This is a genomic window from Acidovorax sp., assembly GCF_034519795.1.
Lineage (GTDB): Bacteria > Pseudomonadota > Gammaproteobacteria > Burkholderiales > Burkholderiaceae_C > Acidovorax.
Map to the genome: position 1 here is coordinate 113,974 of NZ_JAXHOB010000004.1, position 112,283 is coordinate 226,256.

Below are 112,283 nucleotides of genomic sequence, written 5' to 3' on the forward strand. Positions count from 1 at the left end.
AGGCCCTGGTCTTCCTGGTGCAGCGCCTGCTGCGTCGCCGCGGCTACGAGGTGAGCGGCTACACCGACCCGCACGAGGCTAGTGCCGCGCTGCGCGCCGACCCCCAGCGCTACGACCTGCTGGTGACCGACTACAACATGCCCGGCTTCGTCGGCACGGACCTGGTGCGCGAGGCGCGCCAGATACGCCCCGACCTGCCGGTGGCCCTGGCGTCGGGCTACGTGACCACCGAGATCGAGCAGGCCGCCATGGCCGAGGGCGCCAGCGCGCTGATCCACAAACCCAACGATGTGGAAGAACTCGTGGCCACCGTGCACCGGCTCATCCATGGCCATGGCGCCAGTTGACGGCGCACTGCCCGTGCAGGCAGTGCATGAAGACGCGGACATCCTGGTGCTGCACAAGCCCGCAGGCCTGCTGTGCGTGCCCGGCCGCGGCCCCGACAAGCAGGACTGCCTGAGCGCCCGTGCGCAGCAGCGCTGGCCCGGCGCGCTCATCGTGCACCGGCTGGACCAGGCCACCTCGGGCCTGGTGCTCATGGCGCGGCACCTCGATGCCCAGCGCCGGCTGGGCCTGGCGTTCGAGCAGCGCCAGGTGCACAAGCGCTACGTGGCGGTGGTACAAGGGCACATGGGCCCACCCGATGACCATGCCTGGCGCGAGATCGATCTGCCGATTGCCGCCGACTGGGAACGCCGCCCCCTGCGCGTGATCGATGCCGCTCTGGGCAAGCCCAGCCTCACCCGCTGGCGTGCCGAGTCGCATGATGAGTCGGCCAGCACCACGCGCGTACTGCTCGAGCCCGTGACCGGCCGCACGCACCAGTTGCGCGTGCACCTGGCCGCCGTGGGCCATGCCATCCTGGGCGATGCCCTGTACGCCGATGCCGCCACGCAGGCACGCGCCCCGCGCCTGCTGCTGCATGCGAGCGCGCTGGCACTGGCGCACCCGGCCACTGGCGAAGCGCTGAACTTCCATCGGGCGCCGGACTTCTAGCCTGCCCCAGCGGCAGTTGCCTGGCGCGCCATGGCCCACTGCACGGCCAGGATGCTGGCCAGCACCACCACCACGCCCACCAGCGAGGTGCCGCGCAGGGCCTGCCCGAGCAGCGCCCAACCCAGCAGCACGGCCGCCACAGGGCTGAGCAGGCCCAGCGACGACACCGCCACCGAGGGCAGGCGCGCCACGCCACGGAACCACAGCGCATAGGCCAGCAGCGCGCCCGCAATGCTCAGGTAGGCATAGCCGCCCACCTGCACGGCGGTGAGGGCAGGCAGCGGCGGGTCCACCGCCCAGGCCACGGGCAACAGCATGGCGCCACCTGCCAGCAACTGCCAGCCCGTGAAGGCCAGCACCGGCAAGCCACCCGACTGCCAGCGCCGCGCGAGAAAGGTGCCAAAGGCCATGCACACCGTGCCCGCCAGCGCAGCCGCCACGCCCACCATGTCCCAGGCGGCGCCGGGCGACAGCAGCAGCGCCGCCATGCCCGCCACGCCGAGCGCTCCGGCCCCCATGGCCAGCGCAGGCGGGCGCCGGTGGTCCACCGCCCAGGTCAGGCCCATCATGAGCAACGGCCCGATGGCCCCCACCACGGCCGCCACGCCACCGGGCAGCCGGTAGGCCGCCACGAACAGCAGCGCCTGGAAGACGCCGATGTTGAGCGCCGCCAGCAGCAGCAGGCGCGCCCATCCGCGCCCATCGCCCCAGGCCGGCGCCTGGCGGCACCACAGCACCAGCAGCAGGCCAGCGGGCAAGGTGCGCAGCAGCGCGGCCGTGAAGGGCCGGTCCGGCGGCAGCAGCTCGGTGGTGACGATGTAGGTGGAGCCCCAGATGGCGGGCGCCAGTGCAGTCAGGAGCACGTCGCCCCAGGCGACGCGAGGGTTGGCTTCGGTCATGGCATTTATCTTCAATTCAAGATAAATAACTCTATCATAAAATCTTGAAATCAAGACAACTGATGCAGCCATGCCCCCACCCCAACGCCCACCCGACGCCGTGGATGCCATCCTCGCCCAATGGCACCGCGAGCGCCCCGACCTGGACGTCAGCCCCATGGGCCCCATCGGCCGCATCAAGCGCTGCGCGGCGCTGCTGCAACGCCGGCTCGACGAGACCTTTGCCGAATTCGGGCTGAGCTTCTGGGAGTTCGACATGCTGGCCACGCTGCGGCGCTCGGGCGCGCCCTATTGCCTGGCACCGACCACGCTGTTCTCCACGCTGATGGTCACCTCGGGCACCATGACGCACCGCATGCAGAAACTGGAGGCCAGCGGCTTCGTGGCGCGCCTGCCCAACCCTGCGGATGCGCGCAGCATGCTGGTGCAGCTCACCCCCGCAGGGCTGGCCCTGGTCGACCGCGCGGTGGAGGCCCATGTGGCCAATGAGCACCGCATCCTGGCACCCCTCAAGGCGGCTGACCTGGCGGCGCTCGATGCCAAACTGGCCGTGCTGCTCGCAGCCCTGGAATCCCCGGGTGACAGCTGATGGCGCACAGGCGCAGTACGATGGCGGGATGTCCCAACCCCAACACCTCTTCATCCTCACTGGCGCCTCGCGCGGCATGGGCCTGGCCATGGCCGAGCAACTGCTGCAAAGCCCGGCCAACACCCTCGTCTGCCTGGCCCGCAACACCCAGGAGGCGCTGACTGCCGCCGCCAAGGCATCGGGCGCCACGCTCGAGCAGTGGCAGCAGGACCTCTCGCTGGGCGAGCAGGCCGCAGCACGCCTCAAGGTCTGGCTGGCCGCGCAGGCCCCGGGCCGCTTTGCCAGTGCCACGCTGATCAACAACGCCGGCACCATCCCGCGCATCGCCCCGCTGTCGGACAGCGATCCGGCCGATCTGGCCAACGCCCTGCGCGTGGGCCTGGAGTCGCCCATGCAGCTCACGGCCGCCTTCCTGCACGCCACCGAGGGCTGGACCGCCACGGCACGCAAGGTGCTCAACATCTCCTCGGGCCTGGGCCGCAAGGCCATGGCCTCGCAGGCCGCCTACTGCGCGGCCAAGGCCGGCATGGACCACTTCACGCGCTGCGTGGCGCTGGACGAAGCCCACAAGCCCCATGGCGCCAAGGTCTGCTCGCTGGCACCCGGCGTGATCGACACCGACATGCAGGTGCAATTGCGCGGCGCCGCCCCCGAGGCGTTCCCGGACCGCCAGAATTTCACCAACCTCAAGACCGGTGGCCAGCTCACATCGCCTGCCGACGCCGCTACCCGCGTGCTCGCCTGGCTGGACCGCGCAGACTTCGGCACCCACCCGGTCGCCGATGTAAGAGACGCTCCATAGAACCAACAGACCTCCCTCCAGAAAGGACATTCCCATGACCCGTGAAGTCGTCGTCGTCAGCGCCGTGCGCACCGCCATTGGCACCTTTGGCGGCAGCCTCAAGGACATTCCGCCCACCGAACTGGGCGCCCTCGTGGTGCGCGAATCGCTCGCGCGCGCCAACGTGGAAGGCAAGGACGTGGGCCACGTGGTGTTCGGCCATGTGGTGAACACCGAGCCCAAGGACATGTACCTCTCGCGCGTGGCCGCCATCAACGGCGGTTGCAGCGAGAACACGCCTGCCTACAACGTGAACCGCCTGTGCGGCTCGGGCCTGCAGGCCATCGTGAACGCCAGCCAGTCCATCCTCCTGGGCGACACCGACGTGGCCATCGGCGCCGGCGCCGAGAACATGAGCCGTGCCCCGTTCGCCAGCCTGAACATGCGCTGGGGCGCCCGCATGGGCGACACCAAGATGGTGGACATGATGATCGGCGCGCTGCACGACCCCTTCCACAACATCCACATGGGTGTGACGGCCGAGAACATCGCCGCCAAGTGGGGCATCAGCCGCGAAGACCAGGATCAACTGGCCGTGGAAAGCCACAACCGCGCCGAGCGCGCGACCGAGGCCGGCCTGTTCAAGGACCAGATCGTGCCCGTCACCTTGAAGAGCAAGAAGGGCGACGTGCAGTACGCCACCGACGAACACTTTCGCCCCGGCGCCACCCTGGCCGACATGGCCAAGCTCAAGCCCGTGTTCATCAAGGAAAACGGAACGGTGACGGCCGGCAATGCCTCGGGCATCAACGACGCCGCGGCCGCCCTGGTGCTGATGGAAGCCGGTGCCGCCAAGGCGCGCGGCGCCAAGCCCCTGGCGCGCCTGGTGGCCTACGCCCATGCCGGCGTGGACCCCAAGTACATGGGCATCGGCCCGGTGCCGGCCACGCAACTGGCGCTGAAAAAAGCCGGCCTCACGGTGAACGACCTGGACGTGATCGAGGCCAACGAGGCCTTTGCCGCCCAGGCCTGCGCCGTGACCAAGGAACTGGGCCTGGACCCGGCCAAGGTCAACCCCAATGGCTCGGGCATCTCGCTGGGCCACCCGATCGGCGCCACGGGCGCGCTGATCACCGTGAAGGCGCTGCACGAACTGCAGCGCGTGCAGGGCCGCTATGCGCTGGTGACCATGTGCATCGGCGGTGGCCAGGGCATTGCCGCCATTTTCGAGCGCATCTGAGCCTGCAGGTTGCCATCGCCAGTGGCGATGGCGCCACGCTGCATTGGCAAGGCAGCACCGGCACGCGATCGGCGATCATGTGCAGGTGCTGGCCCAGATCAGCAGAGTGGAGCGTGCCCCTTGCGGCGGCTCCCACCCATTGAACCGACGGAGACATCTTTCACCATGATTCGCACCCTGATTTCCTTCAGTGCGCTGGCCCTCGCCCTGGGTGCCACCGCCCACGCGCAGGCGCCCGCCCCTGCGGCTGCCTACCCCACCAAACCCATCCGCCTGATCGTGCCCTTCCCGCCCGGTGGCGGCACCGACATCCTCTCGCGCCTGGTGGCCACCAAGCTCACCGAAAGCGCCAAGTGGACCGTGGTGGCCGACAACAAGGCCGGCGCGGGCGGCACCATCGGCATCGGCGAGGCCGTGAAGGCCGCGCCCACGGGCTACGACATCGTGATGGGCCAGAAGGACAACCTGGTCATCGGCCCCTGGCTGTACAAGAACCTGCCCTGGGACCCGACCAAGGACCTGACCGCCGTGGCCCACGTGGCCTACACGCCCGTGGTCATCGCCACCAGCGCCAATTCCAAGTACAAGACCCTGGCCGACGTGGTGGCCGCCGCCAAGGCAGCCCCCGGCACCGTCACCTACGGCTCGCCCGGCAATGGCACGTCCATCCACCTGGCGGGCGACCTGTTCGAGAAGGCGGCCGGCGTGAAGCTCAGCCACATCCCCTACAAGGGATCGAACCCGGCCCTCATGGATGCGCTGGCCGGCAACGTGGACCTGCTGGTCTCATCCCTGCCTTCGGCCATGGGCCAGATCAAGTCCGGCAAGCTGCGCCCCCTGGCCGTCACTTCCGCCAAGCGCAGTTCGTCCCTGCCCGACGTGCCCACCGTGGCCGAATCGGGTTTCAAGGACTTTGACGTGAGCACCTGGTACGGCGTGTTCGCCCCCGCAGGCACCCCCGCCAGCGTGGTCACGGCCCTCAACGCCGAGATCAACAAGCTGCTGGCCACCGCCGACATGAAGGCCGCCATCCAGGCCCAGGGCGCCGAGCCCGAAGCCATGTCCGCCGCGCAGTTCGGTACCTTGATGAAAAACGATTACGCCAAATGGAAGGGCATCGTGGAGGCTTCAGGAGCGAAGATCGAATAGGTCTTGGCACTACTGCAAACAAAAATGGCTCCCTGGGGAGCCATTTTTCATGGTGCCGCACAAAGGTCGGATCAGGTCCGCACGACCAGCACCGGCACGTGCACCGCGCCCAGCACGCGCTGCGTGACGCTGCCCAGCACCAGTTTTTCAAGGCCGCGGCGGCCGTGCGAGCCCATCACGATGAGGTCGGCACCGGTGCTCAGCACGGCGCTCACGATGCCGTCGTGCACGGTGTGGCCCTCGCCCACCACCGTGGTCACCTGCACGCCAGCCGCAGTGAGGGCGTTGCGGGCGGCGTCCAGCGCCGTATTCGCCTCGGCCGTGGCGGCGCTCAGGTACTGGGCCTGGCCATAGGCGAAATCGGCCCCGACGCCGGTGAACGGATACGGGTCCACCACATACAGCGCGGTCACGGAGCTGCCGAAGGTCTTGGCCAGTTCGGCCGCCTTGGACACCGCCAGCGTGGCGATGTCGGAGCCATCGATGGGAACCAGAATGTGCTTGAACATGGTGTCTTCTCCTTGTGTTGAATGCACCTTCGGCAAAGCCCTGAACCCCCAATCCGCCGGTCCCGGGTGCCGCCTGCGATGCGATGAAGGACAGTGTGAACCCACACCATACATCGCATCTTGATGCGCATCAAACGGCGGGCGGTCGATCCAGCGATTTCCGCAGCAAGACGACGCCTTGTCCTACGCCCGCGAGCCCAACAACCAGAATGCGGCTCCTACCCCACCACGTCCGCCCCCTGGAATGCCCCGCGCCGGCAGGTGACCACCAGGGTGTCGCGGTAGCCGCCGGGGGCCACAGGCTGGATGGGGGTGGATTCGTGGATCATGCGGGCGTCGTCCAGCAGCAGCAGCGACCAGGGCTCGGTGAGCGTGAAGCGCTGGCCGCCGGGGCCGTTGGCCTCGAACACGCGGGTTTCGCCACCCTTGATGCCCTCGCGCCCCACAAGGAACACCGCCACCAGGTCCACGCCGTCGCGGTGCGCGCCCTCGGGTGTGGGCCGGCCGATGCCGCCTTCGGTGTCGATGCGGAACTGGTGCGCCTCCACGAACCAGGGCTCGGGCGCCCTGCCCTGCATGGAAAAGACCTCATCGGACACGCGGGCCAGTGCGGCCAGCAACTGCGACCACACCGGCAGCGCCACCGTGGCCGGCTCCATGGGCGCAAACCAGCGCTCCATGCCGCCGTGCAGGGCGTTGTATTCCACCGGCTGCCAGTGCGCGCGGTGCGGCACCTGCTGCGCCTGCCCATCCTGCACCATGAAGCAGGCGTGGCGCCTGCGGCGGTAGCGCCCGCCGTCCTTCAGGAAATCGTCGGGCGGCAGGGCCGCCCAGTCGGCGTTGAGTGCCAGCAAGTCAGAGAGCGGGCAACCCATCCAGGCCGCCACATCGGCGGGGGACAGCACGGCAAAGCCGGCGCTGCGCAGTTGATTCGCAGTCTCGGAGGGCGCGGTAAAAGGAGGTGAGAAAGTGACTTGTGCCATGGCCGCCGAGCATAAGGCTTAACGCAAGGGACTGCCGGGACCGGGCCACGCGCCGCAGTGCCGTGCAGCCAAGGGGTGATGCAGGTCAACCGGCGCAAGCCCGGCTGCAGGCCTGCCGCGGCTCCTCGGCGCTTTCTTTCACGGCTGCAGGGCCACCTGCTGCGCGATGCGCAGCAAGGCGCCGGCCGGCGCTGGCCGCCCGAACAGGTAGCCCTGCCAGTGCAGGCAGCCCACGCTGGCCAGCATGTCGCGCTGCTCGGTGGTTTCCACCCCTTCGGCGATCACGCCCAGGTCCAGGCTGTGCGCCAGGTTGACGATGGTGCGGGCAATGGCGGCGTCGTTGGGGTCGGTGAGCAGGTCGCGCACAAAGCTCTGGTCGATCTTGAGTTGGTCCAGCGGCAGGCGCTTGAGGTAGCTGAGCGAGGAGTAGCCCGTGCCGAAGTCGTCGAGCGAAAAGCGCACGCCCAGGGCACGCAGCGTGGTCATGCGCAGGATCATGTCTTCCACGTCGTCGAGCAGCAGCGACTCGGTGAGTTCCAGCTTCAGGCGCAGCGGATTGGCGCCCGTGCTGCGCAGGACTTCCACCACCTCTTCCACGAAGTGCGGGTGGCGGAACTGCAGCGCGCTCACGTTCACCGCCACCGTCCAGTGGGCGGTGGCGGCATCGCCCCCCCACTCCACCAGTTGCAGGCAGGCGGCCCGCAGGATCCATGCGCCCAGCGGCACGATCAGGCCGCAGGCCTCGGCCACCGGAATGAACTCGGCCGGCGACACCAGCCCGCGCTGCGGGTGCTCCCAGCGCAGCAGCGCCTCGGCCCCCACCATGCCATGGTCCCGGCTGATCTGGGGCTGGTAGTGCAGCAGGAACTGGCCCTCGCGCAAGGCCTCGCGCAGCCCGGCCTCCAGGGCGGTGCGCGCCGTGACGGCGGCCTGCGTGCGCGGGTCGAAGAAGCGCAGGGTGTTGCGCCCCGCCCCCTTGGCCTGGTACATGGCCATGTCGCCGCGCTTGAGCAGCTCGTCCACCGTGGTGTGCGGGTCGGCATACAGGGTGACGCCGATGCTGCAGGAGCTGTGGTGCGCATGGCCGCCCAGCTGGTAGCTCTGCCCCAGGGCATGCAGCACCTTGCGGCCCACGATCTCGGCCTGCGAGGCGGCCTCGTGCGGCAGGGCGCTCAGGCCCTCGAGCAGCAGCACGAACTCGTCTCCGCCCAGGCGCGCCACCGTGTCACCGTTGCGCACGCAGCCGCCCAGGCGCGCGGCCACCTGGCGCAGCAGCTCGTCGCCGATCTCATGGCCCTGGGTGTCGTTGAGGTCCTTGAAGTTGTCCATGTCCACGAAGAGCAGCGCGCCCCCGGTGCCCGTGCGTGCGCTGGCGGCCAGGCTGTGCTGCAGGCGGTCGGCCATCAGCCGGCGGTTGGGCAGGCCCGTGAGCGGGTCATAGAAGGCCAGCAGGCGGATTTCCTCCTCGGCCGCCTTGCGGCTGGAGATGTCGGTCTGCGTACCCACATAGTGCGTGATGGCACCCTGCGCCGAGCGCACGGCGGTGATGGTGATCCAGGCCGGGTACACCTCGCCGTCCTTGCGCCGGTTCCAGACCTCGCCCTGCCAGGAGCCGACCGACTGCAGGGTCTCGTGCATGGTCCGGTAGAAGGTCTGGTCATGCCGGCCGGACTGCAGCAGCGCCGGCGTCTTGCCCACCAGCTCCTCCACCGTATAGCCGGACAGCCGCGCGTAGGAGGTGTTGGCCTGCAGGATGCGCTGGTCGGGCCCGGTGACCACCATGCCCTCGAACGACTCGAACACGATGGCAGCGACCTGCAGCGACTCCTCGACCCCCTGGTGATCGGTGATGTCGGTGGATATGCCGCACAGCGCATGGATGCTGCCGTCCGCGTGGCGCAGTGGAATCTTGACCGACAGGTAGGTGCGCACCGATCCATCGTGGAAGGTATTGGTTTCCTCCACCTCGATGCGCTCGCCACGCTCCAGCACCAGCCGGTCGTTGGCCGTCAGCTGGCGCACGGTGGCCGCGTCGAAGATCGCGCTGTCGTCGCCACCGATCAGCCCATCCGCGGCATCGGGCCGCAACGCCAGCATGTGCCGGTTGGCGTATTGGTAGCGGTGCTGCGTATCCTTGATGTAGATGAAGGCCTCGACACTGTCGAGGATGGCGCCGAACCTGTGCTCGCTGGCACGCCACTGCCCGGATCCCCCGCCACCTGCGCGCCGGCGGCGCACGAAGACGGCCAGGGCTGCGAGCGCGGCCACCAGCAGCAGCGCCCCCGCGGCCCAGAGCACGGGGCGGCCGATGGCGCTGGCCGGTGGGGCGCCCGCCCAACGCCGCATGACCTGCGCATACGACGCGTCGGAACCGTCGCGCCACTGCAGGGCTCGCTTGTCGATGGCGGCCAGCAGCTCGGGGTTGCGGTCCTTGCCGGTGGCGACGTACAGACCACCGGGCTGAAGCACGATGCCCGCATCCGCCAGCCCATGTGCCGGCGCATGGGCATTGCCGAACAGGTGGTTGGAGATGGCCGCCTCGGCATTCTTGCTGCCCACGGCACTGAAGGCCTGCTCGGGCGAGTCCACATCCACGACCATGACCTGCAGCCCGTAGCGGCGCGTCAGGGCGATGACATGGTCGCGCTGCGGGGTGCCGCGCTGCACGGCCACGCGCTTGCCATCGAGGTCCAGCACCGAGCGGATCGGCGAGGAGGGAAGGCGGTACACCTCGGACCAGGTGTCCACCAGGGGCTGCGCCGTGAAATCGAACTGTGCCTCGCGCGCCTGCGCACGCGGCACATCGGGCACCAGGTCCAGGCGGCCGGCGCGCAGCTCCTCCAGGCAGGCACGCAACTCGCACGGTACATAGCGCAGGGTCCAGCGCTCGCGCTCGGCCACCAGGTTGAGCAGGTCCACGAAGATGCCTGCCGGCCGGCCGTGCTGGTTCATGAACACGGTGGGCTCGTTGGCATACACCCCCACACGCACCTCCCGCACGGGCGCAGCCGCACCGGCCCCTGCCGGCAGCAGGGCCCACAGGGCGCCCAGCAACCAGCCAGCCCATCGGCAATGCCACCGGAATATGCGTGAACTCACGATCGGGAATCCCCACAGTGGCAGAAAGCACTATGTTAACCAAAGGTTGCTAAAACATCCAAAAGTAACAAAAGCCTGAGCGCGTTGCGCGGCGCTTGGGGTAGCATGCATCAAACTCCTCGGAGACAGCCATGCCCCACGAACGCCGCCACTACGTCCGTGTCCATTTCGATGCCCCTGCGCTGCTGACCCTGGCCAGCAACGCCTTCAGCGTGCATGTGCAGGACCTGTCGCTCAAGGGAGCCCTGATTTCACTGCCTGCGCAGGCCGACGTGCACGCCGGCATGCTGTGCCAGCTCACCATCCCGCTGCACGACACGGGCAACCACATCGGCATGTCCTGCGAGGTGGCGCACCTGGAGGGGCTGCACACCGGCCTGCTGTGCCGCTCCATCGACCTGGACAGCGTGACCCACCTGCGGCGCCTGATCGAACTGCAGCTGGGCGACCCGGCGCTGCTGGAGCGCGACCTGGCCGAGCTGACCCAAAGCGCCCAATGACGGGGCAGCCCCTCCAGACGAGGGGTGCCCTGGAGCGCTTGCCCGTCAGGCCGCCTCGGCTTCCTGCAGCGCGCGCCACATGACCTTGCCGCTGCCGCTCTTGGGCAGGGCGTTCACGAACTGCACGATGCGCGGCACCTTGTAGACGGCCATGTTCTCGCGGCACCAGTCGATGATCTGCTGCTCCGTGGTGTCCTGGTGCGAGGGGCGCAGCACCACCACGGCCTTGACGGTCTCGCCCCGGTAGGCGTCGCGTGCCGAGATGATGCAGGCCTCCTGGATCGCGGGGTGGCGGAACATCAGCGCCTCCACCTCGGCCGGCCAGACCTTGAAGCCACTGGCGTTGATCATGCGCTTCAGGCGGTCGGTCAGAAAGAAGTAGCCCTCTTCGTCCACGCGCCCCAGGTCGCCCGAGCGGAAAAAGCGCTTGCCTTCGAACTCGATGAAGGCACTGGCCGTGGCATCGGGCCGCTTCCAGTAGCCCTCGAACACCTCGGGGCCGTGCATGATGATCTCACCCTGCTCGCCCACGGGCACTTCCTGCAGCGTGTCGGGGTCGATCACGCGGGCATCGGTGCCCACGAAGGGGATGCCCAGGCACTGCTGCTTGGGATGGTCGGGCGGATTCGAGTGCGAGGGCGCGGCCGTCTCCGTGAGGCCATAGCCTTCTGCATAGCGCAGCCCGTACTGCTCCAGCAGGCGCTGGGCCACAGCCTGCGGCATGGCGGCCCCGCCGCCGCCGATGTAGACCAGGCTCGACAGGTCGTAGCTCGCAAAGTTCGGGCTGTTCATCAGGTCGATGACCATGGTCGGGATGTTGGTCCAGTTGGACACCTTGTAGCGCGAGATCAGGCGCCCGGCCAGGTCGCGGTCCCAGCGCGGCATGACCACCAGCGTGGCGCCGGTGTAGATGGCCGCATGCATCACGCTCACCATGCCCGTGATATGGAACATGGGCACCACCGCCAGCGTGACGTTGTCGGCCGAGCCCGTGCCCCACAGCGCACTGGCCACGGCGTTGTGCATGATGCTCTTGTGCAGGTGCATGCAGCCCTTGGGCAGGCCGGTGGTGCCGCTGGTATAGGGCAGCAGCGCCAGGTCGGTGGGGCCCACCACCAGTGCGGGCGGCGCATCGCTGCAGGCCAGGGCATCGTTCCAGGCATGCACTGCGCCCCCATCGAGCATGGGCAGGGGGTGCTGCGTGCACAGCCAGTCCTTCCACGCCTCGGGCGGGGCATCGGGCCCGGCCACATCGGCATCGAAGGCGTCGGTGAATTGCGTCACCACCAGGTGCGCCAGGCGCTCGCCCGGGGCCAGGGCGTTGCTGGCCTTGGCCAGCTCGGGCGCGAGATCGGCCGTGGTGAGGGCCACTTTCGTATCGGGATCGGTGATGTAGTGCTTGAGCTCCTCGGCCCGGTTCATTGGGTTGACCGGCACCACCACCGCATTGGCGCGCAGGATGGCGAAGTGCGCCATCACCAGTTGCGGGCAATTCTGCATGCACAGCACCACGCGGTCGCCGCGCTGCACGCCCAGTTGCGCCAGCCGTGCGGCCAGACGCTCGGCGCCTTCCGCCAGGGCCCGGTAGCCCAACTGGCGGCCAAAGAACACCAGCGCCGCCTTGTCCGGGTAGCGGCGCGCATTGATGGCCAGGTTGTCCCACAGCGAGGTGGCGGGCAAGGTGATCGAGTGGGGCACCCGGCGGGGCCAGAAAGCGTGGTGAGGGCGTGTGGGCATGGGGGGATGGCAGGGGATGGAGGAATGCTTCAGCCCTGCAGCCTAGATGCGCCACCGCCGCGTTGCATTGGGGATGCCACTTAGGCCGGGTCGCGCAGGTGACGGCGGCATGGGCGCCCCCCCCAAAGAGATGGTGACATTGTGTTTTTCGTCACAGCGCGGCAGTCACCCCGGTGATAAATTCCGTGCTGTGCCTGCATGGCATGGGGTATACCCTGGCATCTGCAACCGCGGCCCGAGGCCGGGAACGTCTACAGCGTGGCATTGTCCAAGGGCACAGGGCAGCCAGTTGCCACCATCCAACCGCCGAGAAATTCGACACCACCATGGCCACCGTCTCCGACCTCCAAAACATCCGCTTCTCGGGCAACTACAAGGCCGATTCCCTGCTGGAGAACCCTGCCCCGTGGAATTTCTTTCCCGATGGCCGCAAGGTGCTGTACTACACCTTCGATGTGAGCACGGGCAGCGTGGCCGATCGGGATTCGGACACCACCCTGGTCTCGTTCAATGCCTCGCAGATGCAGGCCACGCGCCAGCTCATGGCGTATGCCAGCCAGGTCACGGGCATCACCTTCACCGAGGTGGGCAGTTCGTCCCAGGCAGACCTGCATTTCGCGGCGACCAACCTGCAAGGCCGCACGACGGCGGGGCTGAACTCCTCGTTCTACAGCTACAGCTTCAGCGGGTCCGAGCAGACGCTGACCTCGCTGAACGCCGAATCGGTGGTCTACCTGGACAATGTGGAGTTCGCCAGCGTCAACAACACCCTCACGGCCGGTGGCCTGGGCTACGAAGTCCTGCTGCACGAGGTGGGCCATGCCCTGGGCCTGGCGCATCCCTTCGACTCCCCACGCCCCCTGCCCACGGCCGAGGACAACACCAACAACACGGTGATGTCCTATACCGAGGCAGGCCCGTACAAGAGCACGTTCCAGGCCTATGACCTGCTGGCGCTGGACTGGATCTATGGCCGTGACGGCCTGGGCGGCACCTACGGGCTCAACTCGACCAGTGGCCCGACGCTGAGCTTCCCGACCATGCCCACGACGCCCACCACCCCGACGACCCCGACGACTCCAACCACCCCGACGGCGCCCACCGGAACCGCCGGTGCAGACACCTTCACCAGCACCGGTGCCAGCGAAACCTTCAATGGCCTGGGTGGCCTGGACACGCTGGTGGCCCGGGGCAACCGCGGCGACTACGCGCTGCAGCCCAAGAACGGTGGCGGCTGGACGCTGGGCGACGGGGTCCCCAACCGCGACGGGGTGGACACCTTGCTGCAGGTCGAGCGGATCAAGTTCGCGGATGGCCTCGTGGCGCTCGATCTGGACGGTGCCGCGGGCACGGCCGCACGCATGGTCGGTGCGCTGGTCGGCCCTGCCGGCCTGAACAACCGCAGCGTGGTGGGCATCGTGCTCAAGGCGGTGGACGCCGGCTCGACCCCCTTGCAGGTCGCGCAATTTGGCCTCAATGCGCTGCTGGGCGCCTCGGCCACGCCGGAGCAGGTAGTGAGCCTGCTGTACGCCAATCTGGTGGGCGTCGCGGCCGATGCGAATACGGTCCAGTCGCTGGCGGCCGTCATCAAGTCGGGCGCCTACACCAATGCATCGTTCGCGGTGGCTGCGGCCAACCTGGACCTGAATGCCGCGCACATCAACCTGGTCGGGCTCAGCAGCCAGGGGCTGGAATACCTCTGAAGCACGTCGGCCCGGCCCGCCCCAGACAGGACAGGGCCGCAGGCGGCGGATCATCCCATCATTGGCACTGCGCCAGGCGCGACAGCGAGGACAGGTAGTCCAGGCGCTGCAGCGGTGGCTCGGCCTGGGCATCGTAGACGTAGACGCTGGGCTGGTCGAACCGGGGCCCGTCGGTAGGGTTGTCGACGTCGGCGCCGACACAGATCGCCCCCTTGGCATAGCAGCGCAAGTGGTAAGGCGCGGCGGAGGATGTCATGGTCGGGGTGGTCAGCAGTTGGGGAAAGGCCTTCTCCGCCCAGTCGAGCACACAGTCCAGCGGTTGTGAGACACCCGTGCCACCCAGACCCCGGTAAACGTACGCCGCATTCGGCTTGAAAACGTTCAGCTGGGATCCGCGCTGCCCCGGCCCCGACGGCGTGAAGCGCACCAGGGCCGAGCACACCGCCCCCGGCTGCAGCAAGGTGTTGCTGCAGCCATCCGACTCCGCGGGAATGGTGAAATCGGTAGCGATGACCACCCCGCAACCGATCCCGGTGCAAAGCGGCGACACGGCGGCAATGGATGAGATCACCGACCCCAATTGCATGGGGGATGGGCCGCGATTGGCCACCTTCAGGGTCTGCGTGGCCGATGAGTGCACAGCCACCTTGCCAAACTGGAAGTCCCCTGCAGGTTCAATGATCTCCACCTGGGCATGGGCGGACGACAGGCACGCCAGGGAGAGCACGCCCAAGGCTGCCAGGGATTGGCGGAAAAACGGGATCAAAGTCACGGAAGCTCCTTGTGCGTGGCAATCGTTGGCAGCACCCACCATGAAAATGGGCCCGAAGATCCACGGCCAACCAAGTTACCCACAAACCCGGCACCGCGCCCCACCCAGGAGGGATGGGGTGTTGCGGGCGACCCGCACGCGGCGTTGACCGGGTGCCGGGCGGCTTCTAGATTTGCGGCCTTCCATCCCCTTGTTTTCACCCGCCATGCCCTCCTCTCCCCGCCCCGACCGCCACGCCCTTGCGCGCCTGCACCGCATGGCCAGCCTGGAGGCAGGTGGCGTGCAGCTCATCGAGCCCCTGCTGCAGGAACTGCGCCGGGTGGTGGGCTTCGACTTCGGCTGCATGCTGTACCCCGGCGCTGATGGCGAACTGATGAACTATGCGCAAGAGCCCATGCAGTCGGTGGCGCAGGACTACTTCGACGCGCGCATCCTGCGCAGCGAGCGCCAGGTGCTGGTGCGCAGCCCGCGCGACTTTGGCGAGACCGTGCGCCACGAGCACGGCCCCCGGCTGATGCGCGAGCAGATGGTGGTGTCGATGGCCGAAATGCAGCGCAGCGACTACTACGAGGCGGTGATGCGGGCCACAGGCGCCAAGGACTACATGAGCCTGGCCTTGCGCACTCCGCAGGGTGTGGGCCTGGGCGTGATCCACCTCTTTCGCGACAGCGCGGCGCCGGACTTTACGCCGCAGGACGCGGCCCTGGTGGCCCGGCTGGAGGCCCACCTGGCACGTGCGCTGCAAGACGGCGAGCGCGATGCACAGGGCAGCGAGGTGCACAGCCAGGGGGTGCTGGTCACCAACCCCCAGGGGCGGTTGATGTGGATCTCGCCCGAGGCCGAGGCGCTGATGCCCCTGGCCTTCGGCTGGGGCTGGCGCCGTGGCGCGCAGCTGCCCCCCGCGCTGCAGGAACTGCTGCGGCGGCTGAACGCACGGCGGCCCGAGGAGATGGCCCTGCCCACGCTGGAGCTGTTCACGGCACAGGGCTGGTTCTCGCTGCGTGCCACGCACCTGGCGCCCGCCCCCCAGGCGCGGCAGGACCGCCAGGCCGTGGCGCTGCACATCACGCGGCGCGTGGCGCGCGGGGTGCGGCTGCTGTCGACCCTGCAGAAGCTGGGCCTGCCGCAGCGCCAGCACGAACTGGCCTGGTGGCTGGCGCGGGGCCTGCCCGAATCACAGATCGCGCAGCGCATGGGCATCAGCCTCAACACGGCCGTGTACCACCGCCGCCAGCTCTACAACCGGCTGGGCGTCATGGGGCGCGATGAGCTGCTGGCGCAGATTGGTGGCAAAACGTGAATTAATTCACGCATGCACACCAAATGGCTCTCGTCAAAAAAAAAGCCCCCGGTGCCAGGAAGCACCGGGGGCTTTTGCATTGCACGCAGCGTGGTGGTTCAGGGCACCTGCACGGTCACGGCCGCTGACCGCGGCCCTTCGTTGCCCGCTGCATCGAGCATGGCCACCTGGTAGCTGTGGCTGCCGCTCGGTGCCGATGCATCGGTGTAGGTCGCACCGCTGGTCACGGTGGCAATGGCCGTCCCGTTGCGGTACACGCGGTAGCCCGATGCGCTGGCCGCGATGAAGGACTGCTTGATGGCCTGCATCGGCGGATTGCTTCCCTGCTGGGGCAGGTAGCCGTAGTTGATGGTCCATACCAGCGTTCCGCCCAGGCCCTGCTCATGCACCCATTTGCCCTTTTCGGCGATGGAGCGCTCGTCCTCGTAGCTCAGGTAGGTCACGGGTGCATCGCTGGCGCGCCACCAGGGCTGGCTGTAGCTGATGTAGCTTTGCTTGGCCACGTCGTCCCAGTGGTAGACGGCGCCCGGCTGGCCGAAGGCGTTGTCTTCCAGCAGGCGCCGGTAGTTGTTCACACCGTCTCCGCCGTTGGAGCCGCTCGTCGCGGCCTGGCGCGGGCCGGTGACGGGGTTGTTGTAGAACAGGCCATACAGGCCCACGCCGATGCCCAGCTTGGCACGGGGCACGCCCGCATTCAGATAGGCCTGCACGGTGGAAGCGATGGAGGTGGGGTGGCTGGGGGCTTCGCCAAACAGCGGCGAGTGGTGCCAGGACAGCCAGCCGCCACCCCAGTCGCCGGCCATGCTGTAGGTCATGAGGTTGAAGCGGTCCACTGCATGGGCCACTTCCACATGCCAGGGCAGGATCTCCTGGAAGTTGGTGTTGACCCAGAAGCCGGGCCAACTGATCTCGAACGGGCTGGCCTGGTAGCGCGGGCGCTGCTGGGCGGCAACGCGCAGTTCGCGCAGCAGTGCCAGCGCCTGGGCGCGGCCCTGGTCGGTGTCCAGGTTTTCCTCCCAGTCGATGTCGGCACCGTCGTAGCCCTTTTGTTCGGCCTTGTCGAGGATGTTCTTGATGAAGACCGCGCGGATCTGCGGGTTGGCCGTGGCGGCCATGAAGCCGGGGCCATCGAATTCACCGCCGATCATCATGATGGCCTTGGTGCCTGCCGCGTGGGCCTTGGCGATCAGGGTGTCCTCCACCTGCGTGTGCGCGGTGCCTGCGCCTTCCATCAGCTCGCCCACCCGGCCGCCGGGCAGCGATCCCTGGCCTGGCGCATAGCGGCCGAAGATGAAGTGCGTCATGGTGCTCATGTCCACGGCCTCGGGCGGGAACTGCTCCCAGAACCAGCCGGTGTAGTAGCCGTTGACCCATTTGCCGCTTTGCGTCACAGGGTTCCAGTCCAGCCGCACGCCCTGCGGCGTGGCGCGGGCCGTGACGCCGCTCACCGGCGGACGGGGGTTGGCGGCATCCACCGCGACCTGGGCCGTGGCGGTGACGCTTTGCCCTGCGCTGTTGGCGCAGCTCAAGGTGTAGGACGTGCTGGCCTGGGGCTGCACCAGCACACTGCCCTCGGCTGCGCGCGTGCCATTCCATCCACCCGATGCGGTGCAGCTGGCAGCATGGCTCGCCCGCCACGCCAGGCGGGCGCTGTCGCCCGGGGCGATGCGGGTCGGGGTGGCGCCGAAGCTGTCGATGGTGGGCAGTTGCTGCGGCGGGGCATTGCGCACCGTCACCGTGGCCGAAGCGCTCGCGGTGGCACCGGCCGCGTTGCGGCAACTCAGGCTGTAGTGGGTGCTCGTGCCGGGGCGGACGCTGGCGCTGCCGCTGGCAGGCCGCTCCCCGCTCCAGCCTCCCGATGCCGTGCAGCCCGTGGCGTTGTCCACGTTCCAGGCCAGGGTACTGCTGCCGCCCAGGTCGATGGCGCCAGGCTGCGCCACAAAGGACAGAATGTTCGGCGGCGCGGGTGGCGCCGGGTGGGTGTTCTCCATCACCAGCTGGGCCAGGCCCTCGCCGCCGGCCTCGAAATACTCCATGCGCACCATGTGCGGGCCGGCCGCCAGGGGCACGGTGGCGCTGTCCATGGTGATGCCGTGCCGCGTCCAGTTGTCGATCACGCGCTGGCCATCGACCAGCACGCGCACGCCATCGTCGGTGAACGTGATGAAGCGGGTCGCGCCCGCGGGGAACTGCAGCGTTGCGGTCCAGCGTGCAGAGAACCCGTCCACCGGCAGCCGGGCCGGATCGGGGCTGCCGGTCGGGCCCGTCCAGTAGTGGTCGATGGGCCCGGCTTCACAGCGCTGCAGCGCGGGCGCCCCGGACAGTTGGGTGTTGGGAAAATACTCGGCCAGCCACTGGCCGGGCGCGCACTGCGGCTGCGCCATGGCCTGGCTGCCGCCCAACAGCAAGAGCGAAGCGGCCAGCCAGCGCCGCAAGCAGGTTTTCAGGGCGCGGCCACGGGCCGCAGCATCAAGGGTGGACATGGAAAAATTCCTTGGTGGATCAGGGGACGGGCGCAGGCTACAGGCCCGCAGCCGCGCGCACCCCACCCTCGGCGGATAGGGTGTTGCGCCGGTGTATTGACCCTGCGCGGCACGCCCCCTAGATTCGGGGTCTTGTTCCCATCACCGCTTCACCGGACCGCAGCCGACATGCCCTCGCCCAGCTCCACCCAGCAAGCCCTTGCACGCTTGCAGCACATGACCCGCATGGAAGCGGGCGGGCCGCCCATGATCGTTCCCCTGCTGGAGACACTGCACAGCGTTCTCGGCTTCGACTCCAGTGCATACGTGTACCCCGCAGAGGGAGGCGAAATGGCCGTGCACATGGAGGTGCCGGCTGCTCAGTCGGTGGTGGCCGATTATTTTGATGCGCGCATTCTGCGCAGCGAGCGCCAGGTGCTGGTGCGCAGTTCGCGCGACTTCGCAGAAGCGGTGCGGTACGAACGCGGGCCTCAATTGCTCGAACAGCTCGTGCGCGTACCGATGCCCGAGTTGCAGCGCAGCGACTTCTACAACGTGGTGATGCGGCCCATGGGGACCGTGGACTGCATGAGCCTGGTCCTGCGCACACCCGACGGCGAAGGGATAGGCACGCTCAAGTTCTACCGCGAAGCGGCGTCGCCGGCCTTCGGGCCCGGCGACGCGGCGCTGCTGGCGCGGCTGGAGCCCTGTCTGGCGCACATCCTGCAAGACGGCGAGATGGGCAGCGGAACCAGCGAGACACACAGCCAGGGCATGCTCATCACCACCCCCCAGGGGCGGCTGCTGTGGCTGTCGCCCGAAGCCGAGACCCTGCTACCCCTGGCCTTCGGCTGGCGCTGGCGGCGCGGCGCCGGGCTGCCCCAGGAACTGCACGAACTGCTGCAGCGCATGCAGGCACAACACCTCCCGGCACTGCCCACCCGGCAGTTGCGCACTGTGCACGGCCATTTTTCGGTACGCGCAACCCCCATGAAGGCCGCCTCGGGCATGGGCCAGGCGGTGGGGATCCACATCACGCAGAGCGTGCCGCGGGAGGCACGCCTGCAAGCCTTGCTGCAGACCCTGGGGCTGTCGCAGCGCCAGCAGGAGCTCGCGTACTGGCTGGCGCTCGGGTTGCCGGAATCCCAGGTCGCGGTGCGCATGGACATCAGCGCCAACACCGTGGTCTACCACCGCCGCCAGCTCTACAACAGCCTGGGCGTGCAGGACCGGGGGGAATTGCTGGCCTGGCTGTCGGCCCGCCAGGGCGGCTGATCCACCCGCCGAAAGCACCATGCAAAAAGCGCCACAGCCTTGAGAGCTGCAGCGCCTTGCGTATCCTGGTGGGACGTGCGGGGGTCGAACCCACGACAAACGGATTAAAAGTCCGCTGCTCTACCAACTGAGCTAACGTCCCATCATTGCAACGCCTGCCGGCCCATTCCTGAACCGTAGATGCTGCAAAGCCTAAGATTATAGCTTGATTTTTGGCGCTTTTTGCGGCCCCGCTGCCAGACGGTCGATCACCCAGCCCGCAGCGCACTGGCCGAAGGTGGCCGTCACGGCCACGACCGAGCCGTAGCCATGGCAGTTGAGGGAGCCGTCGCCGCTCTCGATGGCGCACGAGGCGTCGGGCTGCGCCACGGCTTCGCGGCTGAACACGCAGGTGAGGCCGATCTTGCGGCCCTCGCGCGGGGCGCCGTGGTGCTTGCGCAACTGGTAGCGCAACTGGGCGAGCAGCGGGTCGTGCGTGGTGGCAGACAGGTCCTCGATGTCCACCTTGTGCGCCTGGCGCTTGCCGCCGGCCGCACCCACGCTGATGAAGGCCTGGCCCGTGGCGCGCGCCCACACGGCCATGGCGGTCTTGGCCTTGATCTGGTCGCAGGCGTCGATCACCGCATCCACCGGGTCGCTGCCCAGCAACTGGGGCCAGTTGCCCGGCTCCACGAACTCGTCGATGCAGCGCACGTCGCATTCGGGGTTGATCAGCGCGATGCGGTCGCGCATGGCTTCGATCTTGGCCTGCCCCACCGTGGTGGACAGGGCATGGATCTGGCGGTTGATGTTGGACTCGGACACATGGTCCAGGTCCACCAGCGTGAGGCGCGAGACGCCGCTGCGGGCCAGTGCCTCGGCAGACCAGGAGCCAACACCGCCGATGCCCACGACCACCACGTGCGAGGCGCGGATGCGCCGGGCGCCCTCCACGCCATACAGGCGCTCAAGCCCGCCGAAGCGCCGCTGCGTGACCTCGTCGGTCGCGTCATCGGCAAAGGGAACCATGGGCACGGGAGCGGTTTCGCTACCGACCAGCAGTTCCTTCACCTCGGGCGTGGGATCCTGCATGCTCACTTCATGCGGGCCAGGCGTTCCTTGGCAGCCATCGCAGCTTCGGACTGGGGATAGACCCGGACCAGGTCTTCCAGCGTCTTGCGTGCGGCGCGGGCGTCCTTGAGCTCGACCTGGCAGTTGGCGATCGACAGGGCAGCCTCGGGCGCACGCGCATGCGTGGGCGCCTCGGCCAGCAGGGCCTTGAAGTTGTTGATCGCGTCCTTGTAGTCGCGGGCGGCGTACTGGCCGTTGCCCAGCCAGAAGCGGGCCGACGGCACGTAGCCGCTGCGCGGGTACTGGCGGATCAGGTTGCCGAAGGCCTGGTTGGCCTCGGGGAACTTGCCGGCGCGGAAGATGGCCAGCGCAGCTTCGAAGTCCTTCTTCTCGGCGGCATCGGCCTGGAACTCCAGACCATCCACCGCGACCTTGACGGGCTCGAACTGCCGCAGGCGTTCGTCCACCCCCTGGGCGATGTCCTTCTGGCGGCGCTGCAACTCGGACACTTCGCGCGTCAGTTGCTCGTTCTGCCCCTGCAAACGGGCATTCTCGCTGCGCAGGGTTTCGATCTGGGTCTGCAGCTCCAGCAAGGCCCGGCGCAACTGGGCGGTGTCCTCGTTGGCGCGGCGCAACTCGTCGGCCGTGCGCTGCTGGGACTGCTGCAGGGCGTCCACGCGCTGGCGCACTTCCAGGATGGCGCGGCGCGCCTCACCGTCCTCGAAGAGGGCCGCATGCGCGCCGGGCAGCGCGGCGCAGGCCAGTGCCAGGCCTGCGGCCACGGACCGCAGGGGTGGTGATGAAAGGCTGAACCCGGGCATCAACGGTACGACAGCTCAGCGCGGCGGTTCTGGGCGTGCGCATCTTCGCTGTTGCCGGGGACGGCAGGCTTTTCCTTGCCGAAGCTCACGGCTTCGACCTGCGAATCCGGCACGCCCAGCAGGCCCAGCGAACGGCGCACGGCTTCGGCACGCTTTTGGCCGAGGGCCAGGTTGTACTCGCGGCCACCGCGGTCATCGGTGTGGCCTTCGATCATGACCTTGCGGCCCGAGTTGGCCTTGATGAAGCGCGAATGGGCTTCCAGGAGCGACTGGAACTCGGACTTGATGACGTAGCTGTCGTAGTCGAAGTAGACGATGCGGGCCACGCCCACAGGGCCTTGGGCATTGGCGCCGGAGCCGGTCAGGTCCAGGGGGGCGACGGTGCTCTGGCCGGTGCTGCCGGTGTTGGCGCCGGTGTTGCCCGAGCCCATGCCGGAACTGGCCGTCTTGTCTTCCACCGGCACGTCATCGAGCTTGACACCCGAACTGCAGCCGGCCACCAGGGCGGTCACGGTCAGGGCAAGGGTAAGGCGCTTGAGTTTGATGTTCATCCAAAATTCTCCTGGAAACTAGATAGTGAAAAGTGCTGAAAAGTTCATTGCTTCTGGAACGGGCCCCAATCGGGCTCGCGGATGTCTCCAGGCTGGCCGGCCAGGCGCGCCTTGATCTTTCCGTCCAACGTGGTGGTCATGAGCGCCTCGCGGCCCTGCTGCTGCGTGGCATACACGATGAGGCGGCTGTTGGGTGCAAAGCTGGGGTTCTCGTCGGCCGAGGTATCGGTGATGGCGGTGACGGTGCCTGAGGCCAGGTCCATGACGTGCAGTTTGAAGGCCCCACCCACGCGGGAAATGTAGGCCAACCACTTGCCATCGGGGCTGATGCTGGGCGAGATGTTGTAGGACCCGGTGAAGGTCACGCGCTCGGCACTGCCGCCGCCCGCAGGCACGCGGTAGATCTGCGGCGCACCACCCCGGTCGCTCACGAAGTAGATGCTGCGGCCGTCGGCCGAGAACATGGGTTCGGTATCGATGCCCGGGCTTTGCATCAGGCGCCTGGGCTCGCCGCCGTTGGCGTCGATCATGTAGAGTTGCGAGCCGCCATCGCGGCTCAGCGTCACGGCCAGGCTGCGGCCGTCCGGGGACCAGGCCGGTGCGCTGTTGGAGCCACGGAAGTTGGCCACCAGGCGGCGCTGGGCCGAGGCGACCTGGTGCACGTAGACCACGGGCTTGCGCGACTCGAACGACACATAGGCGATCTGACCGCCCGAGGGCGACCAGGCCGGCGAGATGATGGGCTCGGGGCTCGACAGGGCCGATTGCGCGTTCTCGCCATCGGCATCGGCCACCCACAGGCTGTAGCGGCTGCCGGTCTTGGTGACGTAGACGATGCGGGTGGAGAAGACGCCACGCTCGCCGGTGAGCTTTTCGTAGACGAAATCGGCGATGCGGTGGGCCACCAGCCGCAGATCGGCCTGGGACACGGCAAAGCTCTGGCCGCCCAGGTCCTGGCCCTTGACCACATCCCACAGCCGAAAGCGCACCTCGTAGCGGTCATCGGGTGTGCGCGTTACGCTGCCGGTGACCAGCGAATCGGCGGTCTTCTGGCGCCACAGGGCCACGTCGGGGCGCGAGGTCTCGTCGAGCACCGCACCGGCAGTGTCCACTGCGCGGAACTGCCCGCTGCGCTCCAGATCGGCCTGGACGATGGCGCCGATCTTCTGCGGCGCCTGCACCTCGCCACGGAAAGGGACGATGGCAATCGGCAACTGGGTCAGGCCCACGCCCGTGACTTCCACGCGGAACTGCGCGAGGGCGGGCAAGGAGGCAGTGGATGCAAGGGCGGCCGCCAGGATCTGGCGGCGCATGGGACGCGGCAGGGCCGCTTGGAAGAGGGTGTTGGAGTTGGTGTTGTGATCTGTGGTCATTGGCAGCCGCAGTAGCCGAACAAATGCCGGTTGGCAGCGCCAATGTTACACACTGGGGAAGACCCGCTGTGACAAACTGTGCAGGGGCCCATGGTCAAGCGCTGCACTGCAGCACCCACATGCCCGGGAGATGCCCGTTCACGGGCACGGGGGCGCCACGCATCGCCGCCTTAGAATCCGCTGCACATGCAAGCCACCGATCCGAGCGCCACGGGCCCCGCAGCGCCGCCCGCCCCCCCTGCCCCCAGCCTCACCGCCCGCCTGGCGCGGCTTTCCGTGTATTTCGGCAACCAGCGGCTGGCCTGGGGCCTGGCCATCGCGGCGACCCTGGTGGGTGCGGCCACGGAACCCCTGATCCCGGCACTGCTGCAGCCCCTGCTGGACCGCGGCTTCACCCAGGGCACCTTGCCACTGTGGGCAGTGCCCCTGGCCATCATGGGGGTGTTCCTGGTGCGCGGCCTGGCGCAGTTCGTGGGCCAGTATGCGCTGGCACGCATCGCCAACGAAGGCATGCTGCTGCTGCGCCGTGCGCTGTTCGACCGCGTGCTGGCAGCCGAGATGGGGCTGTTCTCGCGCCAGTCGGCGAGCGCCCTGTCCAACACCGTGGTGTACGAGGTGCAGACCGGCGCCACGCTGCTGGTGCAGGCCCTGCTGGGCCTGTCGCGCGATGGCTTCACGCTGATCGCCCTGCTGGGCTACCTGCTGTACCTGAACTGGCAGCTCACGCTGATCGTGGCGGTGGTGGTGCCGGGCGTGGCCTGGATCATGAAGACCCTGTCCAGGCGCCTGTACACCCTGACCAAGAGCAGCCAGCAGGCGACCGACGAGCTGGCCTACGTGGTCGAGGAGAACGTGCTGGCCCACCGCATGGTGCGCCTGCACGGCGCGCAAGAGGGCCAATCGACGCGCTTTGGGGGCTTGAGCCAGAGCCTGCGCGGCCTGGCCATCAAGTCCACCATCGCCTCGGCGGCGATGACGCCGCTCACGCAGCTGCTGGCCGCCGCCGCGCTGTCGGTGGTGATCTGCATTGCACTGTGGCAAAGCCGCGGCACCCTGGATGCCAAGGACGTGACGGTGGGCGGCTTTGTCTCGTTCATCACCGCCATGTTGATGCTCATCGCCCCCATCCGCCGCCTGGCGGACGTGGCCAACCCCATCACGCGCGGCGTGGCGGCGCTTGAGCGCGGCCTGTCCCTGCTGGGCGACACGGGGGCCGAGCAGGGCGGCAGCTACCGCACGGAGCGGGCCCAGGGCGCGCTGGAGCTGCGCGATGTGTCCGTCTCCTTCGGCCCCGACAATGCCCCGGCCCTGGACGGCGTGAGCCTTGCCGTGGCACCCGGCGAGATCGTGGCGCTGGTGGGCCCCTCGGGCGCCGGCAAGACCACGCTGGTGAACCTGCTGCCGCGCTTCATCGCCACCTCGTCGGGTGCGGTGCTGCTTGACGGCCACGCCGTGCAGGACTGGGACCTTTCGGCCCTGCGCAGCCAGATCGCCATGGTCAGCCAGGACGTGGTGATGTTCAACGACACCATCGCCGCCAATGTGGCGCTGGGCCATGCGGTGGACGATGGCAAGGTGCGGGCCTGCCTGGCGGCCGCCAACCTGGCGGACCACGTGGCATCGCTGGCCCAGGGCATCCACACCGTGGTGGGGCACAACGCCACCCAGCTCTCGGGCGGCCAGCGCCAGCGCCTGGCCATCGCGCGCGCTCTGTACAAGGACGCGCCCATCCTCATTTTGGACGAAGCTACCTCGGCGCTGGACACGGAATCGGAGCGCCTGGTGCAGGACGCGCTGAACCGGCTGATGCAGGGCCGCACCACGCTGGTGATCGCCCACCGCCTGTCCACCATCGAGCATGCGGACCGCGTGGTCGTGATGGAACAGGGCCGCATCGTGGAGCAGGGCACGCATGCCCAGCTCGTGGCCGCTGGCGGCCTGTACGCGCGCCTGCAGAGCCGCCCGGCCACCGCCGCAAGGGCTGCTGCCGCGGCGGACATGCCCGCAGCAACGGAATAACGGCCTACCGATCTTCTACCACTTGCCCGCGTTGGGCTGGCGGCGGCGGATGGCGCTGGCGATCTTCTCGGCCGCCTCCGTGCGGCTCACCCGCATCGCGAAGTCCACGGCCGTCAGGCCCAGCTGGTTCTTGAGCGTAGGATCGGCGCCCTCGTTGAGCAGCAGTTGCACGGCGTCGTTGGAGCCGTACTGCGCGGCCATCATCAGCGGCGTGGTGCCGTTGGGCGAGGTGGCGTCGATGTAGGCATGGTTCTCCAGCAGCATGCCGATGATGCGCACGTGCTCCTGCTTGATGCCCGATGCGGCATAGTGCAGCGGTGCCCAGCCTTCCTTGTTCACGTCGGCATCGCGCGCCATCAATGCCTTGACGGCGTCGACATTGCCCTTGAGCGCGGCCATCATCAGCGGGCTTTCGTCCTGCTGGTTGCGTGTCTCCACCTTCAGGCGCCGGTTGGCGATGAGGGCGGCAAACACCTTGAGCGACTCGGCCTGGATCGCCAGCGTCAGCCCCACCTGCCCCTTCGGGTCGCGGATGTTGGGGTCGAACCCGCGGCGCAGCAGGTTGTTGACGGTGTCGGCGTCGTCCCGCTCCACGGCCGAAAAGAAGTCCTCGTAGGAACCCGCCCAGGCGGTAGCGGCACCGGTGGCCAGTGCCAGGGCGCCCAACAGCGCCGTGCGGCGGCGCAGCGTGTGGCTCGTCATGCGTTCACTCCCTTGAACAAGGTCTCGAAATTGCGGCTGGTGGCCTCGGCCACCTCCTCCACGGCGATGCTGCGGGTCTGCGCCACCTGCCTGGCCACATGGGGCACATAGGCGGGGCTGTTGGTCTTGCCCCGGTAGGGCACTGGCGCCAGGTAGGGGCTGTCGGTCTCGATCAGCATGCGGTCCAGCGGCACGAAGGCCACCACATCGCGCAACTCCTGTGCGGTCTTGAAGGTGATGATGCCCGAGAAGGAGATGTAGTAGCCCAGGTCGAGCGCCGCCCGCGCCACCTGCATGGACTCGGTGAAGCAGTGGAACACGCCGCCGGCCCGGTTGCCCGCGCCGTCCTCGCCCTCTTCCCTGAGGATGGCCAGGGTGTCGTCCGACGCGCTGCGGGTATGGATCACCAGCGGCTTGGCGCAGCTGCGCGCCGCACGGATATGGGTGCGAAAGCGCTCGCGCTGCCACTCCAGGTCGGCGATGCTGCGCCCGCCCTTGCGGTCTTCCATGCCGTAGTAATCGAGGCCCGTCTCGCCGATGGCCACCACGCGCGGCAGGGCGGCGCGGTCCAGCAGGTCCTGCACCGAGGGCTCGGTCACGCCCTCGTTGTCGGGGTGCACGCCCACCGTGCTCCAGAAGTTGCCGTGCGCGAGCGCCAGCGCATGCACGTCGCCGAACTCTTCCATGGTGGTGCAGATGCACAGGGCCCGGTCCACCGAGGCCTCGGCCATGGCCTGGCGGATGGCCGGGAGCTGGTCAACCAGGCCGGGATAGGTGAGGTGGCAATGCGAATCAACGAACATGTGGTTTCAAAATGGAAAAAGCCGACCCGCCTGAGCGGGTCGGCATAGGCAGGGGGGCCGGACCTCAGATGGTCTGAGTCGGACGGTCCGAACCCAGCGAAGTTCCGAGCAGCTCCTCGATCTTGATCTTGAGCTGGCGCGACTTCTCGTCCTTGGGGAACTGGATGCCCACGCCCTGGGTGCGGTTGCCGGCGGCACGCGCCGGGGTGACCCAGGCCACGCGGCCGGCCACCGGGTAGCGCTGGGTGTCGTCGGGCAAGGTCAGCAGCACATACACATCGTCGCCGAGTTTGTAGTCGCGCTGGGTGGGCACAAAAATGCCCCCTTCGACGAAAAAGGGAATATAGGCCGCATACAGAGCCGCCTTTTCCTTGATGGCCAGCTGCATGACGCTGGGGCGGGGGGCGGTGGATGGACTGCTCATGGTGGGTGGGACGGCTTCAGTGCTTGGAGTGTAGGGTGTTTCGCGCCTGGGCGACAAGCGCCTCCAGCATCAGGCCGGCATTGAAGGGGTGGTCGGCCGTGCGCGCCGCCTTGGCCAGGGCCTTGGACCAGCGCGTGAGGGGCCCCAGCGGCGGTGGCTTGGGCAGGTCGGCCGGGGCAAAGTAGCGCGGCGCGGCGCCCACGCTGGCGGCCAGCAGGTCGTGGCAGAGCTTTTGCAGCGCGTCGATCACCTGTGCGGGCGACCAGTCGCCCAGCGCCGTGGCATCACCGCGCGCCACCGCCTGCGGCAGCAGGGCCCAGGCCTGCGGGCTGCGGCCGGAGCGGGCCAGCGCCAGCGCATCGTCGGGCCGCCCGCCTGCGGCACGCAGAAAGGCCGGCGCCGCATCGGCCGCAATGCCCTGGCCCTGGAGCCAGGCCAGCATCTCTGCCTCGGCCGGCCAGACCATGGTGTGGCCCAGGCAGCGGCTGCGGATGGTGGGCAGCAACTGGTGCGCGGCCTCGCTGGCCAGCACGAAGCGCACATCGCCCGGCGGCTCCTCCAGCGTCTTGAGCAGGGCGTTGGCCGTGATGTGGTTCATCTGCTCGGCCGGGTACACCAGCACCGCCTTGCCACGCCCGCGCGCCGAGGTGCGCTGGGAGAACTCCACCGCATCGCGCATGGCCTCCACGCGGATTTCCTTGCTGGCCTTGCGCTTCTTGTCGTCGATGTCGGCCTGGGCCTTCTCCGACAGCGGCCAGCCCAGGGCCATCATCTGCACCTCGGGCATCAGCACGCACAGGTCGGCATGGGTGCGCACTTCGATGGCGTGGCAACTGCCGCACTGGCCGCAGGCGCCATCGGCCGTGGGCCGGTCGCACAGCCAGGCGCGCACCATCTCCAGGCCCAGCGTGTACTGGCCCAGGCCCGAGGGCCCCTGCAGCAGCCAAGCATGGCCGCGCTGGGCGAGCAAGCTGCTGCGCTGCGCGGCGATCCAGGGCGCCAGCGGGAGGCTGCTGTTGGCGTCGCTCATGACATTTCTTTCGGCGTGGGCACCATGATGGACAGCCAGCCCTTGCGCACGAACACGCTGGTCAGCTGCTGCCAGACACGGTGGCGGTCCAGCGCGGCATCGAGCCGGGCAAAGCGCGCGGGCTCCACGGCGGCCCGGTCGGCATAGCCCTGGGCCACGCGGCGAAAGAACTCCACGGGCTGCGCCTCGAAGCGGTCGGGCACACGGGCGCCGGCCAGGCGCTCGGCCGCCACCTCGGGTGCCAGGTCGAACCAGACGGTCAGGTCCGGGTTGCGCAAGGTGCCTGCACCCGCGCCCGGCACCAGGCCGCCCTGGGCCATGCGCTCCAGGGTGGACAGGGTCATGAGGTCGAAACCCCGCCCTGCCCCCTGGTAGGCAAAGGTGGCGTCGGTGAAACGGTCGCACAGCACCACATCGCCCCGGGCCAGGGCCGGCTCGATCACGTTGCACAGGTGGTCGCGGCGCGCCGCGAAGATCAGCAGCGACTCGGTCAACGGGTCCATGGCGTCGTTCAGCACCATCTCGCGCAGCTTTTCGGCCAATGGCGTGCCGCCGGGCTCGCGGCTCACCGTCACCGTGCGGCCCTGCGCGCGGAATGCCGAGGCCAGCCCTTCGATGTGCGAGGACTTGCCGGCACCGTCGATGCCCTCAAAGGTGATGAAGAGGCCGGGTCGTGACATGAAAACCTTTGTCCAGAGTATGCAGGCGGGAGAGCAGGGTGCGCTGTGGCAGCCTACTGCTGCCCGCGCTGGTAGCGGTTGACGGCACGGTTGTGCTCGTCGAGCGAGGCACTGAAGTGGCTGGTGCCATCGCCCTTGGCCACGAAATACAGCGCCTTGGTGCGCTCGGGCTGCACGGCGGCCAGCAGAGAGGCCTTGCCAGGCATGGCGATGGGCGTGGGCGGCAGGCCGCCGCGGGTGTAGGTGTTCCAGGGGGTATCGGCCAGCAGGTCGCGCCGGCGCAGGTTGCCGTCGAACTTCTCGCCCAGGCCGTAGATCACCGTGGGGTCGGTCTGCAGCAGCATGCCGGTGCGCAGGCGGTTGACGAACACCCCGGCGATCTGCGCGCGGTCGCTGGCGCGGCCGGTTTCCTTCTCGACGATGCTGGCCAGGATCAGCGCCTCGTCGGCGGACTTGAGCGGGGTATCGGGCGAGCGCTGGCTCCAGGCGGCTTCGAGCTTGCGGTCCATGGCGTGCAGGGCGCGGCGCAGCACCGCCAGGTCGCTCGATCCCTTGGCGTAGGTGTAGGTGTCCGGGAAGAAGCGGCCCTCGGGTGCCACGCCGGGGCGCCCGAGCTGCGCCATCAGGGCCTCGTCGGTCAGGCCCCTGGAATCAGGCTTGATCTGGTCATCCGCAGCCAGTGCCTGGCGCACCTGGCGGAAGTTCCAGCCCTCCACCAGGGTCAAGGCGCGCAGCGCCTCCTCGCCCCGCACGAGCTTGGCCAGCAGGCCGCGCGGCGTGGTGCCGGGCGGAATCTCGTAGTTGCCCGCCTTGATCATGCGGTCCTGCCCCGAAAAGCGGAACCAGGCATAGAGCAATTGCGCGTCGGTGCGCACGCCGGCCGCCACCACATCGCGGGCCACGCCGCGCGGCGTGGTGCCGGGCTCGATGGCCAGTTCCAGCGGCTCGTTGCCCATGGGCAGGGGCTGGTGCAGCCACCAGAAGGCGGCTCCACCTGCGGCGATCACGATCACCAAGACAAAAACCAGTAAGCGTCGCACAACCCTGCTGCCTGTAGATAAAGGGAGCGGGCATCATAATTCAGCCATGACCCAGCTTCCCCTGAATGGCATTGCCCCCTTGTCGCACCTTGGCGTGATCCGCGTGGAAGGCGAAGACGCCGCCAAGTTCCTCCATGGCCAGCTCACGCAGGACTACGCCCTGCTGGGCCTGGGCGAGGCGCGCCTGTCGGCTTTTCTCTCGGCCAAGGGCCGCATGCAGGCCAGCATGGTCGGCTTCAAGCGCAGCCCTGTCGAGGTGCTGCTCGTGATCAGCCAGGACCTGCTGGCCACCACGCTCAAGCGTTTGTCGATGTTCGTGATGCGCGCCAAGGCGAAGTTGACTGATGCGTCTGCCGACTTTTCCCTGTATGGCCTGGCTGGCGATGCCGTTGTCTCACTTGCTGGTGGCACGGCCCCGGCCTGGACCAAGGCCGAGGTCGGCTCCGCCAGTGTGGTCCACCTCTACCCTGCCGCAGGCCAGCCTCGCGCCCTGTGGATAGCGCCCTCCTCCGAAGCCGCTCCGGCAGGTCCAGCGCTCGACCCTGCCCTGTGGCAGTGGAGCGAGGTGCAGAGCGGCGTGGCAACCTTGACCCAGCCATTGTTCGAAGCCTTCGTGCCGCAGATGCTCAATTACGAGTCGGTCGGTGGCGTGAACTTCAAGAAGGGATGCTACCCAGGCCAGGAGGTGGTGGCGCGCAGCCAGTTCCGCGGCACGCTCAAGCGGCGGTCTTACATCGCGCATGCCGGCAGTGCGGTGGCGGTGGGGGCGGAGGTGTTTGCTGTCGGCGATCTGGAGCAGCCTTGTGGGACGGTGGTGCAGGTGGCTGCTGCACCGGGCGGGGGGTTCGACTTGATCCTTTCGATGCAGATTTCGGCGGCTGACGGTCCACTGCAGGTCGGCGTGTCGGACGGCGTGGCCCTTGCGCTGCAGCCGTTGCCTTACGCCTTGCTTGACGATATTTGATCAGTTTATAAGGGAGGCATGCCGCATGCCTTGCTTGAGGGCGGAGGCCGGGTCTCGGCCCGGCGGCCGAGGTACTTGTTCTTTGCTTCGCCAAAGAAAAGTACCCAAAAGAAAGGCGACCCCGCTGCCCGTGTCCCCCATCGCCCTGTCGGGCGCTGGGGGCAGCCTGCGATGCTCGGTCCTGGGGTGACGCCGAAGAACTCCCTGCGCTGCCTCTGCGAGGCAGCTCCGGTCAAACAGCTTCGGCGAGCCAGATGACGAGGCGCGTGTCCTTCGGCACGCGCTCACCCCAGGCCCTGCGCTTCTCGGCACGGTCAGAAGGGGGTGGGAGCGGGCTCCACTCGGGCCATTGCTTCGCTCGGCCTCGTGGTCCTTCGCTGCGCTCGGCCTGGGCAGGGAGAATGCGCCCAACCGTCGGCAGCGCGCCTCGCGCACGTCACCGACCCCAGGCGCAGCTGCGCAGCAGCAGCCGTGTGGAGCCCGCTCCCCACCCCTGCTGGCTGCGCCGAGAAGCGCAGGAGCTGGGGTGGGCGTGTGTGCCGCAGGACACACACGCTTCGTCATCTAACTTGCCGCAGCTGTTTGAGCGGAGTTCGAAGAACGTAGCGAGTTCTGCGGCACCACCCCAGATCCGAGCATCGCAGGTTGTCCCCGTTCGCCCGACAGGGCGAACGGGGGACGCAGACTGGGGGTCGCCTTTTCTTGGCCCACCTTCTTTTGGCGACGCAAAAGAAGGTGGGTGCGCCGCCGGGCGCACATCCCGGCCTCCGCCCTCAACAAAGGCACGCCTCATCAAAGCGAAGCGACACCCAAAGCCAAATAATCAAAAGACCCGCGCCATCACAACATGCGCAATCCCCGCCTCCTCATAAGGCTCCCCCACCACAGCAAACCCCGCCCTCCGGTAAAACCCCTCCGCATTGCCCTGCGCATGCAACTGCACCTCCCGGTCCCCACGAGTACGTGAAGCATCCACCAACGCATCCAACAACTTGCGCCCCCACCGCGTCCCCCGCACCGACCGGTCCACCGCCAAGCGCCCGATACGCCCCACGCCAGGCGCCTCCTGCAGCAAACGCCCCGCCGCAATCGGCTGGCCCAGGCGGTTGTAGACCACCGCATGGCGCGCAGTGGCGTCGAGCGCATCGGCCTCGATCTCGGCAGGAATGCCCTGCTCCGTGACGAACACGGCGGTGCGCAGCCGGCCCGCATCACGGCCCAGCGCATTCCAGTCGCCGGTCCTGACCTCGGCTAGGTCCTCCCCGGCCTCGAAGGCCGTGATGATTGCGCGCAGCACATCGGGCACGGGCCGCGACTTCTGTGCCACGGGGTCGGCGAACACATAGACCAGCTCGCCCGAGACCAGCAGCCGGTCGCCACTGAAGATGCCGGCCTCGAACAGGCACGAGGAATTGCCCACGCGCGCACAGCGCATGCCCACATCCAGCGTGTCGTCCATGCGTGCGGATGCGTGGTATTCGAGGCTCGCCTTCTTCACGAACATCTCGCCGTCGAGCGCGTGCATGCTGGCCTCGTAGGGCAAGGCCAGGGCACGCCAGTATTCGGACATGGCGTTGTCGATGTACATCAGGTAGTGGCCGTTGAACACGATCTTCTGCATGTCCACTTCGGCCCAGCGCACCCTCAGGCGGTGGAAACAACGGAAATCACGGCGTTGCATGGCTTGTGTCTCACTCCAGTTGAAAAGCGTTGCGCAGCGCGCGCGCCGCGTCGGCGTGGGCCTGGCGCGCCTCGGGAATCGCGCGGCCCATCTTGATGAATTCGTGCGTCACGCCGCGGTAGATCTCCAGGTCCACCGCCACGCCTGCGGCACGCAGCTTGTCGGCATAGTCCACGCCCTCGTCCACCAGCGGGTCGCACTCGGCCAGGCCGATCCATGCGGGGGCCACGCCCTCCACATCGTCGGCATGCAGGGGTGCGAAGCGCCAGTCCTCGCGCTGCGCGCGGCTGGTCACGTACTGGCCGAAGAACCAGGTGATGGCCGGCTCGTCGAGCACCAGGCCGCTGGCAAAGCGGGTGTGCGAGGGTGTGTCCTGGTGCGCCGCGCAGCCCGGGTAGATCAGCAGCTGCAGCGCCAGCGGCAGGCCCGCATCGCGCGCCAGGATGGCATTCACGGTCGCCAGCGTGCCGCCCGCGCTGTCGCCGCCCACGGCGATGCGCGCCGGGTCGGCACCCAGGCCGGCTGCATTCGCATGCAGCCAGGCCAGCGCATCCCAGGCGTCGTGGGTGGCGGTGGGAAAGCGGTGCTCGGGCGCCAGCCGGTAATCGAGCGAGACCACCATGCACCCCGCCAGCCGCGCCAGTTCGCGGCACAGGATGTCGTGCGTGGCGATGCTGCCGATGGTGAAGCCGCCGCCGTGCGTGTAAAGCAGCACGGGCAATGGCGTCCCGGTCGAAGGCGCGTACAGCCGCGCTGGCAGCGCATGGCCGTCGCGCGCGGGGATGGTGAAGTCCTCCACCCGGGGCAACGCGGCCTTGGGGATCTCCAGCACGTCGGCACCGGCCGCATAGGCGGTGCGCGCATCCTGCGGGGTGCGGGTGTACAGCGGCGCGTGGCCCGCGCGCGCCATGCGTTCGAGCACGCTGCGCATCTGGGGGGTCAGGCGGTTGGCGTGGATGTGCAGATCGGTCAAAGGGCAAACTCGCTCAATGTCAAAACAGGCAAGGGCGAATCTACCCGAACGCCCTGCACCGTGCTGCAGCGCCCTGAAAAGCCGGCCACGCCGTTGTCACGGAAGTGACGAAAAAAGCGGCATCCATGAGGGTTTGCTTCAGGGCCATGCCGCCCCCTGGGTTGTACAGTCGACAGCCATCGTCCACGCAACAACAACTTCCCGCAACGCCATGGCCTTCATCTACTACGTCACCCAGATCCAGTTCGAGTTCGGCGCCGTGAAGCTGCTCCAGCAGGAATGCGAGCGCGTGGGCATCACACGCCCGCTGGTCGTGACGGACCCTGGGGTCAAGGCCGCCGGCGTGCTGCAAAAGGCGCTGGACGCGCTCGCGGGCCTGCCCGTGGCGGTGTTCGACCAGACCCCGGCCAACCCCACCGAGGCTGCCGTGCGCGCTGCGGTGGAGGTCTACCAGCGCGAGGGCTGCGACGGCCTGATCGCCGTGGGCGGCGGCTCGGCCATCGACTGCGCCAAGGGCATCGCCATTGCCGCCACGCACGAAGGCCCGCTCACCCACTACGCCACCATCGAAGGCGGCTCGCCGCGCATCACCGAGCGCGCCGCACCGCTGATCGCCGTGCCCACCACCAGCGGCACGGGCAGCGAGGTGGCACGCGGCGCCATCATCATCGTGGACGACCATCGCAAGCTCGGTTTCCACTCCTGGCACCTGGTGCCCAAGACCGCCATCTGCGACCCCGAGCTCACGCTGGGCCTGCCCCCCATGCTCACGGCCGCCACCGGCATGGATGCGATCGCGCACTGCATGGAGACCTTCATGTCGGCCGCATTCAACCCGCCGGCCGACGGCATTGCGCTGGACGGCCTCACGCGCGGCTGGGCCCACATCGAACCGGCCACGCGCAACGGCAGCGACCGCGATGCGCGCCTGCACATGATGAGCGCCAGCATGCAGGGCGCCATGGCCTTCCAGAAAGGGCTGGGCGCCGTGCACTCGCTCAGCCACAGCCTGGGCGGCGTGAACCCGCGCCTGCACCATGGCACGCTCAACGCCATGTTCCTGCCGGCGGTGGTCCGCTTCAACGCCGGGGCCGAGTCGGTGCAAAAGGAAAAGCGCCTGGAGCGCATGGCCCATGCCATGGGCCTGGCCGGCGCGCTCGACATTCCCGACGCCATCCGCGACATGAACGCCCGCCTGGGCCTGCCCACGGGCCTGGCGGCCATGGGCGTGACCGAAAGCATGTTCGACGACATCATCAAGGGCGCCCTGGCCGACCACTGCCACAAGACGAACCCGCGCATCGCCACGCCCGAGGAATACCGGGACATGCTCACGCAGTCGCTGTAACGCCGGGCCGTCTGGCCCCAGGCCGTGCCCGCTCCGTGGCGGCGGCGATGCGCGTGCGGCCACGCCCCCCAACAGCCTCCCCCATACGGGCGGGGTACAGACAGCGCCCGTGCAGCTAAACTGCGGCACTGCCAAACAATAATTAACAAAATAATTAACGGGCCGGCGCCACAGGGCGCCGCAGGCCGTTGCCACTGCTGAGCGAGGCGGCATGCATGGTGGAGTGCATGGCTGGCGCGCAGCCGGGCCTTCGGCATGCCACCGCACGGGTGGGCGCCGCCGAGGGCGGTGCTGCGTGCGCTCTTTCATCCATTCCATGCAATGACTGGCTGATCCATCCATGCGCGCAGAAAAATTCAGGGCCTGGCTGACGCAGGGAACCACCCCCCGCCTGTACCTCGCGATCCTGGCGATCATCGTGGCGGTCGTGGCCGTGCGCTATCAGCAGCTGGTCTCGCTGGAGGAGCAGGAAGCGCATGACCGCGCCGTGGCCGAACTCGCGCGCGTGGGCGACAGCCTGCTGCCCACCCTGGTGGCCCTGGACCCGGCCCAGCGCGAGTCCGCCGCCCGCGTGCTGCAGTCCACCCCCACGCGTTTCGGCCCGGGCGTGCAGTCGCTGCTGTGGCAGGTACCGGGCCACGCGCCCCTGCAGTGGGCCGCGCCCCCCGTGGCCATGCAGGCCCCGGCGTGGTTTGCCCACATCCTGGACATCGCCCCGCCCACGCAGCGCTTTGGCCAGAGCTTCGCCGACGGGCGCACCGGCGTGCTCACGGTCGCCGCCGACCCTGGCATCCTGGTGGACCGGGTCTGGAAGACCGTGGTGGTGCAGGCCCGCATCTCGGCGCTGAACATCTTCACCATCCTGTTCCTGCTGACCCTGATCCTGCGCGCCAACGCCCGCATGCTGCGCCGCCTGACCGAGGCCACGGACCGCTTCCGCCAGGGGCACCTGGACACGCGCATGGACATCAAGGGCACCCTGGAATCGCGCGCCGTGGCCCACACCTTCAACGACATGGCGGGCAAGGTCCAGTCGCTGGTGCACTCGCTGCGCGAGACGCAGCAACTGCAGAGCGAGCAACTGCACTTCACGCGCCAGCTCATCGACGCCCTGCCCCTGCCGGTGTTCGTGCGCGAGGCGGATGGCACTTTCGTCGATGCCAACCGGGCCTGGCAGCGGCTGTTCCAGAACGGCGACCCCGGCCTGCCGGGCCAGGGCATGTTCCCGGGCCTCACGGCGCCGCACCTGCTCTCACCCACCCAGTCGCGGCACCTGGCCATGTCCCAGGACAACGAGGTCCTGGTGCAGCCGCCCGGCCAGCTGGCACGCACCATGGCCTACTACGAAGCGCCCTTCACCAGCACGAACGGCGCCGTGGCCGGCACCGTGGGCACGCTGGTGGACATCACCGAGCGCAAGCGCGCCGAGCAGGCGCTGCGCAACGAGAAGGACCGCGCCGAGGTCACGCTGGCCTCCATCGGCGACGGCGTGATCACCACCGACCTGGCCGGCTGCATCGAGACCATCAACGAAGCCGCCCAGCTCATGACCGGCTACACCGCCGAGCAGGCCGTGGGTGAACTGCTGGACGATGTGTTCCGGCTGTACGAGGAGCCCGCGAGCCAGGCCGCCACCCGGGCCACAGGCGACACCGCTACGGCGGCCCCCACCCAGCCCGCCATGCAGGAGGTGCTGCTGCACCGCTCGGGCGAGCGCTATGCCATCGAGTACACGGCATCGGCCATCCGCCAGGGCAGCGGGCGCGCATCGGGCTGCGTGCTGGTGTTCCGCGACGTGACCGAAGCCAGCCACCTGCGCCACCAGATCTCCTGGCATGCGCGGTACGATGGCCTGACCGGCCTGCTCAACCGCGCCTCCCTGGCCGAGCGGCTCACCCACGCCCTGTTCGTGACAGGCCGCAGCCCCACCCTGCTGGCCGTGTGCATGCTGGACCTGGACCATTTCCAGGCCATCAACGACGCCCACGGCCACCGCATGGGCGACCGCCTGCTCAAGGAGGTGGCCCAGCGCCTGAACGCCTTCGCCACCGGCAGCAATGCGGCGGCGCGCCTGGGTGGTGACGAGTTCGTGCTGCTGCTCAACCACCAGACCGACGTGCCCGCCATCGAGGAGCATGTGCGCCAGCTCATGCAGCAGCTGGCCGCACCCTATGCCATCGACGACCGCCTGCTGCACACCACCGCCAGCGTCGGCGTGGCCGTGTTCCCACAGGACGACGTGAACCCCGACACCCTGCTGCGCCAGGCCGACCAGGCCATGTGCCAGGCCAAGCGCTCGGGCCGCAACCGCATGCACCTGTTCGACGTGCAGCTCGACCACGCGGTGCAGACCCAGCATTCGCAGCAGACCCGGGTGACCCAGGGGCTGCAGGCCGGCGAGATGCGCCTGCACTACCAACCCAAAGTCAACCTGCGCACCGGCGAGGTGCTGGGCATGGAAGCCCTGCTGCGCTGGCAGCACCCAGAACAGGGCCTGCTCGGCCCCCAGCATGTGCTGCCCCTGCTGCAGGATGCCGAGGTCGTGGCCGAGCTTGGCGAGTGGGTGCTGCGCGAGGCCCTGTCCCAGATGCGGCAATGGAGCCTGGCCGGCGCGCAATGGGAGGTCAGCGTGAACATCGCTGCGCAGCACTTTCACCGACCCGACTTCGTGGACCGGCTCAAGGACCTGCTGCTGACCTGCCCCGAGGTGCCGCCCTCCCGGCTGGAACTGGAAATCCTGGAATCCGCCGCGCTGCAGGACATGCAGTACATGCGCAGCATGATGCACAGCTGCCAGGCGCTCGGCGTGCGCTTCGCGCTCGACGACTTCGGCACCGGGTTTTCATCGCTGTCCTACCTCAAGCGCCTGCCGGCGGAGACCCTCAAGATCGACCAGTCCTTCGTGCAGGGCATCCTGCACGACGAGGACGACCTGACCCTGGTCAACGCCATTATCACGCTGGCCCGGGCCTTCAACCGCCAGGTGATCGCCGAGGGCGTGGAAACACCGGCCCATGGAGACAAGCTGCTGGCGCTGGGTTGCGAACGGGCCCAGGGCTTCGGCATCGCGCCGCCCATGCCCGCGCACGAGGTGCTGGCCTGGACCCGCACCTACGAGCAGGCGCGCCTGCCCCGGACTGCGGCGGCGCCAACGCCCACGCGCTGAGCGACGGCAAACCCTTTCAAAGGACCTGCACCGCGGCCATGTCGGGCCGGCGCAGCCAGCCGGCGAACTCGTCGGCCAACTGGCGGCTGGCCGCCGTGGCGGCCAGCCAGGCCTTGGCGCGGGCGGCGCTGTCGGTGCCGTAGTGGACGAAGTCGTTGCGGTCGGGCAGCTTGCCGTTGGGCAGGCTGCGCACCCATTCGGGGTTGGGCGACAGCACCACCATGGAGTCGAGCGCGCTCGTGGAGCGGTGCCGCCATTTGAGCCCCTTGTCCAGCCAGCCCGGCACCACCTGGTGCTGGAAATGCGGGTAGAGCACCAGCCCACCGCCCGCCTGCGCAGCAACCCCTGCCGCAGCCGCCAGGGGGTTGGTTGGCGCACGGTCGTAGCCCAGGTGCAGGTGGTAGTCGGTAATGCCCCCGTCCCAGTAGGCGCCGCGCGGTGCGCCCGGAATGTCGTGCACCGCCTGCAGCACGAACGGGATGGAGCAACTGGCCTGCAGCGCCGGCATGAAGTTCTGCGCCGTGAGCTGCACCTGGCGGGTACGGAAGTCGGCCGTCCCGAAGGGCAAGGCCGCCCCGGTCGAGGCCCCTTCATCGGGCGACGAGAACACCACGCGCTCCAGCCAGGCGCCCAGGGCCTTGCGGTGCATGGTGTTGCTCAGGAAGGCGCCGAGATAGCCCAGCGGCGTGCCCACCCGGTGCTCGCGTGCCAGCACATGCCGGCCACGCGAGGTGACGATGTGCAGGTGAAAGCGTGGGTGGCTCAGCACCTCCCCCACCCGCCCGCCGTAGAAGGCCTGCAGGTTCTGGCCGAAGCGCTCGCTCACGTGCGACGCCGAGGGCCGCTTCTTGCCCGGGGGCAGCTCATAGCTCTGGTGGATGTAGTCGTGCTCCAGCCGCTCGAAGGCCGCCACCGAGGCCCCCAGGCAGGCCGTGGCCATGCGCCAGGCGCCGATGGAGGCACCCACCAGGTGCACCGGCTGGCTGGAGCCGGCCAGCCATTCGCCAAACAGGAAGCGGTCCAGCGGCCCGAGGACCAGGCCCTTGGGGCCGCCGGCTGCCGCGGGGATCACGCGCACATCGCCCGCTTGCAGGCCATGCTGTTCAAGGTGCTGGCGGGCGCGCGGGCCCGCGTGGATGCGCAATGCTTTCATGCCCGGCATTGTCCCAGAGCGAACGCTCAGACCACGTAGTCGGCAGCCGCCTCGGGGCGCACGTTCCAGTCGATGGGGTCCTGCTGCAGCACCATGTCGATATCGAGCCCCAGCACCAGCCCCACCTCGCCCGGGAAGGAGACGGCCAGCTCGTTCTCGTTGAGCCCGGCCTCGCGCGCACGGGCACGCCAGGAGGCCAGGTGGATCACGCCGGCCATCGGCTCATAGGCATTGTTCTCGAACGGCGCGTCCTGGTACTGCAGGGCGTCGACCACCACTTCGGGCAGTTGCCAGCGCCGCGCCAGCCCGGCCGATACCTTGGCATAGCAGTAGCCGAAGATGCGCTGCTCCACCTTGGCACGGCGCATGTCCAGCGGCGGCACCAGGGTGTTGACCGAATGGGCCTTCTCGGGGTCGGCCAGGTGGATCACCAGCTCGCCCAGGCCATGCAGCAGGCCAGCCGTGTAGGCAGCGATCTGGTCATGGTGTACCAGGCCCGCGAGCGAGCGCGCGAGCTTGGCGGTGTTCAGGCTGTAGCGCCAGAACTGCTGCATGTTGACCCCCGGCACCGAGCGCGAAGTGGTGCCCAGGGGCGCCGAGGTGACCAGTGCACGCAATTGCGCAGTGCCCAGCAGGGCCAGGGCCTGGGGGATGCCGGCGATCTGGCGCGGCATCTGGAAGGTGGGGGAATTGGCCAGCTCCAGCAGGCGCGCGGCCAGGGCCGGGTCGGTGCCGAAGAGCTGGTTCATGCGCCGCAGGCTGGGCTCGGGCTGGGCCAGCTCGCTCATCAGCAGCGCAACGGTGCGCGGCAGGCTGGGCAGGGCCGCCGGCTGGGCCAGCAGGGCATTCAACTCCATGGGTGATCGGGCGTCTGGTGGGACAAGCGGCGATTATGGCGCTGCCCGCGCCATCAGCCCATCACCCATTTTGTCCATGCCGTCTTACCTGCACGGGCGGTTGCGGTGGCCGCATCAACGGTCAGCGGCCCTTGGCTTGCTGCAGCTTCGCAAAGGCCGATGCCATGGCCGACTGCTGCACGGGCTCGGGGCCCCGGCGCTGGGGCTGCTGGTAGCCCCGCCCGGCACCCTCGAAGCGGTTGCCGTCGCGCGGGCCGCTGCGGTCGCCGCCCTGGCGCGGCGGCGCGTCACCGAGCTTCATCGACAGGCCGATGCGCTTGCGCTCCACGTCCACCTCCATGACCTTGACCTTGACGATGTCGCCGGTCTTGACCACTTCGCGCGCGTCGTTCACGAACTTGTGCGCCAGCTGGCTCACGTGCACCAGGCCATCCTGGTGAACCCCCAGGTCGATGAAGGCGCCGAACTGGGCCACGTTGCTCACCGTACCCTCGAGGATCATGCCTTCCTTGAGGTCCTTGATGTCTTCCACGCCGTCGTTGAAGCGCGCCACCTTGAAGTCCGGGCGCGGGTCGCGGCCGGGCTTTTCGAGTTCGCCCAGGATGTCCTTGACGGTGATGACGCCGAACTTCTCGTTGGCGAACAGCTCCGGCTTCAGGGTCTTGAGCATGTCGCTGCGGCCCATGATCTCGGCCACGGGCTTGCCGGTCTTTTCCATGATCTGCTCGACCACAGGGTAGGTCTCGGGGTGCACACCGGTCATGTCCAGCGGGTTGTCGCCGCCGCGGATGCGCAGGAAGCCCGCGCTCTGCTCGAAGGTCTTGGCGCCCAGGCCCGACACGTCCATGAGCTGCTTGCGACTCTTGAAGGCGCCATTGGCCTCGCGCCAGCGCACCACCGCCTTGGCCACACTGGGCGACAGGCCCGAGACGCGGCTGAGCAACGGCACGCTGGCCGTGTTCAGGTCCACGCCCACCGAGTTCACGCAGTCTTCCACCACTGTGCCCAGGGTGCGGGCCAGTTCGCTCTGGTTCACGTCGTGCTGGTACTGGCCCACGCCAATGCTCTTGGGGTCGATCTTGACCAGTTCGGCCAGCGGGTCCTGCAGGCGGCGCGCAATGCTGGCGGCGCCGCGCAGGCTCACGTCCACGTCGGGCATCTCCTGCGAGGCGTATTCGCTGGCGGAGTAGACCGAAGCACCGGCCTCGCTCACCACCACCTTCTCGATGGCGCGCTCGGCCTTGGCGGCGAGCTTGATCAGGTCGGCCGCCAGCTTGTCGGTCTCGCGGCTGGCCGTGCCGTTGCCGATGGCGATCAGGTTCACGCCGTGCTTTTCCGCCAGCTTGGCCAGCGTGTGCAGCGAGCCTTCCCAGTCGCGGCGCGGCTCGTGCGGGAACACGGTAGCGGTTTCCACCAGCTTGCCCGTGGCGTCCACCACGGCCACCTTCACGCCGGTGCGGATGCCCGGATCCAGCCCCATCACCACGCGCGGGCCTGCAGGCGCCGCCAGCAGCAGATCACGCAGGTTGTCGGCAAACACCTTGATGGCGACCTTCTCGGCATCGTCGCGCAGGCGCGCGAACAGGTCGCGCTCGGTCGAGAGGCTCAGCTTCACGCGCCAGGTCCAGCTCACGCACTTGCGCAGCAGGTCATCGGCCGGGCGGCCGGCATGGCTCCAGCCCAGGTGCAGGGCGATCTTGCCTTCGGCCAGGCTGGGCTTGCCCGGCTCGGGCTCGACCGGCAGCACCAGCTTGCCTTCGAGGATTTCGAGCGCACGCCCGCGGAACACCGCCAGCGCGCGGTGCGAGGGCACGCGGCCAATGGGCTCGTCGTATTCGAAATAGTCGCGAAACTTGGAGACCTCGGGGTCGTTCTCGTTCTTGCCCCCCACCTTCTTGCTGCGCAACAGGCCCTCGGCCCACAGCCATTCGCGCAGCGACTGCACCAGCACGGCGTCTTCGGCCCAGCGCTCGGACAGGATGTCGCGCACGCCATCGAGCACGGCCGGCACGGTGGAGAAATCGGCGCCGGTCTTGCCATCGTCCAGCACCTCGGGCGGCTTGATGAACGCAACAGCCTCGGTCGCAGGGTCCAGCGTGGGGTCGGCAAACAGCTTGTCGGCCAGCGGCTCGATGCCGAACTCGCGCGCCATCTGGCCCTTGGTGCGGCGCTTTTGCTTGAAGGGCAGGTAGATGTCCTCCAGCTCCTGCTTGGTCGGTGCACCGGCAATGGCCACGCGCAGGGCGTCGGTCAGCTTGCCCTGCTCGTCGATGCTCTTGAGCACCGCGGCGCGGCGGTCTTCGAGCTCGCGCAGGTAGGACAGGCGCGCTTCGAGCTCGCGCAGCTGGATATCGTCGAGCCCGCCCGTCACTTCCTTGCGGTAGCGGGCGATGAAGGGCACCGTGGCGCCCCCGTCGAGCAGCTCCACCGCTGCACGCACCTGGGATTCACTGACTTTGATTTCTGCGGCCAACTGCCGGACGATCTGCTGCATGGGTGGGCAAACTCTCTGAAACTCGAAAAAATACGCGAAGCGCGGGAGTTTGCCACAGCCACTTTTGGTAACAGCCGGGGCAACGCCCTGGCTTACCCTCGGAAATGCCGGAGCTTCTTAGAATGCAGGGACCACGCCCTCCGCCCGATCCACACGCCCTCCATGAAGCCTGTCCCCTTCCCCGTCCGCACGGAGTGCCCGCCTGGCGCCTGTGTCTGCGACCGGGACGCCCTGCTCCAGGCCCCCGATGGCGACACACGCATCCTGCAGCTGACCCAGACCGAGGAAAAGAAGCTGCTCACCCGGCTCGAGGGCATCACCAGCCTGGCTGACCTGCGCCGCATGCAGGAGCGCATGGAGCAGCAGCTCGGCATCCGCATCACCGTCACACCGAGCCCCAACGAAGTGCGCACCCTGCGCGGCATCGCCATCCTGGTGCATGAGCAACGTGGCCTGTGCCGCAAGACGCGCCAGTCCATTCCGGCCGCAATCAAGAAGGGCATGGACCAGCGCCCCGAGATTGCTTACGAGTTGCTGGACGAAGGGGGCCTGTTCTCCAGCCCGTGAGGGGGCCTTCCCCCCGCCTGGCAGGGCGCAGGATGGAGCTACCATCTGCGCATCCCGCGTTCCCTTCCCCATCGTTGTTGTCCCGGAGTCCCCATGGCCGCTGCTGAATCAGGCACCGAACTCGTCAAAGTCGTCGTGCTGCTGGCCGCTGGCGTCATCGCCGTGCCTCTCTTCAAGCGCCTGGGCCTGGGCTCGGTGCTGGGCTACCTGGCGGCGGGCCTGGCCATCGGCCCGTTCGGCCTGGGCTTCTTCAGCGATGCGCAGACCATCCTGCACGTGGCCGAGCTCGGCGTGGTGATGTTCCTCTTCGTGATCGGCCTGGAGATGCAGCCCACCCGGCTGTGGAACCTCAGGCGCCAGATCTTCGGCCTGGGCCTGGCCCAGGTGCTGGTGTGCATCGCCCTGCTCACCGCCACGGGCGTGCTGGCAGGGCTGTCGGCCTCGGTGGCCTTCATCGCGGCCTCGGGCTTCGTGCTGTCGTCCACGGCCATCGTGATGCAATTGCTCGACGAGAGCGGCGACTCCTCCACGCCGCGCGGCCAGCGCATCGTCTCCATCCTGCTGCTCGAAGACCTGGCCATCGTGCCCCTGCTGGCCATCGTCGCCTTTCTCTCGCCCGCACCGACTGGAGAGGCGGTCTCGCGCTGGGTCACCGTGGGCGTGGCACTGGCGGCTGTGGTGGGCCTGGTCGCCGTCAGCCGCTGGCTGCTGAACCCGCTGTTCAGCGTGCTGGCCCGCTCCAAGGCGCGCGAGGTGATGACCGCCGCCGCCCTGCTGGTGGTGCTGGGCGCGGCGCTGGCCATGCAGTGGGGCGGCCTGTCGATGGCCATGGGCGCCTTTGCCGCAGGCGTGATGCTGTCCGAATCCACCTTCCGCCACCAGCTCGAAGCCGATGTGGAACCGTTTCGCGGCATCCTGCTGGGCCTGTTCTTCATGGGCGTGGGCATGGCACTCGACATCCCGCTGGTGCTGCAGAACTGGATGCTGTTGCTGGGCGGCGTGGTGGCCTGCATGGCCATCAAGGGCATCGGCGTGTACGCGGTGGCGCGCTTCACCAAGGCGGCCCATGGCGAGGCCCTGCAGCGCACCATGCTGATGGCCCAGGGCGGCGAGTTCGCCTTCGTGCTGTACTCCGCTGCGGCCAGCGCGGGCATTGTGGAAGCGCGCATGAACGCCGTGCTGACGGCGGCCGTCATCATCTCCATGGCGCTCACGCCGCTGGCCGTGCTCTCGCTGCGCTGGCTGATGCCGCCCGAGCCCGCGCAGGACATGGATGGCGTGGAGGCGGCCGACGGCCTCCAGGGCACGGTGCTGATCATCGGCTTCGGCCGCTTTGCGCAGATCGCCAGCCAGCTGCTGCTGGCGCGCGGGGTGGACATCGCCATCATCGAGAACGACACCGACATGATCCGCGCGGCCGCGAAATTCGGCTTCAAGGTCTACTACGGCGACGGCACGCGCCTCGATGTACTGCATGCCAGCGGCGCACACCACGCCAAGTCCATCCTGGTGTGCGTGGACGATGCCAAGACCACCACCCGCATCGTCGAACTGCTCAAGCACGAATGCCCGCTGATCCCGGTGCTGGCCCGCGCCTTCGACCGGCAGCATGCCATCGAACTCCTGCGCCTGGGCGTGGACTACCAGATGCGCGAGACCTTCGAGTCGGCCATGGGCTTCGGCATGCAGGCGCTGCAGACCCTGGGCGTGGACCCCGAGGAAGTGGCGGAGCTGGCCGAGCGCATCCGCGCCCGCGATGCCGAGCGCCTGCAACTGGAGCTGGCCGGCGACAAGGACGGCGCGCGCAATTTCTTCAACGGCGACAAATGGGTGCCCACCCCCCTCACCCAGCCCCAGCGCGAAGGCCGGGCGCTCAACGAGGAAGCGGCCGACGCCATCGAGCAGCCACTGCAGCCTGTGGCGGCCACGCCCCAGGCCTGAGAAAAGGGGAGGCATGAGCATCCAGGACGAACTGTTCGGCGGCCCCCCTGCGCCGCCACCATCCATACCGCCCCCCTCCCTTCCGGCGGGCCCTCCCCCTGCCCCGCCCCCGCGCAAGAAAGGCATCGCCGTCAGCGCGCAGCCGCAGGACGACGCCGTGCACGCACTGGCCGCCAGCCTGCCGCCCCATTTGCGGCTAGGCACCTCCACCTGGACCTACCCGGGCTGGAAGGGCCTGGTCTGGGAGGGCGAGCACTCCCCGGCACAGCTGTCCAAGAACGGCCTGCCTCTCTACGCCCAGCACCCGCTGCTGCGCACGGTGAGCATCGACCGCAGCTTCTACCGCCCGCTCACGGTGAGCCAGTACGAGCGCTATGCCAGCCAGGTGCCCGACGATTTCCGCTTCGTGGTCAAGGCCCCGAGCCTGGTGACCGATGCATTGGTGCGCAGCGAGGACGGCCGGGGCCGCGAGCCCAACCCCGCGTTCCTCAATGCCGACCTGGCACGCACCGAGTTCGTCGAACCCGCGCTGCAGGGCCTGGGCCACAAGGTCGGGGCGCTGGTGTTCCAGCTCAGCCCCCTGCCCATGGACCAGCTCGATCGCCTGCCCGAGGTGCTGCAGCGCCTGCGCGCCATGCTGCTGGCCCAGCCCAAGCTCTCCCCCACCGCGCCCGACGGCATCCTGGCCGTGGAAGTGCGCGACCCCGAATGGATCAGCTCGCACTGGATGGCGCTCGACTTCGCGGCCGTGCTGCGCGAGGCGGGCGCGACCTACTGCATCGACCTGCACCCCAAGATGCCGCCGCTGGCCGACCAATTGCACATGCTGCGCGCCCTGTGGCCCGGCCCGCTGGTCTGCCGCTGGATGCTGAACCCGGTGCACGGCCCCTATGGCTATGAAGAGGCCGAAAAACTCTACGAGCCCTTCGACAGGCTGCACCACCCCGACCTGCAGAACCGCGAGGAGCTGGCGCGCCTGATCGCTGGGGTCACCGGCGCCGGGCAGAACGCCTATGTCTGCATCAGCAACCATGCCGAGGGCTCGGCCCCGATCACCATCCGCGCCCTGGCCGAACGGGTGGCCGCGCAGCCACCGGCCCGCAAGAAGACCTGAAGGATCAGGCGCTCGCTGCGGCCACCGACTGGTCGCTGTGGCCCGCCAAGGTGATCCAGGCCAGCGCCACGCCCACCAGCGCGCCCGTGGCCATGCCAACCACCATGGGCAGCGGCTTGCCGTTGGCGAACAGGCCCACCACCCCCATGGCGGCAGCGCCCGTGAGCATCTGCAGTGTGCCGAGCAGGGCCGAGGCCGTGCCCGCAATGGCGCCGTGCTTCTCGAGCGCCAGCACCGAGGTGGTGGGGATCACCAGCCCCATCAGCGCGCTGGCCACGAAGTACAGGCCGATCAGCACTGCCAGCTCATCGCCGCCGAGCAGGTAGTAGCTCAGCATGGCCACCATGACCACGCCCGAGCCCGTGGCTGCGGCCTTGACCAGGCGCACCAGGCCGAAGCGCTCGCCCAGCGTGGCCGTGAACTGCGAGGTACCGATGAAGGCCGCTGCATTCACCGAGAACGCCAGGCTGTACTGCGTGGGCGTGAGGCCGTAGTGGTTGATGAGCACGAAGGGCGAGCCCGCCAGGTACACGAAGAAGCCCGCCATGGCGCAGCCGCCGATGAACACCAGGCCCAGGTAGTGCCAGTCGCGCAGCAGCAGCCCGTAGGCGGAGAGGGCGCCGCCCAGGCTGCTTTCCACCCGGTCGGCCGCAGGCCGGGTCTCGCCCAGGCTGGCATACACCAGCGCCAGGCCGGCCACGGCGGCTATGGCCACCACCCAGAACACGCCGCGCCAGCCGGCCAGGGCGATCACGCCGCTGCCCGCCAGCGGCGCCAGGATGGGCGAGACGCTGAACACCAGCATCAGCAGCGACATGAGCCGCGCCGCATCGGTGCCCGTGTGCAGGTCGCGCACCACGGCGCGCGGGATGGCCATGCCGGCCGCCGCGCCCAGGCCCTGCACGAAGCGCAGGGCCACCAGGGTCTCGATGTCGGTGGCCAGGGCGCAGCCCACGCTGGCCAGGGTGAACAGGGCCAGGCCGAAGTACAGCGGCGGCTTGCGCCCCACCATGTCCGACACCGGGCCGTAGAACAGCTGGCCCGCGCCCAGGGACAGGAAGAACGCCGTGAGGCTCCACTGCACGGCCCCCACGGATGCCCCCAGGCTGGCCCCGATCTCGGGCAGCGCGGGCAGATACATGTCGATGGCGAACGGCCCGATGGCCGAGAGCAGGCCCAGGATCAGGGCCATCTTGAAGAAGCGGGAAAAATGCATAGCCCGCCATTGTCGCGGGCCTCCGTAAAAACCCTTGTCGGCAGACAACGCCGTTTCAGGGTAGGCGCCGGTTCAATCCGCGGTCTGCGGCTCCACCCGGTTGCCGCCGGCCTGTCGGGCCCGTGCCAAGGCGCTGCTGGCGGCGCGCACCAGTTCGTCGGGGCGCTGGTCGCGCACCGGCACCAGCGCGGCCACGCCCGCCCCCAGGCTGAGCCGGCCCAGGGCCGAGCCCTCATGGGGCAGCGCCAGCGAGCGCACCGCGACCACGGCGCCCTGCGCCAGGCCCTGGGCCTCATCGAACGTCGCCCCGGGCAGCAGCAGGGCAAAGGCATCGGGCGCGAAGCGCGCCACCACGCCGCCCGGGCGTTCCTGCACGATCTGCGTGAGCGTGACGGCCAGGGTCTGCAGGCAGGCATCGCCCGCCAGGTGGCCGTGGCGGTCCATGAAGTGGCGCAGCGCATCCACCTCCAGCAGCACCAGCGCCAGCGGGGTGGCGGCGCGCTGGGCACGCTCCCAGGCCTGGTGCAGCAGGTGGTCGAACTGGCGCCGGTTGCCCAGGCCGGTGAGGCTGTCGGTGCGGTCCATGGCGTCGATGCGCTGCTGTGCCTCGGCCAGGGCCCGGGTGCTCTCCTGCAACTGCGCCTGCAGCACGCGGTGGTCGTTCTGCAGGCGCACCATCGCGGCAGAGCTCCCCTGCGGCAAGGGGCCCGAGGGCACCGAGGTGCCGCTGTGCACGATCTTCCACTCCGCGCCTTCCAGGCGGAACACCAGCACTAGGCGCGCCACCGGCACCTGGCCGGCCGGGGTCTCGCCCGCATCGGGGCCGCGCACATGCACCAGCGCCGTGGCCGAGACCACGTCCTCGGCCAGGTCCTGCAGGCACAGGTCCAGCACCTCGATCTGCATGTGCTGCGGCACCAGGGCGAAGTCCTGCAGGATGGCGGCCACCCACTCGCTGCGGGTGTGCACGAGGCGGTCGCTGCGGCTGGCGTAGCCGCTGAACTGGGTGCTCAGCCGCCCGATCAGGCGCTCATCGCGCGTGGAGTACAGCGCGATGTAGTCGTTGAACAGTTGGCGGATGAGGGGCTGGCGATCCGGTCGCATGCGTGCGGGTTCCTCGTCAGGGCATCCTGAAAAAACATGCGGCGCGCCGCCATGCGGGTCCGCGCGGCCCCCGGTCCATGTTCCGATTGGCGCGCGATGCACTTTAGCACCCCGCACCCAGGGCAGCCATGCATACTGCACCCACTCCCATGCGAACATTGCCCGTATGACGCACATCCCCAACACACGGACGGGCCGCACCGCATCGCTGGTGCTGGCCTGCCTCATCGCCCCCCTGCCCAGCCTGGCCCAGGCCCCGAACACCGAGCCTGCCGCCCCCCTGGCGCTTTCGGCCGATGGCAGCATGGTGATCGACACGCGCGCCAAGCTGGCCTGGCCGCGCTGCGTCGAGGGCATGCAGTGGACCGGAACCACCTGCACCGGCACGCCGCTGGAGATCGACCACGCGCAGGCCTTGGCCCATGCCAATGCCCGCTGGAAGGCCGAGGGCCTGCCCTGGCGCCTGCCGCGTGCCGCGGAACTGCGCCGGCTGGTGGACAAGTCGGGCCCCACGCCGGGGCTCAATGCCCGGCTGTTCCCCGCTGCACCATCAGGCTGGTACTGGGCCATCAACGCCAACGTCAAGGGCGGCCTGGCGGGCAACCAGTACAACTACGGCAACGTGGAAAAAGCCCAGCGCCAGGGCCAGGGCGGCGAGAGCCTGGACACCACGCGCGTGAACCAGCGCTTTGCCGTGGACCTGGCGACCGGCGACATCCGCAGCGACGCGGCCAAGTTCAGCAAACTCCACATCCGCCTGGTGCGCACGCACATCGACTGACGGCACGGCGGGCACCGCGCCGCGCCACGCCGCGCCTTCTCTTTACGCTTTTTTTACGGCACGGCCCGCAGTCTGTGCCCTGTTTTTACGCGCGCATCCCGAGACTTCTCCCATTGCCCAAATGGAGAAGCAAACCATGGATTTCGTCTGTATCGCGGCAGCCGCCGGCCTGTGGGGCCTGGTCCTGCTGCTCGTGCGCGGCTGCAGCCGCCTGGAAAACAAGCCTGCGGGAGAGCGCGCATGATCGCCGTTGAACTGCTGTATGGGCTCAGCGGCCTGATCGCGGTGCTGCTGCTCGCGTACCTGGTGTACGCCCTGATCTGCGCGGAGCAATTCTGATGACCGCCGCTGCCTGGGCCCTTCTGGGCTCCTTTCTCGCACTGCTGGCGCTCATGGCCTGGCCGCTGGGCCGCTGGGTGGCCGTGCTCGCCACCGGCACGCTCCCGGCCTGGATGCAAAAGGCCGAATCGGGCCTGTACCGCCTGGCGGGCGTGGACCCGCAGCAAGGCATGGGCTGGTCGCGCTATGCCCTGTGCCTGCTGGTGTTCAACGGCGTGGGCCTGGTCTTCGTGTATGCGGTGCAGCGCCTGCAAGGCCTGCTGCCGCTGAACCCGCAGGCTATGCCGGCGGTATCGCCCGATTCGTCGTTCAACACCGCGATCAGCTTCGTGACCAACACCAACTGGCAAGGCTACTCGGGTGAAGCCACCATGGGCTATTTCACGCAGATGGTGGCGCTGGCCGGCCAGAACTTCTTCTCGGCCGCCACCGGCATTGCCGTGGTGTTCGCGCTGATCCGCGGTTTCACCGCGCGCTCCAGCGCCGTGCTGGGCAACTTCTGGGTGGACATCACGCGCATCACCGTGTGGCTGCTGCTGCCGCTGTCGCTGGTGCTGGCCCTGTTCCTGGCCGGCAGCGGCGTGGTGCAGAACTTCAATGCCTACACCGACGTGGCCACCCTGGAAGCCACCAGCTACCAGCAGCCGGCCGTGGACGGTCAGGGTGCACCGCTGCTCGATGCCCAGGGCCAGCCCGTCCTGCAGGCGCTGACAACCCCCACCCAGACCCTGGCCATGGGTCCGGTGGCCTCGCAGGAGGCCATCAAGCTGCTGGGCACCAACGGTGGCGGCTTCTTCAACGCCAACTCGGCCCACCCGTTCGAGAACCCCACGGCCTGGACCAACCTGGCGCAGATGCTGGCCATCTTCCTGATCCCGGCCGCACTGTGCTTTGCCTTTGGCCGCAGCGTGGGCGACCAGCGCCAGGGCCTGGCGGTGCTGGCGGCCATGACCGTGCTGTTCGTGGCCGCGGTGCTGGCCATCCTGCCAGCCGAGCAGGCGGGCAACCCCCTGCTCACCCCCCTTGGCGTGGACCAGGTGGCCAGTGCGGCCCAGGCCGGCGGCAACATGGAAGGCAAGGAGACACGCTTTGGCATCACCGCCTCGGGCCTGTTCGCCGTGGTCACGACAGCCGCTTCGTGCGGTGCCGTGGTCGCCATGCATGACTCCCTCACGCCGCTGGGCGGCATGGTCCCCATGGTGCTCATGCAACTGGGTGAGGTGGTGTTCGGCGGTGTGGGCTCGGGCCTGTACGGCATGCTGGTGTTCGCCATCCTGGCGGTGTTCATCGCCGGACTGATGATCGGCCGCACGCCCGAGTACCTGGGCAAGAAGATCGAGGCGCACGAGATGAAGCTGGCCTCGCTGGCCATCCTGGCGACCCCGCTGCTGGTGCTGCTGGGCACGGCCATCGCGGTGTCCAGCACCTCCGGCACCGCCGGCATGGTGCAGGCCGGCCCGCACGGCTTCAGCGAGGTGCTGTATGCGCTGAGCTCGGCCGCCAACAACAACGGCAGCGCCTTCGCGGGCCTGTCGGCCAACACGCCGTTCTACAACGTGCTGCTGGGCGTGGCCATGTGGCTGGGCCGCTTCGCGGTGATCGTGGCGGTGCTGGCGATTGCCGGCGCCCTGGCGCGCAAGAAGCGCCTGCCGGTGACGGCCGGCACCATGCCCACGCACGGCCCGCTGTTCGTGGTGCTGCTGATCGGCACCGTGCTGCTGGTGGGCCTGCTCAACTATGTGCCGGCATTGGCCCTGGGGCCCGTGGTCGAGCACCTGATGCTGGGAGTGGCCCCATGAACGCCCCGCGCAACCCCGCCCCTTCCACCCCCATCGGTACCCCGACCATGCAAGCAACCCCTGCCCTGGCCTTGATGGACAAGGCCCTCGTGCTGCCCGCCCTGCGTGCCGCCTTCACCAAGCTCAACCCGCGCGTGCAATGGCGCAACCCGGTGATGTTCGTGGTCTACATCGGCAGCATCCTGACCACGCTGCTGTGGCTCAACGCCCTGGGTGGCCAGGGTGACCAGGGCGCCGGCTTCGTGCTCGCCGTGGCCGTGTGGCTGTGGTTCACCGTGCTCTTCGCCAACTTCGCCGAGGCCCTGGCCGAGGGCCGCAGCAAGGCCCAGGCCGCATCGCTGCGCACCTTGAAGAAGAGCAACTGGGCCAAGAAGCTCAAGGAGCCCCGCCACGGCGGCACCTGGCTGCCCGAGCAAGCCGAGAACCTGCGCAAGGGCGACGTGGTGCTGGTCGAGGCCGGCGACATGGTGCCCATGGACGGCGAGGTCATCGAAGGCGTGGCCTCGGTGGACGAATCGGCCATCACCGGCGAATCGGCCCCCGTGGTGCGCGAATCGGGCGGCGACTTCTCCTCGGTCACCGGCGGCACGCGCGTGCTGTCGGACTGGCTGGTGGTGCGCGTGGCCGTGAACCCCGGGGATTCGTTCCTGGACCGCATGATCAGCATGGTCGAGGGCGCCAAGCGCCAGAAGACGCCCAACGAGATCGCGCTCAACATCCTGCTGGTGGCGCTGACCATCGTGTTCCTGGTGGTCACGGTCACCCTGCTGCCCTACTCGCTCTACAGCGTGCAGGCCGCGCAGGCCGGCACCGTGGTGAGCCTCACGGCCCTGGTGTCGCTGCTTGTGTGCCTGATACCGACCACCATCGGCGGCCTGCTGTCGGCCGTGGGCGTGGCGGGCATGAGCCGCATGATGCAGGCCAACGTGATCGCCACCTCGGGCCGCGCCGTGGAGGCCGCCGGCGACGTGGACGTGCTGCTGCTGGACAAGACCGGCACCATCACCCACGGCAACCGCCAGGCCAGCGCCTTGCTGCCCGCACCGGGCGTCACGCAGGCCCAACTGGGCACCTGCGCCGCCCAGGCATCGGCCGCCGATGAGACGCCGGAGGGCCGCAGCATCGTGGCCCTGGTGCAGGCCGCCGACGACCCCGTGGCCGTGCCCGCGGATGGCAGCGTCACCGCCATCGCCTTCACCGCGCAGACGCGCATGAGCGGCGTGGACATCGCCCAGGCGGACGGCAGCGTGCGCCAGCTGCGCAAGGGCGCAGTGGATGCCGTGCGCCGCCATGTGGAGGCCCTGGGCGCCCCCATGCCCGCCGAGGTGCTGCGCGCCGCCGACGAGGTGGCACGCCGCGGCAGCACGCCGCTGGCCGTGGCCGACGGCAGCCGGGTGCTGGGCGTGGTGGAGCTCAAGGACATCGTCAAGACCGGCATCCGCGAGCGCTTTGCGCAGCTGCGCCGCATGGGCATCAAGACCGTGATGGTGACCGGCGACAACAAGCTCACGGCGGCGGCCATTGCTGCCGAGGCCGGTGTGGACGACTTCCTCGCCGAAGCCACGCCCGAAGCCAAGCTGGCGCTGATCCGCCAGTACCAGGCCGAAGGCCGGCTGGTGGCCATGACCGGCGACGGCACCAACGACGCCCCCGCGCTGGCCCAGGCCGACGTGGCCGTGGCCATGGGCTCGGGCACGCAGGCCGCCAAGGAGGCCGGCAACATGGTGGATCTGGACTCCAACCCGACCAAGCTCTTGGAAGTGGTGGAGACCGGCAAGGCGCTGCTCATGACGCGCGGCTCGCTGACCACCTTCTCCATCGCCAACGACGTGGCCAAGTACTTCGCCATCATCCCGGCGATCTTCGTCAGCACCTACCCGCAGCTGGCGGCCCTCAACGTCATGCAGCTGGCCAGCCCGCAATCGGCCATCCTGGCCGCCGTGATCTTCAACGCGCTGGTCATCGTGTTCCTGATCCCGCTGGCGCTCAAGGGCGTGCGCTACCGCGCCGTGGGGGCCGCAGCCCTGCTGCGCCGCAACCTGGCCATCTACGGGCTGGGCGGGCTCATCGTGCCCTTCGTCGGCATCAAGGCCATCGACCTGCTGCTCTCGGCCATGGGCCTGGTCTGAACACACTAGGACATTTCTCCATGAACAATATTCTTCGCCCCACCCTGGTCCTGTTCGCCGCGCTCACGCTGGCGACGGGCGTGATCTACCCGATGGTCGTCACCGGCATTGCGCAGACCGCCTTCCCGCACCAGGCCAATGGCAGCCTGGTCATGAAGAACGGCGCGGCCGTGGGTTCCGAACTCATCGGCCAGAACTTCACCGCCCCCGGGCATTTCTGGGGCCGGCCTTCGGCCACCGCGCCCATGCCCTACAACGCCAGTGCCTCGGGCGGCTCCAACCAGGGGCCGCTGAACCCGGCGCTCAAGGACGCCGTCAGCGCCCGCATCGCCGCCCTGCGCGAGGCCGACCCCGGCAACACCGCGCCGGTGCCCGTGGACCTGGTCACGGCATCGGCCAGCGGGCTGGACCCGCACATCAGCCCCGCCGCCGCACGCTACCAGGTGGCGCGCGTGGCCAACGCCAAGGGCGTGAGCGCCGACAAGGTGGCGGCCCTCGTGGAATCGCAGGTAGAGCTACCATGGCTGGGTTTCGTGGGCGAAGCACGCATCAACGTGCTGCAGCTGAACCTGGCGCTGGACGCTTTGCGCTGAGCCATGCCCAGCGATGACCTGCTGGCGGCCCTGTGCGCGGTGGCCGTGCTGCTGGTGCCGCTGGCGCTGGCCTGGCTGCTGGTATCGCGCCGGCCCTCGGGCAAGCGGCCGCCCACGAACACATCCCAGGAACCTTGATGGCCTTGCACAGCGACAGCCGACCCGACCCCGACGAACTGCTGGAAAGCATCCAGCGCGACGCGCAGCAGGCGCGCACCGGGCGCCTGCGCGTGTACTTTGGCGCCAATGCCGGCGTAGGCAAGACCTACGCCATGCTCAGCGCCGCCCAGCGCGCCCACCGCGCCGGCACCGATGTGCTGGCCGGCGTGGTGGAAACCCATGGCCGCAGCGAGACGGCCGAGCTGCTGCAGGGGTTGCCACGCCTGCCACCGCGCGAAGTGCCCTACCGGGACCGCACCCTGCCCGAGTTCGACCTCGATGCCGCGCTGGCACGCCAGCCCGCCGTGCTGCTGGTGGACGAACTGGCCCACTCCAACGTGGAGGGCTCGCGCCACCCCAAGCGCTGGCAGGACGTGCGCGAATTGCTGGACGCCGGCATCGACGTCTGGACCACGCTCAACGTGCAGCACCTGGAGAGCCTGAACGGTGTGGTGGGGGCCATCACCGGCATCCGCGTGCACGAGACCGTGCCCGACACTGTGCTCGACAGCGCCGACGAGGTGGTGCTGGTGGACGTGACGCCCGACGAGCTGCTGCTGCGCCTGAAGGCCGGCAAGGTCTACCTGGCCCCCCAGGCCGAGCGCGCGGCGCAGAACTTCTTTCGCAAGGGCAACCTGATCGCGCTGCGCGAGATGGCGCTGCGCCGCACGGCCGAGCATGTCGAAGACGACGTGCGCAGCTACCGCATCGAGCAGTCCATCACCCCGGCGTGGAACACCGATGGTGCCATCCTCGCCTGCATCGGCCCACAGGCGGGGGCCGAGCAGACGGTGCGCACGGCCGCGCGGCTGGCGGGCCAGCTCAACGTGCGCTGGCATGCGGCCTATGTGGAGACGCCGCGCCTGCAGCGCCTGGCCGCCGCCGAGCGCGATCGCATCCTGGCCGTGCTGCAGCTTGCGGCCGACCTGGGCGCGCAAACCGCCGTGCTCACCGGGCAGGACCTGCCTGCCGCCCTGGTGGCGCATGCCCAGGCGCTCAACTGCGCGACCCTGATCGTCGGCCGCCGCGCCGGGGTGCGGCGCCGCTGGCCCTGGCAGGCGGGCATGACCCAGAAGCTGGCCACCCTGGCGCCGGCGCTCGACGTGATGGAGGTGGGCCACACCCCCAGCACCCGGCGCATTGCGCAGACCCTGCGCCGCCTGGGAAACGAGGAGCCGGACAGCGGCCTGCAACACAGCTGGCGGCGCTATGCCTGGGCCGTGGCCGGCAGCGTGCTGGCCACGGCGCTGGCCGCGCCGCTGCATGGCTATTTCGAGTTGGCCAACATCGTCATGCTGTTCCTCATGGGGGTGGTGCTGGTCGCCGTGCGCCAGGGCCGCGGGCCGGCGGCGCTGTCGGCCGTGCTCAATGTGGCGTCGTTCGACCTGTTCTTCGTGCCGCCGCGTTTTTCGTTCGCGGTGAGTGACGTGCAGTATTTCTTCACCTTCGCCGTGATGCTGGCCGTGGGCCTGCTCATCGGGCAGCTCACGGCGGGGCTGCGCTTCCAGGCGCGCATCGCCTCCAGCCGCGAGCAGCGCGCGCAGTCGCTGTTCGAGCTCACGCGCGACCTGTCGGCCGCGCTCATGGCCTCGCAGGTGGTGGAACTGGGCCGCACTGCCACGGAACGCAACTTCGGCGGCCAGGCCGTGGTGCTGCCCACCGATGCGCGCGACCAGCTGGTGCTGCCCGACCCCGCGCCCGAAGGCTTCGATGCCTCCGTCGCGGACTGGTGCCTGCGCAATGCCCAGCCCGCCGGGCTGGCCACCACCACGCTGGCCGCGCACAGCTGGCACTACGTTCCGCTGCAGGCGCCGATGCGCGTGCGCGGCGTGCTGGCGCTCCAACCCGCCCAGCCGCGCTGGCTGCTGATCCCCGAGCAGGCCAAGCAACTGCACACCCTGGCGCGCCAGATCGCGATTGCCCTGGAGCGCGTGCACTACGTGGAAGTGGCGCAGGGTGCGGTGGTGGAGATGGAGTCCGAGCGGCTGCGCAATGCCCTGCTGGCCGCCATCTCGCACGACGTGCGCACGCCGCTGACCAGCCTGATCGGCCTGGCCGAGTCGCTGCGCGACGCCACCCCACCCCTGCCCGCGCACCAGGCCAGCGCCGCCGCGGCCATGGTGGTGCAGTCGCGCGAGCTCAACACCCTGGTCAACAACCTCCTGGAGATGGCACGCCTGCAAAGCGGTGCCGTGCACCTGCGCATGGACTGGCAGTCGACCGAAGAAGTGGTGGGCAGCGCCATCCGGGCTGCCGCCCCGGCCCTCGCCGGGCGCGAGGTGCAGGCACGCATTCCGGCCGACCTGCCGCTGGTGGAGTTCGACGCCGTGCTCATCGAGCGCGTGCTCGTGAACCTGCTGGAGAACGCGGCCAAGTACGGCGCCCCGCCCATCGGCGTGCTGGCCCATGCGGAACCCGAGGCGCTGGTGCTGAGCGTGCGCGACCAGGGCCCCGGCCTGCCGCCCGGCATGCAGGGCGATGCCGCCCTGCTGTTCGAGAAGTTCACGCGCGGCCAGGCCGAATCGGCCACGCCGGGCGTGGGCCTGGGCCTGGCGATCTGCAAGGCCATCGTGGACGCCCACCAGGGCCAGATCGAAGCCCGCAACGCCGATGGGGGTGGGGCAGAATTCACGCTGCGCCTGCCCCGCAGACCCCCTCCACCCCTGAAAGAGCCTCCCGCATGGCCAGCCTAGCCCCCGTCGCCGTCGTGATCGAAGACGAGCCCCAGATCCGCCGCTTCGTGCGCGGCGCACTCGAAGCCGAGGGCTGGCAGGTGCACGAGGCCGACACCCTGCAGCGCGGCCTGACCGAGGCCGGCACGCGCAAGCCCGACCTGCTGGTGCTGGACCTGGGCCTGCCCGATGGCGACGGCCTGGCGCTGATCCGCGACGTGCGGCAATGGTCGAGCGTGGCCATCATCGTGCTCTCGGCGCGCATCGACGAAGCCGACAAGATCGCCGCGCTGGACGCCGGTGCCGACGACTACCTGACCAAGCCCTTCGGCGTGGGCGAGCTCATGGCGCGCGTGCGCGCCAACCTGCGCCGCCCGCGCGCCACCGGCGCATCCCAGGAGGAGGACACGTCCTTCAGCTTCGGCGAGGTCAGCGTGGACCGCCAGGCCCGCCTGGTGCACCGCGCCGGTCAGGAGGTGCACCTCACGCCCATCGAGTACCGGCTGCTGTCGGTGCTGGTGGCCAATGCCGGGCGCGTGCTCACCCACCGCCAGCTGCTGCGCGAGGTGTGGGGCCCTTCGCACAGCGAGCAGAGCCACTACCTGCGCATCTACATGGGCCACCTGCGCCAGAAGCTCGAACCCGACCCGGCCCAGCCGCGCCACCTGCTGACGGAAACGGCCGTCGGATACCGATTGATGACTTGAAGATCACCCGTGGAAGAACTTGGCCGGCCAGGTCACCAGCCACGGGAAGACCACCATGAGGAACATGATGGCGAACTCGGCGATCATGAAGGGCACCACGCCCTTGGTCACGTCGTCCATCGACATCCTGCCCACCCCGGCCACCACGTTGAGCACCGTGCCCACGGGCGGGGTGACGAGGCCGATGGAGTTGTTGATGATGAACATCACGCCGAAGTAGACCGGATCGATCCCTGCGGCATGGACCACCGGCATCAGTACGGGCGTGAGGATCAGGATGGTGGGCGTCATGTCCATGGCCGTGCCCACCGCCATCACCAGCAGCATGATGGCCGCCATCAGCAATATCTTGTTGTCCATGAAGGGCTGCAGCAGGCCCACCACCTTGGACGGCAGGTCGGCCACGGTGATGAGCCACGCGCTGACCATGGCGGCGGCGATCAGGAACATCACGATGGCGCTGGTCTTGGCCGCAGCGACGAAGATGCCGTACAGGTCGCGCCAGCCGATCTCGCGGTAGATCACCGCCGAGACGAACAGTGCGTACACCGCCGCCACGACAGCCGCCTCGGTGGGTGTGAACACCCCCATGCGCAGGCCCACCAGGATGATCACCGGCAGCATCAACGCCCAGAGGGCCTTGCGCAGGGCGGTGAGGATCTCTGCGGCCGACTTGCGCGGCGGCGGCACGATCTTCTCGCGCCGCACCAGGAAGGCCCAGGTCAGCCACAGCGCGGCGCCGATCAAAATGCCCGGCACGATGGCCGCGAGGAACAGCTTGGAGATGGACACGTTGGCAGCCACCCCGAAAATCACCAGCCCGATGCTCGGCGGGATCACCGGGCCGATGACGCCGGTGGCCGCGATCAGTCCGCCGGCACGCGACTTGTCGTGCCCGGCCTTGACCATCATGGGCAGCAGCAGCGCCGTGAGCGCCGCCGCATCGGCCACGGCCGAACCCGACAGGGCCGACAGCAGGCAGCCGGCCATGATGGTCACGTAGCCCAGGCCGCCTTTCACATGGCCCACCAGGGCCAGCGCAAAGTCCACGATGCGGCGCGAGAGGCCGCCGACGTTCATGATCTCGCCGGCCAGCATGAAGAAGGGCACGGCCAGCAGCGGAAAGCTGTCGGCCCCGCCGATCAGGTTCTGCGCGAGGATCTGCGCGTCGAACAGGTCCAGGTGCCACATCAGCGCCACACCGCTGGCCAGGAGCGAGAACGCGATCGGGATGCCCATGGCCATGGCCAGCAGCAGCGATCCGACAAAGACGAAGATGGTCATCGCGCGCCCTCCTTGCCGCGCGGCGCATCGGCCGCTGCAGAGCCCAGGATCTGCTGCAACTGCACGGCTTCTTCGGACTCCTGCACCATGACCAGGTCCTCCTCGGCGATCTGGCCGCTGAGCAGTTTGTACAGGTCGATGGCCAGGATCAGCGCCGCGCACACGGCGAACACCAGGCCCGCGCTGTAGACGATGGCCATGGAGGCACCCGTGGTCGGCGCCGTCACGTCCCAGTTGATGCGCGCCTGCGCCAGGCTGCCCTGGAACAGCAGCCAGACGATGTAGAGCATGACCCCATGGCCGAGCGCCAGGCAGATCTTCTTGCCCAGCGCGGGCAGGCGCTGCACCACCATGTCCACGCCCAGATGGCCATGCTCACGCAGTGCGACGATGGCCCCGAGGAAGGTCATCCAGATGAAGAGCCAGCGCGACACTTCTTCCGAAAGGGTGATGCCGGAATTGAAGCCATAGCGCAGCACCACGTTGCCAAACACCAGCACCACCATCAGCGCCAGCAGGGCGGCAATCACCGCCTCCAGGCCGCGGCAGGCGCGATCTATCCATCTATTCATGTTGTTCTCTTGGGATGGGAGATGGCAGGCGGGAGCCATCCCGCCTGGGCCTTACTGTGCGGTGGCCTCGCGCAGGCTTTCCACCAGCGAGCGAAGCGCTGCCAGGTACGAATGCGGCCCGAAGCCCTGCACCGTGGCCTTGACGGCCGGCGAGATGATGGAGTGCGCACGCCAGGCCTCGCGCGCGGCGATGTTGGACATGTGCACCTCGATCACCGGGAAGGGCATGGCCTTGATCGCGTCGTGCAGCGGCACGCCGTGCTGCGTGAGGCCCGCGGGGTTCACGAGCGCGCCCTGCGCCGCGTCGATGTGCTCGTGCAGGAAGTCGATCAGCACCCCCTCGTGGTTGGACTGCAGGATGTCGAGTTCCACGCCGAGTTCGGTTGCGAGCTTCTGCAGGCGCTCGTTGATCTGCGCCAGCGTGGTGGTGCCGTAGATGTGGGGTTCGCGGCGCCCGAACAGGTTGAGGTTGGGGCCGTGGAGGACGAGGATTTTCATGGGGTTTCGGACCAGGTGGCTCATTTTCGGATGCGTGCCAACTCGTCGTTGTACAGCTTCACGATGGCCGGGTCGTAGGTGGCCGCGAACTTCTCGATCACGGGCTTGGCGATCTGCTGCATGCGCGCCAGCTCGGCGGGTGCGATCTCGTTGTAGGCCATGCCCTTGGCCTGCAGGTCACCCACGGCCTTCTGGGCCGCAGCGCGGCTCACCTGGCGCTGGTAGCCCCGCGACTCGTCGGCGGCGTCGTTCATCATCTTCTGCTCGGCGGGCGTGAGCTGGTCCCAGAACTTCTTGCTGACCAGCACGATGTTGGCGGCATAGACGTGGTTGGTGGCGCTCACGTACTTCTGCACCTCGAACATCTTGTTCGACAGGATCACCGCAAAGGGGTTCTCCTGGCCGTCCACGGCCTTGGCTTCGAGTGCGCCGTAGAGCTCGGCAAACGGCATGGGCACGGGGTTGGCCTTGAAGGCCTTGAAGGTTTCCAGGAACACGGGGTTGGGGATCACGCGCAGCTTGAGGCCGTCGAAGTCATCGGCCTTGGTGATGGCACGCTTGCTGTTCGTCACGTTGCGAAAGCCCAGGTCCCAGTAGCCCAGGGCCACCAGGCCCTTCTCGGGCAGCTTGGCGATCAGCGCCTGGCCCAGCGGGCCGTCGAGCAGTGCATCGGCCTGGGCGAAGTTGGCCACGGCGAAAGGAAAGTCCACCAGCCCGAATTCCTTGACGATGCCGGCCAGCGAGGTGGTGGCCGGTGCCGACATCTGCTGCACGCCGCCCTGCAGGGCCGATTGCTGCTGCATCTCGTTGCCCAGCTGCGAAGCCGGAAACTCCATGACCTTCATCCTGCCGCCGCTCTTGGCGGCCAGCAGCTCGCCAAAGCGCTTGACGCCGAAGCTCACCGGGTGGTCGGCATTGTTCAGGTGGCCGAAGCGGATCACGCGCTCCTGCTGCGCGGCGGCGGGCAGCGCCATCAAAAGGGACAGGCCGGCGGCCGCCAGGATGCAAGCAGTTTTTTTCACGGGACATCTCCATCAAAAGTCGGACCAGGGACATGCAGCCGGAAGACCGGTTGCGCCATGGGGACCGATCGTAATTAGAAAGTGGAAACTCTTTCCATAGTAGAAACCCTTTAACAAATTTTGGTACATTGCCGTCAGTACAAAGACGATCACCGAAAGAGACCCGCCATGAGCAGCATCCTCGAGCGCAGTTTCAAAGTCCTGGAGCACCTGGCCCCGCACCCCGAGGGCAAGGCCCTGTCGAGCCTGGCCTCGGAGCTCGACATGCCGCTGAGCGCCACCCACCGCCTGCTGGCCGAGCTGGTGCGCTGCGGCTATGTGCGCCAGGACCACAGCCAGGGCAACTACATGCTGACGATCAAGCTCGTGTCGCTCGGCCTGGGCTACCTGAGCGCCACGGGCGTAGTGGACATCGCCCAGCCGCTGCTGGACCGGCTGGCGGCCGAATCCGGCGAGCTGGTGCGCCTGGCGGTGGTCGATGGGGACGAACTGACCTTCGTGGCCAAGGCGCAGGGGGCCGTGCGCGGCCTGCGCTACGACCCGGACATGGGCCTGTCGGTCAACCTTTCGTGCAGCTCGGCCGGCCATGCCTGGCTGTCCACCATGAGCGATGAGGAGGCGCTGGCCCTGGTATCGCGCCAGGGCTTTGGCAAGCCGGATGACTACGGCCCCAATGCCCCGACCACGGTCAAGGAGCTGCTGGCCTATCTGCGCACCGCACGCCAGCAGGGCTTCAGCACCATCGTCGAGGTGTTTGCGCCGGCCATGACGGCCATGGCCGCGCCCATCCGCCGGGGCAATGGCACGGTGATCGGCGTGGTGACGATTGCCGGCCCGCTGGTGCGCCTGACGCCCGAGCGCATGCAGGCGCTGGGCCCTGCCCTCTTGAACACCACGCACGAGCTGGCGATGGCCAGCGGCGGGTCGGCGTTACTGAAAAAGCGCGGCTAGTTTTTCCCAGCGAACAGCGCCAAGGTATCGTGGGCAAACGCGCCCTCGATCTCCAGCATGCGCATCTTGGTGGCGGCACCACCGCCGGCCGAAAAGCCCCCGGTCTTGCCGCCTGCGGCGAGGATGCGGTGGCACGGCACCACGGGCGCAAACGGGTTATGGCCCAGCGCCTGCCCCACGGCGCGCGCGGCGCCGGGCTCGCCCAGGGCTGCAGCCATTTCGCCATAGGTCATGGTTTTGCCGGGCGGGATGCGCCGGGCCAATTCATAGACGCGGGCATTGAAGGGCGGCACGCCCTCGGTGGCCAGTGGCACATCGAGCAGGTCGTCGTGCGCGCCTGCAAGCAAAGCCGCCACACGGGCCGCCCAGGTGGCCACTTCGGGTGGCATCGCGGATTCAGGCACGCCCGGAAAGCGCCGCTGCATGCGCGTGCGGGTGTGCGCCTCGCCCTCGTCCTCGGGCAGTTGCACACCGACCAGCAGGGGGCCATTCCAGGCCAGGCCGCAGAGCCCCACCGCTGTGGCAAACAGCGCGAAGCCCTGGGCCACTGCAGGCCCGCGTTTTTCAGTCTGCACGCAAGGCGGCCTTGAGTTGCTCGCCGATCTCGGGCTTGCCCGCAAACGGATCGGTGGGGTTGCGACCCAGCATGATGTCTTCCATGCGCGTCTGCACCGAAGCGATCGCCTTGGGGTGGCTGTAGATGTAGAACTGGCCGGCGGCAGCGGCGTCGAACACCTTCTGCGCCACTTCGGCCGCCGTCACCTTGCCGCTGCCCACGGCCTTGTCGCTCATGGCCTGGCCGATGAGCTGGCTGCGCGTGGGCTTGCTTGGCGGCAGTTCGCCGGGGCGGTTGCGGTGGCTCTGGGCGATGCCGGTGGGCACGAAGAAGGGGCACAGCACACTGGCGCTGACCTGGTCGGTCACCAGGGCCAGGTCCTGGTACAGGGTTTCGGACAGGCTCACCACGGCGTGCTTGCTCACGTTGTAGATGCCCATGTTGGGCGCATCGAGCAGTCCGGCCATGCTGGCGGTGTTGACGATGTGGCCGCGCCAGGCCGGGTCTTTCTTGGCGGCGGCGAGCATCATGGGGGTGAACAGGCGCACGCCGTGCACCACGCCCCAGAGGTTAACGCCCAGCACCCATTCCCAGTCCTTGAGGGAGTTCTCCCACACCAGGCCGCCCGCGCCCACACCCGCGTTGTTGAACACCAGGTGCGGCGCGCCGAAGCGCTGCTCGACGTCCACGGCCAGTTGCTCCATCTGCGCTGCGTCGGACACATCCACCTTGCGCGCCAGCACCTGTGCACCGGCGTCCTGCGCCTCGGCCGCTGCGGCGTCGAGCGCGTCCTGCTGCACGTCCGCCAGCACCAAATTCATGCCCAGGCGCGCGCCGATGCGCGCGCATTCGAGGCCGAAGCCCGAGCCCGCGCCGGTGAGAACGGCGGTTTTGCCCTTGAAGTTATCGATCATGTGGGTTTCTCGGCCTTTCGCAATGTGTAGCCAATCCGGGGGAAGTGCACGTGCAGCAAGCCCGCACGCGGGTCGGTGCGGCGCAGGGTGTAGCGCGTGCGGGTGGCGGCGATCAGCTCGCCCTCCGTGGGTTCGGTGCCGAAACTCTCGGCGGCAATGGCCACCAGGCTGCCCAGGGCAATGCCGTGTTCGTCCTGGAACAGGTCGTCGGCCAGCGGCAGTGGGTCGAGCCCCGCAGCCACGGTGATGGCGTCTTCGGAACTGAGCTTTTCCATGCGGCCGTGGCCCAGCGCTGCCACGCGGTCCATCCATTCGAGCACGGCGGGCGTGGCGCCGAAGATGTCGGCCATCACCGGCACGCACTGGCGCGTGAACCACAGCGGGTGGTAGGCGGCGAAGTCGGCCAGGCAGGGCTCGGCGCCGAAGAGGAAGTCATGCTCCTCGGCCATGTGCGCGATGCGGCGCAGGTAGGAGCGGTAAGCCGCCGTGGCGTCGGCCGGGCGCAGGCGCTGCATGCCGGCGCTCATCTCGCGGCGGTCCTCGCCAAAGGCCTGGGCCGCGGCGGGGGGCAGGTTGGCGAACAGGGCCGACGCGCCCTTGGGCTGCAGGTTGTAGGCCATGGCGGCCCAGAACAGCGTGGTGTCGGCCCACTGCGCGAACACGCGCGCCACGCCCTTGAGGTGCGGCGGGTAGAGCACCGGTTCGGGCTGCACATGCTCCAGCACATCGCAGATCAGGGCCGAGTCGCAGTAGATGTCGGCACCGATCTGCAGGAACGGCGTCTTGCGGTAGCCGCCCGTGAGCGCCACCACGTCGGGCTTGGGCGCGATGCTGGGGATGACCACGGACTTCCAGGCCAGTTGCTTGTAGCCCAGTGCCAGACGGATCTTTTCCGAGAAAGGGGACGAGGGGTAGTGGTGCAGGATCAGGGGCGTGGTCATCAGGGGTTCTCCGGCGGTGCAATGGTTTTTGGTGAGGGTCAGGCCGGCAGCGCGCGGTCCAGCAGAGCGTCGAAATCCACGCCCGCGCCCAGGGTGCCGAAACTGTAGCCCCAGTCGCCGCCCAGGCGCGATGCGCAGAAGGCGCCGAACACGCTGGCGGGCGCACTGCGGTACAGCAATGCCGCCTGCACGGCCAGGGCCACATCCTGCGCCAGGCGCCGGGCCTCGGCCTCGGTGGTCATGGCGTCCACGCGCAGCGGCAGCGCGCTGGCCATGCGGTCCAGCGCCGGGTGGGCGCCGCGCGCGGGGGCCAGCTCGTCGGCCAGGGCGGCGGCGGTGTCGGCGCGGCGCACGGCGCGCAGCAGGTCCAGCGCCATGATGTTGCCCGCCCCCTCCCAGATGGAGTTGAGCGGCATCTCGCGGTAGATGCGGGCCATGGTGCCTTCGCCGCCCTCCTCCACGTAGCCGTTGCCGCCCAGGCATTCCATGGCCTCCTGGGCGAACGCGCTGCCGCGCTTGCAGACCCAGAACTTGGCCACGGGCGTGAGCAGGCGCGCCATCACGGCCTCGTGCGGATCGGTGTCCTTCTTGTCGAAGGCGCTGGCCAGGCGGATGGACAGGGCCGTGGCGGCCTCGCTCTCCAGCGCCAGGTCGGCCAGCACGTTGCGCATCAGCGGCTGCTCGATCAGCTTCTTGCCGAAGGCCATGCGCTGGCGCGTGTGGTGCAGTGCCAGCGACAGCGCCTGGCGCATGAGGCCGCTGGTGCCCAGCGCGCAGTCCAGGCGCGTCATGGTGCCCATCTCCAGGATCTGGGCCACGCCGCGCCCCTCTTCGCCCACGCGCCAGGCCAGGGCATCGACGAACTCGACCTCGGAGCTGGCATTGGCATGGTTGCCCAGCTTGTCCTTGAGGCGCTGAATGCGGATGGCGTTGAGAGTCCCGTTCTCGCCCTCGCCTGGCAGCACGCGCGGCAGGAAGAAGCAGGTCAGCCCGCCCGGCGCCTGGGCCAGCACCAGGAAGGCATCGCACATGGGGGCCGAGAAGAACCATTTGTGGCCCGTGAGCCGGTAGCGCGCGCCCCAGGCGTCGTTGCCATCGGCCACGGCCTGGGTGGTGTTGGCGCGCACGTCCGAGCCGCCCTGCTTCTCGGTCATGCCCATGCCCATGGTGAGCGCGGACTTCTGCGAGAACAGTGCCAGGCGCGGGTCGTAGCGGGTGCTGGCCAGGCCGGCGCTCCAGTCGGCCCACACGGCAAGGTTGCCGCGCAGCGCCGGGGTGACGGCATAGCTCATGGAGACGGGGCACAGTACCGAGGGTTCGGTCTCGGTGAAGAGCATGAAGCCCGCCGCGCGCTCCACATGCGCATGCGCGGCGCCCGCATCCGTGCGCGACCAAGGCGTGGCGTGCAGTCCGTGGCGCAGCGCGGCACCGATCAGCGCGTGGTAGCTGGGGTGGAACTCCACCGCATCGGTGCGGCGGCCCACGCGGTCGTGCGTGTGCAGCTCGGGCTTGTGGGTGTTGGCCAGGCGCGCGTGCTCCTGCATCTGTGCCGAGCCCATCTCGGCGCCCAGGGCCGTGAGCGCGCTGCGGTCCAGCGCCGGCGCGTGCAGGTCCACGGCGTCCTGCAGCGGCCGGTTGCTGGTGTACAGGTTCACATCCGAGAGCGGCGCACTCTGGTTGAAAACCGTGTGCGTGGCGGAAACCGTGGCGGACAGAGAGGTCATGGTGCACTCCACAGCATTTCGATATGGGGGATGTCGTCCTCCAGGTACTCGTCCGACACCGCCACGAAACCCAGGCTGCCATAAAAGCGCTGCAGGTGCGCCTGGGCACTGATGCGCACGCTGTGGCCCGGCCACGCCTGCCGGCAGCGCGCCAGCCCTTCCTGCATCAGCAGCCGCCCGGTGCCATCGCCACGGGCTTCCTTCGCGGTCACCACACGGCCGATGGAAGGCTCGGGGTAGTTCACCCCCGGGTCCACCACGCGCAGGCAGGCCTGCAGCGCACCGGCACCATCGTAGCCCAGCAGGTGCCAGGACTGCTTGTCGGCCCCGTCCGGGTCCTGGTAGGGCCCCTGCTCCAGGATGAAGACCTTGCAGCGCAGGGCCAGCGTGTCGTGCAGCGCATGCACGCCGAGGTCATCGAAGCGGGCCCAGGTCCAGTGCAGGTTCAAAGCCATGAGCGCATGCGCTCCTTCAGATGAGTTTCACCAGTTGCTTGCCGAAGTTCTTGCCTTTGAGCAGGCCAAGGAAGGCTTCTGGCGCGGCGGCAATGCCTTCTGCGATGGTCTCGCGCGGGCGCAGCTTGCCGGTGCCCACCAGGGTGCCCAGCTCCTTCAGGGCCTCGGGCCAGACTTCCATGTGTTCGCTGACGATGAAGCCTTCGATCTTCATGCGGTTGATCAGCATCAGCGCGGGGTTGGCCATGGGCAGGGGCTGGCCATCATAGCCGGCGATCATGCCGCACAGGGCCACGCGGCTGAAGGCGTTCATGCGCAGCATCACGGCGTCCATGATCCAGCCGCCCACGTTCTCGAAGTAACCGTCGATCCCCTTGGGGCAGGCTTCCTTCAGTGCCTTGGACATCGCCTTCACATCGCTGTGCTCCTTGTAGTCGATGCAGGCGTCGAAACCCAGTTCTTCGACCGCGTAGCGGCACTTCTCGGCACCGCCGGCAATGCCCACGGCACGGCAGCCACGGGCTTTGGCCAGCGCGGCAAAGGCGCTGCCGACTGCGCCGGTGGCGGCGCTCACTACCACCGTGTCGCTTTCCTTGGGTGCGATGATCTTGACCAAGCCGTACCAGGCCGTCACGCCGGGCATGCCCACGGCGCCCAGGTAGTGCGACAGCGGCACATGCGTGGTGTCGACCTTGCGCAGGGCGCCGGGCGTGTTGGCGTCGACCACGCTGTACTCCTGCCAGCCGCCCATGCCCACGACCTTGTCGCCCACGGCGTACTTGGGGTTACGGCTCTCGGCCACCTCGCCCACCGTGCCGCCGATCATGACCTCGCCCAGGCCTTGCGATGCCGCGTAGCTCTTGCTCTCGTTCATGCGGCCGCGCATGTAGGGGTCCAGGCTCAGGAAATGGTGGCGCACCAGCACCTGGCCGTCCTGCAGCGCGGGCGTGTCGGTGGCGACGAGCTTGAAGTTGCCGGCCACGGCCTCGCCCTGCGGGCGGTTGTCGAGAACGATCTGTCGGTTGCGGGCCATGGGGAACTCCTTGGAAAATGATGTGAGATCGAAGGCTTGGGCCTTCGCAGGAAAAGTGGCAGCGTTCAGTCGCTGGAGATGGTCTTGAGCGGCTGCCCGGTGACAGGGTCCACCGCAGGGCGGCGCACGTATTTGAAAGTGCCGGTGGCATGGCTGCACAACCGGCCTTGCGCGTCATAGACCGAGGCCTCGGTGAAGGCCAGCGAGGCCGTGCGGTGCAGCAGGCGCCCCTTGGCCACCAGCGGGCCGCGCGCGGCCTGCATGAAGCTGGTCTTCATCTCGATGGTGACCACGCCGTGGTCCGGCGTCTCGCTGCGCGCGGCCGTGGCCATGGTCACGTCCAGCAAGGTCATGGTGGCGCCGCCGTGCGTGACCTCGAAGGAGTTGAGGTGCTCGGGCGCCGCCTCGTAGTGCAGCTCCGACTCGCCCTGCTGCATGCGGTGCAGCGTGAAGCCCAAGTGGCTGACAAAAGGAATGGGAACACCGAAATTCAGCACAGGCAACTCCAGAGCGCAAAAGGAAAGGCTGCAAGCATAGCCCCGCTGGAGGAGGCTGAAACCCTGCTGCCGACCCGGATTGGCAGGCCCGTGCGCCGTCGGCGCGCAGACCTCCTTGGCCAGCCTCAGCCGCCGGTGACGATGCTCACGCCGCCGTCCACGGCCAGCCATTGGCCGGTGATGTGCTTGCCGGCGTCCGACGCGTAGAGCGCGCACAGGCCCTTGAGGTCCTCATCGTCACCCAGGCGGCCCAGCGGGGCGTGGGCGGCCAGTGCCTCCTCACCCATGGCCTTCAAGGTGCCCACCGTCATCTTGCTCGGGAAGAAGCCCGGGCAGATGGCGTTGACGCGGATACCGTACTGGCCCCATTCGGCCGCCAGCGCACGCGTGAAGTTGATCACCGCGCCCTTGGAGGTGTTGTAAGCAATGGTGTTCATGCCCTTGGGGTTGCCGCCCAGGCCGGCAATGGACGCCACGTTGATGATGCTGCCGCTGCGCCGGCCGATCATGCTGTGCTTGGCGATGTGCTGCGACAGGATGAAATAGCCGCGCACGTTGAGGTTCATCACCTTGTCCCAGGCTTCCACCGGGTGGTCTTCGGCCGGCGCGCCCCAGGCGGCACCCGCGTTGTTGAGCAGGATGTCCACATGGCCCAGGCGCGCCAGGGTCTCGTCGCCCAGGCGGCGGATGTCGGCTTCGTTGGAGCAGTCGGCGGCGATCCACTGCGCATCGATGCCGGCGGCCTTCAGCTCTGCGGCGGCCTCTTCCAGGTCGGACGCCTTGCGCGAGCTCAGCAGCACCTTGGCGCCGGCTTCGCCCAGCGCCTGCGCCAGTTGCAGGCCCAGGCCGCGGGAGCCGCCGGTCACCAGGGCGGTCTTGCCGGTCAGGTCGAACAGTTGTTGGATGGTGCGGGTGGTCATGTGGTCGTCTCCTTCGGTTGTAGTCGGTGGGGCACAGGGCATGGTCGCCAAGCGCTCGAAAAAAGGGCAGCTCAGGAATTGTGCGACGCAACCAAAGTGCGCCGTGTCGCCTTTGCGATCCGGCGGGCAGTGTGCGGACTCAGGCGTCGGGCTTCAGGCGCGAGCGCACGCCGATCAGCACCACGCCCACGGCCACCAGCACGCCGCCGACGGCGGACAGCGCCCAGCCCAGCACCTCGTCGGCGCGTGCCGTGGCAAGGCCCAGCACCAGCGTGAGCAGGCCGCCGTAGATCAAGGCCCAGATGAGCTGGTGCATGCGCTCCAGTGTCTGCGGTGCGGTCATCAAAAGGCGTCCTCAGGGAAGACCGCGCAGGTCGCGTCGCGCGTGCTGACGACCTGCAGCCAGGCGCCGATCTTGGGCAGCTCGTAGTGGAAGAAAAAGCGCATGGCCCCCATTCTGCCCACACTTGCCGGCTGCGCCAGCGCGGCATCGGCGTGCAGCGTGGCCAGGGCCACGTCCAGCCAGACCCAGGCCAGCACCGTGTGGCCGAAGGCCTGCATGTAGGGCACGGCATTGGCCAGCGCATCGGCCGGCTGGCCCGTGGACCAGGCGGCCTTGGTGGCGGCGCCCACCTGCTGCAGCGCGCTGCCCAGGGCATTGGCGTGCGCAGCCAGCGCGGGCACCTGGATGGCACGCTCGATGGTGCCGTTGATGCGCGCGGCCAGCAACGAGAGGCCCCGGCCGTTTTCCATCAGCACCTTGCGGCCCAAGAGGTCCATGGCCTGGATGCCGTGCGTGCCTTCGTGGATCATGTTCAGGCGGTTGTCGCGCCAGTACTGCTCCACCGGGAAGTCGCGCGTGTAGCCATAGCCACCGTGGATCTGGATGGCCAGGCTGTTGGCCTCCAGGCACCACTCGCTGGGCCAGCTCTTGGCGATGGGAGTGAGCACTTCCAGCAGCAGGCGTGCCTCGTCGGCAGCGGCCGAATCGCCGGTGGCCTGCTCGTCCACCAGGCGTGCGCAGAACAGGTTGAGCGCCAGCGCGCCCTCGCCGTACGACTTTTGCGCCAGCAGCATGCGCTTGACATCGGCGTGCTCGATGATGCGCACCTGCGGCTGCGCCACGTCCTTGACCACGGCAGCCGCAGCGGCGTCCTTGTCCTTGGGGCCCTGCACCGGGCGGCCCTGGGGCCGGTTCCTGGCGTAGTCGAGGCTCGCGTAGTAGCCCGCCAGGCCGAGCATGGTCGCCGCCATGCCGATGCCGATGCGTGCCTCGTTCATCATGTGGAACATGCAGTGCAGGCCCTTGCCGGCCTGGCCGACGAGGTAGCCCACGGCCCCGGCCTCGCCGTCGACCGGGTACTTGCCCTCGCCGAAGTTGAGCAGCGTGTTGGTCGTGCCGCGCCAGCCGAGCTTGTGGTTCAGGCCCGCCAGCGCCACGTCGTTGCGCACGCCGGTCAGTTGGCCGTCGGTGTCCACCAGCTTCTTGGGCACGATGAACAGCGAGATGCCCTTGGTGCCGGGCACCAGCTTGCCGTCGGGCCCGGGGATCTTGGCCAGCACCAGGTGGATGATGTTCTCGGTGAGCTCGTGCTCGCCGGCCGAGATCCACATCTTGTTGCCCTTGAGGCGATAGCGCGGGCCCAGCGGGTCGCTCTCGAAGCCCTCCCCATCGGGCACGGCGCGCGTGGCCACGTCGCTCAGGCTGGAGCCGGCCTGGGGCTCCGACAGGCACATGGTGCCCGAGAAGCGCCCCGAGAATTCGTTGAGCGCGAACACCTTCTTCTGCGCCTCGGTGCCATGCACCATCAGCAGGTTGGCGTTGCCCACCGTGAGCAGGCCCGAGCCCATGCTGATCGATGCCACGGCAAAGAAGCTGTTGGCCGCGGCCTCCACCGTGTAGGGCAGCTGCATGCCGCCGATGTCGTAGTCCTGCGCGGCGCTGAGCATGCCCGAAGCCGCGTAGGCCTTCTGCGCGTCGTGGGTGCACTGGGGCAGCGTGACCTTCTCGCCGTCGAAGTGCGGCTCCTGGGTATCCACCGTGCGGTTGAACGGCGCGTACTTCTCGCGCGCGATGCGCTCGCAGGTGTCGAGCACGGCATCGAAGGTGTCGCGCGAATGGTCGGCAAAGCGCTCGCGCTCGGGCAGGGTCTGCGCATGCAGCCACTGGTACAGAAGGAATTCGACGGTGGGGCGAAGGCTCATGTGTGAAAACCCTGGAGAAAACGCGCACACAGCGCAGGGATGGGCCACCGGACCGCACCGCCGCCGCACGGTGCGGCGGTCACATGCCTGGCGGCTGCTACTTCTTGTGGTTCAGGACGACTTCGGAAAAGCACCAGTAGTCCATGTCGTCATCGGGGTTCTGCTGGCAGTTGTTCTCGCCGATCTGCAGGCGGCGCGCGCCGGCCGGCAGGCTGGCGAACTGGATTTTCAAGGTCTTGCGCTTGCCGGGACGGATCTGGTCCATGCCGTTTTCGCACGACATCAGGCCCGTGCTGCTTTCCTGCTTGAGCACCTTGCCGCTGTCCAGGTCCTTGAGCGTGAAGGATTCCGGCTTGGCACTGGGATGGGCACAGGCCTCGACAATGTCCCGCTTGCTGCTGTTGCGCAGCACGATGGTCACCGTGGTGCGCTCGGGCGTGATGGCCACCTCCTGCAGGATGGTGTCGGGATCATCGGCCAGCGGCTGGTTGAGCCGGTAGCTCTGCGCATGGGCAACAGTGCCTGCAGTGGATACGACCAGAACGGCCAGGGCTGCGCAAACCTTCGTGAACATGGATGGATCTCTCTTGATGGAATGGTGATTGTTGTAGACCTGGGGCGGCGCGCAGCAATGGCACACCGCCTGCAGACCGGCCGCTGAAACGGCCGGTCTGCATTGTCCCCAAACCCGGTGTGAGCAAACGTAAGCGCCGTAACGCCTGCGCGCCCCCACTCACCAGGCATCCATCAGAGCACTTCGAAGATGCCCGCAGCACCCATGCCGCCGCCGATGCACATGGTCACCGCCACGCGCTTGGCACCGCGGCGCTTGCCTTCGATCAGGGCGTGGCCCGTCAGGCGCTGGCCCGACACACCGTAGGGATGGCCCACGGCGATGGCACCCCCATTGACGTTCAGGCGGTCGGCCGGAATGCCCAGCTTGTCGCGGCAGTACAGCACCTGCACGGCGAAGGCCTCGTTCAGCTCCCACAGGTCGATGTCGTTGACCGTGAGGCCCAGCTTCTTGAGCACCTTGGGCACGGCGAACACCGGGCCGATGCCCATTTCGTCGGGCTCGCAGCCGGCCACGGCAAAACCGAGGAAACGGCCCAGGGGTTTGAGGCCCTTCTTGCTGGCGTACTCTTCGCTCACCACCACGCAGGCGCCGGCGCCGTCGGAGAACTGGCTGGCATTGCCGGCCGAGATCAGGCCGCCGGGCAGCGCCGAGCGCAGGCCGCTGATCGACTCGACCGTCGTGCCTTCGCGCGTGCCTTCGTCCTTGCTCAGGGTGACCTGCTTGGTGATCAGGCCCAGGTTCTTGTCGGCCACGCCGGCCGTCACGGTGATGGGGGCGATCTCGGCATCGAACAGGCCGGCGGCCTGGGCCGCGCAGGCCTTTTGCTGGCTGGCGGCGCCGTACTCGTCCATGGCTTCACGGCCGATGTTGTAGCGCTTGGCCACCTGCTCGGCGGTCTGCAGCATGCTCCAGTAGATCTCGGGCTTGACCTTGTCCAGGGCCAGGTCGCGCAGCATGTGGAGGTTCATTTCCTGCTGCACGCAGGAGATGCTTTCCACGCCGCCGGCCACGTACACATCGGCTTCGCCGGCGATGATGCGCTGGGCCGCCAGGGCGATGGTCTGCAGGCCCGAAGAGCAGAAACGGTTGACCGTGACGCCCGATGCCGTCACCGGCAGGCCGGCGGCCAGCGCGATCTGGCGTGCGATGTTGGCGCCGGTGGCGCCTTCGGGGTTGGCACAGCCCATGATGACGTCTTCGACGTCGGCGCCGTCGATGCCGGCACGCTCGATGGCGTGCTTGACGGCATGGCCGCCCAGCGTGGCGCCGTGGGTCATGTTGAGGGCACCCTTCCAGCTCTTGGCGAGCGGGGTACGGGCGGTGGAAACGATCACTGCGGAGGTCATGGAAAAATCCTTTCAGGGGTGGAACGCACCGATGGTCGCCAGGGGCGTGCGCATCCGGTGCGGCTTCACTGCATCAATCGGTGGTTCGCTCAGGCGAACGCCTTGCCTTCGGCGGCCAGCTTGGCCAGCAGCGGCGCGGGCTTCCAGAACGCCGCATCGTCGTTGGGGTTCTTGGCAAAGCGGTCCATGGCCTGCACCACGTTGAACAGGCCCACTTCGCTGGCGTAGTGCATGGGACCGCCGCGGTAGATGGGGAAGCCATAACCCGTGAGGTAGACCATGTCGATGTCGCCGGACTTGCTGGCAATGCCGTCTTCCAGGATGTGCGCGCCTTCGTTGACCAGGGCGAACACCAGGCGCTGCACGATTTCCTCGTCGGAGATCTTGCGCGGCGTAATGCCCAGCTCCTTGCGGTGGTCTTCGATCATCTTGTTGACCAGATCGCTCGGGATCGCATCGCGCTTGCCGGCCTGGTAGTCGTACCAGCCCGCGCCGGTCTTCTGGCCGAAGCGGCCCAGCTCGCAGAGCTTGTCGGCCGTGCGGCTGTACTTCATGTCGGCGCGCTCGACGGCGCGGCGCTTGCGGATCGCCCAGCCGATGTCGTTGCCGGCCAGGTCGCCCATGCGGAACGGGCCCATGGCAAAGCCGAACTTCTCGACCGCCTTGTCCACCTGCTGGGGCGTGCAGCCCTCGTCCAGCAGGAAGCCGGCCTGGCGGCTGTACTGCTCGATCATGCGGTTGCCGATGAAGCCGTCGCACACGCCCGAGACCACCGAAGTCTTCTTGATCTTCTTGCCAATGGCCATCACGGTGGCCAGTACGTCCTTGCTGGTCTTGGCGCCACGCACCACTTCCAGCAGCTTCATCACGTTGGCGGGGCTGAAGAAGTGCATGCCCACCACGTCCTCGGGGCGCTTGGTGAAGGCGGCAATCTTGTCCACGTCCAGCGTGGAGGTGTTGGAGGCCAGGATGGCACCGGGCTTCATCACGGCGTCGAGTTGCTTGAACACGGTTTCCTTGACGCCAAGTTCCTCGAACACGGCCTCGATCACGAGGTCGGCGTCCTTGAGGTCGGCGTAGTCGAGCGTGGTCGTCAAGAGGGCCATGCGCTGCGCGTACTTGTCCTCCTTGAGCTTGCCCTTCTTGACCTGGGCTTCGTAGTTCTTCTTGATCGTGGCCACGCCGCGGTCCAGGGCTTCCTGCTTGGTCTCCAGGATCTTGACGGGGATGCCGGCGTTCAGGAAGTTCATGGAGATGCCGCCACCCATGGTGCCGGCACCGATCACGGCGACCGACTTGATCTCGCGCTTCGCCGTGTCCGAAGGCACGTCGGGGATCTTGGAGGCGGCGCGCTCGGCCATGAACAGGTGGCGCAGGGCGCGCGACTCGGGGGTCCACATCAGGTTGATGAAGACCTCGCGCTCGAACAGCATGCCGTCGGCGAACTTGCGCTTGGTGGCGGCTTCGACCGCGTCCACGCACTTGGCGGGCGCGGGGTAGTTCTTGGCCATGCCCTTGACCATGTTGCGCGCGAACTGGAAGTACGCGTCGCCCTCAGGGTGCTTGCAAGGCAGGTTGCGCACCAGCGGCAGGGGGCGCACATCGGCCACGCTCTGGGCAAAGGCCAGGGCTTCGGCGGCCAGCGCTTCGGCGGAGGCGGCCATCTTGTCGAACAGCTTCTGGCCGGGCACGGCGCCGATCATCTCGCTCTTGACGGGTTCGCCGCTGACGATGAGGTTCAGGGCCGCTTCCACGCCCAGCACGCGCGGCAGGCGCTGCGTGCCGCCGGCGCCGGGGATCAGGCCGAGCTTGACTTCGGGCAGCGCAATGGCGCAACCGGGCGCCGCAATGCGGTAGTGGCAGCCCAGGGCCAGCTCCAGCCCGCCGCCCATGGCGACGGTGTGCATGGCGGCCACGACGGGCTTGGCCGAGTTCTCGATGGCGGCGATCACCGACAGCAGATTGGGTTCCTGCAGGGACTTGTCGGTGCCGAACTCCTTGATGTCGGCGCCGCCGGAAAACGCACCACCCGCGCCGGTGACGACGATGGACGTGACCGCTGCATCGGCATTGGCGCGGCCCAGGCCCTCCACGATGCCTTGGCGGGTTGCCAGGCCCAGTCCGTTGACGGGGGGGTTGGCCAGGGTGATCACGGCAACGGAGCCGTGGACTTTGTATTCAGCGGTCATGCTGTTGTTCCTTGGAGAGTGAAAAAGAACGATCGTGCGTTTTTATTGTAGAGACTTAGCGCGGCCCTGGCGTGTCAATTTGTCCCCGGGGGGACATGGCCTTGAGCCGCCCAACCGCCTCGCCGGACAAAAAAAGAGGCGCCAGGACAATCCAGGCGCCTCCTTTGCCCCATCACTGGCTGTGGCAGGGCCCATAGCCCTTGAGCCGGGAGTGGCCAAAGCCAGCGCTCCCGCGCAAGGGCCGCCCCGCCGCGCTGGGAGCGTCCCCCTCAGGGGGGGAAGGCGCGAAGCGACTCAGGGGGGAGCTCATACCTCCAGCCACTCCTTGCGGATGTAGTTGTCGGCACGCAGGCTGTCGGGCGTGCCCTGGAAGACGATGGAGCCATGGCCCATCACCAGTGCGCGGTCCGAGATCTTCATGGCGATGGTCAGCTTCTGCTCGATCAACAGCACGGAGATACCGCGCGCCTTGATGGTCTGCAGGTACTGGCCGACCAGCTCGACGATCTTGGGCGCCAGGCCTTCGGTGGGCTCATCGATGATGATCAGGTCCGGGTCGCCCATGAGCGTGCGGCACAGCGTGAGCATCTGCTGCTCGCCGCCGGACATCACGCCCGCCTCGGTGTGCTGGCGCTCCTTGAGGCGCGGAAACAGCTCGTACATGTCGTCGAACGACCAGCGGCTGCCCTTGCCGTTGCCCTTCTGGCCGAGCAGCAGGTTCTGGTGCACGGTGAGGTTGGGGAACACGTCGCGGCTCTCGGGCACGTAGCCCAGGCCCAGGTGGGCGATCTCGTAGGCCTTCTTGCCGTTGAGGTCCTGGCCCTTGAACTGCAGCGTGCCCTCCCAGTCCACCAGGCCCATGATGGCCTTGGCGGTGGTGGATCGGCCCGATCCGTTGCGCCCGAGCAGGGCCACGATCTCGCCGGGCTGCACGTCGAAGCTCACACCATGCAGCACATGGCTCTTGCCGTAATAGGCGTGGAGGTTGTCAATTTTCAGCATAAGTAATCAGTGTCCCGCGCCCTGCTCGTCGGCGACCGCCGAACCCAGGTAGGCCTCCTGCACGCGCGCATTGGCGCGCACCTTGTCGGGGGTGTCGAAGGCGATGACCTCGCCATAGACCACCACGGCGATCTTGTCGGCCAGGCCGAACACCACGCCCATGTCGTGCTCCACGGTGAGCAGGGTGCGGCCCTCGGTCACCTCCTTGATGAGGCCGATGAAGCGCGTGGTCTCGCTCTTGCTCATGCCGGCCGTGGGCTCGTCCAGCAGGATGACGTTGGCGCCACCGGCGATGGTGATGCCGATCTCCAGGGCGCGCTGCTCGGCATAGGTCAGGTTCATGGCCAGCGTGTCGCGCTTCTTGTCGAGCTTGATCATCTCCATGAGTTCCTTGGCACGCTGGTTGGCATCGTGCAGGTTCGACAGGAAGCGCAGGAAGGTGTACTTGTAGCCCATGCTCCACAGCACGCCACAGCGCAGGTTCTCGAACACGCTCAGCTTGGGAAAGATGTTCGTGATCTGGAAGCTGCGCGACAGCCCCATGCGGTTGATCTCGTAGGGGGCCAGGCCGTTGATGCGCTGGCCATTGAGGATCACGTCGCCGCTGGTGGGGGCGAAACGGCCGCTGATGAGGTTGAACAGGGTGGACTTGCCGGCGCCGTTGGGGCCGATGATGGCCACGCGTTCGCCGGGGGCCACCACCAGGTTGGCGCCGCGGATGATCTCGGTCTTGCCGAAGCTCTTGCGCAGGTCACGCAGTTCGAGCGCGCAGGACGAGGCGGATGGGTTGGCGGTCATGGTGTTGCTCACAGCGCCTCTCCCCGCTTGATCGCATGTTCGATTTCTTCCTGGATGGTGCTCCACTGGCGCAGGAACTGGCGCCGGCACATTTCGAAGAGCGCCAGGCCGGTGACGAACACGAAGCCCGCACCGAACCAGGCCGTGAGACCCTTGGCGTCGATCATGGCGCCCATGAACTTGAGTTCGGACCCCAGGGCTGCGTTGAGCTGCAGGTGGTAGGTCATCTCCACCATGCAGGCCGCGCCCAGCACGGCCACCAGGCCGGTGCCGGCCAGGCCCAGGTAGGACACCCACAGCTGGCGCAGCTTGCCGAACTTGGCGACACGCAGGTTCATCATGATCAGGCTGGCGATGCCGCCAGGCGCATACATCACCATGAACAGGAACACCAGGCCCAGGTACAAGAGCCATGCCTTGGAGATCTCGGACAGCAGCACCGAGGCCAGCACCAGCAGCACGGCGCCGATGATGGGGCCGAAGAAGAAGGTGGCCCCGCCCAGGAAGGTGAACAGCAGGTAGCCACCCGAGCGCAGCACGTTCACGCTGTCCGCGCCGGTCACGATCTCGAAGTTGATGGTGGCCAGCCCGCCGCCAATGCCGGCGAAGAAGCCCGCGATGATGAACGCGAAGTAGCGCACGCGCTGCGTGTTGTAGCCGATGAACTCCACGCGCTCGGGGTTGTCGCGCACCGCATTCAGGATGCGGCCGAGCGGCGTGCCCGTGAAGGCGAACATGGCGGCCGTGCAGACGAAGCAGTAGGCCGCGATCAGGTAGTACACCTGCATGCCCGAACCGAAGTTCAGCCCGAAGAAGGGCTTGCCGTACACGCGGTCGGTGGTGATGCCGCCCTCGCCGCCGAAGAACTCGGGGAACATCAGTGCCATCGAGGCCACGAGCTCGCCGATGCCCAGCGTGATCATGGCGAAGGTGGTGCCTGACTTCTTGGTGGTCACGAAGCCGAGCAGGATCGCGAAGAACATGCCGGCCAGCCCGCCGACCAGCGGAATGAGCACCAGCGGGATCGGCAGCTCGCCCTTGCCCGCCATGTTCATGGCGTGGATGGCGATGAAAGAGCCCAGGCCCGTGTACACCGCATGCCCGAAGCTGAGCATGCCGCCCTGCCCCAGGAGGATGTTGTAGGACAGGCAGATGATGATCAGGTAGCCGATCTGCGAGAGCATGGTCAGGGCCAGGCTGCTGCGGAACACGTGCGGTGCCACGATCAGCATCGCGGCGAACAGCGACCAGATGACGAGGCGGCCCACGTTCCAGGGCTTGAAGCGGTAGTGCGCAACCCCCTGCGAGGCGGCGTGCGGGTTGGCGTGCGGTGCGGCGCCGGAGACGGTAGTGGTGGATGAGGTCATGGCATCAGTCCTCGCGGGTGCCCAGAAGGCCCTTGGGACGGAAGATCAGGATGAGCACCAGGAACAGGTACGGAAGAATGGGCGCCACCTGGGAGATGGTGAGCTTGAGCAGCGGGTAGCCGAAGGTCTGGTCGGTGACGGCCACACCGAGCGGGCGCAGCACGTGGATCATCGAATAGTCGAGCGCCACGGCGAAGGTCTGCACCACGCCGATGAGCAGCGAGGCCAGGAAGGCCCCCGCGAGCGAACCCATGCCACCGACCACCACCACCACGAAGATGATGGAACCGACCGACGCCGCCATGGCGGGCTCGGTGACGTAGGTATTGCCGCCGATCACGCCGGCCAGGCCGGCCAGGGCCGCGCCGCCGCCGAACACCAGCATGAACACGCGCGGCACGTTGTGGCCCAGGGCCTCGACCATCTCGGGGTACTTGAGTGCCGCCTGGATCACCAGGCCGATGCGGGTGCGCGTGAGCAGCAGCCACACGGACAGCAGCATCAGGATGGCGATCAGCATCACGAACGAGCGCGACTTGGGGAACTGCGTGCCGTACAGGCTGAACAGCGGGCCCTGCAGTTGCTCGGGCAGGCCGTAGGGCACGGTGGCACGGCCCCAGACCAGTTGCACGACTTCCAGGATCAGGTAGGACAGGCCGAAGGTCACGAGCAACTCGGGCACATGGCCGAACTTGTGCACGCGGCGCAGGCAGTAGCGCTCGAACGCGGCGCCCAGCGCGAACACGATGAGCGGGGCGATCACCAGCGCCGGCCAGAAGCCGATGACGCTGGAGATGCTGAAGGCAAAGTAGGCGCCCAGCATGTAGAAGCTGGTGTGTGCAAAGTTGAGCACACCCATCATGCTGAAAATCAGAGTGAGTCCCGAGCTCAGCATGAACAGCAGCAGCCCGTAGCTCACGCCGTTGAGCAGGGAGATCACGAAAAACTCAGGATTCATTGGAATTTTTCAGGTCAAGGGTAAAAAAAAGGCCCGAGCCAGGTCGGGCCTAGAGAACAACAGCCTCGCTTACGGACGCTTCATCTGGCACGAGGTGGGCGTGCTGGCCACATAGGGCTCGTAGTACTTCACGGGCACGAAGGTGTAGCCGGTGCTCTCCGAGTCGAGCGGGAACTTGCCGCCCGCCTTCTCCCACTTGGAGATGAACAGGCCCTGCTGCAGCTGGTGGTCGGCCTTGCGCATCTCGACTTCGCCGTTGAAGCTCTTGAATTTCATGCCTTCCATGGTCGCAGCCACCTTGACGGGGTCGGTGGACTTGGCTTTCACGAAGGCATCGGTGAGCATCGAGAACGCGTGGAACACGGAACCGGTGTACATGTCGTCGTTGAACTTCTTCTTGTAGTCCACCACGATCTTGTTGAGCTCGCCCGGCAGGTTGATGTGCGCGTAGGCCACCATGTACACACGGCCTGCGGCTGCTGCGCCCATGGCCGTGGGGCTGCCGGTGACCGAACCGTAGTAGGTGTAGAAGTTGACGTTGTTCAGGCCGGCGTCGTTGGCGGCCTTGATCAGGAGGGCCAGGTCCGAGCCCCAGTTGCCGGTGATCACGCTGTCGGCGCCCGACTGCTTGATCTTGGCGATGTAGGGCGAGAAGTCCCGCACCTGGGCCAGGGGGTGCAGGTCGTCGCCGACGAATTTCACGTCAGGGCGCTTGCGGGCCATCATTTCCTTGGCGAACTTGGAGACCTGGTGTCCGTGCGAGTAGTTCTGGTTGATCAGGTAGACCTTCTTGACTTCGGGCAGGTCCTTCATGAACGTGGTCAGCGCTTCCATCTTCATGGAGGTGTCTGCGTCCAGGCGGAAGTGCCAGTAGCTGCACTTGCTGTTGGTCAGGTCCGGGTCCACGGCGGCGTAGTTCAGGAAGACGACTTCCTTGCCGGGGTTGCGTGCGTTGTGCTTTTCCAGCGCATCCATGATCGCCAGGGCCGGGCCCGAGCCGTTGCCCTGCACCACGTAGCGCGCGCCCTGGTCCATGGCCGAGCGCAGGGCGCTGGTGGTTTCCTGCGGGCTGAGCTTGTTGTCGATGCCGATGATCTCGAATTTCACCCCGGCAGCGTTCTTCTTGTTGAACTCTTCGGAGATGAACTGGAAGCTCTTGAGCTGGTTGGTGCCCACGGCCGCCATCAGGCCCGAAAGCGGATCAAGCCAGGCGATCTTGACGGTCTCACCTTTTTGAGCGAACGCCGCGCCAGCGCTCGCCAACAGGACGGTGGCTGCTACAGCCTTCATAGCGAATTTCATGGTTCTGTCTCCTTGTAAATCGACACGACGCAGCGTACCGCGTTGCAACACGACGCCCCTCAGGGATTGCCCCTACCGGCGTCGCACACGTGACTGGAAGGCGCTCCCCCGAGCGCCGCACCAGCCTGGGGCAGCACTGGAAACCGCCCTCGCGACGCTCGCGAAGACCTGTCCAGCACGGCCCCGGGATCACAGGCCCGGGAGCCTGTAATCCTTGAGTTGCTCACGCAACTTCGTCTTGAGCATCTTGCCGGTGGCACCGATCGGAATCGCCTCCACGAACACCACGTCATCGGGGATCTGCCACTTGGCGGTCTTGCCCTCGAAAAAGGCCAGCAGTTCCTCGCGCGTGACCTCGGCCCCGGGGCGCTTGACCACGGCCACGATGGGGCGCTCGTCCCACTTGGGGTGCGGCATGCCCACGCAGGCGGCCATGGCGATGGCCGGGTGGGCCATGGCGATGTTCTCGATGTCGATGGAGCTGATCCACTCGCCGCCGGACTTGATCACGTCCTTGCTGCGGTCGGTGATCTGCATGAAGCCGTCGGCGTCGATGGTGGCCACGTCGCCGGTCGGGAACCAGCCCCGGCCCTGCGCATCCTTGACCAGCGGATGGCCGCCCTCGCCCTTGAAGTAGCTGTCCACGATCCACGGCCCCTTGACCAGCAGGTCGCCATAGGTCTTGCCATCCCAGGGCAGTTCCTCGCCATCGGCGCCGACGATCTTCATGTCCACGCCGTAGATGGCGCGGCCCTGCTTGAGCAGGATCTTCATCTGCTCTTCCTTGGGCATCGCCAGGTGCTTGTTCTTCAGGGTGCACAGCGTGCCCAGCGGGCTCATCTCGGTCATGCCCCAGGCGTGCAGCACCTCCACACCGAAGTCTTCCTTGAAGGCGTGGATCATCGCGGGCGGGCAGGCCGAGCCACCGATGACGGTGCGCTTGAGCGTGGAGAACTTCAGGCCCGCAGGCTTCATGTGGCCGAGCATCATCTGCCACACGGTGGGCACGCCGGCGGCGTAGGTGACCTTCTCGGACTCGATGAGTTCGTAGATCGACTTGCCGTCCATGGCCGGGCCAGGGAACACCAGTTTGCAGCCCGTGAGCGCGGCCGAGTACGGGATGCCCCAGGCATTGACGTGGAACATGGGCACCACGGGCAGCACCGAGTCGCGCGCCGACAGGCACATCACGTCGGGCAGCGCAGCGGCGTAGGCATGCAGCGTGGTCGAGCGGTGGCTGTAGAGCGCGGCCTTGGGGTTGCCCGTGGTGCCGCTGGTGTAGCACATGCTCGATGCAGAGTTCTCATCGAACTCGGGCCAGGCGTAGTCGGGCGAGTGCGCGCCGATCCAGGCTTCGTAGCTCGTGAGACCGGGGATGCCTGAATCTGCGGGCAGTTTGTCCGCATCGCACAGTGCCACCCATTTCTTCACCGTGGTGCACTTGGCATGCACCGCCTGCACCAGGGGCAGGAAGGTCAGGTCAAAGCACAGCACCTGGTCTTCGGCATGGTTGGCGATCCAGGCGATCTGCTCGGGGTGCAGGCGCGGGTTGATGGTGTGCAGCACGCGGCCCGAGCCGCTCACACCGAAGTACATCTCCATGTGGCGGTAGCCGTTCCAGGCCAGCGTGGCCACGCGGTCGCTGAACTGCAGGCCCAACCCGTCGAGCGCATTGGCCAGGCGGCGCGCGCGCTGGCCCAGGTCCTTGTAGGTATAGCGGTGGATGTCGCCCTCCACGCGCCGCGAGACGATTTCGGCGTCGCCATGGTGGCGTTCTGCGAACTCGATCAGCGACGAGATCAACAGGGGTTGGCTCTGCATCAGGCCCAGCATGTGTGCTCCTTGGATATTGTGGTGAAGTGGGCAATCATCGTAACGCGCGCTGGCCTGCTGCGGGCCCCCGAAGCACCCCTTTCGGCTGCGTTCCAGGCGCGTTTCCTGGCTGCGCAGTGTGCGGCTTGGGCCGCTTGGCGCCAACACCTGTCGCCCACCCGACAAAGGCCAAGGGATTACCCTGAACGGCAGGGGCTGCAGCGACAATCCGCAGCATGCTTTGCACCGCCCCGCACGCCCAGCGCTTCATCACGGCCCAGCCTTGGTTCGCCGGGCTGCCGGCGGCCATGCAGGAGCGCGTGCGCGCCGAGGTGTTCGAAGAAAGCGGCGACAAGGGCGAAGTGATGATGCCCGCCGGCAGCGCCGTGCAGGGCTGGCACGCGGTGCTCTCGGGCCTGGTGATGCTGCAGAGCCCGGCCAGCCGGGGCCGCTCCTCGGCCTTCATCGGCGTGCCCGACGGCGAATGGTTCGGCGAAGGCTCGGCCATGAAGCCCGAGCCGCGCAGGTACCACGTGGTGGCCCTGCGCCCTACCCGCCTCATGTGCCTGCCGCTGCCGGTCTTTGCCGCGCTGCGCGAGAGCAGCCTGGCCTTCAACCAGTTCCTGGTGCTGCACCTGAACATGCGGCTCGGACAGGCGATGACCATCATCGAGGCCGGGCGCACGCAGTCCACCGAACACCGTGTGGCGCTGTACCTGAGCCGCCTGTTCTGGCGCAGCACGCGCCGGCTCAACCTGACGCAGGACGAGCTGGGCCAGCTCGTGGGCCTGTCGCGCCAGACGGTCAACCGCGTGCTGCGCTCGCTCGAAGGCATGGGCATCGTGTCGCTGGATTTCGGCAAGGTGGCCATCGTGGACGACGACGCGCTGGGCGCATACCTCGCCGCCACAGCGGTTGCATGAGATGAAGCACCCCCTGAGTCGCTTCGCGCCTTCCCCCTCTCTCGACTCGCTACGCAAGTCGGGAGGGGGACGCCCCCGGTGCGGCGGGGCGGCCCTTGCACGGGGGCACTGGCTTGGGCAGCGCCAGTTTCATGCGTTGCGGGTGGCATCAACTGAAGCAGCATGAGATCCCGGGTCCTTACTGGACGCTCAGGCGCGTGGCCTTCTGGTCGGCGTCGAAGATGAACTTGCGCGGCCAGGGCTGCCACTCCTGCCCCAGGCCCGCATGGTTGGGGTTGCCGGTGTGCACGAAGGCGCGCACGCTGTCCATCATCACGCCCGAGAGCGCCAGCCGGCCCGGCTGGTTGGCCGCGCTGTTGGCCGCCTTGGCCAGCAGCGAGGGGCCGAAGTTGCCGAACACGAAGGGCAGATCGAAGCCGTGGGCCGCGCCGTACACATCGTTCCAGGGCGCGGGCTGCTGCGCCCAGTTGAACTGGTAGCTCCAGACGTTGGACTGCTGCGTGCGCAGCGTATTGAGCAGGCTGTCGCGGCTCGGGTCGATGAACACGCTGCCCAGCAGCTTCATGCGTGCGTTGTAGCCCGTGGCCGGCGCCGTGACCGGCAGGTAGGACGGATCGATGATGTCCGCCACCGTGAGCGTGGTGGGCGCATCGGGGTTGAAGGCCTGCGTCATAGCGAAGCGCTCGGCATCGCTGATCTTCATGCCCGGCTTGCCGCCCAGCAGCGCCAGGAAGGGTGCGAACAGCTTGGCCTCGTCGGCCGTGTAGCCCGAGAGCACCGGCACCTTGTGGTAGCGGCCGGCGGCCATCTCTGCGATCGGGTCTGCCGGCAGCACCACGCCATCGGGGATGGGGCCCGAGCCCGTGAGCCCGCTCCTGAGCACCGTCTGCAGCACCACACGGCCGTCCTTGCCACGCAGGTAGCTGGCGGTCTGTGCAGGTGTCCAGCCTGCCACCAGCGCCGCTGCGGCCGCAGCGTCAGGCGCCAGGCCGTCGGCCAGCGCCAGGGCCGCCAGCAGCGCCGCCGCCTGGCCCGCGTATTTGGAAGCCGGGTTGAGCGTGGGGATGGAGCCTGCAGGCAACTGGCTCGCCAGCGAGGTGCCACCGCTGATCGGCAGGGCCTTGTGGAACAGGCCCGCCGCCTGGGGCGAGGTGAGCAGCGCCAGCACGTTGCCGGCACCGGCCGATTGCCCCATCAAGGTGACGTTGCCCGCATTGCCGCCAAAGCTGGCGATGTTGCGCTGGATGAAGGACAGGGCCTGCACATTGTCGAGCAGCGCGTAGTTGCCGGTATAGGCCTGCGTGCCGGTGTGCAGTTGCGGCATCTGGAAGAAGCCCAGCACGTCGAGCCGGTAGTTGGCCGTGACCACCACGGCGTTGGCCGAGCGCGCCAGCGCTGCGCCGTCGTAGACCGGGTCGGCCGTGTAGCCCGAGATGGCGCTGCCGCCGTGCAGGAACAGCAGCACGGGCAGGTTGTCCTGTGTGGTCGCGGGGCGCCAGATGTTCAGCGTCAGGCAGTCCTCGCTGCCCACCGGCGTGCCCAGGGTCTGGCCGATGCTGTCGTCGAAGCGGTTGTTGGCCCCGGGGCCATACAGGCGACCCATCTGCAGGCAGGCATTGCCGAAGCGCGTGGCATCGCGCTCGCCGCTCCAGGCCGCAGGGGCCACGGGCGGCTGCCAGCGCAGCTCGCCCACGGGGGGTTTGGCGAAGGGAATGCCCTTCCAGGCATAGGTGCCCGTGGTGGCGCTGGCGTCCACGCCACGCACGCTGCCGTACGCAGTCTCGCGCACCTCGGGCGGGGTGCCGCCCGAACCACCGCCACAGCCGGCCACCGCCAGCACGGAAAGAACTGCTCCCAGGCATTGCACACGCCAGCGCATATCGACCATGTCTTGTCTCCTTCGGTTTTTTTGGAATGGGTCTTGCCTCTGACCCCGGTACAACCGCGAACAGGGCACAACCTCGACCGTGATTGTGGAAAGCAGCTGGCCATTCGTTACTATCGCAACCTTGCCAAAACACTGACTTCAGAGCACCACCCCGCGTAAACCCTGAGCCCCTTCAGCCCCCGACTTCCACCCGATGAATCCCCGTACAAGTTCCGCCGCCTGGGTGCGCGGCACCACCGACATGATGGCCGCCGAAGGCCTGCCCGTGGCCGAGCTGTGCAGCGAGGCCGGCATTGATCTGGCGGCGCTGCAGCAGCCCCATGCGCGCGTGGACGTGGACCGGATCAGCCAGCTGTGGGAGCTGGCCGTGGCGCGCTCCGGCAAGCTGGACCTGGGCCTGTGCCCGCAGCTCACCGCGCGCTACGGCAACGTGGATGTGGTCGGCTATGCACTCGCATCGGGCCCGAACCTGCTGGTGGGCTTTCAGCACCTCACGCGCCACATGGCGGTGATCTCGGACTGCACCGCCTTCGAGCTCACGCGCGAGACGCGCGGCTACTGGTTTTCCATCGCGCACATCGGCGGCACGCGCCCGGTGCCCCGCCAGCGGGTCGAATACGCGCTGCTCACCCTGTACACGCTGTGCGGCTGGCTCACGCGCCGCGAACTCACGCCCCTGGCGGTGGAGCTGACCACGCCGCCCCCCTCCCCCGGCAGCGAGGCGCGCTACCAAAAAGCCTTCGGCCTGCTGCCCCGGTTCGGCCAGCCGGCCAGCCGCATCCTGCTGGCCGAAGCCGATATGCTGGCCGACATCCCCACCCACAACCCCAGCCTGTGGGCCATGCATGAGCGGCTGGTGGAGAGCGAGCTCGACCACCTGGGCCATTCGCTGGCGAGCACGCGCGTGCGCGCCGAGGTGGCGCGCATCCTGCACAAGGGCGAACCGCGCCGCGACGAGATCGCCGCGCGCCTGAACATGACCGACCGCACCCTGCAGCGCCGGCTGCAGGCCGAATCGGCCACCTACCAGCAACTGCTGGACGACACGCGCTGCGAACTGGCGCGCCAGTACCTGGCCGATCCGCGCCGCAACCTCACCGAAGTGGCCGACCTGCTGGGTTTTGCCGACCAGAGCAACATGTTCCGCGCCTGCAAACGCTGGTTCGGCATGCCGCCCGGGCAGTACCGGGCGCAGCTGCATCAGGGGGGCTGAAAACGGGCCCGCCGGTCCGGGTTCAGGCGTCCTCGGGGATCAGTCCCTTGCTGTTGAACGCGATCTGGCCGTACATCAGCTCATAGACCAGCTGCTTGATCTCGATCTGGTTGAACGGATCGCCCTCCTTGAAGCTGGCCTCCCACTCGCGCGTGCCCTCGTCGTTGAGCACCACCGAGTCCGCGCGCAGGCGCACGGCAAAGATCGGCAGCCGGGTGCCGGTGACAGGGTTGAGCGTGAGAAACATGACCCGGCCCCACACCGCCTCGGCGCCATCGCTGCAGATCAGCAGATAAGGCGACGACTCGCCCGAAGGCGTGGTGATCACCACGTCCTGCCCGACATCCGCCACGAAGAAACCCACATCGGGCAGGCCGCTGGCCTGCTTGAGCGAGGCCAGGAAAGCGGTATACGCCTGCCGGATTTCATGGCAGTCGCGCGCTCTGCGCAAGGCCGTCTGGCTGTTGGAGGGCATCTTCTCTGTAAACATGGGCAATCTCCGGTAGATCACCGACCGTGGCAGGTGGGGAGACTGCGGTCAAGAAAATTAAGACCATCGCACAGGCGGCCATGGGCCGGCGCAAGGGCGTCGGAGCTTCAGCCTTTGCGCCCCGGCACCATCTGGATAGTGCCCACCCCTGCTTGGCGGCGCGGCGCGAGCCAATGCACCCACAGGCCCCGCAGCCACGCCAGGGTGAAGGCCAGCGCCAGCACCAGCACCCCCGCGTGCTGCAACTGCCATGCGGTGTAGAAGGCAAACGGCTGCGCCATCAACCCGGCCAGGCAGGCACAGCGCCGCACCGGTTCATGGGCGGACTGGGACAGCCACACGGCCACGGCGCCGAGCACTGCGATGGCCCATTGATCGAGCGCCATGCCAGCGATCTCTGCGCCCGGCATCAGGCCAGGCGCACTTCGAAGTACGCGCCATCGACCTCGCCCAGGCCCTGGTAGCCGGCTTCGCGGGCGGCGTTAGCGGCCTTCGTCCACTGGCCGGCCAGCGCCAGGTCCTCGGGGCTGGCCTCGCTGCCATCGGACTCCTGCAGCTGCACCACGGCGCGCAGCGCCTCGGCCACCACTTCGGCACCGCCCAGCTTGCGCTCCAGCACCCGCAGGTACCGGGCCTCGGCCGCCATGCGTTCCTTGGGGGGCAGTTCAGGGTAGTCGCGCAGGGCTACGGTACAGGTCGTTTCGATGGCTTCCATGGAAGGCTCCTTTGAGATACTGTGAAAATATACAGTATTTCAAAGCCAAAAGCACGTCTTGGCCACTCAGCTGTGGCAATGGCGCCGCACTGGCGCCACACCTGGGTTCAGGCCACTGCCAGCGCCGCGCGCGCCACCTGGTTGCGCCCGGCCCGCTTGGCCTGGTACAGGGCCTCGTCGGCGCTGCCATAGGCAGCGTCGAAGCTGCTGCCCCGCTCCTGCCAGCTCACGCCGAAGCTGGCGGTCACGCGGCTGCCGTCCGGCAACTGGAAATCATGGGCCGCGATGGCCCGGCGCATGCCCTCGGCCACATGGGCCGCAGATTCGAGCGAGAGGCCGGGCAACAGCGCCGTGAACTCCTCGCCGCCCACGCGCCCGATCTGGGCGATGGAAGGTGCCACGCCTTTGAGGCAGTCCACCACGCCGCAGATCACCGTGTCGCCGACCGGGTGGCCGAACGAATCGTTGACCCGCTTGAAATGGTCGATGTCGAGCACGATCAGCGCCAGGCTGTCGCTGGCCAGGTAGCGGTTGGAGCGCTCGATGATGGCCGCGCGGTTGAGCACGCCCGTGAGCGGGTCGTGCGTGGCGCGGTACTCCAGCTGGCCGGTGAGGTCCTGCAGGCGCTGGTTGAGCTGGTTCATCTCCAGCTCGGCACGGTCGCTGCGCCGCACCATGCGGCGCGTTTCGCGCAACAGGCGCTCGTAGGAGGTCAGCAGTTCGCCCAGGGCGTGGCGGTGCGATCCCGGCGGGCTGGAAGCATCGTCGAAGGCCCGGCGGGCCGCCAGCAAGGCTCGGCTTTCGGCGTCGAACAGGTCAGGTGCGTCGGACATCGAAACCCGTCACGCCGATTTCACCGCGTGGTTGACGAACTGGATGGCCGTGAAGTCGTCCTTGAGCTCCTGGCCGAACTCGAAGATCGTGTCGTCGTCTTCGTCATGGAACCAGTTGAGCACCACCTCATTGCCCGCCTCGGCCGCATCGCTGAGCAGGCCGACCAGGTTGAACAGCATCTTGGTGCTGGAACTGTTGAAGTACGCCAGGGCAATGCGGACCTGGATCTTCTGGTCGCTGCAGGCACTCAGGTACGACTCCAGCTGGCGCAGGATGTCGCCGTAGAACGCCGCAGCGTTCTCGGGATACGACTCGCCACGCAGGCCGAGCGTGTTCTCGTCGAACTTGAAGTCCACTTCCGGCGAGCTGGGGGTGGGGGGGATATAGAGGTTGTCCATCCGGGATTTCAGGGTGTAGGGCCAGCTCAGGCCCGAAAACAGAAGAAGGTCAGGTCATCGCGGCGCTGGTGGCTGCCTTGCCAGCGCTCCAGCGCCTGCTGCATGGCGGCATTCAGCTGCGCCGGGGTCTGCTCGCGCTGGGCCACGATCACCTCCTGGATGCGGCGCTTGCCGAAGGTGATGGCCTTGGGGCCGCCCACCTGGTCGATCAGGCCGTCGGTGGTCACGAACACCAGGCTGCCGGGCGCCAGGGCCACGGTGCGCGTGGTCCAGGTGTGGTCGAAGGCACTGTCCACGTAGCCCACACCCTTGCGCTCGCCGGCCACCAGCTGCACCGCGTCGGCACCGGGCGCCAGCACGAAGAGCGAGAGGTTCGCGCCGGCAAAGCGCAGTTCGCGCGTGGCGGGCTCGTACCAGAAGCAGGCGGCGTCCATGCCATCGTCCGACCCCGGCGTATCGTCCTGGCCATCCATCTGGCCGAGCATCTGCTTGATGCTGCGGTTGACGCTGGAGAGCAGTTGCGCCGGATCGCGCGGCCCGTACTGCTCGATGGCCTTGCCCAGGGTGCTCGATGCGATCAGGGTCATGAAGGCGCCGGGTACGCCGTGGCCCGTGCAGTCGGCCACCATGGCAAACCAGCCATCGGGCAGCGTGGTGAACTGGTAGAAGTCGCCGCCCACCACATCGCGCGGCTCCCACACCAGGGCCGCATCGGCCTGCGCCTGCACCAGGGCATCGCGCGAAGCGCGCAGCATGGAGCGCTGGATCACGCTGGCGTACTCGATGCTGTGCATCACCTGGCGGTTGCGCGCGGCCTGCAGTTCGGCCACCACGCGCATCAGCTGCAGGCCGTGGCCCACGCCGACGAAGGAGCCGTCGCGGGCGACGATGAAGCCGTCCGACAGCGCCTTCTCACCATACTCCACGGTCTTGAAGGTCAGCTCCTCGATGCCCATCTCGGCATCGACGATCAGCGGCGCCTTGTCCATGAAGGCGATGCAGTTCTTGCGCCCGTAGATTTCCCAGCGGTAGGGCTTGCTCATCTCGGACATGAAGATGTCACGGTTGATCAGCCCGATGGGGCGGCCCTTCTCGACCACCGGCAGGCTGATCAGGTCCTTGTGCTCGGAGAAGATCTCCATGACCTTTTCATTGGTCTCCTCGACCGCCATCCAGGGCACTTCGACGCACATGTCCCCGGCGCTGGGCTGGCGAAATCGCGGACGGCAGTCTTGCAGGTAGGCAGGGAGTTCGGACATGAAGGAGGGCCGGCGCGGCAGAAAATGTCACCAGAGCTTACAAGTCCCATATTGCGATTGCGTGACAAATGGCTCTGCTTCATCGGCCATGTCATTCACTGGGCGCCAGGCCCGGCACCAGCCGGCCATGCCCCGCCTGCCATCGGCCCGCCATGGCGTGGGCCGTGGTCGCCTGCGTGGCAGAGCGCGGGTCGCGACGCACCAGTTGCTGCAGGTACTGCGTCAGCGGCAGGGGCTTGGCGATGCCGAAGCCCTGCACATAGTCCACGCCGTAGGCGGCCAGCAGCGACCGCTGGGCAGGCGTCTCGACGAACTCGGCAATGGTCGTGAGCCCCATGGTCCGCGCCACATCGCAGGTGGCCAGCACGATGCGCTGGTCGACCCGCGAAGACAGCACATCGCGCACGAAGCTGCCGTCGATCTTCACGAAATCGAGCGGCAGCGACTTGAGGTAGTCGAAGGTCGCCAGGCCCGTGCCGAAATCATCGAGCGAGGTGCGCGCACCCATGGCGCGCAGGCTGGCCAGCAGGTCCACCGCGCGGCTGCGCTGCACGATGCCGGCGGTCTCCGTGACCTCGAAGCAGAACATCGCGGGATCGAGCCCGCTGGCGGCCAGGCACTGGTCGATGTGGGCCAGCAGCCGCGGGTCCGATACCGACGAGCCCGACAGGTTGATCGCCACCTTGCCCAGATCCCGGTGGGTGATGCCATGGGCCACCAGGGCGGCAAACACCTGCGTGATGACCCACCGGTCCACCTGGGGCATGAGCCCATAGCGTTCGGCCAGAGGCAGGAACTCCCCAGGCAGATGGGTGGCCGTGCCACCCGATGCCCAGCGCAGCAGCACCTCGACCCCCAGGTCGCCGTCATGGTCACCATGCGCCGAGCGGATGGGCTGGCAGGCCAGCCACAGGCCACTGGCTTCAGGGCTTGCGGCAGGCAGGCGCAGCGCGTCCTTGAGCGCTTCGACCTGCGAGAGCTGCCCCCTGCGGATGCGCATCAGGTGGCCGGGCGCCAGGTCACGGCCCTGGGCGTGGCCGTCGCTCAATGCGGGATCGCCGTCCACCTCGCACAGCAGCATCAGTGCCGCCAGAACATCGTCGCCCAGGGCCTGCCCCTGGTCCAGCGGCAGCAGCCCGAGCGCGGCCTGGATGCGCACACTGCGCTCGGCAAGGACATAGCGGCGCCCGTCGAGGGCGGCACGCAGCTGCAACAGCCGCGCGTTCACATCGCCCCCGGCCAAAGGCACCGCCACCACGAAGAAGCCATCGCGTGGCCGCGCGTAAGTGCAGCTGCGACCCCATTGGTTGCGCAGGTAGATCGACACGTCCTGCTCGATCTCGCGTGTGCGGCCCAGGCCGATCAGTCCCACCACATGCTCCAGGTTGTGCAGGCTGATGCCCACCAGATGGACCGGCCCCGCCGCCTGGAGGGCCTTGAGCAGGCCGCGCTCGTTGAGAAAGCCCGTCAGGCCGTCGTGGCTGGCGGCCTCGTGCAGGCTGCGCTCCATCTGCCGGCGATGCTCCATCGTCGCCGAGGCAAAGAAGCTGAGCGCCGCCAGGCAGACCATGAGCACGGCCTGGTCGAGCACGACCAGGTAAGGGCTTTGGCCGGCCATCAAAGGCGGTGCGAAAGCCAGCAGGGTCAGCGCCGAGAGCGCCGTGGTCAGGTGCACGAACAAGGGGCTGCCACGGTAGGCTGCCCAGGCCACCAGCAGAAAGACGATGTAGCGCGCCGATGGTCCCACGCCCATGCCCGCCAGGGATGGGCCCCAGTGCGCCACCGCCATCACCGCCACCAACCCGGCCACCCAGAAGGTCTGCCAGCGTGCCCAGCGCAGCGGGCCCGCCCTCCAGCCTCCATCGAGGGCATGGGCGGCCAGCTCGGTCAGCCGGCAAAACAGCAAAATGCCAAACACCTCGGACATGCCCATGACCCCCGCCACACGCAGCACGCCGCCGGGCTGCTCGCCCGGCGTGAGCAGAAACTGCCAGCTGCCCAACGCTGTGAGAACCGCCGCCCCCGGCAGCACGGTCAGCGCGTGGAAGCGGATGGCCGTGGCGACCGGGTTGCGCCCCGCCTCGCTGCGCCGGTCACGCTGCACCAGCCACCACACCAGCGACACAGCGGCCACCAGCGCCACCACGCCGATCAGCGACTGCAGCACGGGGATGCCATGCAGTGCATGCCACAAGGCCACGGCCGCCCCCAGGTACCACAGCATGCGCACCCCATACGCCAGCACCAGCCCGATGGCAATGCCATCGGCCGGCCAGATGAGGCTCATGTCCAGGTTGCCAAACGCATAGGCCTGCGAGGCCTCGGCGACCAGCATCCACAGCAGTGCGCCAGCCAGACCGCGTTGGTAGTCGAAAGGCAGCAGGCTGCTTGCTGGCACAGGTGTCGAGGGCATAGGGGTTGCAGGAGAGGGCAACCCGCAAGTTGCCCGGCGGCAATGCGGAGCAAGGACGCCGCAGCGCCCCGAACCCCACCTTCGCATGGCAATGTGACAGGAATGAGGCATGCTGTGGCTTTCGGCCCGCAGCGCCTGTCCCGGCCAGGCATGGCCAAGCCCGGGACATTCGCTGACAGGCCGCCCCGGCATCCCGCGCTACGCTGACCACGCCCTTTCCCACCACTTTCGCCATGCACCCTGTCCTTGCCCTGCACTGCCATCTGCCCGGCAGCCGCGCCCAGGCCTTGTCCACAGCGTTGGCGGCGCTGGCCACCCTGGTCGCAGGGCCCGCCATGGCACAGCCCCGCGAAGGCGGCACCATGGCCCCGGTCGAGGTGCAAGGCAACGCCCAGGCCCAGCGGCGCTTCGACAGCGCGGCCAGCCACACCAGCGTGCAGGTCGATGGCTTCACCGCGGCCACGCCGCTCGTGAACCTGTCAGAGCTGCTGGCCGGTCAGGCCGGGGTGGTCGCGCTGGAGCGGCAGAACTACGCCCAGGACCTGCAGATCGCAGTGCGCGGCTTCGGTGCGCGCTCCACCTTCGGCGTGCGCGGCGTGCGCATCCTGGTGGACGGCATTCCCGCCACCATGCCCGACGGCCAGGGCCAGGCGGCCACGGCGCAACTGCAGTCGGCCGCGCAGGTGGACGTGCTGCGCGGCCCGCTCGCCCAGCTCTATGGCAATGCGGCTGGCGGCGTGCTGCAGGTGAGCACGCGCGAACCGCGCGAGGGCGGCGCAGCGCAGGCCTCCATCGCGGCAGGCTCGTTTGGCCAGCGCCTGGCGGACGTGTCGTTCGACTTCGGCAACCGCACGCTGGGGGGGTTGCTGGACCTGTCGCGTTTCGAGACCGATGGTTGGCGCGAGCACAGCGCCGCGCGCCGCACCCACCTCAACGGCAAGCTGGTGGCACGCCCGGACGCGGACACGAAGATCACCGCCCTGCTCAACCTCTACGACCAGCCCGATGCGCAGGACCCGCTGGGCCTCACGCGCGCGCAGTTCAACGCCAGCCCGCGCTAGGCGCCCGAGGTGGCCAGCACCTTCGGCACGCGCAAGTCGGTCGCGCAGAACCAGTGGGGCCTGGTGCTGGAGCGGCAACTGGGCGCGGCCGACAGCGTGCGCGCACGCGCCTATGGCGGCACGCGCCAACTCACCCAGTACCTGTCTTTCAGCGGCGCGGCCGAAAGCAGCGCAGGGGGTGTGGTGGACCTCGACCGCGACTACCACGGCCTGGGCCTGGCCTGGACGCACAGCGCCAGAATGCCTTCGGGCCTGCCGCTCACCTGGACCCTGGGCGTGGACGCCGACCGGCTCACCGAGCAGCGCCAGGGCCGGGTCAACCAGAACGGCGAGCCGGGGGCGCTCAGGCGCAACGAGCGCGACCGGGCAGGCAACACCGACTGGTTCGCGCAGGTGGATGCATGGATCACGCCCACCTGGCGCGCCATTGCCGGCCTGCGCGCGAGCCGCGTGGACATGCGCGTGAACGACCACTTCATCACCCCCACCAACCCCGACGACAGCGGTGCCCGCACCTGGCGCCAGACCAGCCCTGTGTTGGGCGTGGTATGGAGCGCCAGCGACCAGCTCAACCTGTATGCCAACCTGGGCCGTGGCTTCGAAACCCCGACCCTGGCCGAGATGGCCTACAGCCAGGGCAACACCGGGCCCAACTTCGGCCTGGCCGCCTCGCGCAGCCGGCAGATGGAGATCGGCGCCAAGTGGCAGGCAGACGTGCACCAGGTGCAGGCGGCCTGGTTCGACGCGCGCAGCCAGGGCGAGATCGTGCCCGCCGCCACGGTGAACGGCCGCACCATCTTCCAGAACGCCGACAACGTGCGCCGACGCGGACTGGAGCTGGCCTGGAGCGCGCAGGCCGGCGCCTGGAAGCCCCGCGCGGCCTACACCTATCTGGATGCTTTCTTTGGCGATGCCTACACCGGCGCAGGGGGCGCCCGCGTGGCCGCCGGCAACCGCCTGCCCGGCACCGCGCGCCATGTGGCCCATTTGGCGCTGGACTATGCGCCCAGCGCCGCCTGGCAACTGGGCGCCACGCTGGATGTGTCTGGCAAGGTGTTCGCCAACGACGTGAACAGCGAAGCCGCAGCCGGCTTTGCGGTGGTGGGCCTGCGCGCCGGGTACACCTTCGGCCACACCGCCGCTGCCAGCCCGCGCTGGCAGGCATGGGCGCGCTTGGACAACCTGCTGGACCGGCGCTACGCCGGCTCGCTGATCGTGAACGATGGCAACGGCCGCTTTTTCGAGCCAGCCGCCGGCCGGCGCATCATGGTCGGGCTCCGGGCCCGGTTCCTGTAACCGCCAGGGAGCAGACCCTGCCCCCTACCCTGCGGGAGAAAAGACCGCAGGCGTATCTTGCCGCCCCTGGCGCCAGGTCTTCACATCGGGAAACTCGCGCGTGCAGCCCGTGCACAGCAGGCGTTCGGTGGCGCGCAGTACGCCAAGGGTGTCACGCGCCACGACACGGCGGTAGCTGGTCGCGCCGCAGAAGCCGCAGGAATTCGCAGGGGTGTATTTTGGGGATTGCATTACTGATTGCTTATACAGCAGCAACCTGCTTCCTCGTTGCATCGGGGCATTGCCACCCCGCACAAAATGCCGAAATTCAAAAAAATTGACGACACATGCGATCACAATGGCGCGCTTTTTCAACAGTTTGTCAAATTTGTCCGTTCAACGCCCATTTTCAAAGCCCGCTTGCATGTAACACCTGCAACGCCAGGGCCCCGCTTTTCGGGATCCTGGCCCACATGAACGAAAATACGCGGTTTTGCCCACCGGGGACTGCCCCCGATGCCAGCCTCTCCAACGAGGCATGGCGCAGTGGATTGGTCTTTTTCCCCGGATGTCTCTGCCCCATCGACTCGATAGTTCACGCCTCGTCGTCCTGCTTGCGCAATGGACGCAGGCGCAGCGCGCCCAGGCAAGCCACGATGTGGCCGAGCAACTGGGTCGGTGGCTGAGCGTGGTGGATGCGGTCGAGCTCAACGGCTCGCTGCGCTCCATCGAGACCCATGCTGCCCAGGCTCCGGCGCCCCAGGAACCGGCCCTGGACCCGCTGGCACTGGAGGAGCTCTTTCAGAAGACCAAGACCGACCTGATGCGCCTGGCCACGGCGCCTGCCAAACCGGCGCGGCCCGTGCGCGAGCGTGCCGACAACACGCCCGTCGAGCAGCCCGATCCGTCGGTCCAGGCCGACTTCGCCGCCCACGGGCCGCGCTACCTGGAACTGCAAAGGCAGATGGATACGCGCCTGGTGGCGCTGCGCGCCCAGGTGCGGGCCGGCCTGCTCAAGGGCTCGGCAGCGCTCAGGCAGCTGGCGGCGCTGGACGGGGTGATGGAGCAGATGCTGGGCGCACGCGAGCAGCGGCTGTGGGCCTCTCTGCCCGGCCACCTGGAACGGCGCTTCGTGCAACTGCGCAAAGGCCACCAGGCACGGCTTCAGGAGTCGGGCCAGGCCGATGACCCGCTGCGCTGGCGCAGGGCCGGCGGCTGGCTGGCCAGCTTCGAGCAGGACCTGCAGGCCCTGCTGCTGGCCGAGATGCAGGTGCGCCTGCAACCGATCATGGGGCTGCTGGAAGCAGCCCGCAACGAGAACAGAAGAACAGGGTTTCAGGAATGAACAAGAGTGTGATGGCCGGCGTGTTTGCAGCCGGCCTGGCGGTGGTGGGATGGGTGGCCTGGGGCTTCGTGGGGACCAGCCCGCTGGCGCTGGCGATGACGGCGGTGATTGCCGGTGTCTACCTGTTGGGCGCCCATGAGTTGCGGCAGTTCCGCTCGGCGAGCACCTCGCTGGCGGCTGCGCTGGCCGACGACCCGGCTCACCCGCCGACAGACCTGGGGGCCTGGCTGGAGCGCCTGCACCCGGCCCTGCGCACGCCCGTGCGCCAGCGCATCGAAGGCGAGCGCGTGGCAATGCCCGGCCCCGCCCTCACCCCCTACCTGGTGGGCCTCCTGGTCATGCTGGGCATGCTGGGCACCTTCCTGGGCATGGTGGTCACCTTCAATGGCGCCGTGTTCGCGCTGGAGGCATCGTCCAACCTCGAAGCCATCCGCGCGGCGCTGGCCGCGCCCATCAAGGGCCTGGGCCTGGCGTTCGGCACCTCGGTGGCCGGCGTGGCCACCTCGGCCATGCTGGGCCTGATGTCCGCCATGGCCCGCCGCGAGCGCCTGCAGGCACTGCGCCTGCTCGACACCCGCATCGCCACGGTGCTGCGGCCCTTCTCGGCCAGCCACCGGCGCGAGGCGATGTTTGCCGCCCTGCAGGCCCAGGCCCAGGCCATGCCGCTGATTGCCGAGCGCCTGCAGCACCTGATGGAGGGCCTGGAACGCCGCCACGGGCAGCTCAACGAGCAACTGCTCACCCAGCAGCAGGGCTTTCACCGCGAAGCTGCCGCCGCCTACACCCAGCTGGCCAGCACCGTGGGCGCGTCGCTGCAGGACAGCCTGGCCACCAGCGCCCGCCAGGCCGGCGAGACCATCCGCCCCGTGGTCGAGCAGGCCATGGCCGCCCTGGCGCAGGAGGCCGAGCGCTCGCACCAGCGCCTGCGCGAGGCCGCCGATGCACAGATGCAGGCCCTGTCCGCCCAGTGGGAAGGCACGGCGCGCCAGGTGGCCGCCACCTGGACCAGCGCACTGCACAGCCACCAAGAGACCCAGGGCCATCTGGTCGCGCAGCTTGACGGCGCACTCCAGTCCGTGACGCAAGGCTTCGAGCAGCGCACGGGCGCCCTGCTGGGTTCGCTCAAGGACACCGTGGACCAATCGCACGCCGCCCAGGCCGCCGCCGACCAGCAGCGGCTGGAAGGCTGGAACCGTGCCCTGGAAGGCACGGCCAGCGCCCTCACCGCCGAATGGCAGCGCGCGGGAGCCCAGGCCGCAGCACAGCAGCGCGAGGCGGGACAGGCCTTGGCCGGTGCAGCCGCGCAGTTCGGCCAGACCCTGCACACTGCCAGCCAGGCCTTCGACCTGCGCGCAGGGACTCTGCTGGCCTCGCTGCAGGACACGGTCGCCCAATCGCACGCGGCGCAGGTGCATGCCGACCAGCAGCGCCTGGAAGGCTGGAGCCGCTCCATGGAAGGCATGGCCGGCACGCTGGCCGCTGAATGGCAGCGCGCAGGCGCCCAGACGGTGGAGCAGCAGCGCGCCGTGGGCCAGTCCCTCGAAAGCGCGGCCGCGCAGCTCGACCGCGCACTGCAGGCGGCCACGCAGTCCTTCGAACAGCGCGCGGGTGCGCTGCTGGCGTCGCTGCAGGACACCGTGGCGCAGTCGCACACCGCCCAGGTGCAGGCGGACCAGCAGCGCCTGGAGACCTGGAGCCGCTCCATGGAAGGCATGGCCGGCACGGTAACCGCAGAGCTGCAGCGTGCAGGCGCCCAGGCCGCAGAGCAACAGCAAGGCCTGTACCGCGCCCTGGAGGAAACGGCCGCCCAGCTGACCGAGCGCCTGTCCGGCCAGGTGCAGCAGACGCTGGGCAGCAACGCGCGCCTGATGGAACAGTCCGACGCGCTGCTGCGCACCCGCGTGGAAGCCGAAGCCCGCTGGGAACAGGCCCAGGGCGAGCGCATGGACGCACTCACCAGCGTGTGGCGCACCGAGCTGGCGGCCCTGCGCGATGACGAGGCCGCGCGCGGCAAGGCCGCCGTGGACCGCCTGGACACCCTGCAGGCCGCCGTGGCCGGGCACCTGGCCACGCTGGGCTCGGCCCTCGAAGCGCCGCTCACCCGCCTGCTGCAGACGGCGTCCGACGTGCCGCAAGCAGCAGCCGAGGTGATCACCCAGCTGCGCCAGGAGATGACGCGCCTGGGCGAGCGCGACAACATCGCATTGGAAGAGCGCACCGCCATGATGGAGCAGCTCTCCGCGCTGCTGCACTCCGTGAACGAGGCCGCCGGGCAGCAACGCGCGGCCATCGAATCGATGGTGGGCTCGGCCACGCAGGTGCTGGAACAGGCCGGCCAGCAGTTCAGCGAGGCCCTGGGTACGCAGGCCGGCAAGGTCGACGAGGTGGCCGTGCACGTGGCCGCCAGTGCCGTAGAGCTGGCCAGCCTGGGCGAGTCGTTCAGCCATGGCGTGGGCCTGTTCACCGCCAGCAACGACAAGCTGGTGCAGGGCCTGCAAAGCATCGAAAGCGCCATCGGCCAGTCCCTGGGCCGCAGCGATGAGCAACTGGCCTACTACGTGGCCCAGGCGCGCGAGGTGATCGACCTGAGCATCTCTTCGCAGCAGGGCATCGTCGAAGACCTGCGCCGCCTGCATGGCCAGGCGGCCGCCGCAGCATCGGCGCAGGGAGTGGCCGCGTGACCGGCTACGACGACACCCTGGACGACGCCACCGAGCAGACCGCCCCGGTCTGGGCCGTTTTCGGCGACCTGATGGCTGGCCTGCTGGGCGCCTTCGTGCTGATCCTGGTGGGCGTGCTGGTGGTGCAGATCGACCTGGTGGCCAGCCTCAAGCAGGAGGTGGAAAAGCGCCAGATGGAAGAACAGCGCCGCATGGCGCTGGAGAAAGCCCTGGCTATCCCCCTGGCGAGCGGCCGCGTGACCGTGAGCAATGGCCGCATCGGCATCAGCGGCAGCGTGCTGTTCGGGGCAGGTTCGGCCGAGTTGCGACCCGAAGGCCGCCAGTTGCTGACAAGCCTGGTACAGCCCCTGCTGGTGTACCTGCGCGAGCGTGACGAAATGCTGATGGTGAGCGGCTTCACCGACAACACCCTGCTGCGCAGCGGCGGCAACCAGCGCTTTGCCGACAACCTGGAACTCTCGGCCCAGCGCGCGCTGACCGTGACGCGCGCCCTGGCCGAAGAGGGCATGCCCTCGTCCCAGGTGTTCGCCGCCGCCTTCGGCGCCGAGCAGCCCGTGGCCGACAACGCCGACGAAAAGGGCCGCGCGCAGAACCGCCGCGTGGAGATGGCCCCCGTGCCCAAGGCCCCCCAACCCAAGCCACCATGAGCGAGCAGCCCACGCTGGAGTCACTGAAGGCGGATGGCAGCGATGGCCATGACGCCGCGCGCTTCCAGTACCTGGAGGCCCTGGCGCGGCGCATGCAGACGCAGCCACCCGCCGTGCAGGCGCTGCTGCAGCAGCGGCTGCAGGCCGCCGTGGCCGACTACGCCGCGCGGGCCGGCACTGCGCCCGCCACACCACCCGCGCCACTCGCACCACCATTGGCCACCTGCGCCACGGAATCGCCCCTGGCCCTGCTCAACCGCGACCTGGCTGCACGCGCCCAGGCCGAGGCCGACCACGTGCGCACCAGCGAAAGCACCAGCACCTCGGAGATGAAGAGCGTGCGCCAGTTCAGCGAGGTCTGGTCCAAGATCTCCGCCGAGCAGCAGGTCACGCAGGCGCTGCACAAGGCGCCCGAGAACGCCGGCCCCCTCAACTCGCACAAGCTCATGCTGCGCTCGCTGGGCCTGATGCGCACCCTTTCGCCGGACTACCTGCGCCGGTTCATGGCACAGATGGATGCGCTGCTCTGGCTGGAGCAGACGAATGCCGACCTGGCGCGCCCGGCGCCCAGGGCCCCACGCACCAGCAAGCCCAGGCGATAGATACAGGGAGAGAGCACGCCTCGTCCGCAGCTACGATGGCAGGCATGCACCGATCGGATCAGCCTACTCCACACGACAGCGCCCCACCCCATCGCCAGGCACTGCGCGCCATCGCCGCATTCGAGGCGCTCAAGGGCTTTGCAGCGCTGGCGGCCAGCCTGGGATTCGTCGGCCTGCTGCACCACGACCTGCACCACATCGTGGCTTCGCTCATCGGCCATATTGGCCTCATGCCCGGTGACCGCTACCCGGCCCTGGTCCTCACGGACATCGACCATCTGGCGAACACCAACCTCGTGCCGCTGTTGCTGGCGGCAGCGGCCTATGTGCTGGTGCGCTTTGCCGAAGCCTATGGCCTGTGGAAGGACAGGTGGTGGGGAGAATGGCTGGGCGCGCTGTCTGGCGCGCTGTACATCCCGTTCGAGCTGTGGCACTTCGCGCACCACCCGAGCCTGGCATCGGCCGCCGTGGCGCTGGCCAACATGGCGGTCGTGGGATTCCTGGGGCAGCAGCTGTGGCGGCGCCGGCAGGGGTGAGCTTGCGTCAATCCACGCCAAATGACGCGAACTTGCAGGCAAATGGCCAAGAAAAAAGGCACTCATCCGGTCAGGATGAGCGCCTTAGGTCGATAGGTGGGCTGGCGTCAATTGAAAGTCCCTCTGCAACCCGCATGGAATATAGCCTTTCATTTTTCTGCATGGCAAATGTTCCCCCATTTGTTCCCCCGCTTTGGTTTTGCTACCCCTGGGCACTTCACTTAACCCCCCTTGGCTTGCCGGCATTCAGCGCGCGCACACGGTGCAAATTACCCGTGCGGTTTGCCCCCGGAAAGGACCCGGAGCAATCGCCCGCATGAGAACAATCTTCGCCACCACACCCCGAAACTACCGGGGACACCGGGGACACCCCGCCGAGGCGCCGATAAGTCTTTGTCAACATTGCAAAAAACTGTCCCCGGTCGAGCCGGGGACAGTAACGATCCAGCCGGGGACACCGGGGACAACCATGCGCTACGCGCTCGCGCAGGCCTCATCAGAGGAGGCCCAACCCGTCCAGTCGCCAGCCGCCCGCAGCGCCTCACTTGGCGGCCACTGTACGCCGTCAGAAAGCCCCGCAGATACCAGCGCCCCAACCCCCGCAGATTGCAGAGGCTCATCGGCTTTCGCCACACGCAACAGCGCATCATCAGCAACCGCATATTGCAGAAGCTCCACCCATGCGGCTGCTGGCAAGGTGGGACTATGGGGGGTAGGAACCAAGCGCAGCGCAGCCCTCAGCGGTCCGAGAATTTGTTCACGCTCGGCGGTGGATCCTGCGTCAACCAGCTGAGGCACGACGACCACGGCCAGGCGTTCGGCCTCTGCAATCAGCACTTCGGCCGGTGACATGGCCGGTGCAGCAGGGTCGAATTTCGCACCCTTCACCCGGCCTGGTTCGAGGTGTCGTTTTCGCCACCGCTTGGCCCGTTCAAGGCTATCGGTCGGCATGCCGCGCTTCACCAACTTGGACACGGCCGCCCCGCTGATGCCCAGGAGAGCCGCCAATTCTTTCTGTGTCATGAGTTAACCCAATCATGAAAAACAACCAAACAAGCCGGGAACAACCCCCGGAATTAACCAACTTCCACCCAAACTGACTACAAACGCAACGGGGCACGAATTACCCGCACCACAGAACGCCAGGGAGGACCCACGCACTTGCGCCACCGCCCCCCGCTTGGAATTTCTCGCGCAGAGAGGACCTCGCCCCCGCCCTCCACGGGCGGCCCCGTGGCTCGGCAATCCCTCGACCCTGATGAAAGCACCGGCCGCACCTCTTCACAGCTCCAGCTCAAAGATGGATGGCGGAATGCAGTAGCACCTCACCTTGCCGATCCCTGGCAGCTTCGTACTGATGGTGTGGCGGTCGGCTTCCTTGATGGTGAGGCATCCATGGGCAACCAGCACACGGCAAACCGCCTGGTGGTCGAACCCCTGACAGACTTCGGACTTGAACGTTTCGGACAACACGTAGTATTCGAAGCTCACCCCCTCGCCAAGCGAGGACGGCATGCGCTCCCCATACTCACGCTGGTGCTCAGCATCGCTCTTGATAGGCTGCCCCTCTGCATTCAACATGCGGCGCACCCCAGCACGCTGCAACGTCTTCGGCGTATGGTCATCAGCAGCACGGTGCCACATGGCGAAGCGGCCCTCCCCATGGGTCTCCAAGAAGCGACGGACCTGACGCAGCATGGACACCACCTCGCCATTGCCGGCGCCACCTCGGGCGCACAGCCATGCGGAGAAGCACGCTCGGGCGCCTCTCTCGCTTTCGCCCACGGGCCAGGCTGTGAGCCCCGCCTCAGTGGCCAGCTCTCCCGCAACACCCACCAACGCAAAGCGGGCGGCCACGCGCTCCACCTGGCCCGATGCGTCCTGCGGCACCAGCTCACGCGCCAGCGACTGCACCGCAGTGCGTAGGCGCTTCGGCAACGCATCGGCATGGGCGCAGGCCCAATCGAGAAACGCTCGGCCTGGTGCGCCGTGGCAGGCTTGCGCCTCGCGGGCCAGGTGACTGGAGAACGCAGCCCCGCCAGCGAAGTCGTGGAGATGCTCGAACGCCCCGAGCCCCGCACCCGCATCCGCAGGAATGTCGGCCATGCGCACCTCCTGGCCAGTGCGTGTGCGCTTCATCCCTTCGGCCATGTGGTCAGCGAGCCCCAGCTCACCAGCAGACAGAAACAGCAGGCGCCAGGACAGGCGGGCGCGTGGTGCACCGTTGCGGGTGGCGCGTGCCTTGCTCTGCTCATTGGCCAGCATGTAAGCACACTCCCCGGCTACCTTGCCCTCTACCTGCGCCAGCTCATCGAGGATCAGCAGCGAATCGCAGTGCTGCGCCGCGATGGCCTCAAGGGCGTTGTCGGTGGTGCGCCAGCGCTGCATGTAGCTCGGACCACCGTACACACTGGCGGCCAGGCGCAGGGCCGTGGTCTTGCCGCTGGAGCTGTCGCCCCGCATGTGAAAGCCCCCGCTCTCCATGCCTGCAGGGCGCAGCAGCGGGCCAGCAAAGGCGCACGCCACCGCGAACACCAGGCGGGAATTTCCCACACACAGCGCGCCGATGCGATCACGCCACGCGGCAGCGTCGTGACGCACGCGAAAGGTGTTCTCCATCTGGCTTTCCGGACTGGAACACGATGCGCTCGGCATCGTCGCCGATGGTTTCGTGGGGCAGCACGAAGGCCCGGCCATGCCAGCCGATGCGGTCGGTGCAGCTCGCAAACTCCCCCGGCTGGCGGCTCTGGATGTACTGGGTCAGCAGGTTGCGGGCGCTGGGTGATGGGGCAATGCGCAGCCCGAGATTCAGCAGCGCAGCGCGGTACTCCCCGCCATCACCAGACAGCATCCGGGCGGGCATGGCCCATTGCTTGGGCTTGCCCAGCGGGTCGGCAAAGGCCAGCAGGTAGCCCCAGCCGGCCCCGTCCTGGTCTCGGGTCAGCGCCTGCACATCCAGGCGGCTGCACACCCATTGCGGGGGCTTGGGCTGGCCTTCCCTGTCCACACCGGCATGCCACACGCCCGAATCGTTCACCGTGAAGGGATCGAAGGCGCGGCCATCGTCCGCAGCCTCGCCGGGGCCACTGCCAGGCCCCCTGGGGCTCACGACTCGCACGGGTCGAGGCCTTCCCCGCCTTCGGGCTCTGAGCGGCCTCAACGGCCTGATCTTTCTGCTCGACCTGCTCAGTCTGGTGCGTGGCAATCACGGCCTCGATGCAGGCGCCCACGGCCTGCAGCCCCGTCGCCTGGTGCATGTCGTTGAAATCGGTGCCGCCATCAGGCAGGCCCTCGGGGGAACACGGCCAGGCCGCGCACGGCCCGCGCCGCTGCGCCCGCCTTCTCCCGGCCTGGGTTGGTGCCGGTGCGTGCTTCGGTGGTGCGGTCATCATCGCCACACAGCACCAGCAGCGCAGCCGGGTTCGCCGCGCGCAGGGCCTTCGCCACGTGGGCAAGGTTGCCCGCATCGAATGCCACGGCAACCAGGCGGCCGGTGGCCTGGTGGGGCGCTGGCCGCCGTAGCGTAGCCCCTCGGCCACCAGCAGCACGGCCGCCCCGGTCGGATCACCGCACCAGTGCCACAGCCCCGACTTGCGGCCACCTTTCAGAAACAGCTTGTCGGTGCCATCGGCCGGCCGTTCGGGCGCGATGCGCTGCAGGTTCCACAAGGTGCCAGCGGCATCGCGCAGGGGCACCAGCACGCAGCCATCAGGTGCGAAGCGCAGGCCGAACGCCTGCACGCCCTTGCGGGTCAGGTAGGCGCTGGCGCCGGTATCGCTGGCTGCGTTCCACTGTGCCGACGCATCGGCGGCGGCTGCTGCATGCGCTGCCTGCTGCTGGGCTTGCTCGGCCTGCAGACGTGCCGCCTGCTCGCGCACCCGCTGCGCCAGCACTTCAGGGCTTGGAGCGGTGGCGGGCTCAGTGGCACCGGGCAGCACAAAGCCGTCCTCCTTGGCCAGGTGCAGCAGAGTGCCGATACCCACCCCCGCCGCCTCCTTGATGCTGCGCCATGTGCTGCGAGTGGCGCGCGCGTCGTGGCCATCTGCCGAAGCACTCCAGTCCTCAAAAAGCTCCTGCCCGGTTGCATCAGGGAACTCGCTTTTATTGCCATCCCTACCCGTGCCCACTCATCTCGCGGCAAGCTGGCGGGAATATGCGCCAGTGCTGCGCGAATCAGTTCCGGGGTGATGGGTGTCTTCATTTGTTCGCGGTATCCAGTTCCGTCGGGTGTCTGCGGGGCAACCACTGCCGCTCTAGAAGTCGTCCAGTGCGCTGGCGTAGCTCACGTGCAGCTCGCGATAGGTGCACGGGCGGTCGCTGCTTCCACCTGGCCATTCCGGACCACGCTCGGTTGAGGGTTGGTCAAGCGTTTTCGCCAGCGTCGTCGCACCGTCGCTCTAATCGGCGAGGTCGCTGCTCAGCTTGCTCTGTCGTTTGGTCTTTCATCGTGCGGCACTCAGTGCTGGCGTTCTCTTGCACCTCACCCGCAATGCGGTCTTGCGCCCACCCCAGCACCGCGGCCTCGGGCCAGGCAGCCATGCGTGCAGTGATGCGAACGCAGTGCGGGAACTTGCCTTCTTTCATGAGTTTGTAGATGGTGCTTTTCTTGCAGCCGGTAGTTGCCTCCACATCGGGGAGGCGCATCAGGCGGTCGCGGGGAACAACCCGCGGTTTGGCGGTGTGCACCACTTGCATGGGGAAAGTCCTTTCATGTCTGCCGGTGCATCCGTGGTGGTGCGCTCAAGGCATGGCGAGACTTTCCTGCTTGCAAACGTGGTTTGTCGCCTTGCAAATGGCTTGCATTAGGTCGCTGGCGTGCGTACAGAGGCGGGGTGTGTTGTGCAGGTAGCGCCGCCCGCAAGCGCCCTGCAAACGACGGATGGGCTATGCGGCGTTCAGGCTCTGCCAGGACCCGCCGCCCTGGCGCTTTCGCGCGGTCTTGATCGCTGACTCAACTGCCTGCCTGGAAATGGCCAGGTTTTTTGCAATCGCATCAGCCGCGCCAGTGTTGGCGCCCAGCCGCCCGTATTCAGCTCGCAGAATGTCGAGCTGATTGCCTGCAACCCAGGGGATGCTTCTCCTGGGCACTCCCGCCTCTACATTGGCGGCTTTTCGCGCCGCTCGGTATGCCACCAACGCCGCGAAATCCAACAAGGGAAAGGCCGGTTGCTCTGGCTCTACTGTGGCCACCTCGACGGGCGGCCACGCTACGCCCTTCACAGAGAGCCAGGCGCTCACGTGGGAGCTTGGCGCCTCTCCTTGCGAGTGCAGCCAGGATGCGAAGGCGCGGGGGCTCACCAGTCGCAGTGTGAGGGAGTACTCATGGCCACCTGATGAGTAGCCATAGGCCGCCCGTCACGCACATAGGCAGGGTTCCAGCGCGAGGTGTCGCCAAACGGCGGGGGCACATGGTTCACCACCTGGGTGCGAGAGCTACCTTGGACTCGGCCTCATGCTCAAGACCACCGCCCTTGCAAGCCGTCTCCAAGGCGAATTGCAAAGTAGCTGCCATTCGCCGCCCGGCCACATCACCGCGCGGATAGGGGCGCTGAACCGCCGCGAGCTGCTTGAGGGTCATTCTCTCTGGCCAGCCGGCCGCGCGGATGCTCTGCTGTGAATGCTCGGCTTGCGCTGCAAGCGTCCTGCCATCGAAGATCTACAACCATTGAGCCCCCTTATAGCAGGCGATGTTCAGCCATGCTGAATGACTTTGTGCCGGCCACAATGATGTGATCCAGCACGCGCACATCGATCAAGGCCAGGGCCTGTTTCAAAGTCTGTGTGAGCGACTCGTCCGACCTGCTGGGCTTGAGGCTTCCGCTCGAGGTGGTTGTGGGCCAACACAACCGCTGCAGCCTGGTGCTTGAGCGCCGCATGAACGATTTCACGGGGATACACGCTGGCCTGCGCAACGGTGCCCGTGAAATGGCATTCGTAGGCAATGGCCGCGTTTTGGTGGTCGAGGTAGATCACCGCAAACCGCTCGCAGGGATCACCGGCCAGGCGCAGCGTGAGGTAGTTGCACACGGTGTCGGGGCAGTCGAACACGTCGCGGGCGCCGCCCGGGCGGGGCGCCAGGAATGTCCAGCGCACGATCCACCACACGCGCGTTCCCGCGCACGCGGACCATGGCGCCAGCTCTGCACGCCATCGGCAACACCGTAGGCGGGGATTGCCCCCAGCCCGCCGTAGCTGCGCCGGCTCGCAGACTTCGATGCGGCGGAGGCTCTTGTCTTGCTTGCGGCTTCCATGTCTCAAGCCCTCCTGCGGTCAGCGAAAACAGGTGGCATAGACCATTCAAGGGGCGAGCGTCGATCCACATACCCGCCAGTCGAAGCCCCGCATTCGGCCGCCATATCGGCCAACCATCCGATGCGCTGAGCAAGGCACTGGCTAGCAAAGTCGGGCGCTTCCTCATCCTCTGCACCTTCGTTCTGCAGGGCGGATTGCCGCATGATGCCGATGCTTTGCAAGGCCCGGGCAGTGAGTGAAATTTCAAATGGAGAGCACAGGCGAGTTGAACTCGATTCCATTGCGTTTTTGCCATGGCTCAACCCCCCTCACCAACGCTTGCGGGCGCGCTGGCCGGGCCACGCAGCGCAGCCAAGACTTGTCCCGCCTTTCTTGCAGCGCCCAGCACATTGGCATGAGGCTGGCGCAGATAGTGCAATGCCATTTCAAGCGCGTTGTGCGCATCGGCATACAACTGGATGGGGTCGGGGGATCCAGGGCGAATGCCTGGTGTTTTGGCTGGCACAACGCTGCGGCCTGCCAGGGTGGTGACGAGTGTCATGGCTTCTTGCTCCTTTGCGAGACTTGAAACCACCTGCCACGTTTCTACGCGCAACAGGTGGACGGGATGTTAGAAACTTACGCGCAAAGACGTGCGCCAGGCGTTGCCGCTCTGACCATCCCGCCCGAAACCAAGCATGCGGCAAAGGCCGCACGCGCTTGAATGCGGACGTGACAAAACCTCACTATCGGGGAGGTCGCGCCGCTTTGCGAAAGGTGTTTCTACGCACCAGCCCCGGTCAGGGGGTTGAAGCAATTATTGCACGCATGCGCACTCATGACCACAACCGAAAAGCTTCAGATCAAGGGATGGCGTTCTCGCATAGAGGAAGAGGCGGTAGAGCTTCGCCAAAGCGTATCGAGCGCCCCATCCAGAACCGTTTACCACGCCGACCAGGACTCGCCCGGCTCCAACAACCTGCTAGGTCACTCGCCATGGTTTCATCGGGAGTTTGGAGTCGAAAGGGCTATCGCCTCTGCGGCGTTGAAAAAGCATCGAGCGGTGCGAATAAGGATTGCACGCAGCGAATGGTCTGACGAACAACGCGAGGCTGCAAACGCCTACTCGCGAGCCTGGAGAGCGAAGCAATCTGCGGAATGGCGCAAGATCGAGGCTTCAAAGAAACGCACCCGCAGAGCGGCAAAGCCCGAGCTTTACCGGGCCATTGATCGCAGGCACGAGGAGCGGCGCAGGGACAGACGAAACGCGAAGCGTCGAGCGGTCTACACACAGTCGCCAGGTCCACACCGCGCGAGAGCCAAAGCACGGCGGGCTGCACGCACAGCCGCGCGCATGAGTTCCAGCTATTCGCCTGCAGGGGGCTCCAAATAGGCCGCACGCAGGCGCTGCAGGTCCTGCACGTACCACCCTGCCCCCTTGTCCGTTTGGGGCAGCGTATGGGCCGCATGCAGGCGCCGCAGATCGAGCAACAAGCCCAAGTGCTGCGGCACCCACTCGGGTATCTCTACCCCCTCATTCCGCCAGCGGCTGGGGGTGTTGCGGTGCAAGCCCGTGGCCCTGCAGAACTCACTGACCTTCCAACCCAGTGCGACCAGCGCGGCGTCAAACTCATCAAGCGTCATGAATGCATCCTTTGGCGTTGTGGAGCATTGTGGCACGCTCGCCCGATAGTGTGCAAAATATAGAGATACGGCACACTATTAAACATAACGCCCGTCGTATTTACTGTGCACTGTGAACAATTTTCGCACATTTACGGGAAACCCAGCATTCATGCGGGTTTGCGGCCGATGCGCAGATGCCTATTTTTTGCGCAAGCTAGCGGCAAAAGTTATCCACATCGATACGGCGCCTGCCGCGAGGTCGGCCCCGTGCATCGCTGGCGCCGCTGGGAGTTCCGTCACCGAGTGCACACGTGTGCACGCTCGCATGCCGGTGAGGTGGTTCCAGGGGAAGGCCCTCACGCGCTCATTTCCACGAATGTGCGTGTCGGTGCGCCGGTGGCACAGAAGGGCCAAAGGGCCGGCAGCGAGGGCGCGAAGGGATGGGAATAGGGAGAAAACAGTGTTGTGTGAGTGTTTTTCTCACTATGTAAAAGTGTTCCCACTCTGTTCCCAGTCTGTTCCCACTTTGTTCCCACTCGCTACCGGCTGGTAATCCGCATGGCTGCTGGATTCATGGTGTCTGTTCCCACTGTTCCCACGGTTTTCCCGGGAATGGTGGCGAAGGAAATTTGCACGACCATCGCGCGCCCATGAAAAAAGGGCCTCGCGGCCCCTTGTGTCTGGTGCTGGTGCCGCCCGTCAGGCGGCGCGCTGCGGCATTGGCAACACGTCTGCACCCTTGCGCAGCTTGTCCAGGTAGTCCGCCCACTGCTGCACCTGGTCAAAGCGCTTCGTGAGGTACTGGGTGCGGTTGTAGCTGCGGCCGTTGGAGTCCTTCACCGCGTGGGCCAAGTTCGCCTCGATGGCCAGCGGGTCCAGATCGAGCTGGTCCACCAGCATCGTGCGGGCGCTGGCCCGAAAGCCATGCCATGACTGTTCATCGCCAAAGCCCAGGGAATACAGGGCGCTGCGCACCGAGTTATCCGACATAGGCTTGCCATGGTCGCGCTGGCCAGGGAACACGTATGCGCCGTGGCCCGTGAGTGGGTGCAGATCGCGCAGCAGCTCCACGGCCTGGGTGGGCATGGGCACGACGTGGGCAGCGCCCTGCTCTTTTTCCTTTTTGGTGCGCTTCATCTTTGCGCTAGGGATGGTCCACAGCGCCGCATCAAGATCCAGCTCGGCCCACTCCATGGCCCGCAGGTTGCCCGGCCGCTGGTACAGCAGCGGAGCCAGAAGCAGCGCCGTGCGCACGGCAGGCGTGCCCTTGTAGGCGTGCATGGCCCGCAGCAGCTCCCCGAAGCGCTTGGGCTCCACCACGGCGGGGAAGTTCGTGCCGCGATAGGGGGTGAGCCTGCTTTTCAGGCCCTCGGTGATATCGCGCTGGGTGTTGGCGGCGGTGGGGAGCCAGTAGCGCCACACCTGGCGGCACAGCATGAGGGCGCGGTCGGCGGTTTCTATCGCGCCGCGCTCCTCCACCTTCTGCAGCGCGGCCAGCAGCTCCATGGGTTCAATGCTGACCATCGAGCGCTCACCAATCCAGGGGAACAGATCCCGCTCAAGCTGGCGCTTGGTGCGCTCGGCGTGGCCGGGGCTCCACTCGGGCACTTGCTTGCCGTGCCACTCCAGGGCTACGGCCTTGAAGGTATCGCCGTCCTGCCGGGCGCCCTTGAGCTTTTCCACCTTGCGGGCCTGCACCGGGTCAATGCCAGCGGCCTTCTGGCTCTTGGCGGCATCCCGCGCCTTGCGTGCAGCCGTCAGGCCCACGGCCGGGTAACTGCCCAGCGCCATGCGGCCTTCCTTCCCGTCCTTGCGGTACTTCCAGAACCACCGCTTTGAACCCGAAGGGCTGACCTCAAGGTAGAGGCCTCCCGCGTCGGCCAGGCGCTCGCGCTTGGCGCCGGGGGAACAACTCGCGTTTTTGCAGTGAGCATCGGTCAGCATGGGGGAACAGCTCCAGGGGTGGGGGAACGGCCTCCCCCATAGGGAATCGGGGGAACAACTGGCCCGAGTCTACGACTTTCGGGATTTGTTCCCCCGTCTGTTCCCCCGCTTTGCCTCGGATGTAGATGGACTACAGCGAACGTCCATGCGCTGTAAGTCGTTGATTCACCAAAGAAAAAGGGCGTTCACTGGACTTCAGTGAACGCCCTTGGAAGTTGTAATGGTGGAGCTGGCGGGAATTGAACCCGCGTCCGCAAGCCTTCACCGGGCAGATCTACATGTTTAGCGGTCTGATTTGAGTCTCGCCACCTGTGTCGCGCAGTCGCACGCTACGCAGGCCGCCAGTACCCTTGAATCTCGCCCCAACCCAAGGTACCCGGATTGGAGCCAGCCCATGTAATTATCCTTGCAGCCGGGAGGCGCTGATTGCTCAGAACCCCCTTGCCCAGCCCATCGGCCAACTGTTGCAAGGCTCACTGGCAATTAAGCAGCGAGTGCGAAACGTTCGTCGTTTGCAGTTAGTTTGTTAAATCGAGATTTACGAGCGTGAATCAAGCTCGACATGCACCACACCGGCTCCGAACCCACGTCGAAACCAGGACAGCCCCAGACTTCCTATTTTAGGCCTGTCCCAGCAATTGCAAGAGCTCGGAGGGAGATTTAATTGCAGCGTGCGCGCCCCAGGCATGCGGGGCCTGCGCGGAGCCCAGGTAGCCGTAGGTGGCGGCCACGGTGCCCATGCCGGCGGCCAGGCCTGCGATGATGTCGCGCTCGTCGTCGCCCACATAGATGCACTGGCTGGCATCGATTTTCAAGCGGGCAGCCGCCTCCAGCAGCGGGGCGGGGTGCGGCTTGGCGTGCGGCGTGGTGTCGCCACTGACCACGGCGCCTGCGCTGGCAAACAGGGGCATGGCGCGTGTGAGCGGGTCGGTGAAGCGCATGGCCTTGTTGGTCACCACGCCCCAGGCCAGCCCCCGGGCCTGCAGCGCCTGGACCAATGCCGGCACGCCGTCGAACACATCGGTGAGCACCGTC

102 protein-coding genes, 1 tRNA gene, 1 other RNA gene and 2 pseudogenes (2 of these 106 only partly in view) are annotated in these 112,283 nt (G+C 67.8%); 36 read left to right on the forward strand and 70 right to left on the reverse strand.

Translation table 11 applies throughout. The annotated features are described in order from the left end of the window. Both U5N23_RS04290 and U5N23_RS04295 read left to right on the forward strand, forming a co-directional pair. Positions 1-347 carry the 3' end of an ATP-binding protein gene (locus tag U5N23_RS04290; RefSeq protein ID WP_322591601.1) on the forward strand. 1,837 nt of this gene lie to the left of the window's left edge, so 347 of the gene's 2,184 nt are visible here — the last part of the coding sequence; its start codon lies off the left edge, out of view; it ends in the stop codon at positions 345-347. Next, positions 328-996, forward strand: coding sequence for an RluA family pseudouridine synthase (locus U5N23_RS04295; RefSeq protein ID WP_322591602.1), 669 nt, complete (start codon positions 328-330; stop codon positions 994-996). The genes U5N23_RS04290 and U5N23_RS04295 overlap by 20 nt, the downstream gene beginning before the upstream one ends. Here U5N23_RS04295 and U5N23_RS04300 read toward each other — a convergent pair. Continuing rightward, complete coding sequence (locus U5N23_RS04300; protein ID WP_322591603.1) at positions 993-1,895, reverse strand: EamA family transporter; 903 nt, start codon at positions 1,893-1,895, stop codon at positions 993-995. The two genes, U5N23_RS04295 and U5N23_RS04300, sit on opposite strands and share 4 nt — an antisense overlap. Before the next feature lie 70 nt (positions 1,896-1,965). On the opposite strand from U5N23_RS04300, the gene U5N23_RS04305 reads away from it, so the two are divergent. The 4 genes from U5N23_RS04305 to U5N23_RS04320 all read left to right on the forward strand — a co-directional run bounded on the left by U5N23_RS04305 (position 1,966) and on the right by U5N23_RS04320 (position 5,654). Beyond that, a complete protein-coding gene (locus tag U5N23_RS04305) occupies positions 1,966-2,484 on the forward strand; it encodes a MarR family winged helix-turn-helix transcriptional regulator (RefSeq protein WP_322591604.1) in 519 nt (172 codons plus the stop codon). Between the two features lie 28 nt (positions 2,485-2,512). Further along, complete coding sequence (locus U5N23_RS04310; RefSeq protein ID WP_322591605.1) at positions 2,513-3,286, forward strand: SDR family NAD(P)-dependent oxidoreductase; 774 nt, start codon at positions 2,513-2,515, stop codon at positions 3,284-3,286. Between the two features lie 34 nt (positions 3,287-3,320). After that, positions 3,321-4,505, forward strand: coding sequence for a beta-ketothiolase BktB (gene bktB, locus U5N23_RS04315; protein ID WP_322591606.1), 1,185 nt, complete (start codon positions 3,321-3,323; stop codon positions 4,503-4,505). A gap of 165 nt (positions 4,506-4,670) precedes the next feature. Continuing rightward, entirely contained in the window at positions 4,671-5,654 is a 984-nt protein-coding gene (locus U5N23_RS04320) for a tripartite tricarboxylate transporter substrate binding protein (protein ID WP_322591607.1), read from the forward strand. 71 nt (positions 5,655-5,725) lie between these two features. Here the strand turns inward: U5N23_RS04320 and U5N23_RS04325 are convergent, their stop codons facing one another. From U5N23_RS04325 to U5N23_RS04335, 3 genes are all read right to left on the reverse strand, one after another. Continuing rightward, the gene (locus U5N23_RS04325) at positions 5,726-6,163 is read right to left on the reverse strand and encodes a universal stress protein (protein ID WP_322591608.1); all 438 of its coding nucleotides are present in this window, start codon (positions 6,161-6,163) and stop codon (positions 5,726-5,728) included. A gap of 218 nt (positions 6,164-6,381) precedes the next feature. Next, entirely contained in the window at positions 6,382-7,146 is a 765-nt protein-coding gene (locus U5N23_RS04330) for a 2OG-Fe dioxygenase family protein (RefSeq protein ID WP_322591609.1), read from the reverse strand. Positions 7,147-7,284: 138 nt separating this feature from the next. After that, positions 7,285-10,245 carry an EAL domain-containing protein gene (locus tag U5N23_RS04335; protein WP_322591610.1) on the reverse strand — a complete coding sequence of 987 codons (2,961 nt, stop codon included), beginning with the start codon at positions 10,243-10,245 and terminating at the stop codon, positions 7,285-7,287. A 131-nt stretch (positions 10,246-10,376) separates the two neighbouring features. Here U5N23_RS04335 and U5N23_RS04340 point away from each other — a divergent pair, with 131 nt between their 5' ends. Further along, positions 10,377-10,745, forward strand: a complete 369-nt coding sequence (locus U5N23_RS04340) for a PilZ domain-containing protein (protein ID WP_322591611.1) — start codon at positions 10,377-10,379, stop codon at positions 10,743-10,745. Between the two features lie 45 nt (positions 10,746-10,790). Here the strand turns inward: U5N23_RS04340 and U5N23_RS04345 are convergent, their stop codons facing one another. Further along, the gene (locus U5N23_RS04345; protein ID WP_322591612.1) at positions 10,791-12,482 is read right to left on the reverse strand and encodes a long-chain fatty acid--CoA ligase; all 1,692 of its coding nucleotides are present in this window, start codon (positions 12,480-12,482) and stop codon (positions 10,791-10,793) included. A 326-nt stretch (positions 12,483-12,808) separates the two neighbouring features. Between U5N23_RS04345 and U5N23_RS04350 the strand changes: the two genes are divergently transcribed. Continuing rightward, positions 12,809-14,185, forward strand: coding sequence for a matrixin family metalloprotease (locus U5N23_RS04350; protein ID WP_322591613.1), 1,377 nt, complete (start codon positions 12,809-12,811; stop codon positions 14,183-14,185). A 58-nt stretch (positions 14,186-14,243) separates the two neighbouring features. Here U5N23_RS04350 and U5N23_RS04355 read toward each other — a convergent pair whose 3' ends face one another. Further along, positions 14,244-14,957 carry a hypothetical protein gene (locus U5N23_RS04355; protein ID WP_322591614.1) on the reverse strand — a complete coding sequence of 238 codons (714 nt, stop codon included), beginning with the start codon at positions 14,955-14,957 and terminating at the stop codon, positions 14,244-14,246. 205 nt (positions 14,958-15,162) lie between these two features. Between U5N23_RS04355 and U5N23_RS04360 the strand changes: the two genes are divergently transcribed. Beyond that, the gene (locus tag U5N23_RS04360; RefSeq protein WP_322591615.1) at positions 15,163-16,257 is read left to right on the forward strand and encodes a helix-turn-helix transcriptional regulator; all 1,095 of its coding nucleotides are present in this window, start codon (positions 15,163-15,165) and stop codon (positions 16,255-16,257) included. A gap of 98 nt (positions 16,258-16,355) precedes the next feature. Here U5N23_RS04360 and U5N23_RS04365 read toward each other — a convergent pair whose 3' ends face one another. Continuing rightward, positions 16,356-18,740, reverse strand: coding sequence for a glycosyl hydrolase family 18 protein (locus U5N23_RS04365; RefSeq protein ID WP_322591616.1), 2,385 nt, complete (start codon positions 18,738-18,740; stop codon positions 16,356-16,358). A 216-nt stretch (positions 18,741-18,956) separates the two neighbouring features. Here U5N23_RS04365 and U5N23_RS04370 point away from each other — a divergent pair, with 216 nt between their 5' ends. Beyond that, a complete protein-coding gene (locus tag U5N23_RS04370; RefSeq protein WP_322591617.1) occupies positions 18,957-19,994 on the forward strand; it encodes a helix-turn-helix transcriptional regulator in 1,038 nt (345 codons plus the stop codon). A gap of 66 nt (positions 19,995-20,060) precedes the next feature. On the opposite strand, the gene U5N23_RS04375 is transcribed toward U5N23_RS04370, so the two are convergent. The 5 genes from U5N23_RS04375 to tolB form a co-directional block, all read right to left on the reverse strand. Continuing rightward, a tRNA-Lys gene (locus U5N23_RS04375) sits at positions 20,061-20,136 on the reverse strand. A 56-nt stretch (positions 20,137-20,192) separates the two neighbouring features. Beyond that, complete coding sequence (locus U5N23_RS04380) at positions 20,193-21,002, reverse strand: tRNA threonylcarbamoyladenosine dehydratase (RefSeq protein WP_322591845.1); 810 nt, start codon at positions 21,000-21,002, stop codon at positions 20,193-20,195. Between the two features lie 65 nt (positions 21,003-21,067). Further along, entirely contained in the window at positions 21,068-21,865 is a 798-nt protein-coding gene (gene ybgF / locus U5N23_RS04385) for a tol-pal system protein YbgF (protein WP_322591618.1), read from the reverse strand. Continuing rightward, positions 21,865-22,416: a peptidoglycan-associated lipoprotein Pal gene (gene pal / locus U5N23_RS04390; RefSeq protein ID WP_322591619.1), complete on the reverse strand. Its 552-nt coding sequence runs from the start codon at positions 22,414-22,416 to the stop codon at positions 21,865-21,867. The genes ybgF and pal overlap by 1 nt, the downstream gene beginning before the upstream one ends. A gap of 44 nt (positions 22,417-22,460) precedes the next feature. After that, on the reverse strand, positions 22,461-23,789 hold the full coding sequence (gene tolB, locus U5N23_RS04395; RefSeq protein ID WP_322591620.1) for a Tol-Pal system beta propeller repeat protein TolB: 1,329 nt from the start codon (positions 23,787-23,789) through the stop codon (positions 22,461-22,463). 186 nt (positions 23,790-23,975) lie between these two features. On the opposite strand from tolB, the gene msbA reads away from it, so the two are divergent. Then, positions 23,976-25,808: a lipid A export permease/ATP-binding protein MsbA gene (gene msbA / locus U5N23_RS04400; protein ID WP_322591621.1), complete on the forward strand. Its 1,833-nt coding sequence runs from the start codon at positions 23,976-23,978 to the stop codon at positions 25,806-25,808. Positions 25,809-25,823: 15 nt separating this feature from the next. Here msbA and U5N23_RS04405 read toward each other — a convergent pair whose 3' ends face one another. The 6 genes from U5N23_RS04405 to mltG all read right to left on the reverse strand — a co-directional run bounded on the left by U5N23_RS04405 (position 25,824) and on the right by mltG (position 30,487). Continuing rightward, on the reverse strand, positions 25,824-26,510 hold the full coding sequence (locus U5N23_RS04405) for an ankyrin repeat domain-containing protein (protein ID WP_322591622.1): 687 nt from the start codon (positions 26,508-26,510) through the stop codon (positions 25,824-25,826). Further along, entirely contained in the window at positions 26,507-27,313 is an 807-nt protein-coding gene (locus tag U5N23_RS04410) for a TatD family hydrolase (protein ID WP_322591623.1), read from the reverse strand. The genes U5N23_RS04405 and U5N23_RS04410 overlap by 4 nt, the downstream gene beginning before the upstream one ends. 64 nt (positions 27,314-27,377) lie before the next feature. Beyond that, on the reverse strand, positions 27,378-27,737 hold the full coding sequence (locus tag U5N23_RS04415) for a PilZ domain-containing protein (RefSeq protein ID WP_322591624.1): 360 nt from the start codon (positions 27,735-27,737) through the stop codon (positions 27,378-27,380). Positions 27,738-27,753: 16 nt separating this feature from the next. Then, positions 27,754-28,767 carry a DNA polymerase III subunit delta' gene (locus U5N23_RS04420; RefSeq protein WP_322591625.1) on the reverse strand — a complete coding sequence of 338 codons (1,014 nt, stop codon included), beginning with the start codon at positions 28,765-28,767 and terminating at the stop codon, positions 27,754-27,756. Next, the gene (gene tmk, locus U5N23_RS04425) at positions 28,764-29,447 is read right to left on the reverse strand and encodes a dTMP kinase (RefSeq protein WP_322591626.1); all 684 of its coding nucleotides are present in this window, start codon (positions 29,445-29,447) and stop codon (positions 28,764-28,766) included. The genes U5N23_RS04420 and tmk overlap by 4 nt, the downstream gene beginning before the upstream one ends. Positions 29,448-29,500: 53 nt before the next feature. After that, positions 29,501-30,487: an endolytic transglycosylase MltG gene (gene mltG / locus U5N23_RS04430; RefSeq protein WP_322591627.1), complete on the reverse strand. Its 987-nt coding sequence runs from the start codon at positions 30,485-30,487 to the stop codon at positions 29,501-29,503. Positions 30,488-30,533: 46 nt separating this feature from the next. Here mltG and U5N23_RS04435 point away from each other — a divergent pair, with 46 nt between their 5' ends. Beyond that, on the forward strand, positions 30,534-31,451 hold the full coding sequence (locus tag U5N23_RS04435; protein ID WP_322591628.1) for a folate-binding protein: 918 nt from the start codon (positions 30,534-30,536) through the stop codon (positions 31,449-31,451). Between the two features lie 823 nt (positions 31,452-32,274). On the opposite strand, the gene U5N23_RS04440 is transcribed toward U5N23_RS04435, so the two are convergent. Beyond that, positions 32,275-33,132, reverse strand: coding sequence for a YbgC/FadM family acyl-CoA thioesterase (locus U5N23_RS04440; RefSeq protein WP_322591629.1), 858 nt, complete (start codon positions 33,130-33,132; stop codon positions 32,275-32,277). 10 nt (positions 33,133-33,142) lie between these two features. Then, complete coding sequence (locus U5N23_RS04445) at positions 33,143-34,105, reverse strand: alpha/beta hydrolase (protein ID WP_322591630.1); 963 nt, start codon at positions 34,103-34,105, stop codon at positions 33,143-33,145. Positions 34,106-34,316: 211 nt separating this feature from the next. On the opposite strand from U5N23_RS04445, the gene U5N23_RS04450 reads away from it, so the two are divergent. Continuing rightward, the gene (locus U5N23_RS04450; RefSeq protein ID WP_322591631.1) at positions 34,317-35,453 is read left to right on the forward strand and encodes an iron-containing alcohol dehydrogenase; all 1,137 of its coding nucleotides are present in this window, start codon (positions 34,317-34,319) and stop codon (positions 35,451-35,453) included. Positions 35,454-35,793: 340 nt separating this feature from the next. Further along, positions 35,794-38,619 (forward strand): EAL domain-containing protein, encoded by a 2,826-nt coding sequence (locus tag U5N23_RS04455; protein WP_322591632.1) that lies wholly within the window; start codon positions 35,794-35,796, stop codon positions 38,617-38,619. Between the two features lie 16 nt (positions 38,620-38,635). Here the strand turns inward: U5N23_RS04455 and U5N23_RS04460 are convergent, their stop codons facing one another. The 3 genes from U5N23_RS04460 to U5N23_RS04470 all read right to left on the reverse strand — a co-directional run bounded on the left by U5N23_RS04460 (position 38,636) and on the right by U5N23_RS04470 (position 43,123). Beyond that, positions 38,636-39,772 carry a patatin-like phospholipase family protein gene (locus U5N23_RS04460; RefSeq protein ID WP_322591633.1) on the reverse strand — a complete coding sequence of 379 codons (1,137 nt, stop codon included), beginning with the start codon at positions 39,770-39,772 and terminating at the stop codon, positions 38,636-38,638. 26 nt (positions 39,773-39,798) lie between these two features. Further along, positions 39,799-40,629: an HDOD domain-containing protein gene (locus U5N23_RS04465; protein WP_322591634.1), complete on the reverse strand. Its 831-nt coding sequence runs from the start codon at positions 40,627-40,629 to the stop codon at positions 39,799-39,801. Positions 40,630-40,750: 121 nt separating this feature from the next. Continuing rightward, positions 40,751-43,123: a Tex family protein gene (locus U5N23_RS04470; RefSeq protein ID WP_322591635.1), complete on the reverse strand. Its 2,373-nt coding sequence runs from the start codon at positions 43,121-43,123 to the stop codon at positions 40,751-40,753. A gap of 162 nt (positions 43,124-43,285) precedes the next feature. Between U5N23_RS04470 and U5N23_RS04475 the strand changes: the two genes are divergently transcribed. The 3 genes from U5N23_RS04475 to U5N23_RS04485 all read left to right on the forward strand — a co-directional run bounded on the left by U5N23_RS04475 (position 43,286) and on the right by U5N23_RS04485 (position 46,745). Next, positions 43,286-43,690, forward strand: a complete 405-nt coding sequence (locus tag U5N23_RS04475; protein WP_322591636.1) for a hypothetical protein — start codon at positions 43,286-43,288, stop codon at positions 43,688-43,690. A gap of 93 nt (positions 43,691-43,783) precedes the next feature. Further along, positions 43,784-45,631: a monovalent cation:proton antiporter-2 (CPA2) family protein gene (locus tag U5N23_RS04480; protein ID WP_322591637.1), complete on the forward strand. Its 1,848-nt coding sequence runs from the start codon at positions 43,784-43,786 to the stop codon at positions 45,629-45,631. A 19-nt stretch (positions 45,632-45,650) separates the two neighbouring features. Next, positions 45,651-46,745, forward strand: a complete 1,095-nt coding sequence (locus U5N23_RS04485; protein WP_322591846.1) for a DUF72 domain-containing protein — start codon at positions 45,651-45,653, stop codon at positions 46,743-46,745. A 4-nt stretch (positions 46,746-46,749) separates the two neighbouring features. On the opposite strand, the gene U5N23_RS04490 is transcribed toward U5N23_RS04485, so the two are convergent. Both U5N23_RS04490 and U5N23_RS04495 read right to left on the reverse strand, forming a co-directional pair. Continuing rightward, the gene (locus U5N23_RS04490; RefSeq protein WP_322591638.1) at positions 46,750-47,961 is read right to left on the reverse strand and encodes a multidrug effflux MFS transporter; all 1,212 of its coding nucleotides are present in this window, start codon (positions 47,959-47,961) and stop codon (positions 46,750-46,752) included. Between the two features lie 72 nt (positions 47,962-48,033). Beyond that, the gene (locus U5N23_RS04495; protein WP_322591639.1) at positions 48,034-49,065 is read right to left on the reverse strand and encodes a GGDEF domain-containing protein; all 1,032 of its coding nucleotides are present in this window, start codon (positions 49,063-49,065) and stop codon (positions 48,034-48,036) included. Positions 49,066-49,231: 166 nt separating this feature from the next. Here U5N23_RS04495 and U5N23_RS04500 point away from each other — a divergent pair, with 166 nt between their 5' ends. The 8 genes from U5N23_RS04500 (at position 49,232) to kdpE (ending at position 58,244) form a co-directional block, all read left to right on the forward strand. Beyond that, positions 49,232-49,846, forward strand: coding sequence for a DUF1566 domain-containing protein (locus U5N23_RS04500; RefSeq protein ID WP_322591640.1), 615 nt, complete (start codon positions 49,232-49,234; stop codon positions 49,844-49,846). Between the two features lie 240 nt (positions 49,847-50,086). Continuing rightward, positions 50,087-50,185 (forward strand): K(+)-transporting ATPase subunit F, encoded by a 99-nt coding sequence (gene kdpF, locus U5N23_RS04505; RefSeq protein ID WP_057206008.1) that lies wholly within the window; start codon positions 50,087-50,089, stop codon positions 50,183-50,185. Then, entirely contained in the window at positions 50,185-51,984 is a 1,800-nt protein-coding gene (gene kdpA / locus U5N23_RS04510) for a potassium-transporting ATPase subunit KdpA (RefSeq protein WP_322591641.1), read from the forward strand. The genes kdpF and kdpA overlap by 1 nt, the downstream gene beginning before the upstream one ends. A gap of 74 nt (positions 51,985-52,058) precedes the next feature. Continuing rightward, entirely contained in the window at positions 52,059-54,113 is a 2,055-nt protein-coding gene (gene kdpB / locus U5N23_RS04515) for a potassium-transporting ATPase subunit KdpB (RefSeq protein ID WP_416208574.1), read from the forward strand. Positions 54,114-54,133: 20 nt separating this feature from the next. Next, complete coding sequence (gene kdpC, locus U5N23_RS04520; RefSeq protein WP_322591643.1) at positions 54,134-54,706, forward strand: potassium-transporting ATPase subunit KdpC; 573 nt, start codon at positions 54,134-54,136, stop codon at positions 54,704-54,706. A gap of 3 nt (positions 54,707-54,709) precedes the next feature. Further along, positions 54,710-54,844, forward strand: coding sequence for a hypothetical protein (locus U5N23_RS04525; protein ID WP_322591644.1), 135 nt, complete (start codon positions 54,710-54,712; stop codon positions 54,842-54,844). Continuing rightward, complete coding sequence (locus U5N23_RS04530; protein WP_322591645.1) at positions 54,844-57,558, forward strand: DUF4118 domain-containing protein; 2,715 nt, start codon at positions 54,844-54,846, stop codon at positions 57,556-57,558. Before U5N23_RS04525 ends, U5N23_RS04530 begins: the two co-directional genes overlap by 1 nt. After that, positions 57,546-58,244, forward strand: coding sequence for a two-component system response regulator KdpE (gene kdpE, locus U5N23_RS04535; protein WP_322591646.1), 699 nt, complete (start codon positions 57,546-57,548; stop codon positions 58,242-58,244). The genes U5N23_RS04530 and kdpE overlap by 13 nt, the downstream gene beginning before the upstream one ends. Before the next feature lie 3 nt (positions 58,245-58,247). Here kdpE and U5N23_RS04540 read toward each other — a convergent pair whose 3' ends face one another. From U5N23_RS04540 to U5N23_RS04555, 4 genes are read right to left on the reverse strand one after another with little or no spacing between them, the layout of a single operon-like run. Continuing rightward, positions 58,248-59,528 (reverse strand): TRAP transporter large permease subunit, encoded by a 1,281-nt coding sequence (locus U5N23_RS04540; protein ID WP_322591647.1) that lies wholly within the window; start codon positions 59,526-59,528, stop codon positions 58,248-58,250. Continuing rightward, positions 59,525-60,100, reverse strand: coding sequence for a TRAP transporter small permease (locus U5N23_RS04545; protein ID WP_322591648.1), 576 nt, complete (start codon positions 60,098-60,100; stop codon positions 59,525-59,527). The genes U5N23_RS04540 and U5N23_RS04545 overlap by 4 nt, the downstream gene beginning before the upstream one ends. A 51-nt stretch (positions 60,101-60,151) precedes the next feature. Beyond that, positions 60,152-60,598 (reverse strand): type II 3-dehydroquinate dehydratase, encoded by a 447-nt coding sequence (locus U5N23_RS04550; protein WP_322591649.1) that lies wholly within the window; start codon positions 60,596-60,598, stop codon positions 60,152-60,154. A 20-nt stretch (positions 60,599-60,618) separates the two neighbouring features. After that, on the reverse strand, positions 60,619-61,572 hold the full coding sequence (locus tag U5N23_RS04555; protein WP_322591847.1) for a TRAP transporter substrate-binding protein: 954 nt from the start codon (positions 61,570-61,572) through the stop codon (positions 60,619-60,621). A 216-nt stretch (positions 61,573-61,788) separates the two neighbouring features. Between U5N23_RS04555 and U5N23_RS04560 the strand changes: the two genes are divergently transcribed. Next, positions 61,789-62,571 carry an IclR family transcriptional regulator gene (locus U5N23_RS04560; RefSeq protein WP_322591650.1) on the forward strand — a complete coding sequence of 261 codons (783 nt, stop codon included), beginning with the start codon at positions 61,789-61,791 and terminating at the stop codon, positions 62,569-62,571. On the opposite strand, the gene U5N23_RS04565 is transcribed toward U5N23_RS04560, so the two are convergent. The 19 genes from U5N23_RS04565 to U5N23_RS04655 all read right to left on the reverse strand — a co-directional run bounded on the left by U5N23_RS04565 (position 62,568) and on the right by U5N23_RS04655 (position 83,188). Then, positions 62,568-63,146: a methylated-DNA--[protein]-cysteine S-methyltransferase gene (locus tag U5N23_RS04565; RefSeq protein WP_322591651.1), complete on the reverse strand. Its 579-nt coding sequence runs from the start codon at positions 63,144-63,146 to the stop codon at positions 62,568-62,570. The genes U5N23_RS04560 and U5N23_RS04565 overlap by 4 nt on opposite strands. Then, complete coding sequence (locus U5N23_RS04570) at positions 63,136-64,041, reverse strand: SDR family oxidoreductase (protein ID WP_322591652.1); 906 nt, start codon at positions 64,039-64,041, stop codon at positions 63,136-63,138. The genes U5N23_RS04565 and U5N23_RS04570 overlap by 11 nt, the downstream gene beginning before the upstream one ends. Then, positions 64,038-64,982 (reverse strand): glutathione S-transferase family protein, encoded by a 945-nt coding sequence (locus U5N23_RS04575; protein WP_322591653.1) that lies wholly within the window; start codon positions 64,980-64,982, stop codon positions 64,038-64,040. The genes U5N23_RS04570 and U5N23_RS04575 overlap by 4 nt, the downstream gene beginning before the upstream one ends. A gap of 38 nt (positions 64,983-65,020) precedes the next feature. Continuing rightward, positions 65,021-66,706: an isovaleryl-CoA dehydrogenase gene (locus U5N23_RS04580; protein WP_322591654.1), complete on the reverse strand. Its 1,686-nt coding sequence runs from the start codon at positions 66,704-66,706 to the stop codon at positions 65,021-65,023. After that, the gene (locus U5N23_RS04585) at positions 66,703-67,161 is read right to left on the reverse strand and encodes a GNAT family N-acetyltransferase (protein WP_322591655.1); all 459 of its coding nucleotides are present in this window, start codon (positions 67,159-67,161) and stop codon (positions 66,703-66,705) included. The genes U5N23_RS04580 and U5N23_RS04585 overlap by 4 nt, the downstream gene beginning before the upstream one ends. 16 nt (positions 67,162-67,177) lie before the next feature. Then, a complete protein-coding gene (locus U5N23_RS04590) occupies positions 67,178-68,194 on the reverse strand; it encodes an NADP-dependent oxidoreductase (RefSeq protein WP_322591656.1) in 1,017 nt (338 codons plus the stop codon). A 65-nt stretch (positions 68,195-68,259) separates the two neighbouring features. Continuing rightward, positions 68,260-68,691 carry a PaaI family thioesterase gene (locus U5N23_RS04595; protein WP_322591657.1) on the reverse strand — a complete coding sequence of 144 codons (432 nt, stop codon included), beginning with the start codon at positions 68,689-68,691 and terminating at the stop codon, positions 68,260-68,262. Positions 68,692-68,816: 125 nt separating this feature from the next. Further along, positions 68,817-69,611 (reverse strand): SDR family oxidoreductase, encoded by a 795-nt coding sequence (locus U5N23_RS04600; RefSeq protein WP_322591658.1) that lies wholly within the window; start codon positions 69,609-69,611, stop codon positions 68,817-68,819. A gap of 139 nt (positions 69,612-69,750) precedes the next feature. Then, positions 69,751-69,954 carry a hypothetical protein gene (locus U5N23_RS04605; protein ID WP_322591659.1) on the reverse strand — a complete coding sequence of 68 codons (204 nt, stop codon included), beginning with the start codon at positions 69,952-69,954 and terminating at the stop codon, positions 69,751-69,753. Further along, on the reverse strand, positions 69,954-71,816 hold the full coding sequence (locus U5N23_RS04610) for an acyl-CoA dehydrogenase (RefSeq protein WP_322591660.1): 1,863 nt from the start codon (positions 71,814-71,816) through the stop codon (positions 69,954-69,956). The genes U5N23_RS04605 and U5N23_RS04610 overlap by 1 nt, the downstream gene beginning before the upstream one ends. A 97-nt stretch (positions 71,817-71,913) precedes the next feature. Further along, complete coding sequence (locus U5N23_RS04615) at positions 71,914-72,390, reverse strand: hypothetical protein (protein WP_322591661.1); 477 nt, start codon at positions 72,388-72,390, stop codon at positions 71,914-71,916. Positions 72,391-72,563: 173 nt separating this feature from the next. Next, entirely contained in the window at positions 72,564-73,739 is a 1,176-nt protein-coding gene (locus U5N23_RS04620; protein WP_322591662.1) for an acetyl-CoA C-acyltransferase, read from the reverse strand. A gap of 89 nt (positions 73,740-73,828) precedes the next feature. Next, complete coding sequence (locus tag U5N23_RS04625) at positions 73,829-75,928, reverse strand: 3-hydroxyacyl-CoA dehydrogenase NAD-binding domain-containing protein (protein WP_322591663.1); 2,100 nt, start codon at positions 75,926-75,928, stop codon at positions 73,829-73,831. A 306-nt stretch (positions 75,929-76,234) separates the two neighbouring features. Then, the gene (locus U5N23_RS04630) at positions 76,235-76,930 is read right to left on the reverse strand and encodes an ABC transporter ATP-binding protein (protein ID WP_322591664.1); all 696 of its coding nucleotides are present in this window, start codon (positions 76,928-76,930) and stop codon (positions 76,235-76,237) included. Positions 76,931-76,936: 6 nt separating this feature from the next. After that, on the reverse strand, positions 76,937-77,728 hold the full coding sequence (locus tag U5N23_RS04635; protein WP_322591665.1) for an ABC transporter ATP-binding protein: 792 nt from the start codon (positions 77,726-77,728) through the stop codon (positions 76,937-76,939). Positions 77,729-77,736: 8 nt separating this feature from the next. Next, complete coding sequence (locus tag U5N23_RS04640; protein ID WP_322591666.1) at positions 77,737-79,095, reverse strand: branched-chain amino acid ABC transporter permease; 1,359 nt, start codon at positions 79,093-79,095, stop codon at positions 77,737-77,739. 4 nt (positions 79,096-79,099) lie between these two features. Next, positions 79,100-80,053: a branched-chain amino acid ABC transporter permease gene (locus U5N23_RS04645; RefSeq protein WP_322591667.1), complete on the reverse strand. Its 954-nt coding sequence runs from the start codon at positions 80,051-80,053 to the stop codon at positions 79,100-79,102. 69 nt (positions 80,054-80,122) lie between these two features. Continuing rightward, a complete protein-coding gene (locus tag U5N23_RS04650; protein ID WP_322591668.1) occupies positions 80,123-81,355 on the reverse strand; it encodes a branched-chain amino acid ABC transporter substrate-binding protein in 1,233 nt (410 codons plus the stop codon). A 189-nt stretch (positions 81,356-81,544) separates the two neighbouring features. Beyond that, positions 81,545-83,188, reverse strand: coding sequence for a 3-(methylthio)propionyl-CoA ligase (locus U5N23_RS04655; protein ID WP_322591669.1), 1,644 nt, complete (start codon positions 83,186-83,188; stop codon positions 81,545-81,547). Between the two features lie 215 nt (positions 83,189-83,403). On the opposite strand from U5N23_RS04655, the gene U5N23_RS04660 reads away from it, so the two are divergent. Continuing rightward, positions 83,404-84,090, forward strand: a complete 687-nt coding sequence (locus tag U5N23_RS04660) for a Crp/Fnr family transcriptional regulator (RefSeq protein WP_322591670.1) — start codon at positions 83,404-83,406, stop codon at positions 84,088-84,090. A 178-nt stretch (positions 84,091-84,268) separates the two neighbouring features. Here U5N23_RS04660 and U5N23_RS04665 read toward each other — a convergent pair whose 3' ends face one another. After that, positions 84,269-85,978, reverse strand: coding sequence for a carboxylesterase/lipase family protein (locus U5N23_RS04665; protein WP_322591671.1), 1,710 nt, complete (start codon positions 85,976-85,978; stop codon positions 84,269-84,271). Between the two features lie 193 nt (positions 85,979-86,171). Here U5N23_RS04665 and U5N23_RS04670 point away from each other — a divergent pair, with 193 nt between their 5' ends. Continuing rightward, on the forward strand, positions 86,172-87,191 hold the full coding sequence (locus U5N23_RS04670; RefSeq protein ID WP_322591672.1) for an AraC family transcriptional regulator: 1,020 nt from the start codon (positions 86,172-86,174) through the stop codon (positions 87,189-87,191). Between the two features lie 22 nt (positions 87,192-87,213). Here the strand turns inward: U5N23_RS04670 and U5N23_RS04675 are convergent, their stop codons facing one another. The 7 genes from U5N23_RS04675 to U5N23_RS04705 all read right to left on the reverse strand — a co-directional run bounded on the left by U5N23_RS04675 (position 87,214) and on the right by U5N23_RS04705 (position 93,300). Then, positions 87,214-87,681 (reverse strand): hypothetical protein, encoded by a 468-nt coding sequence (locus U5N23_RS04675; RefSeq protein WP_322591673.1) that lies wholly within the window; start codon positions 87,679-87,681, stop codon positions 87,214-87,216. 107 nt (positions 87,682-87,788) lie between these two features. After that, positions 87,789-88,091: a hypothetical protein gene (locus U5N23_RS04680; protein WP_322591674.1), complete on the reverse strand. Its 303-nt coding sequence runs from the start codon at positions 88,089-88,091 to the stop codon at positions 87,789-87,791. Continuing rightward, complete coding sequence (locus U5N23_RS04685) at positions 88,091-88,396, reverse strand: hypothetical protein (RefSeq protein WP_322591675.1); 306 nt, start codon at positions 88,394-88,396, stop codon at positions 88,091-88,093. The genes U5N23_RS04680 and U5N23_RS04685 overlap by 1 nt, the downstream gene beginning before the upstream one ends. A 107-nt stretch (positions 88,397-88,503) precedes the next feature. Beyond that, positions 88,504-89,229 (reverse strand): GGDEF domain-containing protein, encoded by a 726-nt coding sequence (locus U5N23_RS04690; RefSeq protein ID WP_322591676.1) that lies wholly within the window; start codon positions 89,227-89,229, stop codon positions 88,504-88,506. 9 nt (positions 89,230-89,238) lie between these two features. Further along, positions 89,239-89,628 carry a DUF1987 domain-containing protein gene (locus tag U5N23_RS04695; protein WP_322591677.1) on the reverse strand — a complete coding sequence of 130 codons (390 nt, stop codon included), beginning with the start codon at positions 89,626-89,628 and terminating at the stop codon, positions 89,239-89,241. A gap of 26 nt (positions 89,629-89,654) precedes the next feature. Then, positions 89,655-90,887 (reverse strand): SpoIIE family protein phosphatase, encoded by a 1,233-nt coding sequence (locus tag U5N23_RS04700; RefSeq protein WP_322591678.1) that lies wholly within the window; start codon positions 90,885-90,887, stop codon positions 89,655-89,657. Positions 90,888-90,978: 91 nt separating this feature from the next. Further along, on the reverse strand, positions 90,979-93,300 hold the full coding sequence (locus tag U5N23_RS04705) for an EAL domain-containing protein (protein WP_322591679.1): 2,322 nt from the start codon (positions 93,298-93,300) through the stop codon (positions 90,979-90,981). A 233-nt stretch (positions 93,301-93,533) separates the two neighbouring features. On the opposite strand from U5N23_RS04705, the gene U5N23_RS04710 reads away from it, so the two are divergent. Further along, positions 93,534-94,361 (forward strand): TonB-dependent receptor plug domain-containing protein, encoded by an 828-nt coding sequence (locus U5N23_RS04710; RefSeq protein WP_322591680.1) that lies wholly within the window; start codon positions 93,534-93,536, stop codon positions 94,359-94,361. A 9-nt stretch (positions 94,362-94,370) separates the two neighbouring features. Further along, on the forward strand, positions 94,371-95,657 hold the full coding sequence (locus U5N23_RS04715) for a TonB-dependent receptor (protein ID WP_322591681.1): 1,287 nt from the start codon (positions 94,371-94,373) through the stop codon (positions 95,655-95,657). A 24-nt stretch (positions 95,658-95,681) separates the two neighbouring features. Here U5N23_RS04715 and U5N23_RS04720 read toward each other — a convergent pair whose 3' ends face one another. After that, positions 95,682-96,011 (reverse strand): hypothetical protein, encoded by a 330-nt coding sequence (locus U5N23_RS04720; protein ID WP_322591682.1) that lies wholly within the window; start codon positions 96,009-96,011, stop codon positions 95,682-95,684. Between the two features lie 193 nt (positions 96,012-96,204). Here U5N23_RS04720 and U5N23_RS04725 point away from each other — a divergent pair, with 193 nt between their 5' ends. Genes U5N23_RS04725 through U5N23_RS04745 form a run of 5 tightly spaced genes read left to right on the forward strand, consistent with a single transcriptional unit; the run spans position 96,205 to position 101,447 of the window. After that, positions 96,205-96,981 (forward strand): DUF3348 family protein, encoded by a 777-nt coding sequence (locus tag U5N23_RS04725; protein WP_322591683.1) that lies wholly within the window; start codon positions 96,205-96,207, stop codon positions 96,979-96,981. Beyond that, entirely contained in the window at positions 96,978-99,662 is a 2,685-nt protein-coding gene (locus U5N23_RS04730; protein ID WP_322591684.1) for a DUF802 domain-containing protein, read from the forward strand. The genes U5N23_RS04725 and U5N23_RS04730 overlap by 4 nt, the downstream gene beginning before the upstream one ends. Next, positions 99,659-100,309: an OmpA family protein gene (locus U5N23_RS04735; RefSeq protein ID WP_322591685.1), complete on the forward strand. Its 651-nt coding sequence runs from the start codon at positions 99,659-99,661 to the stop codon at positions 100,307-100,309. The genes U5N23_RS04730 and U5N23_RS04735 overlap by 4 nt, the downstream gene beginning before the upstream one ends. Then, the gene (locus U5N23_RS04740) at positions 100,306-100,911 is read left to right on the forward strand and encodes a DUF2894 domain-containing protein (RefSeq protein ID WP_322591686.1); all 606 of its coding nucleotides are present in this window, start codon (positions 100,306-100,308) and stop codon (positions 100,909-100,911) included. Before U5N23_RS04735 ends, U5N23_RS04740 begins: the two co-directional genes overlap by 4 nt. Before the next feature lie 44 nt (positions 100,912-100,955). Continuing rightward, positions 100,956-101,447, forward strand: coding sequence for a DUF2127 domain-containing protein (locus tag U5N23_RS04745; protein ID WP_322591687.1), 492 nt, complete (start codon positions 100,956-100,958; stop codon positions 101,445-101,447). 474 nt (positions 101,448-101,921) lie between these two features. Here U5N23_RS04745 and U5N23_RS04750 read toward each other — a convergent pair whose 3' ends face one another. The 7 genes and pseudogenes from U5N23_RS04750 to U5N23_RS04775 all read right to left on the reverse strand — a co-directional run bounded on the left by U5N23_RS04750 (position 101,922) and on the right by U5N23_RS04775 (position 106,685). After that, positions 101,922-102,470 carry a hypothetical protein gene (locus tag U5N23_RS04750; RefSeq protein ID WP_322591688.1) on the reverse strand — a complete coding sequence of 183 codons (549 nt, stop codon included), beginning with the start codon at positions 102,468-102,470 and terminating at the stop codon, positions 101,922-101,924. A gap of 258 nt (positions 102,471-102,728) precedes the next feature. Next, complete coding sequence (locus U5N23_RS04755; protein WP_322591689.1) at positions 102,729-104,066, reverse strand: DUF927 domain-containing protein; 1,338 nt, start codon at positions 104,064-104,066, stop codon at positions 102,729-102,731. Beyond that, the gene (locus U5N23_RS04760; RefSeq protein WP_322591690.1) at positions 104,020-104,565 is read right to left on the reverse strand and encodes a DUF927 domain-containing protein; all 546 of its coding nucleotides are present in this window, start codon (positions 104,563-104,565) and stop codon (positions 104,020-104,022) included. The genes U5N23_RS04755 and U5N23_RS04760 overlap by 47 nt, the downstream gene beginning before the upstream one ends. 161 nt (positions 104,566-104,726) lie before the next feature. Then, positions 104,727-104,924 (reverse strand): hypothetical protein, encoded by a 198-nt coding sequence (locus U5N23_RS04765; protein WP_322591691.1) that lies wholly within the window; start codon positions 104,922-104,924, stop codon positions 104,727-104,729. Positions 104,925-105,412: 488 nt separating this feature from the next. Beyond that, a pseudogene (locus U5N23_RS33065) lies at positions 105,413-105,574 on the reverse strand (PriCT-2 domain-containing protein); the annotation flags it as partial. A gap of 235 nt (positions 105,575-105,809) precedes the next feature. Next, positions 105,810-106,142, reverse strand: a complete 333-nt coding sequence (locus U5N23_RS04770; RefSeq protein ID WP_322591692.1) for a helix-turn-helix transcriptional regulator — start codon at positions 106,140-106,142, stop codon at positions 105,810-105,812. A 189-nt stretch (positions 106,143-106,331) separates the two neighbouring features. Then, the gene (locus U5N23_RS04775; RefSeq protein ID WP_322591693.1) at positions 106,332-106,685 is read right to left on the reverse strand and encodes a hypothetical protein; all 354 of its coding nucleotides are present in this window, start codon (positions 106,683-106,685) and stop codon (positions 106,332-106,334) included. A 214-nt stretch (positions 106,686-106,899) separates the two neighbouring features. Between U5N23_RS04775 and U5N23_RS04780 the strand changes: the two genes are divergently transcribed. Beyond that, a complete protein-coding gene (locus U5N23_RS04780; RefSeq protein WP_322591694.1) occupies positions 106,900-107,064 on the forward strand; it encodes a hypothetical protein in 165 nt (54 codons plus the stop codon). A gap of 58 nt (positions 107,065-107,122) precedes the next feature. Here the strand turns inward: U5N23_RS04780 and U5N23_RS04785 are convergent. The 6 genes and pseudogenes from U5N23_RS04785 to gph form a co-directional block, all read right to left on the reverse strand. Then, positions 107,123-107,501, reverse strand: a pseudogene (locus U5N23_RS04785) (JAB domain-containing protein); the annotation flags it as partial. A 496-nt stretch (positions 107,502-107,997) separates the two neighbouring features. Beyond that, complete coding sequence (locus U5N23_RS04790) at positions 107,998-108,240, reverse strand: hypothetical protein (protein WP_322591695.1); 243 nt, start codon at positions 108,238-108,240, stop codon at positions 107,998-108,000. An 803-nt stretch (positions 108,241-109,043) separates the two neighbouring features. Beyond that, positions 109,044-109,322 carry a hypothetical protein gene (locus tag U5N23_RS04795; protein WP_322591696.1) on the reverse strand — a complete coding sequence of 93 codons (279 nt, stop codon included), beginning with the start codon at positions 109,320-109,322 and terminating at the stop codon, positions 109,044-109,046. 681 nt (positions 109,323-110,003) lie between these two features. After that, entirely contained in the window at positions 110,004-111,248 is a 1,245-nt protein-coding gene (locus U5N23_RS04800; RefSeq protein WP_322591697.1) for a tyrosine-type recombinase/integrase, read from the reverse strand. A 221-nt stretch (positions 111,249-111,469) separates the two neighbouring features. Then, positions 111,470-111,856: a transfer-messenger RNA gene (ssrA, locus tag U5N23_RS04805) on the reverse strand. A 12-nt stretch (positions 111,857-111,868) separates the two neighbouring features. Then, positions 111,869-112,283: the 3' portion of a phosphoglycolate phosphatase gene (gph, locus tag U5N23_RS04810; RefSeq protein ID WP_322591848.1), read on the reverse strand. Its footprint extends 251 nt past the window's final position; 415 of the gene's 666 nt are visible here — the last part of the coding sequence; its start codon lies beyond the right edge, outside the window — the gene reads right to left on this strand; it ends in the stop codon at positions 111,869-111,871.

Bases quoted from the DNA above. Each gene is read 5' to 3' on its own strand.
- bktB (WP_322591606.1), top strand. From the start codon at position 3,321: ATGACCCGTGAAGTCGTCGTCGTCAGCGCCGTGCGCACCGCCATTGGC.
- U5N23_RS04360 (WP_322591615.1), top strand. From the start codon at position 15,163: ATGCCCTCCTCTCCCCGCCCCGACCGCCACGCCCTTGCGCGCCTGCAC.
- U5N23_RS04640 (WP_322591666.1), bottom strand. From the start codon at position 79,095: ATGACCTCATCCACCACTACCGTCTCCGGCGCCGCACCGCACGCCAAC.
- kdpE (WP_322591646.1), top strand. From the start codon at position 57,546: ATGGCCAGCCTAGCCCCCGTCGCCGTCGTGATCGAAGACGAGCCCCAG.
- U5N23_RS04635 (WP_322591665.1), bottom strand. From the start codon at position 77,728: ATGACCGCCAACCCATCCGCCTCGTCCTGCGCGCTCGAACTGCGTGAC.
- U5N23_RS04345 (WP_322591612.1), bottom strand. From the start codon at position 12,482: ATGCCCACACGCCCTCACCACGCTTTCTGGCCCCGCCGGGTGCCCCAC.
- U5N23_RS04320 (WP_322591607.1), top strand. From the start codon at position 4,671: ATGATTCGCACCCTGATTTCCTTCAGTGCGCTGGCCCTCGCCCTGGGT.
- U5N23_RS04725 (WP_322591683.1), top strand. From the start codon at position 96,205: ATGTCTCTGCCCCATCGACTCGATAGTTCACGCCTCGTCGTCCTGCTT.
- U5N23_RS04530 (WP_322591645.1), top strand. From the start codon at position 54,844: ATGGCCTTGCACAGCGACAGCCGACCCGACCCCGACGAACTGCTGGAA.
- U5N23_RS04730 (WP_322591684.1), top strand. From the start codon at position 96,978: ATGAACAAGAGTGTGATGGCCGGCGTGTTTGCAGCCGGCCTGGCGGTG.
- U5N23_RS04650 (WP_322591668.1), bottom strand. From the start codon at position 81,355: ATGAAATTCGCTATGAAGGCTGTAGCAGCCACCGTCCTGTTGGCGAGC.
- U5N23_RS04690 (WP_322591676.1), bottom strand. From the start codon at position 89,229: ATGTCCGACGCACCTGACCTGTTCGACGCCGAAAGCCGAGCCTTGCTG.
- U5N23_RS04555 (WP_322591847.1), bottom strand. From the start codon at position 61,572: ATGGCGCTGCCCGCCGCCGCGCAGCAGGAGCGCGTGATCCGCTTCGGC.
- U5N23_RS04790 (WP_322591695.1), bottom strand. From the start codon at position 108,240: ATGACACTCGTCACCACCCTGGCAGGCCGCAGCGTTGTGCCAGCCAAA.
- U5N23_RS04325 (WP_322591608.1), bottom strand. From the start codon at position 6,163: ATGTTCAAGCACATTCTGGTTCCCATCGATGGCTCCGACATCGCCACG.
- U5N23_RS04655 (WP_322591669.1), bottom strand. From the start codon at position 83,188: ATGCTGGGCCTGATGCAGAGCCAACCCCTGTTGATCTCGTCGCTGATC.
- U5N23_RS04300 (WP_322591603.1), bottom strand. From the start codon at position 1,895: ATGACCGAAGCCAACCCTCGCGTCGCCTGGGGCGACGTGCTCCTGACT.
- U5N23_RS04585 (WP_322591655.1), bottom strand. From the start codon at position 67,161: ATGGCTTTGAACCTGCACTGGACCTGGGCCCGCTTCGATGACCTCGGC.
- U5N23_RS04440 (WP_322591629.1), bottom strand. From the start codon at position 33,132: ATGCAACGCCGTGATTTCCGTTGTTTCCACCGCCTGAGGGTGCGCTGG.
- msbA (WP_322591621.1), top strand. From the start codon at position 23,976: ATGCAAGCCACCGATCCGAGCGCCACGGGCCCCGCAGCGCCGCCCGCC.
- U5N23_RS04545 (WP_322591648.1), bottom strand. From the start codon at position 60,100: ATGAATAGATGGATAGATCGCGCCTGCCGCGGCCTGGAGGCGGTGATT.
- U5N23_RS04625 (WP_322591663.1), bottom strand. From the start codon at position 75,928: ATGACCGCTGAATACAAAGTCCACGGCTCCGTTGCCGTGATCACCCTG.
- U5N23_RS04620 (WP_322591662.1), bottom strand. From the start codon at position 73,739: ATGACCTCCGCAGTGATCGTTTCCACCGCCCGTACCCCGCTCGCCAAG.
- U5N23_RS04380 (WP_322591845.1), bottom strand. From the start codon at position 21,002: ATGGTTCCCTTTGCCGATGACGCGACCGACGAGGTCACGCAGCGGCGC.
- U5N23_RS04560 (WP_322591650.1), top strand. From the start codon at position 61,789: ATGAGCAGCATCCTCGAGCGCAGTTTCAAAGTCCTGGAGCACCTGGCC.
- U5N23_RS04705 (WP_322591679.1), bottom strand. From the start codon at position 93,300: ATGCCCTCGACACCTGTGCCAGCAAGCAGCCTGCTGCCTTTCGACTAC.
- tolB (WP_322591620.1), bottom strand. From the start codon at position 23,789: ATGACCACAGATCACAACACCAACTCCAACACCCTCTTCCAAGCGGCC.
- U5N23_RS04370 (WP_322591617.1), top strand. From the start codon at position 18,957: ATGACCCGCATGGAAGCGGGCGGGCCGCCCATGATCGTTCCCCTGCTG.
- U5N23_RS04490 (WP_322591638.1), bottom strand. From the start codon at position 47,961: ATGCATTTTTCCCGCTTCTTCAAGATGGCCCTGATCCTGGGCCTGCTC.
- U5N23_RS04495 (WP_322591639.1), bottom strand. From the start codon at position 49,065: ATGCGACCGGATCGCCAGCCCCTCATCCGCCAACTGTTCAACGACTAC.
- U5N23_RS04540 (WP_322591647.1), bottom strand. From the start codon at position 59,528: ATGACCATCTTCGTCTTTGTCGGATCGCTGCTGCTGGCCATGGCCATG.
- U5N23_RS04455 (WP_322591632.1), top strand. From the start codon at position 35,794: ATGCGCGCAGAAAAATTCAGGGCCTGGCTGACGCAGGGAACCACCCCC.
- U5N23_RS04615 (WP_322591661.1), bottom strand. From the start codon at position 72,390: ATGTTCACGAAGGTTTGCGCAGCCCTGGCCGTTCTGGTCGTATCCACT.
- U5N23_RS04745 (WP_322591687.1), top strand. From the start codon at position 100,956: ATGCACCGATCGGATCAGCCTACTCCACACGACAGCGCCCCACCCCAT.
- U5N23_RS04550 (WP_322591649.1), bottom strand. From the start codon at position 60,598: ATGAAAATCCTCGTCCTCCACGGCCCCAACCTCAACCTGTTCGGGCGC.
- U5N23_RS04465 (WP_322591634.1), bottom strand. From the start codon at position 40,629: ATGGAGTTGAATGCCCTGCTGGCCCAGCCGGCGGCCCTGCCCAGCCTG.
- U5N23_RS04750 (WP_322591688.1), bottom strand. From the start codon at position 102,470: ATGACACAGAAAGAATTGGCGGCTCTCCTGGGCATCAGCGGGGCGGCC.
- U5N23_RS04800 (WP_322591697.1), bottom strand. From the start codon at position 111,248: ATGCTGACCGATGCTCACTGCAAAAACGCGAGTTGTTCCCCCGGCGCC.
- U5N23_RS04570 (WP_322591652.1), bottom strand. From the start codon at position 64,041: ATGATCGATAACTTCAAGGGCAAAACCGCCGTTCTCACCGGCGCGGGC.
- U5N23_RS04770 (WP_322591692.1), bottom strand. From the start codon at position 106,142: ATGCAAGTGGTGCACACCGCCAAACCGCGGGTTGTTCCCCGCGACCGC.
- U5N23_RS04610 (WP_322591660.1), bottom strand. From the start codon at position 71,816: ATGAGCCTTCGCCCCACCGTCGAATTCCTTCTGTACCAGTGGCTGCAT.
- U5N23_RS04645 (WP_322591667.1), bottom strand. From the start codon at position 80,053: ATGAATCCTGAGTTTTTCGTGATCTCCCTGCTCAACGGCGTGAGCTAC.
- U5N23_RS04350 (WP_322591613.1), top strand. From the start codon at position 12,809: ATGGCCACCGTCTCCGACCTCCAAAACATCCGCTTCTCGGGCAACTAC.
- U5N23_RS04435 (WP_322591628.1), top strand. From the start codon at position 30,534: ATGACCCAGCTTCCCCTGAATGGCATTGCCCCCTTGTCGCACCTTGGC.
- U5N23_RS04675 (WP_322591673.1), bottom strand. From the start codon at position 87,681: ATGTTTACAGAGAAGATGCCCTCCAACAGCCAGACGGCCTTGCGCAGA.
- U5N23_RS04755 (WP_322591689.1), bottom strand. From the start codon at position 104,066: ATGGAGAACACCTTTCGCGTGCGTCACGACGCTGCCGCGTGGCGTGAT.
- U5N23_RS04460 (WP_322591633.1), bottom strand. From the start codon at position 39,772: ATGAAAGCATTGCGCATCCACGCGGGCCCGCGCGCCCGCCAGCACCTT.
- U5N23_RS04310 (WP_322591605.1), top strand. From the start codon at position 2,513: ATGTCCCAACCCCAACACCTCTTCATCCTCACTGGCGCCTCGCGCGGC.
- pal (WP_322591619.1), bottom strand. From the start codon at position 22,416: ATGAACATCAAACTCAAGCGCCTTACCCTTGCCCTGACCGTGACCGCC.
- U5N23_RS04795 (WP_322591696.1), bottom strand. From the start codon at position 109,322: ATGACGCTTGATGAGTTTGACGCCGCGCTGGTCGCACTGGGTTGGAAG.
- U5N23_RS04365 (WP_322591616.1), bottom strand. From the start codon at position 18,740: ATGTCCACCCTTGATGCTGCGGCCCGTGGCCGCGCCCTGAAAACCTGC.
- U5N23_RS04480 (WP_322591637.1), top strand. From the start codon at position 43,784: ATGGCCGCTGCTGAATCAGGCACCGAACTCGTCAAAGTCGTCGTGCTG.
- U5N23_RS04330 (WP_322591609.1), bottom strand. From the start codon at position 7,146: ATGGCACAAGTCACTTTCTCACCTCCTTTTACCGCGCCCTCCGAGACT.
- U5N23_RS04575 (WP_322591653.1), bottom strand. From the start codon at position 64,982: ATGACCACGCCCCTGATCCTGCACCACTACCCCTCGTCCCCTTTCTCG.
- U5N23_RS04470 (WP_322591635.1), bottom strand. From the start codon at position 43,123: ATGCAGCAGATCGTCCGGCAGTTGGCCGCAGAAATCAAAGTCAGTGAA.
- tmk (WP_322591626.1), bottom strand. From the start codon at position 29,447: ATGTCACGACCCGGCCTCTTCATCACCTTTGAGGGCATCGACGGTGCC.
- U5N23_RS04450 (WP_322591631.1), top strand. From the start codon at position 34,317: ATGGCCTTCATCTACTACGTCACCCAGATCCAGTTCGAGTTCGGCGCC.
- kdpB (WP_416208574.1), top strand. From the start codon at position 52,059: ATGGACAAGGCCCTCGTGCTGCCCGCCCTGCGTGCCGCCTTCACCAAG.
- U5N23_RS04580 (WP_322591654.1), bottom strand. From the start codon at position 66,706: ATGACCTCTCTGTCCGCCACGGTTTCCGCCACGCACACGGTTTTCAAC.
- U5N23_RS04700 (WP_322591678.1), bottom strand. From the start codon at position 90,887: ATGTCCGAACTCCCTGCCTACCTGCAAGACTGCCGTCCGCGATTTCGC.
- kdpA (WP_322591641.1), top strand. From the start codon at position 50,185: ATGACCGCCGCTGCCTGGGCCCTTCTGGGCTCCTTTCTCGCACTGCTG.
- kdpF (WP_057206008.1), top strand. From the start codon at position 50,087: ATGATCGCCGTTGAACTGCTGTATGGGCTCAGCGGCCTGATCGCGGTG.
- U5N23_RS04600 (WP_322591658.1), bottom strand. From the start codon at position 69,611: ATGACCACCCGCACCATCCAACAACTGTTCGACCTGACCGGCAAGACC.
- U5N23_RS04660 (WP_322591670.1), top strand. From the start codon at position 83,404: ATGCTTTGCACCGCCCCGCACGCCCAGCGCTTCATCACGGCCCAGCCT.
- U5N23_RS04665 (WP_322591671.1), bottom strand. From the start codon at position 85,978: ATGGTCGATATGCGCTGGCGTGTGCAATGCCTGGGAGCAGTTCTTTCC.
- U5N23_RS04630 (WP_322591664.1), bottom strand. From the start codon at position 76,930: ATGCTGAAAATTGACAACCTCCACGCCTATTACGGCAAGAGCCATGTG.
- U5N23_RS04780 (WP_322591694.1), top strand. From the start codon at position 106,900: ATGCTCAAGACCACCGCCCTTGCAAGCCGTCTCCAAGGCGAATTGCAA.
- U5N23_RS04410 (WP_322591623.1), bottom strand. From the start codon at position 27,313: ATGTTCGTTGATTCGCATTGCCACCTCACCTATCCCGGCCTGGTTGAC.
- kdpC (WP_322591643.1), top strand. From the start codon at position 54,134: ATGAACAATATTCTTCGCCCCACCCTGGTCCTGTTCGCCGCGCTCACG.
- U5N23_RS04305 (WP_322591604.1), top strand. From the start codon at position 1,966: ATGCCCCCACCCCAACGCCCACCCGACGCCGTGGATGCCATCCTCGCC.
- U5N23_RS04685 (WP_322591675.1), bottom strand. From the start codon at position 88,396: ATGGAAGCCATCGAAACGACCTGTACCGTAGCCCTGCGCGACTACCCT.
- ybgF (WP_322591618.1), bottom strand. From the start codon at position 21,865: ATGCCCGGGTTCAGCCTTTCATCACCACCCCTGCGGTCCGTGGCCGCA.
- U5N23_RS04295 (WP_322591602.1), top strand. From the start codon at position 328: ATGGCCATGGCGCCAGTTGACGGCGCACTGCCCGTGCAGGCAGTGCAT.
- U5N23_RS04405 (WP_322591622.1), bottom strand. From the start codon at position 26,510: ATGACGAGCCACACGCTGCGCCGCCGCACGGCGCTGTTGGGCGCCCTG.
- U5N23_RS04695 (WP_322591677.1), bottom strand. From the start codon at position 89,628: ATGGACAACCTCTATATCCCCCCCACCCCCAGCTCGCCGGAAGTGGAC.
- U5N23_RS04590 (WP_322591656.1), bottom strand. From the start codon at position 68,194: ATGGCCCGCAACCGACAGATCGTTCTCGACAACCGCCCGCAGGGCGAG.
- U5N23_RS04710 (WP_322591680.1), top strand. From the start codon at position 93,534: ATGCACCCTGTCCTTGCCCTGCACTGCCATCTGCCCGGCAGCCGCGCC.
- U5N23_RS04740 (WP_322591686.1), top strand. From the start codon at position 100,306: ATGAGCGAGCAGCCCACGCTGGAGTCACTGAAGGCGGATGGCAGCGAT.
- U5N23_RS04500 (WP_322591640.1), top strand. From the start codon at position 49,232: ATGACGCACATCCCCAACACACGGACGGGCCGCACCGCATCGCTGGTG.
- U5N23_RS04680 (WP_322591674.1), bottom strand. From the start codon at position 88,091: ATGCCGGGCGCAGAGATCGCTGGCATGGCGCTCGATCAATGGGCCATC.
- U5N23_RS04670 (WP_322591672.1), top strand. From the start codon at position 86,172: ATGAATCCCCGTACAAGTTCCGCCGCCTGGGTGCGCGGCACCACCGAC.
- U5N23_RS04415 (WP_322591624.1), bottom strand. From the start codon at position 27,737: ATGAGCAGTCCATCCACCGCCCCCCGCCCCAGCGTCATGCAGCTGGCC.
- U5N23_RS04475 (WP_322591636.1), top strand. From the start codon at position 43,286: ATGAAGCCTGTCCCCTTCCCCGTCCGCACGGAGTGCCCGCCTGGCGCC.
- U5N23_RS04340 (WP_322591611.1), top strand. From the start codon at position 10,377: ATGCCCCACGAACGCCGCCACTACGTCCGTGTCCATTTCGATGCCCCT.
- U5N23_RS04420 (WP_322591625.1), bottom strand. From the start codon at position 28,767: ATGAGCGACGCCAACAGCAGCCTCCCGCTGGCGCCCTGGATCGCCGCG.
- U5N23_RS04605 (WP_322591659.1), bottom strand. From the start codon at position 69,954: ATGACCGCACCGCAGACACTGGAGCGCATGCACCAGCTCATCTGGGCC.
- U5N23_RS04525 (WP_322591644.1), top strand. From the start codon at position 54,710: ATGCCCAGCGATGACCTGCTGGCGGCCCTGTGCGCGGTGGCCGTGCTG.